The sequence below is a fragment of the Ruegeria sp. B1 genome (genome assembly GCF_056535885.1).
Map to the genome: position 1 here is coordinate 1 of NZ_JBQFJA010000003.1, position 115,343 is coordinate 115,343.

At 55.7% G+C, this 115,343-nt stretch carries 91 protein-coding genes, 19 pseudogenes and 2 riboswitches (1 of these 112 running past the window's edge); of the genes and pseudogenes, 58 read left to right on the forward strand and 52 right to left on the reverse strand.

Features of this window, described 5'->3' with window-relative positions; all coding sequences use genetic code 11:
- Positions 1-97: 97 nt before the first annotated feature.
- From ACR3ES_RS24980 to ACR3ES_RS25010, 7 genes and pseudogenes are all read left to right on the forward strand, one after another.
- A complete protein-coding gene (locus ACR3ES_RS24980; protein WP_480425802.1) occupies positions 98-427 on the forward strand; it encodes a DUF736 domain-containing protein in 330 nt (109 codons plus the stop codon).
- A 74-nt stretch (positions 428-501) separates the two neighbouring features.
- Positions 502-690, forward strand: coding sequence for a hypothetical protein (locus ACR3ES_RS24985; RefSeq protein WP_480634808.1), 189 nt, complete (start codon positions 502-504; stop codon positions 688-690).
- Positions 691-1,228: 538 nt separating this feature from the next.
- Positions 1,229-1,687: a hypothetical protein gene (locus ACR3ES_RS24990; RefSeq protein WP_480634809.1), complete on the forward strand. Its 459-nt coding sequence runs from the start codon at positions 1,229-1,231 to the stop codon at positions 1,685-1,687.
- Between the two features lie 123 nt (positions 1,688-1,810).
- Positions 1,811-2,149, forward strand: a complete 339-nt coding sequence (locus ACR3ES_RS24995; RefSeq protein ID WP_480634810.1) for an SLOG family protein — start codon at positions 1,811-1,813, stop codon at positions 2,147-2,149.
- A 109-nt stretch (positions 2,150-2,258) separates the two neighbouring features.
- Entirely contained in the window at positions 2,259-2,441 is a 183-nt protein-coding gene (locus ACR3ES_RS25000; protein ID WP_480426014.1) for a hypothetical protein, read from the forward strand.
- 1,321 nt (positions 2,442-3,762) lie between these two features.
- Positions 3,763-4,101: a hypothetical protein gene (locus ACR3ES_RS25005; RefSeq protein WP_480425797.1), complete on the forward strand. Its 339-nt coding sequence runs from the start codon at positions 3,763-3,765 to the stop codon at positions 4,099-4,101.
- A 57-nt stretch (positions 4,102-4,158) separates the two neighbouring features.
- Positions 4,159-4,425, forward strand: a pseudogene (locus ACR3ES_RS25010) (hypothetical protein); the annotation flags it as partial.
- Positions 4,426-4,728: 303 nt separating this feature from the next.
- Here the strand turns inward: ACR3ES_RS25010 and ACR3ES_RS25015 are convergent.
- Positions 4,729-5,589, reverse strand: a complete 861-nt coding sequence (locus tag ACR3ES_RS25015; protein WP_480426257.1) for an IS110 family RNA-guided transposase — start codon at positions 5,587-5,589, stop codon at positions 4,729-4,731.
- Positions 5,565-5,867 carry a hypothetical protein gene (locus ACR3ES_RS25020; RefSeq protein ID WP_480425597.1) on the reverse strand — a complete coding sequence of 101 codons (303 nt, stop codon included), beginning with the start codon at positions 5,865-5,867 and terminating at the stop codon, positions 5,565-5,567. The genes ACR3ES_RS25015 and ACR3ES_RS25020 overlap by 25 nt, the downstream gene beginning before the upstream one ends.
- Before the next feature lie 220 nt (positions 5,868-6,087).
- Between ACR3ES_RS25020 and ACR3ES_RS25025 the strand changes: the two genes are divergently transcribed.
- From ACR3ES_RS25025 to ACR3ES_RS25035, 3 genes are read left to right on the forward strand one after another with little or no spacing between them, the layout of a single operon-like run.
- Positions 6,088-6,342 (forward strand): hypothetical protein, encoded by a 255-nt coding sequence (locus ACR3ES_RS25025; protein ID WP_480426013.1) that lies wholly within the window; start codon positions 6,088-6,090, stop codon positions 6,340-6,342.
- An 8-nt stretch (positions 6,343-6,350) separates the two neighbouring features.
- The gene (locus tag ACR3ES_RS25030) at positions 6,351-6,791 is read left to right on the forward strand and encodes a hypothetical protein (RefSeq protein WP_480425792.1); all 441 of its coding nucleotides are present in this window, start codon (positions 6,351-6,353) and stop codon (positions 6,789-6,791) included.
- Complete coding sequence (locus ACR3ES_RS25035; RefSeq protein ID WP_480426011.1) at positions 6,788-7,336, forward strand: hypothetical protein; 549 nt, start codon at positions 6,788-6,790, stop codon at positions 7,334-7,336. Before ACR3ES_RS25030 ends, ACR3ES_RS25035 begins: the two co-directional genes overlap by 4 nt.
- A 49-nt stretch (positions 7,337-7,385) precedes the next feature.
- Here ACR3ES_RS25035 and ACR3ES_RS25040 read toward each other — a convergent pair.
- Positions 7,386-8,395 (reverse strand): annotated as a pseudogene (locus tag ACR3ES_RS25040) (IS30 family transposase).
- A gap of 52 nt (positions 8,396-8,447) precedes the next feature.
- Between ACR3ES_RS25040 and ACR3ES_RS25045 the strand changes: the two are divergent.
- From ACR3ES_RS25045 to ACR3ES_RS25070, 6 genes are all read left to right on the forward strand, one after another.
- Entirely contained in the window at positions 8,448-8,813 is a 366-nt protein-coding gene (locus tag ACR3ES_RS25045; RefSeq protein WP_480426009.1) for a hypothetical protein, read from the forward strand.
- A gap of 60 nt (positions 8,814-8,873) precedes the next feature.
- Positions 8,874-9,335 (forward strand): hypothetical protein, encoded by a 462-nt coding sequence (locus ACR3ES_RS25050; protein ID WP_480634811.1) that lies wholly within the window; start codon positions 8,874-8,876, stop codon positions 9,333-9,335.
- A gap of 79 nt (positions 9,336-9,414) precedes the next feature.
- A complete protein-coding gene (locus ACR3ES_RS25055) occupies positions 9,415-9,678 on the forward strand; it encodes a type II toxin-antitoxin system prevent-host-death family antitoxin (protein ID WP_480426006.1) in 264 nt (87 codons plus the stop codon).
- A complete protein-coding gene (locus ACR3ES_RS25060) occupies positions 9,668-10,090 on the forward strand; it encodes a hypothetical protein (RefSeq protein ID WP_480426005.1) in 423 nt (140 codons plus the stop codon). Before ACR3ES_RS25055 ends, ACR3ES_RS25060 begins: the two co-directional genes overlap by 11 nt.
- 47 nt (positions 10,091-10,137) lie before the next feature.
- Complete coding sequence (locus ACR3ES_RS25065; RefSeq protein ID WP_480426003.1) at positions 10,138-10,326, forward strand: hypothetical protein; 189 nt, start codon at positions 10,138-10,140, stop codon at positions 10,324-10,326.
- Between the two features lie 693 nt (positions 10,327-11,019).
- A complete protein-coding gene (locus ACR3ES_RS25070) occupies positions 11,020-11,220 on the forward strand; it encodes a hypothetical protein (RefSeq protein ID WP_480426001.1) in 201 nt (66 codons plus the stop codon).
- A gap of 261 nt (positions 11,221-11,481) precedes the next feature.
- On the opposite strand, the gene ACR3ES_RS25075 is transcribed toward ACR3ES_RS25070, so the two are convergent.
- The 4 genes from ACR3ES_RS25075 to ACR3ES_RS25090 all read right to left on the reverse strand — a co-directional run bounded on the left by ACR3ES_RS25075 (position 11,482) and on the right by ACR3ES_RS25090 (position 13,555).
- Positions 11,482-12,027 (reverse strand): hypothetical protein, encoded by a 546-nt coding sequence (locus tag ACR3ES_RS25075; protein ID WP_480634812.1) that lies wholly within the window; start codon positions 12,025-12,027, stop codon positions 11,482-11,484.
- On the reverse strand, positions 12,024-12,704 hold the full coding sequence (locus tag ACR3ES_RS25080; protein ID WP_480426115.1) for a nucleotide-binding protein: 681 nt from the start codon (positions 12,702-12,704) through the stop codon (positions 12,024-12,026). The genes ACR3ES_RS25075 and ACR3ES_RS25080 overlap by 4 nt, the downstream gene beginning before the upstream one ends.
- A gap of 261 nt (positions 12,705-12,965) precedes the next feature.
- Complete coding sequence (locus ACR3ES_RS25085; RefSeq protein WP_480425996.1) at positions 12,966-13,214, reverse strand: hypothetical protein; 249 nt, start codon at positions 13,212-13,214, stop codon at positions 12,966-12,968.
- The gene (locus tag ACR3ES_RS25090; protein ID WP_480425995.1) at positions 13,211-13,555 is read right to left on the reverse strand and encodes a hypothetical protein; all 345 of its coding nucleotides are present in this window, start codon (positions 13,553-13,555) and stop codon (positions 13,211-13,213) included. The genes ACR3ES_RS25085 and ACR3ES_RS25090 overlap by 4 nt, the downstream gene beginning before the upstream one ends.
- A 713-nt stretch (positions 13,556-14,268) precedes the next feature.
- Between ACR3ES_RS25090 and ACR3ES_RS25095 the strand changes: the two genes are divergently transcribed.
- From ACR3ES_RS25095 to ACR3ES_RS25115, 5 genes are all read left to right on the forward strand, one after another.
- On the forward strand, positions 14,269-15,945 hold the full coding sequence (locus ACR3ES_RS25095; RefSeq protein WP_480426342.1) for a MobA/MobL family protein: 1,677 nt from the start codon (positions 14,269-14,271) through the stop codon (positions 15,943-15,945).
- 3 nt (positions 15,946-15,948) lie between these two features.
- A complete protein-coding gene (locus ACR3ES_RS25100) occupies positions 15,949-17,328 on the forward strand; it encodes a hypothetical protein (RefSeq protein WP_480634813.1) in 1,380 nt (459 codons plus the stop codon).
- A complete protein-coding gene (locus ACR3ES_RS25105; protein ID WP_480634814.1) occupies positions 17,211-24,350 on the forward strand; it encodes an AAA family ATPase in 7,140 nt (2,379 codons plus the stop codon). Before ACR3ES_RS25100 ends, ACR3ES_RS25105 begins: the two co-directional genes overlap by 118 nt.
- 230 nt (positions 24,351-24,580) lie before the next feature.
- Entirely contained in the window at positions 24,581-24,931 is a 351-nt protein-coding gene (locus ACR3ES_RS25110) for an antitoxin Xre/MbcA/ParS toxin-binding domain-containing protein (protein WP_480425990.1), read from the forward strand.
- A complete protein-coding gene (locus tag ACR3ES_RS25115) occupies positions 24,932-25,456 on the forward strand; it encodes an RES family NAD+ phosphorylase (protein ID WP_480425989.1) in 525 nt (174 codons plus the stop codon).
- Positions 25,457-25,523: 67 nt separating this feature from the next.
- On the opposite strand, the pseudogene ACR3ES_RS25120 reads toward ACR3ES_RS25115, so the two are convergent.
- Positions 25,524-25,628 (reverse strand): annotated as a pseudogene (locus tag ACR3ES_RS25120) (IS5/IS1182 family transposase); the annotation flags it as partial.
- A gap of 225 nt (positions 25,629-25,853) precedes the next feature.
- Here ACR3ES_RS25120 and ACR3ES_RS25125 point away from each other — a divergent pair.
- A complete protein-coding gene (locus ACR3ES_RS25125) occupies positions 25,854-27,233 on the forward strand; it encodes an ATP-dependent nuclease (RefSeq protein ID WP_480426344.1) in 1,380 nt (459 codons plus the stop codon).
- On the opposite strand, the pseudogene ACR3ES_RS25130 reads toward ACR3ES_RS25125, so the two are convergent.
- Positions 27,228-30,130 (reverse strand): annotated as a pseudogene (locus ACR3ES_RS25130) (Tn3 family transposase). The gene ACR3ES_RS25125 and the pseudogene ACR3ES_RS25130 sit on opposite strands and share 6 nt — an antisense overlap.
- Before the next feature lie 93 nt (positions 30,131-30,223).
- Between ACR3ES_RS25130 and ACR3ES_RS25135 the strand changes: the two are divergent.
- Entirely contained in the window at positions 30,224-30,829 is a 606-nt protein-coding gene (locus ACR3ES_RS25135) for a recombinase family protein (RefSeq protein ID WP_480425696.1), read from the forward strand.
- A gap of 21 nt (positions 30,830-30,850) precedes the next feature.
- On the opposite strand, the gene ACR3ES_RS25140 is transcribed toward ACR3ES_RS25135, so the two are convergent.
- Positions 30,851-31,303 (reverse strand): hypothetical protein, encoded by a 453-nt coding sequence (locus tag ACR3ES_RS25140; RefSeq protein ID WP_480425695.1) that lies wholly within the window; start codon positions 31,301-31,303, stop codon positions 30,851-30,853.
- A gap of 231 nt (positions 31,304-31,534) precedes the next feature.
- On the opposite strand from ACR3ES_RS25140, the gene ACR3ES_RS25145 reads away from it, so the two are divergent.
- Both ACR3ES_RS25145 and ACR3ES_RS25150 read left to right on the forward strand, forming a co-directional pair.
- Positions 31,535-31,963 (forward strand): LysR family transcriptional regulator, encoded by a 429-nt coding sequence (locus ACR3ES_RS25145; protein ID WP_480425988.1) that lies wholly within the window; start codon positions 31,535-31,537, stop codon positions 31,961-31,963.
- A gap of 53 nt (positions 31,964-32,016) precedes the next feature.
- A pseudogene (locus tag ACR3ES_RS25150) lies at positions 32,017-33,141 on the forward strand (IS3 family transposase).
- 35 nt (positions 33,142-33,176) lie between these two features.
- Here the strand turns inward: ACR3ES_RS25150 and ACR3ES_RS25155 are convergent.
- Both ACR3ES_RS25155 and ACR3ES_RS25160 read right to left on the reverse strand, forming a co-directional pair.
- Positions 33,177-33,752: pseudogene (locus ACR3ES_RS25155) on the reverse strand (transposase); the annotation flags it as partial.
- Between the two features lie 48 nt (positions 33,753-33,800).
- Positions 33,801-34,070 carry an autotransporter outer membrane beta-barrel domain-containing protein gene (locus tag ACR3ES_RS25160; protein WP_480426358.1) on the reverse strand — a complete coding sequence of 90 codons (270 nt, stop codon included), beginning with the start codon at positions 34,068-34,070 and terminating at the stop codon, positions 33,801-33,803.
- Positions 34,071-34,615: 545 nt separating this feature from the next.
- On the opposite strand from ACR3ES_RS25160, the gene ACR3ES_RS25165 reads away from it, so the two are divergent.
- Positions 34,616-37,237, forward strand: coding sequence for a S8 family peptidase (locus ACR3ES_RS25165; protein WP_480425987.1), 2,622 nt, complete (start codon positions 34,616-34,618; stop codon positions 37,235-37,237).
- 226 nt (positions 37,238-37,463) lie between these two features.
- On the opposite strand, the gene ACR3ES_RS25170 is transcribed toward ACR3ES_RS25165, so the two are convergent.
- The 7 genes and pseudogenes from ACR3ES_RS25170 to ACR3ES_RS25200 form a co-directional block, all read right to left on the reverse strand.
- Positions 37,464-38,771: an HlyD family type I secretion periplasmic adaptor subunit gene (locus ACR3ES_RS25170; protein ID WP_480425985.1), complete on the reverse strand. Its 1,308-nt coding sequence runs from the start codon at positions 38,769-38,771 to the stop codon at positions 37,464-37,466.
- Between the two features lie 7 nt (positions 38,772-38,778).
- The gene (locus ACR3ES_RS25175; RefSeq protein ID WP_480426345.1) at positions 38,779-40,488 is read right to left on the reverse strand and encodes a type I secretion system permease/ATPase; all 1,710 of its coding nucleotides are present in this window, start codon (positions 40,486-40,488) and stop codon (positions 38,779-38,781) included.
- A 12-nt stretch (positions 40,489-40,500) separates the two neighbouring features.
- On the reverse strand, positions 40,501-41,556 hold the full coding sequence (locus ACR3ES_RS25180) for a calcium-binding protein (protein WP_480425980.1): 1,056 nt from the start codon (positions 41,554-41,556) through the stop codon (positions 40,501-40,503).
- Positions 41,550-46,346 (reverse strand): tandem-95 repeat protein, encoded by a 4,797-nt coding sequence (locus ACR3ES_RS25185; RefSeq protein ID WP_480634815.1) that lies wholly within the window; start codon positions 46,344-46,346, stop codon positions 41,550-41,552. Before ACR3ES_RS25185 ends, ACR3ES_RS25180 begins: the two co-directional genes overlap by 7 nt.
- Before the next feature lie 250 nt (positions 46,347-46,596).
- Positions 46,597-46,746, reverse strand: a pseudogene (locus ACR3ES_RS25190) (IS3 family transposase); the annotation flags it as partial.
- A gap of 140 nt (positions 46,747-46,886) precedes the next feature.
- Positions 46,887-48,824 carry a S41 family peptidase gene (locus tag ACR3ES_RS25195; protein WP_480425978.1) on the reverse strand — a complete coding sequence of 646 codons (1,938 nt, stop codon included), beginning with the start codon at positions 48,822-48,824 and terminating at the stop codon, positions 46,887-46,889.
- 13 nt (positions 48,825-48,837) lie between these two features.
- The gene (locus tag ACR3ES_RS25200; RefSeq protein WP_480425976.1) at positions 48,838-49,917 is read right to left on the reverse strand and encodes a hypothetical protein; all 1,080 of its coding nucleotides are present in this window, start codon (positions 49,915-49,917) and stop codon (positions 48,838-48,840) included.
- A gap of 83 nt (positions 49,918-50,000) precedes the next feature.
- Between ACR3ES_RS25200 and ACR3ES_RS25205 the strand changes: the two genes are divergently transcribed.
- Positions 50,001-50,207 (forward strand): hypothetical protein, encoded by a 207-nt coding sequence (locus ACR3ES_RS25205; protein ID WP_480426086.1) that lies wholly within the window; start codon positions 50,001-50,003, stop codon positions 50,205-50,207.
- Positions 50,208-50,903: 696 nt separating this feature from the next.
- Here ACR3ES_RS25205 and ACR3ES_RS25210 read toward each other — a convergent pair.
- Positions 50,904-51,901, reverse strand: a pseudogene (locus ACR3ES_RS25210) (IS110 family RNA-guided transposase).
- A gap of 74 nt (positions 51,902-51,975) precedes the next feature.
- Between ACR3ES_RS25210 and ACR3ES_RS25215 the strand changes: the two are divergent.
- The 7 genes and pseudogenes from ACR3ES_RS25215 to ACR3ES_RS25245 all read left to right on the forward strand — a co-directional run bounded on the left by ACR3ES_RS25215 (position 51,976) and on the right by ACR3ES_RS25245 (position 59,383).
- Positions 51,976-53,325: pseudogene (locus tag ACR3ES_RS25215) on the forward strand (IS3 family transposase).
- Positions 53,326-53,804: 479 nt separating this feature from the next.
- A complete protein-coding gene (locus tag ACR3ES_RS25220) occupies positions 53,805-54,671 on the forward strand; it encodes a tyrosine-type recombinase/integrase (RefSeq protein WP_480493262.1) in 867 nt (288 codons plus the stop codon).
- A 112-nt stretch (positions 54,672-54,783) separates the two neighbouring features.
- Positions 54,784-55,541 (forward strand): IS5 family transposase gene (locus ACR3ES_RS25225; protein ID WP_480424059.1). Its coding sequence is split into 2 segments (ribosomal slippage): positions 54,784-55,105 and positions 55,105-55,541, totalling 759 coding nucleotides; the frame shifts between segments, so codons are not numbered across the junction.
- Positions 55,542-55,643: 102 nt separating this feature from the next.
- Positions 55,644-56,672 carry an IS110 family RNA-guided transposase gene (locus ACR3ES_RS25230; protein ID WP_171567903.1) on the forward strand — a complete coding sequence of 343 codons (1,029 nt, stop codon included), beginning with the start codon at positions 55,644-55,646 and terminating at the stop codon, positions 56,670-56,672.
- A gap of 550 nt (positions 56,673-57,222) precedes the next feature.
- Complete coding sequence (locus ACR3ES_RS25235) at positions 57,223-58,743, forward strand: Fic family protein (protein ID WP_480426085.1); 1,521 nt, start codon at positions 57,223-57,225, stop codon at positions 58,741-58,743.
- Positions 58,740-59,000, forward strand: a complete 261-nt coding sequence (locus tag ACR3ES_RS25240) for a DUF4365 domain-containing protein (protein ID WP_480426083.1) — start codon at positions 58,740-58,742, stop codon at positions 58,998-59,000. Before ACR3ES_RS25235 ends, ACR3ES_RS25240 begins: the two co-directional genes overlap by 4 nt.
- Complete coding sequence (locus tag ACR3ES_RS25245; protein WP_480426082.1) at positions 58,997-59,383, forward strand: hypothetical protein; 387 nt, start codon at positions 58,997-58,999, stop codon at positions 59,381-59,383. The genes ACR3ES_RS25240 and ACR3ES_RS25245 overlap by 4 nt, the downstream gene beginning before the upstream one ends.
- Positions 59,384-59,414: 31 nt before the next feature.
- Here the strand turns inward: ACR3ES_RS25245 and ACR3ES_RS25250 are convergent.
- Positions 59,415-60,540, reverse strand: a protein-coding gene (locus ACR3ES_RS25250) for an IS3 family transposase (RefSeq protein ID WP_480634816.1) whose coding sequence is annotated in 2 segments (ribosomal slippage) — positions 59,415-60,273 and positions 60,272-60,540 — 1,128 coding nt in all. Because the reading frame shifts where the segments join, the coding sequence is not laid out codon by codon here.
- 58 nt (positions 60,541-60,598) lie between these two features.
- Here ACR3ES_RS25250 and ACR3ES_RS25255 point away from each other — a divergent pair.
- The 3 genes and pseudogenes from ACR3ES_RS25255 to ACR3ES_RS25265 all read left to right on the forward strand — a co-directional run bounded on the left by ACR3ES_RS25255 (position 60,599) and on the right by ACR3ES_RS25265 (position 63,329).
- Positions 60,599-61,306 carry a hypothetical protein gene (locus tag ACR3ES_RS25255; RefSeq protein WP_480426081.1) on the forward strand — a complete coding sequence of 236 codons (708 nt, stop codon included), beginning with the start codon at positions 60,599-60,601 and terminating at the stop codon, positions 61,304-61,306.
- A gap of 3 nt (positions 61,307-61,309) precedes the next feature.
- A complete protein-coding gene (locus tag ACR3ES_RS25260) occupies positions 61,310-61,525 on the forward strand; it encodes a hypothetical protein (protein ID WP_480426080.1) in 216 nt (71 codons plus the stop codon).
- 687 nt (positions 61,526-62,212) lie between these two features.
- A pseudogene (locus ACR3ES_RS25265) lies at positions 62,213-63,329 on the forward strand (IS3 family transposase).
- Here ACR3ES_RS25265 and ACR3ES_RS25270 read toward each other — a convergent pair.
- A complete protein-coding gene (locus ACR3ES_RS25270; RefSeq protein WP_480426079.1) occupies positions 63,279-64,247 on the reverse strand; it encodes an NAD(P)/FAD-dependent oxidoreductase in 969 nt (322 codons plus the stop codon). The pseudogene ACR3ES_RS25265 and the gene ACR3ES_RS25270 overlap by 51 nt on opposite strands.
- 349 nt (positions 64,248-64,596) lie before the next feature.
- Positions 64,597-64,800, forward strand: a riboswitch (cobalamin riboswitch).
- An 82-nt stretch (positions 64,801-64,882) separates the two neighbouring features.
- Between ACR3ES_RS25270 and ACR3ES_RS25275 the strand changes: the two genes are divergently transcribed.
- The gene (locus ACR3ES_RS25275) at positions 64,883-66,136 is read left to right on the forward strand and encodes an aromatic ring-hydroxylating oxygenase subunit alpha (protein ID WP_480426130.1); all 1,254 of its coding nucleotides are present in this window, start codon (positions 64,883-64,885) and stop codon (positions 66,134-66,136) included.
- Positions 66,137-66,141: 5 nt separating this feature from the next.
- Positions 66,142-67,224: an FAD-binding oxidoreductase gene (locus tag ACR3ES_RS25280; RefSeq protein WP_480426077.1), complete on the forward strand. Its 1,083-nt coding sequence runs from the start codon at positions 66,142-66,144 to the stop codon at positions 67,222-67,224.
- A 62-nt stretch (positions 67,225-67,286) separates the two neighbouring features.
- On the opposite strand, the gene ACR3ES_RS25285 is transcribed toward ACR3ES_RS25280, so the two are convergent.
- From ACR3ES_RS25285 to nrdH, 5 genes are read right to left on the reverse strand one after another with little or no spacing between them, the layout of a single operon-like run.
- Positions 67,287-67,673: a pyrophosphohydrolase domain-containing protein gene (locus tag ACR3ES_RS25285; RefSeq protein WP_480426075.1), complete on the reverse strand. Its 387-nt coding sequence runs from the start codon at positions 67,671-67,673 to the stop codon at positions 67,287-67,289.
- Positions 67,673-68,644 carry a class 1b ribonucleoside-diphosphate reductase subunit beta gene (nrdF, locus tag ACR3ES_RS25290; RefSeq protein WP_480426074.1) on the reverse strand — a complete coding sequence of 324 codons (972 nt, stop codon included), beginning with the start codon at positions 68,642-68,644 and terminating at the stop codon, positions 67,673-67,675. The genes ACR3ES_RS25285 and nrdF overlap by 1 nt, the downstream gene beginning before the upstream one ends.
- Before the next feature lie 11 nt (positions 68,645-68,655).
- Positions 68,656-70,779, reverse strand: a complete 2,124-nt coding sequence (gene nrdE, locus ACR3ES_RS25295) for a class 1b ribonucleoside-diphosphate reductase subunit alpha (protein ID WP_480426072.1) — start codon at positions 70,777-70,779, stop codon at positions 68,656-68,658.
- The gene (gene nrdI, locus ACR3ES_RS25300; protein WP_480426128.1) at positions 70,761-71,174 is read right to left on the reverse strand and encodes a class Ib ribonucleoside-diphosphate reductase assembly flavoprotein NrdI; all 414 of its coding nucleotides are present in this window, start codon (positions 71,172-71,174) and stop codon (positions 70,761-70,763) included. The genes nrdE and nrdI overlap by 19 nt, the downstream gene beginning before the upstream one ends.
- 15 nt (positions 71,175-71,189) lie before the next feature.
- Positions 71,190-71,411, reverse strand: coding sequence for a glutaredoxin-like protein NrdH (gene nrdH, locus ACR3ES_RS25305; RefSeq protein WP_170374861.1), 222 nt, complete (start codon positions 71,409-71,411; stop codon positions 71,190-71,192).
- An 82-nt stretch (positions 71,412-71,493) separates the two neighbouring features.
- Positions 71,494-71,685, reverse strand: a riboswitch (cobalamin riboswitch).
- A gap of 469 nt (positions 71,686-72,154) precedes the next feature.
- On the opposite strand from nrdH, the gene ACR3ES_RS25310 reads away from it, so the two are divergent.
- The 3 genes from ACR3ES_RS25310 to ACR3ES_RS25320 all read left to right on the forward strand — a co-directional run bounded on the left by ACR3ES_RS25310 (position 72,155) and on the right by ACR3ES_RS25320 (position 74,716).
- Positions 72,155-72,487, forward strand: coding sequence for a hypothetical protein (locus tag ACR3ES_RS25310; protein WP_480426071.1), 333 nt, complete (start codon positions 72,155-72,157; stop codon positions 72,485-72,487).
- A gap of 27 nt (positions 72,488-72,514) precedes the next feature.
- The gene (locus tag ACR3ES_RS25315; RefSeq protein WP_480425152.1) at positions 72,515-73,525 is read left to right on the forward strand and encodes an IS30 family transposase; all 1,011 of its coding nucleotides are present in this window, start codon (positions 72,515-72,517) and stop codon (positions 73,523-73,525) included.
- 990 nt (positions 73,526-74,515) lie between these two features.
- Positions 74,516-74,716 carry a hypothetical protein gene (locus ACR3ES_RS25320; protein ID WP_480426069.1) on the forward strand — a complete coding sequence of 67 codons (201 nt, stop codon included), beginning with the start codon at positions 74,516-74,518 and terminating at the stop codon, positions 74,714-74,716.
- A gap of 328 nt (positions 74,717-75,044) precedes the next feature.
- Here ACR3ES_RS25320 and ACR3ES_RS25325 read toward each other — a convergent pair whose 3' ends face one another.
- The 3 genes from ACR3ES_RS25325 to ACR3ES_RS25335 form a co-directional block, all read right to left on the reverse strand.
- Positions 75,045-75,260 carry a hypothetical protein gene (locus tag ACR3ES_RS25325; RefSeq protein ID WP_480424863.1) on the reverse strand — a complete coding sequence of 72 codons (216 nt, stop codon included), beginning with the start codon at positions 75,258-75,260 and terminating at the stop codon, positions 75,045-75,047.
- Positions 75,261-75,263: 3 nt separating this feature from the next.
- Positions 75,264-76,667 (reverse strand): hypothetical protein, encoded by a 1,404-nt coding sequence (locus tag ACR3ES_RS25330; protein WP_480493259.1) that lies wholly within the window; start codon positions 76,665-76,667, stop codon positions 75,264-75,266.
- A gap of 98 nt (positions 76,668-76,765) precedes the next feature.
- The gene (locus tag ACR3ES_RS25335) at positions 76,766-77,116 is read right to left on the reverse strand and encodes a hypothetical protein (protein WP_480426067.1); all 351 of its coding nucleotides are present in this window, start codon (positions 77,114-77,116) and stop codon (positions 76,766-76,768) included.
- Between the two features lie 255 nt (positions 77,117-77,371).
- Here ACR3ES_RS25335 and ACR3ES_RS25340 point away from each other — a divergent pair, with 255 nt between their 5' ends.
- The 3 genes and pseudogenes from ACR3ES_RS25340 to ACR3ES_RS25350 all read left to right on the forward strand — a co-directional run bounded on the left by ACR3ES_RS25340 (position 77,372) and on the right by ACR3ES_RS25350 (position 80,626).
- The gene (locus tag ACR3ES_RS25340; protein ID WP_480424859.1) at positions 77,372-77,992 is read left to right on the forward strand and encodes a recombinase family protein; all 621 of its coding nucleotides are present in this window, start codon (positions 77,372-77,374) and stop codon (positions 77,990-77,992) included.
- Between the two features lie 14 nt (positions 77,993-78,006).
- Positions 78,007-79,652: pseudogene (locus tag ACR3ES_RS25345) on the forward strand (transposase family protein).
- Positions 79,652-80,626 (forward strand): ExeA family protein, encoded by a 975-nt coding sequence (locus ACR3ES_RS25350; protein WP_480425886.1) that lies wholly within the window; start codon positions 79,652-79,654, stop codon positions 80,624-80,626. Before ACR3ES_RS25345 ends, ACR3ES_RS25350 begins: the two are co-directional and overlap by 1 nt.
- 171 nt (positions 80,627-80,797) lie before the next feature.
- Here the strand turns inward: ACR3ES_RS25350 and ACR3ES_RS25355 are convergent, their stop codons facing one another.
- From ACR3ES_RS25355 to ACR3ES_RS25385, 7 genes and pseudogenes are all read right to left on the reverse strand, one after another.
- Positions 80,798-81,241 carry a TniB family NTP-binding protein gene (locus tag ACR3ES_RS25355; protein ID WP_480426350.1) on the reverse strand — a complete coding sequence of 148 codons (444 nt, stop codon included), beginning with the start codon at positions 81,239-81,241 and terminating at the stop codon, positions 80,798-80,800.
- Complete coding sequence (locus ACR3ES_RS25360) at positions 81,210-82,865, reverse strand: transposase (RefSeq protein WP_480426127.1); 1,656 nt, start codon at positions 82,863-82,865, stop codon at positions 81,210-81,212. Before ACR3ES_RS25360 ends, ACR3ES_RS25355 begins: the two co-directional genes overlap by 32 nt.
- A 199-nt stretch (positions 82,866-83,064) precedes the next feature.
- Positions 83,065-84,378, reverse strand: a complete 1,314-nt coding sequence (locus ACR3ES_RS25365) for a type II toxin-antitoxin system HipA family toxin (RefSeq protein ID WP_480426064.1) — start codon at positions 84,376-84,378, stop codon at positions 83,065-83,067.
- Positions 84,378-84,629 carry a helix-turn-helix transcriptional regulator gene (locus ACR3ES_RS25370; RefSeq protein ID WP_480426062.1) on the reverse strand — a complete coding sequence of 84 codons (252 nt, stop codon included), beginning with the start codon at positions 84,627-84,629 and terminating at the stop codon, positions 84,378-84,380. The genes ACR3ES_RS25365 and ACR3ES_RS25370 overlap by 1 nt, the downstream gene beginning before the upstream one ends.
- Before the next feature lie 293 nt (positions 84,630-84,922).
- Positions 84,923-85,083, reverse strand: a pseudogene (locus tag ACR3ES_RS25375) (IS5/IS1182 family transposase); the annotation flags it as partial.
- 8 nt (positions 85,084-85,091) lie between these two features.
- Positions 85,092-85,427, reverse strand: coding sequence for a hypothetical protein (locus tag ACR3ES_RS25380; RefSeq protein WP_480426061.1), 336 nt, complete (start codon positions 85,425-85,427; stop codon positions 85,092-85,094).
- Positions 85,428-85,431: 4 nt separating this feature from the next.
- Complete coding sequence (locus ACR3ES_RS25385) at positions 85,432-85,857, reverse strand: GNAT family N-acetyltransferase (protein WP_480426059.1); 426 nt, start codon at positions 85,855-85,857, stop codon at positions 85,432-85,434.
- A 411-nt stretch (positions 85,858-86,268) separates the two neighbouring features.
- On the opposite strand from ACR3ES_RS25385, the gene ACR3ES_RS25390 reads away from it, so the two are divergent.
- Positions 86,269-88,956 carry a S8 family peptidase gene (locus ACR3ES_RS25390; protein ID WP_480426057.1) on the forward strand — a complete coding sequence of 896 codons (2,688 nt, stop codon included), beginning with the start codon at positions 86,269-86,271 and terminating at the stop codon, positions 88,954-88,956.
- Positions 88,957-89,195: 239 nt separating this feature from the next.
- Here the strand turns inward: ACR3ES_RS25390 and ACR3ES_RS25395 are convergent, their stop codons facing one another.
- The 7 genes and pseudogenes from ACR3ES_RS25395 to ACR3ES_RS25425 all read right to left on the reverse strand — a co-directional run bounded on the left by ACR3ES_RS25395 (position 89,196) and on the right by ACR3ES_RS25425 (position 97,903).
- Complete coding sequence (locus ACR3ES_RS25395; RefSeq protein ID WP_480426356.1) at positions 89,196-90,200, reverse strand: HlyD family type I secretion periplasmic adaptor subunit; 1,005 nt, start codon at positions 90,198-90,200, stop codon at positions 89,196-89,198.
- A gap of 3 nt (positions 90,201-90,203) precedes the next feature.
- Positions 90,204-90,503: a hypothetical protein gene (locus ACR3ES_RS25400; protein ID WP_480426056.1), complete on the reverse strand. Its 300-nt coding sequence runs from the start codon at positions 90,501-90,503 to the stop codon at positions 90,204-90,206.
- 7 nt (positions 90,504-90,510) lie between these two features.
- Positions 90,511-92,220, reverse strand: a complete 1,710-nt coding sequence (locus ACR3ES_RS25405; protein ID WP_480426054.1) for a type I secretion system permease/ATPase — start codon at positions 92,218-92,220, stop codon at positions 90,511-90,513.
- 12 nt (positions 92,221-92,232) lie between these two features.
- Complete coding sequence (locus tag ACR3ES_RS25410; protein ID WP_480426328.1) at positions 92,233-92,535, reverse strand: hypothetical protein; 303 nt, start codon at positions 92,533-92,535, stop codon at positions 92,233-92,235.
- A 21-nt stretch (positions 92,536-92,556) separates the two neighbouring features.
- Positions 92,557-92,631 (reverse strand): annotated as a pseudogene (locus tag ACR3ES_RS25415) (hypothetical protein); the annotation flags it as partial.
- Between the two features lie 1,694 nt (positions 92,632-94,325).
- A pseudogene (locus tag ACR3ES_RS25420) lies at positions 94,326-97,661 on the reverse strand (tandem-95 repeat protein); the annotation flags it as partial.
- The gene (locus tag ACR3ES_RS25425) at positions 97,661-97,903 is read right to left on the reverse strand and encodes a putative Ig domain-containing protein (RefSeq protein ID WP_480424824.1); all 243 of its coding nucleotides are present in this window, start codon (positions 97,901-97,903) and stop codon (positions 97,661-97,663) included. The pseudogene ACR3ES_RS25420 and the gene ACR3ES_RS25425, both read right to left, overlap by 1 nt.
- A 414-nt stretch (positions 97,904-98,317) precedes the next feature.
- Between ACR3ES_RS25425 and ACR3ES_RS25430 the strand changes: the two are divergent.
- Positions 98,318-98,416, forward strand: a pseudogene (locus tag ACR3ES_RS25430) (transposase domain-containing protein); the annotation flags it as partial.
- Positions 98,417-98,601: 185 nt separating this feature from the next.
- On the opposite strand, the gene ACR3ES_RS25435 reads toward ACR3ES_RS25430, so the two are convergent.
- Positions 98,602-99,063 carry a hypothetical protein gene (locus ACR3ES_RS25435; protein ID WP_480426134.1) on the reverse strand — a complete coding sequence of 154 codons (462 nt, stop codon included), beginning with the start codon at positions 99,061-99,063 and terminating at the stop codon, positions 98,602-98,604.
- A gap of 49 nt (positions 99,064-99,112) precedes the next feature.
- Positions 99,113-99,190: pseudogene (locus ACR3ES_RS25440) on the reverse strand (hypothetical protein); the annotation flags it as partial.
- A gap of 175 nt (positions 99,191-99,365) precedes the next feature.
- Between ACR3ES_RS25440 and ACR3ES_RS25445 the strand changes: the two are divergent.
- The 6 genes from ACR3ES_RS25445 to mutL all read left to right on the forward strand — a co-directional run bounded on the left by ACR3ES_RS25445 (position 99,366) and on the right by mutL (position 107,176).
- Positions 99,366-99,671, forward strand: a complete 306-nt coding sequence (locus ACR3ES_RS25445; protein WP_480426050.1) for a hypothetical protein — start codon at positions 99,366-99,368, stop codon at positions 99,669-99,671.
- A gap of 494 nt (positions 99,672-100,165) precedes the next feature.
- Positions 100,166-101,062, forward strand: a complete 897-nt coding sequence (locus tag ACR3ES_RS25450; RefSeq protein ID WP_480426048.1) for a helix-turn-helix domain-containing protein — start codon at positions 100,166-100,168, stop codon at positions 101,060-101,062.
- A 169-nt stretch (positions 101,063-101,231) separates the two neighbouring features.
- Positions 101,232-102,650, forward strand: coding sequence for a ParA family protein (locus ACR3ES_RS25455; protein WP_480426047.1), 1,419 nt, complete (start codon positions 101,232-101,234; stop codon positions 102,648-102,650).
- Positions 102,643-103,608, forward strand: a complete 966-nt coding sequence (locus ACR3ES_RS25460) for a ParB/RepB/Spo0J family partition protein (RefSeq protein WP_480426045.1) — start codon at positions 102,643-102,645, stop codon at positions 103,606-103,608. The genes ACR3ES_RS25455 and ACR3ES_RS25460 overlap by 8 nt, the downstream gene beginning before the upstream one ends.
- Positions 103,609-104,210: 602 nt before the next feature.
- A complete protein-coding gene (locus tag ACR3ES_RS25465) occupies positions 104,211-105,101 on the forward strand; it encodes a LysR family transcriptional regulator (RefSeq protein WP_480425839.1) in 891 nt (296 codons plus the stop codon).
- Positions 105,102-105,295: 194 nt separating this feature from the next.
- Entirely contained in the window at positions 105,296-107,176 is a 1,881-nt protein-coding gene (gene mutL, locus ACR3ES_RS25470; RefSeq protein ID WP_480426042.1) for a DNA mismatch repair endonuclease MutL, read from the forward strand.
- 225 nt (positions 107,177-107,401) lie between these two features.
- On the opposite strand, the gene ACR3ES_RS25475 is transcribed toward mutL, so the two are convergent.
- Positions 107,402-107,797 (reverse strand): hypothetical protein, encoded by a 396-nt coding sequence (locus tag ACR3ES_RS25475; protein ID WP_480426041.1) that lies wholly within the window; start codon positions 107,795-107,797, stop codon positions 107,402-107,404.
- Positions 107,798-108,571: 774 nt separating this feature from the next.
- Here ACR3ES_RS25475 and ACR3ES_RS25480 point away from each other — a divergent pair.
- The gene (locus tag ACR3ES_RS25480; protein WP_480426039.1) at positions 108,572-109,354 is read left to right on the forward strand and encodes a ParB/RepB/Spo0J family partition protein; all 783 of its coding nucleotides are present in this window, start codon (positions 108,572-108,574) and stop codon (positions 109,352-109,354) included.
- Here ACR3ES_RS25480 and ACR3ES_RS25485 read toward each other — a convergent pair.
- The 3 genes and pseudogenes from ACR3ES_RS25485 to ACR3ES_RS25495 all read right to left on the reverse strand — a co-directional run bounded on the left by ACR3ES_RS25485 (position 109,338) and on the right by ACR3ES_RS25495 (position 111,239).
- Positions 109,338-109,901, reverse strand: coding sequence for an IS3 family transposase (locus ACR3ES_RS25485; protein ID WP_480473559.1), 564 nt, complete (start codon positions 109,899-109,901; stop codon positions 109,338-109,340). The genes ACR3ES_RS25480 and ACR3ES_RS25485 overlap by 17 nt on opposite strands.
- 38 nt (positions 109,902-109,939) lie before the next feature.
- Positions 109,940-110,092: pseudogene (locus ACR3ES_RS25490) on the reverse strand (IS3 family transposase); the annotation flags it as partial.
- A gap of 29 nt (positions 110,093-110,121) precedes the next feature.
- Positions 110,122-111,239 (reverse strand): annotated as a pseudogene (locus ACR3ES_RS25495) (IS3 family transposase).
- Positions 111,240-111,360: 121 nt separating this feature from the next.
- Here ACR3ES_RS25495 and ACR3ES_RS25500 point away from each other — a divergent pair.
- Positions 111,361-112,500 (forward strand): hypothetical protein, encoded by a 1,140-nt coding sequence (locus tag ACR3ES_RS25500; protein WP_480426038.1) that lies wholly within the window; start codon positions 111,361-111,363, stop codon positions 112,498-112,500.
- Positions 112,501-112,600: 100 nt separating this feature from the next.
- Here the strand turns inward: ACR3ES_RS25500 and ACR3ES_RS25505 are convergent, their stop codons facing one another.
- Positions 112,601-112,768 carry a hypothetical protein gene (locus tag ACR3ES_RS25505; RefSeq protein ID WP_480426037.1) on the reverse strand — a complete coding sequence of 56 codons (168 nt, stop codon included), beginning with the start codon at positions 112,766-112,768 and terminating at the stop codon, positions 112,601-112,603.
- 285 nt (positions 112,769-113,053) lie between these two features.
- Here ACR3ES_RS25505 and ACR3ES_RS25510 point away from each other — a divergent pair, with 285 nt between their 5' ends.
- Positions 113,054-113,260, forward strand: coding sequence for a hypothetical protein (locus tag ACR3ES_RS25510; RefSeq protein ID WP_480634817.1), 207 nt, complete (start codon positions 113,054-113,056; stop codon positions 113,258-113,260).
- 63 nt (positions 113,261-113,323) lie between these two features.
- A complete protein-coding gene (locus tag ACR3ES_RS25515) occupies positions 113,324-113,743 on the forward strand; it encodes a hypothetical protein (protein WP_480458735.1) in 420 nt (139 codons plus the stop codon).
- Here ACR3ES_RS25515 and ACR3ES_RS25520 read toward each other — a convergent pair.
- Positions 113,727-114,844: pseudogene (locus ACR3ES_RS25520) on the reverse strand (IS3 family transposase). The gene ACR3ES_RS25515 and the pseudogene ACR3ES_RS25520 overlap by 17 nt on opposite strands.
- A gap of 201 nt (positions 114,845-115,045) precedes the next feature.
- Here ACR3ES_RS25520 and ACR3ES_RS25525 point away from each other — a divergent pair.
- Positions 115,046-115,343: the 5' portion of a hypothetical protein gene (locus ACR3ES_RS25525; protein WP_480426035.1), read on the forward strand. Its footprint extends 47 nt past the window's final position; only the first 298 of its 345 coding nucleotides appear in the window; the start codon lies at positions 115,046-115,048; its stop codon lies beyond the right edge, outside the window.

Here is a 115,343-nt window from a genome sequence, read left to right on the forward strand (position 1 = left end):
AAAAGAGTGCTTTGTGAATTTGTGTCCTCAACAGGGGGCAAGAAAGCAATCCCGGCCGATCGGCCAAACACCCAATCCCATCACAGGAGAAACGACAATGATTGATGGCAAACTGACCCGCATGGACGCAGACGACGCATTCGCAGGCGAGATCGCCTCGATGGCCTTCGACTTCCCATTCACCATGGTTCCCAACACGCACAAGCGCAAGGACAGCCACCCCGATTACGTGATCGAAGCCCTCACGCCGAAGAACCGCGCCATTCGCATTGGTTCGGCTTGGGCGGCCCAAAGTCGCGCCGGAAATGACTACTTTTCGCTGGCACTGAACCTGCAACAGGGCGTGGTGCGCGCGAACGCGGTCAAAGATGAGGAAACCGGCGAAGGCGAATACCGGATCATCCCGCTGATGCCCGTTGCCGCGTGATATCGATCCTCGATCGAGGGCTGCAGGCATTGCGCCTGTAGCTCTCCCAAACTCTTCAACAAGAGGCACGATCAATGTCGAACCCCCTTCTGCCGAAGGTCACCTTTACCTTTCTGTCCGACCCGGGTCACAGCTGGCTTATTGTTGCGCCCCACTGGATCGGGACCGTCGGGTTGAACCTTGGCTCCTTCAGCCCCTATAGCTACGTCGGTGACGATGGCACCTCGCACTCGAGGAAGACAGCGATGCGCCTGTTTTCCTGAAGGCCTACGAACGCAACTTCGGGAAGACGTGCAAGATCAACGACGTCTTCGAGCCCCGTGCCCAGGTGCGGGATTGGCAAAATCTGCAGCAGACCGCCGCGTGATCTTCCAAGCAGCTTGTAGCAGACGCTGACACTGTCGGTGTCTGTCTTCTCTCGGACCCAAAGGCCGGTCTGAGTGTCCTGTTGATCCACGGCACCGCCGGCGCCGCGGCCAACAGGACCGGCGCTGCCGCGCGGGCGGCCGTAAAAACGGCCAGCGCCGGTGACACATCAAGCATCCTGTAACCGAAATCGTTTGCAAATTTGTGCTTCAGGACAAAATTGACTCGCCTGTTAACCCCGGCCCCGCGTGCGCAGGGCCCGGGGGGCGAGACGCAGGCGCTTAACCGGACCAGGGCTATCCAATCGTACACTTTGTGCAATTGGCAGTTGTTCCGCTTTCTCTTTCCGCGGGGGTGTGCTGCCGTTCTGGCAGAGGTCAGCCCGTCAGCACACCCCCGCAACGGCGCGGGCGGAGAGCTTAGGAGAAAACGCGCATGTTGGATAAAGGCACCACCGTATACGACCAGATCGAACTGTTCGGCCTGACCGAAACCGACGATGATCTGCCAATTCCCAATGATGACGAATTGCGCATCGATCTGATGCAACGCACCTTTGACACCTTGTTTGAGGGGATGGCAGGCACCGGCCTGCACCGCGAAATCGAACCCATCGCGCACGGGCTGGCGTCGCTGATCTTTCGCCGCCGCAACGCGATTCAAAAGCAACTGAGCGACACAAGCGACGCCCTGCAAGGTCTTATCCGCGCTGCCGATGGGTCCGAGGTTTGGAAACCCAACTGGACGAGTTGCAGCGCAAGGCAGACCGCTTTTCCGATCTTTTGGACGCGCTCGACATCATGGCCGAAACCGCCGCCCAGTGTTACGAGGCCCAGACCGGCGCGGCCTTCCTTCCCGCTGCCAATGGTCGAACCTCGCGCTTGGCACACCTGACCGGGACAGTTTTTGAGGCCCACAAATGGCTTGAGGCGCACGAGCGCGAACAGGCAGCACAGTTTGAGATTGAAGGCACCCCCCTAGCCGTCGCTGGGGATCGCGATTGGATGGATCACGAATATGTCTGGTCCACGCTGGACAAAATCCGCGACCGTTTCAAGAGTCTTTCGCGTCCGAACTCATCCTGTACCACAAGGCAGACAAAAAGGCGTGGACGCCATCGCCGCCGCGTGGGCGCGCAATCGCAACGTGCCTCAAGTGACATTCCAGCCCAATTGGCGCGCGTTCGGCAAAAGCGCAGGCTTTAAAGCCATCGACCAAATGCTCGACACCCCCAAGCCCCTCGGCGGCGTCGTCATCTTTGGAAAAACCGGCATCGCCCTGAACTTGGCCGACAAGGCCGAACGCAAAGGCATCAAGGCAATGCGCGTTGACCCGCCCGCAAAACCGAAGTCCTGAGCCCTCACCGGGCGGGGCCATTGCCCCGCCCGGGCAAAGCAAAATCTGGCAATCCATCCCAAAACACCCTATCTTTGATTGAGAGAACAAACCAATGAGCGACCTAGATATGACAGCAGCGGAACAGGCACTTGCAGACGATAAAATGCGCGCTGAAATCGCCAAGCTGATTGCCGAATCTGCAAAGATCAACGCCGAAGCGCGTTGGTATCCCATTGCGGTGGGCACTGGCTTCGCAGGCGTGCTGTTGACTGCTGGTGTTGCAATGGCAAAGCTGTTTTTCGGCGTATAACCCAGAACTCCCCTGTGACTGGCCCTGCATTGCGCAGGGTTTTTTTGACGTAACGCGGGTCGGGCGGCGGGAAAGGTAGTCCTGTAGCTGAGCGGGGCAGAGCGCCCCGCACCGCCAACAGGACGGGTCGCTTCGCTCTGAGCGCACGCAAAGCGCCCGCGCCCGCGAGTTACCCACAGACAAGTCGCTCTCTGCTTGAGGAGTTCGCTTTGTTGTCTGCTGCGGTCGTCGAGATTACACCGCTTCCGGCAAAACGCCGAAAGCGCCTTCTCCCAGGGTCGAAATCTCAACCACTGGATAACTCGCGGCCGGCGCAAACCACGACGCTTTCACCCACATTTCAAACCCATTCCAGATCCCGGCCGGGTAGGTGTCCCGCGCCAACCCGGCCCCTTCAGGTCCGAATTGTCGCAGGACCGGCGCTGCCGCGCGGGCCGCGGTTCCCAGGGAACCGCGTATCCTTCGTGTCGGTGGTGGGAAACTTTCTCCAATATTGCGCCAGTTTGGTTCCATTAGCGATCTGAAATTCAACGGGAATCTTGTGACGGGTGGTGGCGTTTTCTTGTCCTATGAGGTTTAGAGTAATATCGGCAAATCCCGAGCCTGCAGCTCGGGACCGCGTGCTACTCGGCCGCCGGCTGCGCCGACGTCCTCCCCGAACCAATCACGCCCTGTCTCCCTGCGGCCCACGTGCGCCGAAACCTGTCTCCACGGAGCCACCTTTCAACGCGGCCGCATGGTCGCCCGAACATGCCTGTTTCGGCCCAGAGGGTAACGCCCACTTGTGCTACCGGCTTTGGAGATCCGTGCGAGGCGCACGGCTCACATGATTTTGGACTGTGCAGGGCACACGGGCACGCCCGCTTAGCCCCGCCCAGGCATTATCATGGTTGGCGATAGCAGACCGCTGGGGCGGTCTGCTGCGCTTGTTTTCCCCGGCGTCAGGGGGCCGAAAATCTCTCGTATCTGATGCGCTCGTGCTGGAAGGCGCAAAAAGAGGCCCGCGCCCTGGCGCGGATCACATCTTCTTTTTTGTGCGCCTCAAGCAGAATTTCCGAAAATCCCGGTTCCTCCCGCGCGCAAGCGCGCTGGTCCCTCCCAAATTTGCCCGATTTCAGCCTGACCACCCCGCCCGGATCAGCTCCGGATTTTTTCCATCGGCCCCCCTCCTTGCGGGGAAAAACGCAGAAGGGGTGCGGGTGGCTGACGTTGGTCCAGCAGGGCGTTTCCTTGCCCTGCTGTGATCGTAACGAAGCAAAAGCGGATAGGTCGGGCGCGCGCTGAACCCGAGTAGACGAATGAAGGGCAAGGAGACAGGAAGATGACGAGGATTTTTTGCGACAATCCGGGAGCGTGCATTGAACCGGATGGGTATGAACTGGACAACGATAGCTGGGAAACCGATTGCCCGGATTGCGGTAAAACAGCTCGCCATCATCATTGGGAAGAGGTCGAAGGCGGAAGCATCAATCAGTATTTCACAATCCGGTGTGAACATTGCGGTCACATCAGCGGCAATGGCCTTGATGCCGATGAGATCGAGTTTGCCCGGTGCCCCTTCGATGTGATCACCGGGGAATTTGAAATGCGTATGGTATGTCTCATGGATGATGTGTTCCGCCGCCTTGATGCCGTTCCCACACGGGTCTGCGGTCGCTGAGAACAGCCATCGCATCCAAAGGAAAAGCAGGCTGAAGGTCAGGGTGTCACTACGGAGATGGAAACATGCCAAACACACCACCCCGGAATCGAAACCAACCGCAAACTGCAGGCCAAGTTAATCGCCGCCCAGAATGACCAGTTTCGCCGTGCCCTCATCAATCGCGGTATTCGACGCAAGTGCTATGACGAAGGCATCACCGGCAATCTTGTCTTGTCGCAAAACGTTGAGGCGCGGAGCGCGGAGTTTGTGCGTGCCGCGATAGAGGCCGTGTCCACGTTTTCGACCTTCGACAAAATCAAGGATCCCTACCGCGATCATAGCCATGGAGTGATCAAAATCGAAGGGTGCACACTGTTCTGGAAGATTGATCTGCATGAGGAAATTACATTTTCAAGGCCTTTTCTTTCTTTGCATCGCTGGTTTGGCTCCTCGAATATGCTCACTCCAGTGGCATCGACTTGCATACGGTGGGCGTGTTGCCCGAACCAAATTTCCGTTCACGTTCCCGGAATGGAGCCGCCTTGGTTGGGACCAAACTTCTACAGGGTTTGTGAAGACCATCAATCTTCTCGGTCACTCAACCATCCGGCGTTGCGCGTTATTCTGAAGTTTTGGTATCCCGTTTTACACCTCCGCCTTCAGAACCGCGCCAGACGGGACAAGTCCCGTTTCCACGTATCGCCACAAAGCCACGATGAGCTTGCGGGCAAGAGCCACGATGGCAACTTTCTTTCTCATTCCCGGGCGCTCGGCGGTGTATTTCCGGAACCAGCGCGCAAGGGCACTTTGTGGTTGGTACCGCAGCCAGCACCACGCCAGTTCGATCCCGAGGGTTCGGGCCGGTCGGTTTCCGGCTTTGCTGATGCCCTGGCTTCGCTCCACGTCGCCGCTGGAATAGGGGCTGGGCGTCAGGCCGAGGTAAGACGACAGGTGTCGCCTGTTCTTGAACTCCCGGCCAAACACTTCGGCAGACAGAAGCATCGCGCTGTGCCGTCCAACGCCACGCAGCCCTTCGAGCAGCACGGCCTTTTCGTGTTCCGGGAACTGTTCAGATTCAGTCGCAAGGGCTTCGTCGCGTTCCTCTGCCAGAGCCTTGATCATGTGGTTCGCCAGCTCCAAGCGTTCGAAGGAACGGACGACCTCGCGCATCAGCTGAGGTGGGAAAGGACGGCCATCAGCAGTCTCGAGGCCTTCCAGTCTCTTGCGCCATGTCACCATCGCCGGATTGATGTGCCGAACGCCTTGAAGGGCGAGCAGGGCACGAATGCGATTGATGTGGCCAGTGCGTTCGCTCATCAACCTTTTGCGTTCTCTGTGGAAGCGCTTGGCATCTTCTTCGGCAACGGTTGGAACACGCACCGTGCGGAACGCCTTTCGATCACCGGAGGAATAGTTCTTCAGCAGAACGACCATGCCTTCGGCGTCGACGCGATCTGTTTTGACCCTGCGGGCTTTACGGTTCACGAGGAAGCTCGTGGGATCCACGACCAGCGTCTCGATCCCTTCGTTGGACAGAAGCCGCTGAAGCCAAAACCATCGTACCCGGTCTCAAAGCAAACGACAGGTCGTTGATCCGCTCCGCAAAGCTCCGTCGCCTCCGCAACAGTCGTTCGAACCAGATCGATCAGTCCCGGCGTATCAAACCCGTCCAGGCGCACAGATTTGATCTTGGCCAAGTGCGGCGCATCAAGCGCCACAAGCCATTTCGATTTGCTCAGATCAATGGCGACAAAGCAGGTCGCAGCAATAGTAGGCGTCATCATCTTGGAAATCTCCACTCCTTAGATTTTGCGCCAAACCTATCCGGTCAGCGCGACCTCCTGCATGGAAACTTCTACGACCTCTATCTCGATCGCGGATCTGAATGTCCCTACGACCCCTCTGTCACTGAGCGCATTCTCACTGTTTTTGAACCCATCGAATACTGAAACCCGACCGGAGCGAAAGCCCCGTGAACCGACACGGTACGACAGGAGACACCCAATGGCATTCCAAAACGACACCCTGCGCGCTCCCACCGATGGCGGTGCTGCACATTGCAAGGGCTTCCTGCTCGAGGACAATCCTTTTCAGAGTGGTCGGGTTGACGACCGTTTGGCCGCAGACTGGGTTCGGGACTGGGAGGCTCGCCATCGGTTCGCGCTCGACAACGGGATGCATGCAGAAGTCGGGCGAGTGGCCTGTCTTCAGCATCTCCGCAATAGTCGCACCCGCTGGCAGGGAGGGATCGAGCCATGAGGTTCAAGATGTGGCCCCGTTTTGCCTTCGAAGACACACCCCGCAAGCGTGCCGCCTTGCGCCGCAAACAGCAGAAGGAACGCGAGGCTTTTCCATTACTGGCCAATCAGATCGCAGAGCAGCAACCCAGTGAAGATGAGGTTATGTTCAAACGCGCAGTGGATTGGGAGCGGCAAGAGAAACGCAGCCGGAAACAACGTGCCGATAAATGGCGTGAGGCAAGGTGTCTCATAGCCGCGTATTCTTCTAATGAAGCTGCCGCACTGCGCCATGCATGGAACTGTGCGCCGTACCCCGCCGATCCGGTCTACCTGCTGGGTTTTCTTCATAGGTATTCCATTGGGCGCTTCACCCTTGATACCTTGCCCTTTGATCTCGTTCCGTCAGATCCGCATGGCCACCGTAAGCACCAATCCGAAATATCCGTTCTAAAAGGTCCGATGACATGACTGCAAAATCCACGGCACTTTCAAGGAAGGCCACGCGCATCTGGAAATCGGCCCAGCTCTATGTCGGGTTTCACCGCGACCAGAAGGGCAAGAAGCGCGACTCCGCCAAGGTTTGGCCGCCGAAGAATGCAAATGCAACGATCCATCCAAACCCGGCCGAGCAGGAGGCTTTTGTTGTTCTGAAATCAAGCGGCAACAGTTTGTCGGGCGATGTTCAGGTCAAGTTCCGGTCTGACAAGATCATCGCGCGGCGGGACACCGATGACGGTTGGCTGGGTGTGCAGATCGAGCCGATGGCCGTTGTTGTACAGATCGCAGACGGGACGCGGATCAAGGTTTGGTATGATGGCTCTGTGACACGCGCGACGGCAGAGGATCGCACCACAATCGAACTTGATGGATCCGTGTTCAAGCGTACCGAGTTCGCGCAGGCCTACATGTCTGGGGACGGTACAGAAATGGGTACCGAAACCGCCACGCACAATGCTTCAATTACAGAAAGCGGAGTGCAATCCTCGCTCGACGATGACTGGCAGCCGGAGTGAGGGATTTTGGTGTGAACTCATGTTGAAGTGCAGTTCTTGATATGTCCTTTTATTCCAAACGGTTCTGGATCTCCATCAGCTTGGCTTCGAAGACTTCTGCAGGCGTTTGGTAGCCGAGGCACTTGCGGGGGGTCGAATTGAGGCGCTGACAAATCGACCTCAAATATCGATTTGTCAGCGCCGTCGGTTCGGTTGAGCGAGGCAGATACTTCCGCAGCCTGTTGTTCGTGTTCTCGACCGTTCCTTTCTGATACGGCGCTTGTGGATCGCAGAACCAGGCATCCGCGCCGATCCCGGCCCTGAGGTGCCTCCAGGCCGAGAACTCGGTGCCACGGTCGAAGGTGATCGACTGACGTGCATCGGCGGGCAGGGGAGCCAGCCCTGGATCAGCGCTTCCATGATCGGCTTGGACTGGCGATCCTCATTGCGCATCACGACAGCATAGCGACTGACGCGTTCGACCAGAGACGTCACATTGACTTTCCCATACTCCTTGCGAAACATCATCAGATCACATTCCCAGTGGCCGAACTCAGTGCGGTCCGCGATGCGCTCGGGCCTGTGAGACAGGCTCTGCGTGTCAAAGATGTGGGTCCGGTTGTACCTGCGATAGCCACGTGGCCGGCGGCGTTTGCGATGCTCAGGGAGATGGCGGTAAAACTGTTCCTCGCGGCCATCCTTGGAATAGGCGAACCGATAGATCGTCTCGTGACTCACACGGATCGGATGGCGTTCAAGCCGCATCCGGCCTGCGATCTGTTCGGGCGACCATCCAGCCTTGAGTCGATCTTCGATGGCTTCCTTGAGGTCTGGATGCACGATCATCTTGCGATGGATCGCGCGGCGCGCCTCGTATTTGTCCTGAGCGACAACCGCGTGATATCCGTTGAGTTCTGGGATCTCAGTATCTGTGTATCGGTTCCGTTTGATGTCTCGGTAGATCGTAGAGGGGTTACGACCCAACCGATCGGCTATCTCAGCGACCGGCATTTTTGCTTCCAGCCACTTTGCGAGCTTACGTCGTTCGCCCAGTTTCAGGTGACAGTAGCGGCTTCCCATTCTTCATACTCCATGCAACTCTCTGTTTTAGTACAGAATTTGCACTTCGTTTGTGAATCCACCGATCGACGAGAACCCGGACGATAAAGAAGTGTTCATTCGCCTCAAGAGCACCAAGGGCGCGGATGCCGAGGATGTACATATCGCTTTGCGCTCTGATTTCATCGGTCTTCTTCGGGAAAACGCGACCGGTTGGAAAACTGTCCTTGTTCATGAGCGTGACGTTCGGGTCATGATGGCCGATGGAACGATGATCCGCATCGACCTTTTTGGTTCCGTAGTGCGCTGCTCCGAGGATGGTGAAACCGAGGTCAGCCATCTGGCTGAGGTCCGCAAGTGGACCGGCGATCAGCTGACGTACATGTCGCCTTGGGGAGATGATTTTGGAGTAATCAATACCGAGCGAGGCGGTCAATGAAAGGGCTTTTGGCGGCGGCGTCTCTGATGGCAATGACCGAAGCTGACTGGATGGCGGAAGATGCGTCTCTCTCTTGCTCAGGAAATTGAGCAAGAATCTGAAACGTTGATGATCCAAGGCGGCAATCATGACGCGCTTCCCGAGCGACGCTCAAGAAGCTACATCGAGGTCGCCGGTTGTGATCTCACAGCCTTGATCGAAGAAGATGGAGCTGATGGCCAAAGGGTCCGCGGTTTGACGTTCGACCTGGCTCGGACGGTCCTGCCAGATTCCGAAGATCCCAACAGCGCAAAATGGGGTGTTGTCGATCTGGGCGAAGGTGGAAGGCTCGGCGAGATATTCTTCGAGTTCACCCCGCCTTACACCCCGACGCCGCATGGGTTCTACTATGTTGACGCACCGCACAAGCCCACCTCTTGGCACTATTTCACCTTGAGAGAGCTGGTCGACGGCGCGCAACCTTACCGTCTGCTCGTTTTGCTCACGCGCTATCAGGATAGCTACTGCAGCTTCACGAGATAAAGTAAAAGTTGGCTATTCCTTCATTGACCGGCTAGCGTAAAATACGTATTATACGTAATATAGCTAAATTGGGGTTTCCATGTCTGGCCTTAAGATTATCGAAGAGTTTCCTAAGACGTCCATCAATCGCCGGGCTGGTGATGTATGGGCCGCAGCTGCGCGAGGGCCAGTTAGTCTGTCTGACCATGGCACATCGCGCTTTGTTGTCATGAGCCGGGAGCAGTTTGACGCTCTTGTTGATCGATCCGACCCGCGTGTTGCTCGCGCAACGGCTGATATCCCTGCGGATGAAGCGGCGCGACTGACTTCTATACTGAAGGACGTCATCGAAGATGAAGAATAAACCGGCCATCGGCGACGTTTGGGAGTATCCTTACCTGTGGAAGTGGCAGGCTGAACTCGGTGAAGACAGCGGTCGCAAGCCGCGCCCCACCCTGCTGGCCGCGGTTGTCCCAGTGAGCAATGAGACGACCGATCTCTATCTGATCCCGATTACAGGGACTCTGCCCGGTGCTGACCGGGATGCGCTCGAGATTCCTGCGACCGAGGTTCGTCGGGCGGGCCTCTCCGAATACAAACGCTTGTGGATTATCTTTGACGAGCACAATCTCGATGTTCTCGAGCAGTCGTTTTATTTTGAGCAGAACGCGCAGGTCGGGTCATTCTCAAGGGCGTTCATCAAGGTAATCGCCAAGCGGTTCATGTCCGCCTACCTGAGTGAAAGTGCAAATGGCAGTGTGGACCGGAAGGAGTGACCCCTGATAACAAGGGTTAACCGACCAATTGAGCAGAAAAGCCACCTATGCAGATATTCTTCAAGTCAACCATCTCCGTCTTGCTTGCCGTCGTTTTTGTTGTGGCGGCTCTACGCATTGTCCCTGAAACTGTTTGGGACAGTGATGATGGCGTGTTTATTGGAGTAACTGTAGGATTGCTTTGCGGGCTGCTGGTCAGGCTCTTCGACTTCCTGCTTAAAAAATATGATAACTAACTGAAGTCTTCGGGTGAGCCGATACCCCGCGTTGTTTGCGCCCTTAGTTCAGTGTGCTGACACATGATATGGGCAAATCCCGAACCAATCACGACCGCTTTTGCTATCGGCTATTGAACCGGTGGTGTGTGTTGAGAGTACGGGAGGGGCGCGCCATTCGCGCAAGCGCGAACTGATTGCATCAGACTGCTTGTCGGTAGCGCCGAATATCTACCACTTGTTGGGCGGCTTTGCGCGGGTGGGGTGTTACCTTGATCTGTGCCATCGCAGCTCAGAGCCGGACAACCCGGCCGGTCGGACACAACCCCTACGATTACGTCGCGACATTTCGAGAGCGCATTTGGTCCGGCCCGATCAACTGGGCAGATCGCCCCTTTCAATTAGAACCCACAACCGTTGCAGGTCCGGCCAGTCGCATCCTTTGCACGTTGCGCCAGTCGGATCCCGTATAAGATCGTGCCCGGCTGTTAACCTGGCCCGCGCCGGGCGCGACCCAGGGCCGGGCGGCCCACCCCCACACGGTCTTGTCATTATCCCACACCGGTAAAGGACTTCGCGCCGCGCAAGCGCGTCGCTCGCACGCCGCCTTCAGCGGTCCTTGACTCGGCGTGTCCAAATGCCCGCGACCGTGCAGGGCGGGCGAGTTCGCTTTGCTTTCAGACGGTTTTCAACCTATATTCAAAGGAGATCATCATGAGCATGAACGACATGACCGAAGCCGAAGTCAAACTGCAGGACGACAAGATGCGCGCCGAGATCGCAAATCTCAACGCGTTGACAGCGAAGCTCGTCGCAGAGACCATCAAGCTCAATACTGAAAATCGTTGGTATCTCTTGATTGTTGGTGCCGCGTTCTTCGCTGGTGCAGCAGCGTTCACTAAGCTCTTCCTGTGACAGTTAGCGGCCCCTCGGGGCCGCTTTTCTGCGTTTCCGCATGATTTTGGGCAGATCGCCTGTTTTATAACAATCGAAAAGATCTGCGGTGCGAGTGCACCGCGCGACCGGTGCGCAGCCAATGGCTGCGCAGTCGCCGAGGGGGTGCCCCCTTCGAAACCCCCGGTTCGGAAATATTGGAGAGCCGAAATTTCCTCCGGAAGATTTCGGGTCAGACTTTCATAGGTTGGGTGCCGGTGCCGCTTTGGCGGCCCCAATTGCCTAGAAACGCCGGAATGTGTCGAGAGGGTTTTCTTCAGATGCTACGTAGCCGCTTTGACGGGGAGCGGCTGAAACCGACCCTGCTGCTGCCGCATCTGTGGTCCGCTTGTTTGACGGCTTTGGCCGCAACAGGCGCATGACGCTGCCAAGCGCAAGAATCCCAGCCGAGACGCTCAATAGCCAAGGCAACAGCCAATCGGATATTGTCACGCCCGCAATCAACCACGTTGTCAGCCCGGAGGCCGTCAGCAACTCGTATTGCGGCCCGCTGGCCTGCATCATAAGACCGCCCTTGATGTTCACAGTGGGCCAGTATTGGAACCGCACCAAAGCGGTGAGCAGGCCCAGAGCATCGCGCGTGCCGTCAAACGGTGACCAGACGAGACAGCAGGTTATGGCTTCAACGCTCCAAAAAAGAGCGAAGACGATCACCAGAAGGTAGGCCAGTTGAGGCAGCCCGAGCGAAGTCTGAACTGCGGCGACCGCTGAGATCGCGACCGTCCAGAGGATCGCTGGACGCAGGATCGCGGAGAGCAGGCCCTTCATGCGGCATGTGCTGCGCCGTAGATCGTGGCCAGCCCTTGCAGAAGTGCTTGCGCATTTTGATGCGCCGAAGTCAGCGCAGGTGCCGGGGGCAAATCCTGCAACAGACACCCTTCGCTGAATATCTGGCGGTAGGCGTCTTTTTCCAACACCGGTGGATCCAGCACCGGGAAGCCTTGGGCTGTCAGCTGATCGCCAATGCCCTTTTGAGTTCGCGACCTGATCGCGGCCGGAACCCGCGTCGGAACAATCACGTTTGGTCGAGCCCGGCCGGTTCGGGTTTCCAGCTTGGTGAGAAAGGTCCTGACCTTGGTCGCCTCGTTCAGATCGAGGGCGGAATACTGCATCGGGATCAGAACGAGATCGGCCAGTTGCGCAGCCAGCGCCGATCGCGCGTTTTCCGTGCCTTCCGTATCCAGCAAAACGAACTCCGCCTGCCCGGACGCATTCTCGATGTTGCTCTCCAATTCGGAGCCTTCCGGATCGGTGTCAACGATGACCGGGATCCGTTTCGCCAGGTCCGACCGGTTCACCCAGTTGAGCAGCGGCGTGTTCGGATCGCCATCGATAAGCGCGACGGTTCCGCCAAGTCTCACTATCTCTCCGGCGAGGATCGCGATGAGTGTTGTTTTCCCTGCACCGCCCTTGGTGCTGGCAGTGGCCCAGACATGTGCGCTCAAAGTTCGCTTCCTTTGTTATCGCCCCGTGTCTTTGTCAACGCATGGGCGGGTTAATGTGCGGTGCGATTGCACCGCGCGACCGGTGCGCAGCCAATGGCTGCGCAGTCGCCGAGGGGTGCCCCCCTTCGAAACCCCCGGTTCGGGGATATTGGAGAGCCGAAATTTCCTCCGGAAGATTTCGGGCCAGACTTTCGGAGGTTGGGTGCCGGGGCCGCTTTGGCGGCCCCAATTGCTGAGAAACGTCGGAAAGCGGTCGCATTGTCAAAGTGTGCTTCCTTCTTGATCGCCCCTCGAATTGGCCAAAGCCTTGGCTGCTTCGCGCATGGTTCGGTTCATGGTCCAATCATTGGCGAGCGCAATGTCATAGAGGTAGGCTTTGATGTCGCCGTCGATGCGATGGTTGAACGGTTCCGTGTAAGACTTCCTGCGCCCCTTTAGTGAGCGAACCGGTGAAGGTCGTTTCTCTGGCTTGGCTTTCGCATCACGCGCAGCGGTTTCTTTTTTCGTCACAGTCCTGCCCCTTTCTTATCGCCCCGTGCTTTCGCCAGTGTCCGCGCGGCTTCGCGCAAGGTTCGGTTCATGGTCCAGCCGGTTTCCCGGGCAGTATCATACAGGAAGTTGATCACGTCTATATCAACGCGCTGGTTGAACGACGCGGTATTGGCGACAGTTCCGGGTTTCCGGAGACGCCGAACCGTTGGGGGCGTGTTGGGTTTCTTCGATGCCGAAGCAGGTTTCGGATCGGGTTGATCGTCGGATATGGAGGCAGACCGTTCCCTGCCCGGTTTCTCTTTCTGAGTGCTCCGAAGATTGTCGAGTGCATTTTCGAACGCGCCGGGTTGCCCTGCCATGTCTTAACCTTTCGTCAACTGTCAATCACTGTGCCAATCTTTGCAATGTTTTCAAGTGTCATGCAAGGCAAGAGAGTTACTACAAGCTGAGGCTTGGCGACACTTGTTACCACGCTAAAGCAAGTTATGCAGTGATATAATGATGCTTCACATTTATTGCCATGGCAATAAATGGCTACGCATGTCCGTTTGGTCGAGGGCGAGAGAGCTTGCGAGCCGCAGAGTGCGCCGTAAAGCGGGCTTAACAGGGGTCCGCGGCTCCTATCCCTGCCAAAATACAGAAACCGCGCTCAGCGGCCCGGATATCGCGCCTGTGGCTATTTCTGCAGGTCGCCCTTGCCCGCCAGGTTTGCCATAGGCGCTGGCGTTCCAAGTATGTGGCTGTCGTTCCGGCCGGGACAGCCAGCGCGTCAGCGCTGAAAGCCCTGCCGGCGGATGGCTACAAGCGCGACGGGACAGGTTGATGTCCTGCCTGAACGGTCTTGCGCCATGATCGCCCTGCTGGCGTCGTGCGATGCCGGTCGATTTGAGCGGTTCGCTGTCGATTTCGCCTTTGGCACTTCGTGGCAAAACTGGCGTTTACCACGAGATCAGGGCTCTGGGTTGGCACGAAGCCTGTGTCAGGGAGCCATCCGAACTGATTTATAGAAAATTAGCGTAGGCGTGCTTATACACGACTTTGCAAGTCGTGTAGACGGTGATAGAATGCACCCATGGCGATTTATCACTTCCGAGTCGGGATTGCCTCTCGTGGAAGAGGTTCAGGTGCTGTCGCCAGCGCCGCCTATCGTCATGGGGCAAAGATGAAAGACATCACAACCGGGCGGACTTACGACTATAGTGGAAAGGATGAAGTTACTCACACCGAAATCACCCTGCCCAAGGACGCACCTGATTGGGCAAAACAGCGGTATCAGACCTTTGCGGGTGATCGTCCCGAAGCCCAGGCCGAGGTGGCAAAAGCCTCCCTGCGGCTCTGGGAAGACCTGACCCTCTATGAAGCCAACAGTAAAAATTCGCGTCGCGATATGGCGCAACTGGCGCGTAAAATCACGATCTCTCTACCCATTGAACTGAGCCACGAACAGAATGTGAAACTGGCCCGTGGCTTCATGGAACGCAGCTTTGCAGCGCGGGGCATGGTGGCGGATTGGGTCATTCACTCAGCGGATGGAAACCCCCATTTGCACGTGATGCTGAGCCTGCGGGATCTGGGAGCCGAGGGTTGGGGGAACAAAAACCGGTCCTGGAATGCGAAGTCTTTGCTGCGCGGCTGGCGAATGGAATGGGCGAATGAAGCCAATCTGGCGCTGGAACAAGCCGGATTTTCTGCTCGGATTGATCACCGCACGCTGAAGGAACAGGGCATCCAGCTCGAGCCGGAGACCCATAATCCGTATGTGGCAGAGCACGCGGAAGCGGCCGGAGAAGTGGCGCGGGAGAAGGAACGAACCGCCCAGGTGCGTCGGGATAACGCGGATTACCTCCGCGGAAATCCCGAGCATATCCTCACCGTGGTGTCCGCGCGGGCTACGGTTTTTACCGAAGAGGATGTCAGGAGCGAGTTTAAAAAGCGTCTCGGGGGTTTGGATGAGGCGGAACTTCATGACCTCATGGGGCGGGCTTTTGCGTCACCCGAATTGGTTCGGGTGCCTGAAGAGGTGGCAGGTGCGCCGGTTCTGACCACCCGGGCGCGGCTTCATACGGAGCGGGAACTGATTCTGAACGCCGTCGAAATGGCTGGCGAACAGCTTGACGTGGACGGTTCTGAAGGACTCGACCTGCTGTCAGAGAACCTGCGTGAGAGCCAGCGTCGGGGTGCTGAGGCGATGCTGAGCGCGGATCGTCTGACGCTGGTCACGGGTTATGCCGGTACAGGTAAGACCTTCACTATTGCCGAGGCGGTGAAGGTCTGGCGCGCGCGCGGCTACGAGGTTCTGGGCGGTGCGGCCTCGGGTAAGGCGACGCAGGAACTGGCGGGTATTCGCGGTCTGGACGCGGCCAGTTTGGCGGCGTGGGAGTCGCGTTGGGCGCGGGACATGCTGCCCGTTCAGGGCAAGTTCGTCTTCTTCATGGATGAGGACGGCATGGTCGGCGGCGATACCTGGGCGCGCATCCAGAAACGCATTTCCGAGATGGGTGGTAAGCTGATCGCAGTGGGTGACCCGGAGCAGCTGCAGCCGGTTCTGGATTCCGGCCCGCTGCCCGCCCTGCAGGAGATGATCGACGTCACAGTCATGGACGAGATCGTGCGCCAGAAGAATCCATTCGAACGGGAGGCGTCGCGGTTGCTGGCGCTTGGCGGCGCGCACACGGCCAGTGCTCTGAATTACTATGACAATGCTGGTGCGATCCGGTTTGTCGAGGATGATGGTGCCGCGTTCCGTTAGCTGGTGGATGGGTATTTTGGAGACGGTTCGATCAAGAGCTCGGACAAGATTGCCCTGGCACTGTCCAACCGGGATGTGTGGTCGCTGAACGAGGTTCTGCGCGCGGAGGCAATCCGGCGGGGCACGCTGGGGCTGGAAGAACAGGATTTTGGTGAGATCGAGCGCATCGATCGGCGCGGCCTGCGCGATGTGCGCCTGAAGCTGCCGCTTTTGGTGCGCGAAGGCGAGCGGCTGATCTTCACTGCCGCGCATCGCGAGCTCAACATCCCGAAATCCAGCATGGGGACAGTTACGAACATTCATCCTGCATGGGTAGAAATTCGGCTCGATGGCGATGATGAAGGAAGCAATCTGGTCCGAATTCGTAAGGATGAGTTCAGCAGTTTCGACTATGCCTATGCTGCGACCATTCACAAATCGCAGGGTATGACGAAAGAGCAGGTTCACGTGCTGGCGCATAGCCGGTTCAACCGTCACTTGGTCAACGTGGCAATGACTCGTCATGAGCACCAGTTGGCTGTGTATGTGCCCAAGACCCGGATCGAGGACATGGGTGAGCTGGAGAACCTGGCTCAGACCACCGGCTATCTGCGCATTGACGGGTCTATCGGTGCCACGGGCGAAATCCGCCAGTCTTCGGTTGCTCTGGAAGCCAGTGGATTGGTCGAGGGTCGTGAAGACTTTGTGCCGGCCGAGGGCTTTATCGAACGCCTCGTTGAAGAGAGCTTTATGGGCGATCCGCATCTGGCCGGTGTTGCCTCGCGTGTTGGTGGTCTGTTGTCGGCCGAGTATGTCGATGGTGATCCGATCCTTGCTGAAGATCCGCAGGGCTACGCACAAAACCCGCGTCGTCTGATTGATGACATGATGAACCGTCAGGCCATATTCCGGGCGTCGGACGTGGCGGATGGTCTGGCCAAAGTCACGCCTGATCCGGAAACCTTCATGCGTCTGTTCCGGGAGGCGATGACCCATCCGGATCTGGTGATCCTCGACGAAGACGGGTTGCGTGGCGAGGGCCGGGTTTACAGTACGAAAGCGCAGATCGCGCTGGAGATGGATGTGATGGATCGCGGGGTGCGACTGGCCCTGCTGGAGCATCTGCCAAACGCGGTTCTTGCGCATGACATTCGTGACGGAGATTTGTTGGATGCAGAGATCAAAGCCTCTGGGCTGACAATGGAACAGGAGGCGGCTTTCCGTGCGGCGGTGCATCGCCCGGGGCTGAGCATTGTCAGTGGCGGGTCTGGTTCCGGAAAACCCGCTTGGCCGGCGCACTGGCACGTGCCTATCGCTCGGCCGGGGTCTATGAGGTCAATGCGATCGCGCCAACCAGTGCCGGCGTCGATCGATTGCGCCGCGCGGGTGAAGATGGCGCAATGAGTATCCGCCAGTTTGAGCAACGTGTTGCGGATGGGCGCATTGAACTGATGCCGCGCAGCGTGATCCTTCTGGATGAGGCCAGCCTCGTGGGCGCTGAGACTGCGGATCGGCTCTTTGCCCTGGCAGAGGCGCGCGGTTCGAAGCTGGTTGTCATGAGGGATACCGATCAGCTCTCCCCGCTGGAAGCGTCCCCCCTCTTCCGAATGCTCGAGGCCCGCGTTGGCGGGCATAGCCTTGGTGACAGTCTGCGCCAGGTAGATACGGTGCGGGCACAAATGCTGGAAGACTTCCGGCAGGCGCCTGTGGATACGGATGGTGATGCGGCTGCACGCGGCTTGGCGGCACTGGATCAAGCGGGTGTTTTTGAGGCGGGCGAGAGCCGGGTGAATGCACTGGATCAGGTTGCGGGTTCATATGTGCGGGACGCCATGGCTTCAAAGCTCGCCGTCGCACATTCCCGGTATGATGTGGATGCTCTGAACGGGCTGATCCGGGAAAAGATGGACTTGCGTTATCCAGAGCGGGTTGTGACAGAAAGCCCGTTTGGATCTGCTGATGCCGTGAAGGACGCTCCCATTGGATCGATCGCAGCGCTGCGGCCGGGGGACGTGATCCAATTGCCGGGCGGCTATCGTGGGGCCGGTCTCTCCGCGGGCAGCGAAGGAGAGGTCCTGCGCCATGACAGCCATGGTGTGTCGCTGAAGATGATGACGCCTGACGGAGCGGAGCGGCATCTGTCCTTTTCCGTGGAAGATCAGGATTTCCGGTACCGCTTTGCCTTTGCCAACACGGTTCATGGGGCCAAGGGCCGTGGCTTTGGCTCTGTGCATGTTCTGGGCAGTCCTGGCATGACCCGCCAGGTTTTGCACACGGCCATGGCGCTGCATCAGGAGGAGCTGAAGGTTGTTGTGCCCGTTCCCGAGGATATGAAGCTTTCGGCTGTGCGGGCCATTCAGCACAAGGATGGTCAGGGGCGTGGTGTTCTGGATTACGGGTTTGATGTGTCGCTTGCCGCGCGCGAGGCGCAGCGTGGCCGGGTGATGGAGCTTGACGAGGCGGCCATCGTAGATGGAGCCGAACGGATGGCGCTCTGGGTCGGGGTTGAGGTTCCCACCGCGGCGCGTGCTGCTGAACCAGTGGCTGATGAGAACAGGATCGGGCCGGTTGATGTGCCGGCGGCACGCCCCCTGCCCTATGGGGTTGGTGGTGAGGTTGCGGCCGAGTTAATCGGGGGGCAGATCATTGAGAGCGGAGCCGCGCCTGCGGGGGATACCCGTGAGGCGCTGACCGAGATGGCGCGTCATGTCGTGGAGCCGGACCAGTGGCAGGCTCTGCAAAGGCGGTTGCCGCCCGAGGCGGAAGCGCGGGCCGAGGACCTTGCCATGGAACGCGCCGGGCCATCCAGTTCGGGTCAGTCTTTGCCCACGGCTTTGGGTTTGGCACGAGGCGCCGTGGCGGCCGAAGCGCTTGGCGAGGATGCCCTGGCGGCGCGGTTCCAGCGTGGGCTTGATCTCTACAGTGCCCGTGCCGAAGAAGCGCGGCAGGGTCCGGGGATCGAAGTGCTGGAGCCTGAATTGGTGGACGCCCTGCCTGAGCCCACCTGGTCGCGAGCCCCCGAGCTAGTGAGGGAAAGTCCGGCCAGCGCCGAGGTGCGAAAGGCAAACATTGATTACCTGCGCGCCAACCCGGATCACATCCTGACCCTGATTGGGGCGGAGCGGGCTATCTTCACCGAGGAAGAGCTGGTGCGGTCACTCCGGTCTCATCTGGAAACCGGGCGCGAAGATGCGCAGGGACTGGCTGACAGCGTGCTGTCCATGCCGGAGGTGGTGCAGATCGCGCAGGCAGGTCCGGGTGGCCAGGCACAATACAGTACTGGTGCGCGCGCAGCCGTTGAGGCGGATTTGATCCGGACCGGTGCTGCGATGGCAGGTGACAAGCTCAATGTTGATGCGGGCGCTCATATGGATCTTCTGCCCGACTCTCTGAAGCCGGCGCAGCGCCGCGCGGCTGAGGCCATGGTCTCGCCCGAGCGTCTGACGCTTGTGACCGGTTTCCCGGGCGCGGGTAAGAGTTACACCATTGGCAAGGCGGCCGAAGTCTGGAGCGCGCGTGGCTACGAGGTCATCGGCGGCGCGATATCCGGTACCGCGACCCAGCAGCTGGGCACGGATGTGAAGGCGCTTGACGCGGCAACGCTGGCGGCGTGGGAGCATCGCTGGGAGCGTGGGTGGCAGCCTGCTAACGGTAAGTTTGTCTTCTTCATGGACGAGGCCGGTATGGTCGGCGGCGACACCTGGGCCCGGGCCCAGTCGCGCGTCGAAGCCCTTGGCGGCAAGCTGATTGCGGTCGGAGATCCGGAGCAGCTGCAGCCGGTCAGTGAAAGTTCTGCCCTGCTGGCCCTGCAGGACCGCATCGGCTTTACCGTCATGGATGAGGTTGTGCGCCAGGACAATCTGCTCGAGCGCGAGGCCTCCCGTCAACTGGCCCGGGGCGGCAATGAAGCGATCAGTGCGCTGCGCTTCTATCATGACAAGGGCGACATCCGGTTCACCGAGGACACGGGCGGCGCCATTGCGCAGATCCAGGAACGGTACTTCGAGACGGGTGGTCGTGCAGATAAAATCGCGCTGGCTTACACCAACCGGGACGTCTGGGTTCTGAATGAAGCGCTGCGTGGCGAGGCGATCAAACGCGGTGTGCTGGGGGATCAGGAGAAGACCTATGGTGAGATTGTCCGGATCCTGCGGGACGGGGATCGGGAACACCAGATCCGCCTGCCCCTGCAACTCCGTGATGGGGACCGGGTGATCTTCACCGAGGCGCATCGCGATCTCAGAATCCCAAAGTCCAGTTTAGGCACCGTGCAGGCGATCCGGGACCGCGAGGTGGATATTCTCATCGACAAAGCGTCGAAGCCGGTGACTGTCGATCTGAGAGAATTCTCCGGGTTGGACTACGGCTATGCTGCCACCATACACAAGTCGCAAGGTTTGACCGTCGACAGGGTTTATGCGCTGGGGCACGGCTATATGAACTATCACCTTGTTAACGTGATGATGACGCGCCACCGCCAAGGCATAAAGCTCTATGCACCCAAGGACCGGTTGGAGGATATGTCGGCGCTGGAAGCGGCCGTGCTACGGAAAGGCTACCTGCGATTGGATGAGGCCGGGGAAGCTGAGTATCCCCTGTCGGCTGCGGCGCGCGTGTCCGGAGTTTCCCTGGCTGAGAGCGGTCTCGGCGCGGGACGTGTGGATCTGTTGAGCGATGGCCCGGCGACCGCACCTGTTGCTTTTGAGGTAGATGCGCACCTGGCCGGGATTGCGAACCGTGAAAGCGGTTTTTTGAAGTCGAAGTTTACACAAGGCCAGGAGCTGATCGAGAGCGACCCGTATGAATATGCAGTTGAACCCACGCGCGTCATTGATGACCTCATTGCGCGGCAATCCACCTTGCGAGCGAGTGATATGGCGGATGCGCTGACGCGCGTTACCCGGCATCCCGCAACGTTCCTTCGGCTGTTCAAAGAGGCCATGCAGCATCCGGACCTGGTTGTGCTGAGCGAAGAGGGTCACGGCGGCGAAGGCCGGATTTACAGCACCCAGGCGCAGGTGGCGTTGGAGATGGATGTGGTTGATCGTGGTTTGCGCCTGGCGCTGAGCGATCATCTGCCCGGGCAGGCTAAAGGGCAGACGGTTCCAGGCGACGCGATTTTGTCCAAGGTGACCAAGGGTAAGTCTTTGGACAAGGCGCAAGCGGATGCTCTGCGCGCGGCAACACGTGGCCCCCGGCTCACCCTGGTGCAGGGCGGGTCCGGTTCCGGAAAGACCCGCCTGGCCGGTGCAATTGCAGCAGCTCATCGCGAGGCGGGTTCGGATCATGTCTTTGCTCTTGCCCCCACCGGCACCGGGATTGGCGCGCTCCGCGTCACAGGTGAAAAACGTGCCCTTAGCGCATCGTATTTCGCAGCGTTGGGAGAACAGGAGCGGCTGCAGATGAGTGCCAGTTCAGTGGTTGTGATTGATGACGCGACCCAGCTGGATGCTGAAACCGCATCGCGGGTTATCAAGATTGTTGAGAAGAGTGGTGCCAGGCTGGTGATGTTGGGGGATCCGGACCAGCCGGGGCCCTTTGCGGCCGGGCCGGTATTCCGCTCCATGGCAGCGCGCGCCGGTGTGATTGAATTGGGAGACAGCTATCGGCAGAGCAATCCGGATATGGCCCAGGCGCTTGCAGCCCTGGCCGCGCCTGAACAAGGGACAGCTGCGGCTGCGGCGCTGGATCAACTGGATAAATCGGATGTGTTCCAGGCGGCAGGTACCGCCAGCGGCGCGCTGGAGCGTTTGGCACATGATTACGTGGCAGATGGATCAGATCGAAAGATTGCGCTGGCCTGGTCACGCGGAGATGTGGCCAAGCTCAACGCGCAGATCCGCGACGTGTTGGACAAGGCCCTGCCGGAACGTGCCGACCTGCAGGCGGTCCATGCCCCGACCGGTTCGATTGTCGCGCTGCGACCCGGCGATCGGATTGCGCTCGTGGAACGCTACGAGGCGGCGGGTCTGCGCCCTGGCAGCATCGGAGAAGTTCTGGCTCATGACGAAAGCGGTGTGCGGATTCGCTTGCAGAACCCGGGCGCTGCGGGTCAGGAACTGGTGTTCAAGGGAGAAGATGAGGCGTTCAAGTACCGCTTTGCCTTCGCCAGTACTGTGCATGGGGCCAAGGGTACAGGCTATGAGAGCGTCCATATTCTTGCCGCGCCGGGCATGGCGCGCGAGGTTCTGGCGACCGGCATGGCGCTGCATGAAGACAAACTGAACGTGGTGGTGCCAGCCAGCACAGAGCGGTCTCTCTCTGTTGTTCGCAAGGTCCTGCAGACAGATGGCCGCGCCAAAGGTGTAATGGAGTATGGTGTCGATCCCGCGCTTGGTGTGCGCCAGGCGATGCAGGGTCAGGTGCTGCAATTGCCCGGGTCTCGTGATCTGCCCCGTGGAGTTGGTGGTGAAGCTATGGGCGAGGTCATGGCGGTGGCAATCCGCGACACCGGCACGCCCCCTGCCCTGCATCAGCGGCGTCAACTCAACGCGCTGGTGAAACAGGCCACAGCCCGCGAAGGCGGGTTCTTCACCCGACGGGGTGTATCCCGTGATGTGGCGGAGAAGGCCGACCAAATCGCACTAGATCGGGCAGGTCCGGGAACAGATGGTCGGGCGTTGCCCACCGCTGTTGTCCTGGCACGCGGCGTGGCGCTGGCCGAGCTGAAAGGTGAGACCGGTCTGGCGGATCGGTTCCGCCGGGGGCTTGATCTTTATGCGGAGCGCGCGGCGATTGCGCGGTCGGGTCCTGGCATTGCTTCAATCGAACCGCAGATCGTCGAGCGCTTGCCGCAGGCCCCTGCTCTTGCCCCGGAACGTCAGCCCACGCGCCGTCGCGCTGCTCCAACCCGACCCGTGCGCCTGCCATGCCTCGGCAATCTTAACCAATACAGCGAAGCGGCTGTCGCCCGCCAACTCTTGAACACTCTGGTGCCATCCAAGCCTCGCGCGCCCGGCTTCATTGAAACCTTCATCAAAGCCTATCAGGAGCATAGTCCTCGCATGGCAAACACATCAGATACCCACATCACCAAATCCCGCTCCGGTGATTTGATTGTCGAAACCGCCAAACCTCTGGAGAGCGCACCTCCTGCCAGAGGTACATCACGGCAAGAGCCCCATCTCGATCAGTTCAGCATCAACAGCATGGTCCAGCGCATCCGCGACGAACTTATGGCAGACCTCAAACCGAAAGAATTCGATGCCCGTTTCGAGCGTGTCCAGGGCATGGCAAAATCCGGCGAAATCGAAACGATGGCCCGGAAGCGGATCAGGCAAGAGCAGGCGGAGTACCTGAAGGGCAAGCCGGAGATCATCGCGTCGCCATCATCGCTTTACAGGATTGATCCGTTCCAGGAGATGATCGTCGATCGCAACCTGATGGGCCAGGTTGAAGACTACGTAAAAAAAGCAGAGACCAACTATGGTTCGGACAATCCCAAGAATGCTGTCGCGCAGCTATTCCGCGCCGAATACCCGGACATGCCCGATCATCTGGCGCGCGGGTTAGGAGAGACCTATGTGACGGCGCTGCGTATCCGCGACGACGAACAAAACTACAGTAGGATCCTTCGCACGACGCCTCGCCTGGGTCACCTCGCCCGCTCTTTGGCCTCAGCCGTCACTCAGCATATCCCCGGGAACAACCCGGTCCACGATCGCGCGGATCTGCGCGGCGACATACGGCGATTGCTCTCTGACGGGGCGCAGTTTGCTCCGAAAGACATGGAACAGATCGCTCGCGCCGCACGCGAGATTGCACGAAAGCGCTACATCAATGACATCAAGATAGACGTCATCGGCCAGGTGATGCGAGAGAAAGACGCACGGGGGAAGGTCAGCAGCTACTATGTCTCCCGGGCGGTTAACCAAAACCAGAATCCTTTCTCTGAGGTCTTGCCGAAATTGGAACAGAAGTACGATGCTGAGTTGCAAGCGCGTATCGAGGCCATGAAACAAGGCGACTTCGCACCTACAGAGGCGGACAAAGCCATTGCCCGGGCAACCGCGTTCCTGCCAACGACCTATCCCGAGCGGGGCCAGGAGGTTGCAAAGGCTGTTGTGCGGGCTGCTGCCACCACAGTTTTGCCAGTGGCCGAGAAGATCCGCGAGGAACGCAAAGAGCTGGTCGAGGATCTGGCAAAATGGAATGTGCTCGGAGAAGAGAAACAGAAAACCATGCTCGAGCGCATGTACACTGCATTCACACACAAAGAGATCGAGCAGCTGGCTAATCCGCAAAGCCCGCTCACCCGCTCCTTACCCGCCCTGCCCCTACAGCCGCAGAGCTTCCGCGCCGGCCTGATGGAACTGTTCCGATCCGACAACACGCTGTCGTGGCCGTGGACACAGCGCCATGACAGTCTGTCCAAAGACATCACGCGTGGGCTGGATCGGGAGCGCGGTGGCTATGAGATGGATTGACCAGGCATGGCAGCGAACCTGCTCTCCATACTGCAATATGGCTCTCTGGCCATCATACACAAGATATGCTCTCTCACTGCACCAAAACCACAAAGAATGGATTGACAGTCAGCCAGACTGCCGCAAAAATACGTCATATTAACTGGTATTGAGAAAAGTAACCAAACCAGCCAGAGGATCAGCCAAAGCACATCAAGAAGGTTAGGCTATAGCAGAAGCGAGCAGACATAATGGACATTCAGAATTACGCCAAAGACGGTGTTTTTGATCCTGGAATGATCTCGAAAGCACTCAGAACAACAAGCGAAGAAGTTGCTGCAACCGTTGGCTTGTCAAAGGATGCTTTGCAGCGCAAGGCTAGGATCCAGGCTCCAAAAACGCAGAAGAGACTCAGGGAGCTGGTCGAGGTTCTCAACAAAGTCACTCCACGTTTCGGCTCCGAACTAATTGCCTATGCTTGGTTGCGCTCAGAACCGCTCCCGGGGTTCGGAGGAATGACGGCAATGCAACTGATCCAGTTCGGGCAAGCCCAGGACGTTCTGGAGTACGTCGATGCTGTTGATGCCGGAGTCTATGCGTAGGTGAGTCGGTCGGGGCCCATTTTCGATGGTAGGTTCCGTGGAAACCTTTATAGAGCTTTAAACCCCATCTATGCACGGGAACCTCTCTCCGGCAAAGGCGCAGAGTTGCACGGCGGGCGCTTCAACCCAAAGGGTGTGCCCACCCTCTATGCTGCGCTTGATGCTGCCACCGCTATCAGGGAGGCCAACCAGGTGGGTGACTTACAGCCGACCATGCTTGTCTCCTACAGTGCTGACATCGGACCAGTATTTGACGGTACCGACTCTGACGCACTGCGGCGCTATGCTATGAACTTTACCTTGTTGAGTAATGATGTGTGGCGACGGAACATGCTGAACGGTACCACTGTTGCAACGCACGACTTTTCAATGCGCCTCGTCGCAGATGGCTATGCTGCACTCCTCGTACAAAGCTTTGCGAGGGGAAGTAAGCGCTCTGATTTGAATCTGGTTCTCTGGGATTGGAGCAACAAAGTCGGATCGCTCGTGCTTGTCGACAGCGAAGACCGGCTCAAGAAAATGTAGGGGTGCCTGCATGGGCTTTGTTGCACAAATCAGGATTTTAGCGCAGTTCCCCTTTCCCCAGACGGATTTATCCTACGGGCTCTGTGACGGGTATGCCAAGAGCTGTGTAGCGATTGACCACCGCGATCCGAACCTGAAGTTCGGGGACCTGCCGATCGAAGTCTCGGGCCATACCGGCAGCGGATTTGCACTCTAGGAGCATGTTGGGAACCTGTTGGCAATTCACGGGGCGGGAACTCTTTGTCTGGTCACGATGCAGCAGGGTATGCTTTACTGCTTGAAAACATGGAATATTCCAGAAGTGTGGCTGAATGAGAAATCATAAGTGTTCCATAGAGCAGTCTGCTTCCCGAGTGCTCACGTGCGCACGGCGGATTAAAAATATGGTGATAAGGTTATGCATCTAAGCGAATTAGATTTAACAAACTTCCGATCTTTCGAACAAGAGACCGTTTATTTCGAGAAAAAGCTGACTGTACTTGTTGGTGAGAACAACGGCGGCAAAAGCAATATCATCGATGCCGTCAGGCTTCTAACCACTCCCCTTGGTGGACGCCGAGAGCTTTATTGCGAACACACCGACATCAGGTTTGGATCAACCCCGTCGAGCTTTGAGCTAAAGGCCAGCTTTCAAGACCTATCCCCACCACAGCAAGGGCGTATGCTCTCAGCCACTACCGACGATAGCATGCAAACCGCTTGCTTCGGCATCACGTACGACGCCTCGGTACGTACGCAATATGTCAGGCCAACGCTTTGGGGCGGGCGCTTCAAGGCCGCTCCCGAGCAAGGTTCTCATGAAATGATCCGGCATGTTTACTTGCCGCCCCTCCGTGATGCCAAACTTGCTCTGGCATCAGGCAACCCGACGCGGATACATGCTCTGCTCTATCACTTTCTTGGTGAACAAGAAGCCGCCGATGTCGCGCAGAGCCTGGCACGCGCCGCGGACAATCCGATCCTCGGTAATGTTGACAGTGCCGTTGCGAGTGGACTGGATGTCTTAACCGCAGGCGTGCGACGGCAAAGTGCCGAGTTGGGATTCAACACAAATGAAAGCCTGATCGACATTGCCCGAGACCTTCGCTTCAAGCTTGCCGACCACGGAATATCGCCAGAAGACCTGAAATACTCCGGTCACGGCTATGCCAACCTTCTTTACATGGCGATTATCGCGGTCGAGCTGGAGAAGACCGACAATGCCGAGTTGACGCTTTTTCTTGTCGAGGAGCCGGAAGCTCACCTGCATCCGCAACTTCAGGCCGCCGTTCTGAATTTCCTCGAAGAGCGCGCCAAACAATCACTCAAGCCCAAAAGTGATCCGAACGCGCCCGCAGGCAATTTACAGGTTGTTGTCGCCACGCACTCTCCGAACCTCTCGGCCTGGGTGCCGAACCGCAACCTTGTCTTCGTCACGTCAATTATCCCCGAAACCGAGACCACGGAATCCGAAGAGACTTCAGCGGACGACGAGGACCAGTCGGTGGTAGACCATGAGGGCAGCGCCGAGGCACAAAGCGATACTGAGGCTCAGGTGGAACCGTCAGAACCGGCGCAAGCGCCGCGAGCGGAATCGCGGTGTATCCCGCTGGCAAAACTTGATCTGACTGATCCAGAGCGACGGAAAATCGATCGTTATCTGGATGTTACAAAATCCGCGCTTCTATTCGGGGGGCGGGTATTTCTGGTCGAGGGCATTGCTGAAGCGTTGCTTCTGCCTGCCATTGCCAAGCACTATGTGGGGTGGATTCCGGCTGGGGGCAGGATTGTATCATAAGCGGTGACGGCTCGGATTCTTCCACCTGTATTCGCCCGTGAGAAGAATATGAGCCCATCCCAGCGGCGAGATATGCGAGAGAAGGTCATCAGGGCAATCCAGACCAGCGCGTTTTCGCGCGGTGACCGCCTCGCCCAGATGCTTGGTATTCCAGTAGATGATGACGGCAGCAAGGAGGTTCAACCCAGCCATTCGATAGTGCTGTCCCTTGGCAGTACGGTCGCGGATTTCACCTTGGCGGCCAATTCTCAATGCGTTCTTCAGGGCATGATGCGCCTCGCCCTTGTTCAGCCCAATCTGTGCTCGGCGCTGCATGTCGGCATCGAGCAACCAGTCGATGATGAACAGTGTCCGCTCTATCCGACCGATTTCACGAAGAGCGAGGGCAAGTTCATGCTGGCGGGGATAGGCCGCGAATTTCTTCAAGAGCTGGCTTGGCGGCATTGTGCCAGCCGCCATAGTTGCCACTGCCCGCAAAACGTCAGGCCAGTTTTCTGTGATGAGACGTTCCCGGACTTTACCACCGATCAAACCGCGAAGCTCTTTTGGCGCGGAAGCGGGATCGAACAGGTAAAGCCGCTTGGATGGCAGATCGCGAATGCGGGGTATGAAGCGATATGACAAAAGTGCGGTGACGGCAAAGACGTGATCTGTAAAACCACCGGTGTCAGCATATTGCTCCTCGATTTTCCTGCCCGTTTCATTCATGAGCAACCCGTCCAAAATGTATGGTGCTTCGTTCACCGTGGCTGGGATGTTCTGGGTCGCAAACGGGCCAAACTGGTCAGACACATGGGTGTAGGCTTTCAAACCGGGCTCAGAGCCATATTTTGCGTTTATCAGGTTCATCGCTTCGCCCTGTCGAGCGGCAGGAAAGAACTGACCGTCACTGGACGCTGTGACTCCGCCACCCCAGAATCTGGCCATGGGCAATTGAGATTGGGCTTCAATGACTGTTGCCAACGCCCGATTGATGGCATCGCTTTCAATGTGCCAACGTGACAGGCGCGAGAGTTGGAGATAGTCGTGCGTGTTGGTTGCTTCGGCCATCTTGCTCAGGCCAAGATTCAGCCCTTCGGCCAACAGTACGTTCAGCAGCCCGACACGATCTTTGCAGGGTGATCCGGTGCGCAATGCGTAAAGGCTTCGGTGAAGCCTGTTTCGTCATCGACTTCCAGCAGCAGATCAGTGATGCGGACGGAAGGTAGGCGATCATAAAGGTCGAGCACCAGCGCGTCAGCTTCTTCGGGCACGGCTGAACTCAGCCGGTCAACCTTCAGGATTCCGTTTTCAATAGAACCTCCTGGTACTGCTCCGGTCCTGGCAGCCTTGGCGAGGCGTTCAAGCCCCTGCGCCAATCGGGCTTTGCGATCTGCGATCCATATTTCCGGCTCGAATGGCACCGTCAATTTCGGTGTCGCTCTGGCGTCCTCAATCGGCACAAGAGCTTGCTTCAGATCGGCATAACGACGGGAATGGGCGAGCCAGATATCACCAGACCGGAATGCATCGCGCATGTGGAACAGCACTGACACTTCCCAGAGCCGATGGTCATCGGGGGCTTGCGTATTCAGGTGCCGATGCCATTTTGAACTGCGCCGCAGAAAGCCAGTTGGTCGAGACCTGCGCCGTTGTTCATTCCCAATGAGTGCCATCGCTGCCATCAACGGACTGGCCACGGCGGAAGCCTGGATATCAAGAACACGCAGCATGCGAGGCGCATAGCGCCTAAACCGGTGGAAGCCTTGCGTGACATGGGCTAAGGGATCGGCAGTCATCGTGTCTGTCAGTTCGGCGGCCGTCGCGACGAGGCTTTCGAGTTGTGGCCAACCGCAGGAGATTTCGGTTGCGGCATCGAGCGAAGCGCCATCTCCCTTTGCTTCCAGCAGGGCAGCCCCCAAATTCTTGAAAGATTTCAGTGTGTCGTGAAGGGCTGATTTTGCGTTTGTCACCCGCAGGTCGCAGATTTTCTTGGCGTCTCTCCATGTCTTGCCGACAATCCGGTCATGGGTTTCGACCACGGCATCAGCAATGGCAGCCTGCCATTCGACCGCACAGACAGCAAGAATAGCAAGACGGCGGTCACTCGTGATATCGCGCAGGCCATCTGCAAAATATCTTTCGCCCTGTCGGCGCAGCCGTGTAACACGGTGAGGAGGAACGTCCCCCAAGACATCTGCTGGCAGACAGAGTTCCTGCAAGAATTCCAGCCGATCCAGAAGGCGGCTGGCATCAGCCGAGTTTTTGCCAACCTCGAATTGTCGAAGCCATACAAAACGGCTGACAGTACCATCCACCAACTCGGACAATAAGCCATCCAGACGTTCTCTCATATCGCAGCTAAGTCGATCTGCGATCCGCGTTTCTATCCGGCGCTCAGCGGCGACAAGAGCGTCCGCACAAAGCCGTTCGATGACCGATATACCCGGCAAAACTGTCCGGGTGCGCCGACATTCTTCGACAAATCTCCGGGCAAGGTCTTCATTCGAACGGGCGGTCTCTGCCTCACCTTCTAGCCACGCTTTCAGATCGCGCGCACCTTGTCCGGAGAACATCCGATAGCCATAGATGCTCCGCAGGTCGACCAGATGCCTGCGGCGGGTCGTATCTGTTTCGGCATAGCAGGACAGGTCGTTCGGGTTTTCACCAAGTTGTGCGGCAATGAATTGACCAACCTCCAATGGGATGACCTCACCCGCCACCAGCAGTCGCCCTGGATATCGAAAGGCGCATAGCTGAAGGGCAAAGCCCAAACGATTGTGGGAATGTCGCCGCGTGCGGATGTGCTCAATGTCATCGTCAGCCAATGTGTAGTGATGCAGGATCGTAGCCTGATCGGTCGGCAGATCGAAAAGGGCTGACCGCTGGCGTTCGGTCAGAATGGATCGTCTTGGCATACCCGCTTGTCCTTGTTATTCATAGTCTGATTGAGACACATTCCGCACCAGCAAAATCAAAGAGTTGCAAGCCACAAATCCGAGAGGGTTCAATTGGGACAGCGCGCTGCCATCTATGCTCGGGTTTCTACCTCGGACCAATCCTGTGAACGGCAGGTTTCGGAGCTGACCGCATTTGCCGAACGGGGCGAATACGAGGTGGTGAACATCTTCAAGGAAACCGCATCGGGCACCAAAGCCAATCGGGCAGCGCGCAATAAGATCATGAAGCTTGCTCAGGCCCGCCAGATAGACGCCATCCTCGTCACGGAACTGTCTCGATGGGGTCGTTCAACGAAGGACTTACTGGAAACGCTGGATCAACTCTCCGGGTGGAAAGTCTCGGTGGTTGCCATGAGCGGCATGACATTCGAGTTGGATACACCACATGGCCGGATGATGGCGACAATGCTGGCGGGGATCGCACAGTTTGAACGAGACTTGCTTAGTGAACGAGTAAAGTCCGGCCTTGCAGCCGCCCGTGCACGTGGCAAAAAGCTCGGACGACAGCCTGGCCAGCGACCAAAATCCGACAAGCTCACGCCGCAAGTCATACAGGCCGTTGCCGATGGGCGATCCTACCGCTGGATCGCCCGCGATCTAGGCATTTCAAAGAACACTGTACTCGACATTATGAAACGACATCGCCAAGCACGATGATCCGACGCGCTTATTTGAGTGTCACGTGCCCGCACTGGCTTTGTCGCGATTCCACCAACGATTGGGGTTCGAGTTGAGCGGGTCATAACTGGCGCGACTGGCCCAACAATCTTTGATGAAGATCAGCGGCTCTTCGTAATGGTGAACATCGCGTATCGCATCCAGAACACGTTCTAAGGTTTCAGAGTTTTGCTCTATCGAAATGATGATCAGAACACTTGGAAACGTTTGAACTTTGTTTGCAGCTCCCAGGTGCACGGCGCTGGTTGAGTTTTCTTCCGGCAGGTAGGTTTCGCTGCCTGTGGCACTCACAAAGGCATTACGCTTGTATCGGCCGTAGATCAGCGGATCGACCTTCATCACATTGTCAATAATCTTGTCTACGTCTTCAGGTGTCGCCTGAATTTCAATCTGCCAGACACGTTCGACCGTACCTGTCCGTGTTTTGAGGTTGCTGATGTCGATGCTTTGCATGTTGTGGTTCCACTCTCTTTTCTGTTTTGGTCTCCCCTTGGGCCTGGTGATGAATGCCAATCGAACCCTGTGGCTGCGTTGGTCCACGGTTCGACACGTGTGGCTACGAACATTGATTGAGCAAACAAACCGAGCATTGCATGGGCCTCCCATGATGACCGTAGCTTCAGATCGTTGATCATAGAAACGAATAATATTGTTTGTCATGATGAGATATGTAAATCTTGAGCTATGAAACGCGACCTCGAAATCGACCTGCTGCGATCCTTCGTCGCTGTCGCAGCCCATCGCAATTTTACCCAAGCTGCGCACGCAATTGGGCGTACACAGTCGGCGGTCAGCCTTCAGATCAAACGTCTCGAAGAGATTGTGGAAAAGCGCCTTTTTGAACGCAGCCGTCAGTCCGTGACCATCACGCAAACCGGCGAGGCGTTACTGGTTTATGCAAACCGTATTCTGACCACAAATGACGAGGCATTATCGCATCTCCAGCGCCCCGAAGCAGAAGGGCTGATCAGGATCGGAGCACCTGATGATTACGCAACTTACCTGCTGCCGCCTCTATTGTCGGCGTTAAGAAAAGAACACCCTCGGTTGCAGTTTGAAGTCACATGTGACAATGCCAGCGACCTGCTGCCATTGATGAGACAGGGACAGTGATCCTCCCCCTCTGAAGTGGTCCGCCGTTATGGTTAAGAAAATGGAGGAACCACATGGCGAACAAGCGACCGAAGCCGGAAGAGATTGTCTCGAAGTTGCGGCAGGTTGAGATATTGATGGGGCAAGGCATGTCCCGTCTGGATGCGATCCGGCAGATTGGTGTTGTTGAACAGACCTATTATCGCTGGAGGAAGAAGTACGGCGGAATGGGTACGGATCAATTGAAGGAACTTAAGCGCCTTCAAAAGAGAATGAGCGTCTTCGAAAGGCCGTCTCGGATCTTACCCTGGACAAACTGATCCTGACGGAGGCGGCCAAGGAAACTACTGAGCCCCGCCCGTCGCCGTGCCTGCATCAACCATGTGCGCCACAAACTGCGTGTCTCAGAACGCCGGGCGTGTCGCGTCCTGAAACAGCACCGATCCACACAGCGAAAGCTGCCGAAAGGTCGAACTGACGAGAAGCGCCTGGTGGCGGACATGATAGAATTGGCCCGCCAGTATGGCCGCTACGGTTATCGCCGGATCGCGGCTTTGCTGAGAGATGCGGGCTGGCAGGTGAATGACAAGCGCGTCGAGAGGCTTTGGCGTCGGGAGGGGCTGAAAGTGCCAATGAAACAACCAAAGAAGGGGCGGCTCTGGTTAAATGATGGATCGTGTGTTCGGCTGCGGCCGGAGCATCGAAACCACGTCTGGAGCTATGACTTCGTGCATTGTCGAACGGATGACGGAAAGGCATTCCGCACGCTCAACGTCATTGATGAGTACAGCCGGGAGTGCTTGGCGATCCGTGTGGACCGCAAGCTGAACTCCAGCGATGTCATCGACGTGCTGAGTGACCTGTTCATCATGCGCGGTGTGCCAAGCTACATTCGCTCCGACAATGGCCCTGAGTTCATTGCCGTGGCGGTGCAAGACTGGATCAATGCAGTTGGAGCAAAGACCGCATACATCGAGCCAGGCAGCCCATGGGAGAACGGTTACTGTGAAAGTTTCAATGCGCGGTTCAGAGATGAGTTCCTGAATGGAGAAGTCTTCTACTGTCTAAGAGAAGCGCAGATTTTGATCGAAGAATGGAGGAAACACTACAACACAAAACGCCCTCACAGTGCTCTGGGATATAAACCGCCGGCCCCGGAAACCATCGTTCAAATGGACCAAAGGCCGGTCATGCACTAACAATCAAATTGGACCACACAAATGGGGCTGATCAGCACCGCCAGCCCTTCCTCGCGATAGAGCCTGAACAGCTTCTTGTGGTTCACCTCAAAACCTTCCCTGGCCAGCAAGATGCCCAAACGACGATAGCCGAACCGACGGCGTTCATTCGCCAGCTCGCGCAGCCGCTTGCGTAAGGCATCATCGCCCTGATCCCGCTTCTGATACTGAAAGACTGACCTATGCAGATCAGCCAATTCACACGCCCCCTCTCACACATGCTTTGCATGTGTTGCCGGGCGGGGGACGCTCGGACAAGCCGTGCCGATCCATCACATCGCGCACGGCTCGTCGCTTCACATCAGGCGTCAGTAGTTTTTTGTCGCGAGATCCTTCAATGCAGCATTATCCAACATCGCATCCGCCAGCATACGCTTCAGCTTGTTGTTCTCGTCTTCCAGCGCCCGCAGCTTCTTGGCATCCGACACGTTCATGCCGCCAAACTTTGCTTTGTATTTGTAGAAGGTCGCATCACTGATGCCGTAGCGGCGACAAAGCTCCTGCGCTTTCACGCCCGCCTCGTACTCCTTGATCATTCCAATGATCTGTTCGTCTGAAAATCTGCGTTTCATGGCCCATCCTTTTCTTGGACGGATTACTATCACCTCAATGGCCTGATTTCAGGGGGCTGGGTCAGTATCACCGGCGGTGCTGAGCCCGGTGGCATAAGACGCTTCACCAAAGAGATCCACACGGTCATTCAAGGCATAGGTGCCGCCAAGCCCGATCCCAAGCGCCCAGGGCTCGCTCTCGGTCGTCAGGGATGCCCCGGCAACATCCACCGCACTGCCCGCGCCAAACTCATGGAACAGGTTCATGATGCCATAAGGTTGTGCCGCAAACTTTTTGAAGGACCAGAGCCAGCGTAACGGATTGGATGCGATCGGCAGTACGAGTCACAGCGGCAACGCGGGTGTGAAGAAGCATCTCGACTCCATGCGCAGTTAGCACCCGGTCAAGGGCAAGCTTCACAGCCTCAGGTTCAAGCAGAACAATCCAATTGGACGTTGTAGGGGAACAGAACGGCTTACAGGTCAGGCCTAAATCCCTGAGGGCACCCAATGGACCGGACCAAATTATTTTGGATTGTGAACCGCCTTAATTTGGATTGATCCGAATTCATTCATTCGGTCTTTGCGGCTGGATTGAGGTGGTGAAGCCCCTGCCGCTGACCTCATGGCGAGCGCAAGTCGGATCATAGCTTATGTCTATTCAAACATAGGGTTGAGGTATTTCCCAATGCGGTAACCGAGTCCTAGTATTGGGCAGGAAACGAATGACTTGCCATCCTCAATGCTCGGAAAAACGCGCCAATATCCACAATAAATTCAGTTTGCTACTTGCGAGCCGCGTGGGTCTGCCGGGTTATCGGTATCAACGGCTCGCAGTCGCAAGCGAGCGGTTACAATTTAACAGCAAAAGAATAGCAATCATCATGCGCCTGTTTAAGACGTTAGCCCTGACCACCACGGCCATTGTCACCTTGGCCACCTCCGTCTCGGCAAATATCTACGCAGGCCAACTCACCTCCTCCTCAGATCAACAGGTCTTGAGCTACCTTGTCAGCGAACATGCACGAGATCCATCAACCTTCGAGGATGCACGCGAATACATCATCCTGAATCGACCAGAGATTATAGAGGACTACCTCAGTCAAACCTTAGACCGGACGCCAGACATCCGTAGTTTTTCCCCTTCGGAGCTAAGCGTAAGGGAGACCTTCGGAATTGGTTCGATGATCGCTCTGGGGATCGGTGGCATGGCGGCGGCACTTTCGCTTGCAGACAATGGCGGGGGCAGTGGCGCTGGCGAAAACCCGGGTCCCAACCCATTACCTTCTCCAAGCCCCAGTCCATCCCCTGACCCCATTGATCCGGTCGAGCCAGTTGATCCGGTCGAGCCAATTGATCCAGTTGATCCGATCGAACCAGAGCCAGTTGATCCGATCGATCCAGGCCCCGGCCTTGACGATCCCGCCTACTACCAAACCCCGGAATTCGAGGAAAACCGTGGCCTGCGTCTGATTGGAGCCGATAAACTATACGCACGAGGCGCAGGAGGAAAGGGCGTAAAAATTGCAATCCTGGACAGTGGCATCGATCTCGACAGTCCAGAATTCGCTAACCTTCCAGGCGTCGACAATAAGATCGACTTTGACAACAGCCACTCCTATGTCGGCGACCCCGGCGATATTTCTGAACCTGACGGTTCTGGCCCTTGGGGTCATGGCACGCATGTTGCCGGTATCGCGGCAGGCAGGAAAGACGGTGAAGGCATACACGGTGTTGCCTTTGACTCGGAGCTTGTCATCTTCAAAGGAGTTAACAGGACGTCTGCTAGAACTACATGGCCTGATGCCATTAACCGCGCAATCGCGGCCGATGCGCACGTCATGAACAACAGCTGGAGTGAGACTGTAATAGACAATGGCATCAAAGTCACACACACAATCATTGGTTTTACAAATCCAATTTTCTCTCAGGAAGAGAATCGCGATCGGCTTGAACGGTTTCTTGGAGACGATACCATCACCGCCCTGAAAGCCGCTAAAGCGGCTGACTTGATGAGCGTTTTTGCCGCAGGAAACAGCGGCCAGCCCGAAGTCTCAGTCAATGCAGGCGTTCCAGTTGTCCTGCCCGAATATAAGGACCACTTCATCGCCGTCGTCGCTGTCGATGTTAATCGCAATGACGATGAGACTATAGACGTCGAAATAGCGGACTTCTCCAACCGCTGTGGCCTCGCACAGGATTTTTGCCTCGCTGCGCCAGGCGTGGATATCTTGAGAATCCCCAACGGCACCGTCATCGATCATTTGGAGGGAACATCCTACGCCGCCGCATACGTCACTGGAGCATATGCTCTGTTAAAGAGCTATTTCCCAGAAAAAACCGCCGCCGAAATCGCTGAGATTTTGTTCAACTCAGCCGATGATCTCGGAGAGCCCGAGATCTACGGGCACGGCCTCCTTAATCTGGAACGCGCCATGCTTCCGATGGGTGAACTTGTTGTCTACCAGGGGACCACCACCGAGAGCGATGCCATGCCGCTCGCCGAAACGGGCATCGTCGCCAGCGGCGCCCTGGCGCCCGCCCTCAACCAGGCCCTCGCAGGACAGGTCTTGATGGTTGCAGATAAGTATACGCGCGGATTTGAGCTTGCTGCCGACGCCTTGGTCTCCGAAATCGAAGCACCAAAACCCCGCCTTACGATCGTAAGGGAAACAAAAGTCAGCGACACCCTGACAGTCATGCGTTCAAATCACAGCACGGGTCTCCGTTTTGATGGAGATGTGTCCTCCTATGAGGTAAACCTCGGAGAAACAGATCCAGACGCAGATCCATTTGGACAGCTTCTGACAGAAGACTACGCATTCGGACACGACTTCCAGCTGACAGACGCGCTTGCGCTGACGACGGACCATGCAATCGGATCATCCACTGACTCTTTCTCAAAGACCAGCATAGGGCTTGAAGCAAAAGACAAAGATGGGTCAGGCTTTTCTGCCCAGTTCGGCCTCATAGAAGAAAACGGCACCGTCCTTGGATCCCGCTTCATGGGAGCCGCAGGTCAAGACGGACGCAGCGCGACCTCATTCCTGACGATATCGGGATCTGTTGCTGTTGGGCAAGACACGCTGCTGACAGTATCGGGCACGCAAAGCAGGACAGATTTCCGACAAGAAGGTTTGATCACTGGCGGCAAAAACCTGATGGGGCGTGCCGGCAGAGTATCAATCAGCAAAGACCGCTTCTTTGGCAGCCCCGGCACCATGACCCTGTCAGTTTCCAGTCCGCTCCAGATCTCATCCGGCGAGATCTCAATCGACCTCCCGCAAGACAGGGTTGCAGCCGTGGCCGGTCAAGAAAGCACGGGCGTGACAAGAACCTCTCAAACTGTGGACATTACATCTTCAGTGCGGCCGATAGACATTGGTTTGATCTATCAGATCGCTTCGGATGCTCCTGGACCGGATATTCTGTTTAACGCGGGATATCGTGCACGAGGCGGCGACCAAAATCCCTACATTGGATTTGCGTTCAGTCACAGGTTTTGAAGCGCAGTGAGCGAAGCCCGATCGCAGGGAACAATTCCACCGCCGCCAAAGCCGAGCAAGTCTTCGGATGATCAACGACCTGTAAGTGGAGTGTGGCTCACGTGTTTAGCGTAATTCCAGGGTATTAGGTTACTGATGTTGGACTGTTTATGGCCGTTTGCGATGGCGGTCAAGATTTGGGTGAGGCACGCACGCACCGCTTACGATGACCCACCTGCTCGACAGATTACTCTTCCCGCATGGCGTGGGCGATCTGATCCTGGATCGGTTTGATAAGATAAGACAGGATGGTGCGATCGCCCGTCTGGATCAGCGCTTCGACCGGCATGCCTGGCATCAGGACGTTGCCGTGTATCTTCTCTCGTTCTCCCTCCAGAAACCGGAGCCGCACGGTGAAGAAGCTCATTCCGGTTCCCTCATCGAGGGTCGTTTCAGCCGAAATCGTGACGATCTGACCTTTCAATTCCGGTGTTGTGCGCTGGTTTAAACCCGGCAGGCGAATGGTCGCCTGCTGACCTGTGAATATCTGATCGACATCTGTCGGTGCGACCTGCGTTTCGATGATAAGTGCGTCTTCTTTTGGAACGATCAACAGGATGGGTTCTGCCGGACTGATGAAGCTGCCTGTCGTGTGCACGTTGAGTTGATGGACAAAGCCTGACCGTGGTGCCCGGATATCCATGCGAGAGAGTTGGTCGACAGACGCCGCTTTCTGCTCCGCCAGACGCGCAATCTCACTGCGCGTTTCCTGAAGATGCTGGAGCGTCTCGGCACGGTAGTCTTCCCGCAATTGCAGGATCTGGATACGCCTTTCGCTGATTTCCAACCCGGTGCGGGCCGCTTCGGCCAGCAATGCACCGTGCTCGCTTCGCAGGCGGGTCTTGTCCCTGCGGACCGCCAGAACCCGGTTTGTGGCGACGTAACTCTTTTCCAGCAGTTTTTCGAGCCCGGTAAGCTCCATATCAATCAAGCCGATCTCTTCTGCCTTGGCGTCCGCCTGAACCTCGAGATTGTCGATTTGGCTGCCGAGTTGATTGATTTGCTCATTGAGTTGATCCGTCCGACCCACCAATCCTGCCAGTCGTGCAGCCCTGAGCTGGCGCTGCACTGTCAAAATACGAGATATCTCTGTATCAGAGCCACGACCGGCGATACTCTCGGGAAACACAATGACTGTTGCGTTGTCGCGTTCAGCAATCAAGCGTGCCTCCGTCGCAACCAGTTCGTCAAGCTGCTGACTGACAACCGCAAGATTTGCGCGCGTGACCGCATCGTCAAGACGCAGAAGAAGGTCACCCGCCTGAACCAGATCGCCATTTTTTACAAGAATATCTGCAACAATGCCCCCTTCCTTGTGTTTGAGGGTTTTGACATTGGATTCAACAACAATGGCCCCGGGCGCAATGACCGCCCCGGAGATTTGCATCCAGGCAAACCAGCCGATGAGGAATGCAAGAAGCGCGCAGAAGAACAGGCCTGCGCCCCATAGATGCCGCCTGATGCTGCGACGAAGTGTTTGGACAGTTTCGCTCATGTCTCCGCTACACCGCCCGAACCGGTGTGGGGCTTTGCGTGAGAACCTGCTGCAGGACTTCTTCTTTTGGCCCGAAGGCCTGGGCGCGTCCCTCCTTCATGAACAGGACAGTATCCACGCCTGCCAGGGCGCTTGGCCTGTGGGCAATGACGATGACAATCGATCCGGCCTCCCGCAAGGCGCCAATGGCTTTGGTGAGCGCAGTCTCGCCCTCGGAATCGAGATTGGAATTGGGCTCGTCCAGGACGACCAGGAACGGGGTCCCATAAAGCGCGCGCGCCAGGGCGACGCGCTGCATCTGCCCGCCGGACAAGGTGATGCCACCCGGCCCAATCTCGGTGTCATAGCCATTCGGCAGTGACGTGATCAGCGCCTGCGCATCGGCAAGCTCTGCCGCCCGGAGGATATCGTCCGGACCGGCATCGGTCTGGAAGCGGGATATGTTCTGGGCCACGGTTCCGGCAAAGAGCTGGATATCCTGTGGCAGATAACCAATGAACGCACCTTGCCGATCCGGTGCCCACTGGAAGAGATCCGCACCATCCAGCCGGAGTGACCCGCGCAGCACCGGATAGACACCAACCAGGGTCCGTGCCAGCGACGATTTACCGGCCCCCGAGGGACCAATCACACCGAGCCCGTCCCCTGCCTCCAGCGCAAATCCGACATTCTGAAGCACCGGATGACCGACCGGACCCGAAACGACATTGTCCAGGGTCAGGGTTTTGGACGGCAATGGCAGTTCCATGCGCTCAGGCTCGTCCGGGCGGCCTTCCACGACATCCCGCAGGCGCTTGAGCCCCTGTCTGGCCGCCACAAATCCGCGCCACTGGCTGACCGCCATCTCAACAGGAGACAGCGCCCGCGACGTTATAATGGACGCCGCGATCATCATGCCAGGCGTGATCTGCTGACCAATGGCCAGCCAGGCACCCACGCCCAGCATGGCGGATTGCAGCATGAAGCGGAAGGATTTGGTGAGTGTGCCAAAGAGGTTCGCCATGTCTGCGGCATGCCGCTGTTTGGTGAGAAACGTGCCATTGATCGCCTCCCACTGCTCTTTCAGCGTTGCGGTCATGCCCATGGCCCGGACGGCCTCGGCATTCCGCCTCCCCTGTTCAACAATGGCCGCGCGTTGAACGGCATGTCGGTTGGCGTCTGCCGACGGTTTCCGGGATGCGATCTCGTTCAGGCCGATCAGGATACAAATGAAGACCGCCCCCCCAATGGCAACCAGTCCGAGGGTCGGGTGAAAGACATAGATGATGGTCAAATAAACCGGCATCCAGGGAAGATCGAAGATCGCTGTTGGCCCGGGTCCAACGAGGAATTGCCGCACGGTTTCCAGATCGCGCACCGGATCAAGTGTTTCCGCCTTGCGGCCCATCAGAACCGGCAGCGCGATCGAGCATTCATAGCTTGTTGCAGACAGCTGTGCATCGAGATGCTGACCGACGCGCAACAGCACGCGCGAGCGGATGCCCTCGAGGAGGCCATAGAACATGTACATGCCGCCCGCCAAACCAGCCAGCACCATCAGTGTCGGCACCGAACCGCTCGCCAGCACCCGGTCATACACCTGCAGCATGAAGAGGGGCCCGGTGAGCATCAGGAGATTGATCGGCAGGCTGAGCAGGCCAATGCCTAGCAGCGTGGAACGGAGGGCCTGAAGGCACTCCGCAACACACCCGTCCTGGGAACGCGCTTGCGACATCATGCGTCGTGGTCGTTACGCGTAAAACCGGAAGTCGTCGGAGGACAGATCCGATACGATGACATTCTTCAGGACAATGCTGTTGTCCGTATCCAGCGTGATGGTTGTATCGGTACCGTCATCCGCCGCACTGTTCAGGACGTCCGCATAGGAGGCCAGATTGGTGACACCCCTGAACTCGATGATATCCTCCGTCGCAGCGCCAGCCGCAAAATCGGTTACAACATCCTTGCCGAAACCGGGATCAAAGACGAAGATGTCGTCTCCCGTCCCCCCGGTCAGACGGTCATTACCAGCACCGCCAGCGAGAGTGTCCATGCCCTCATGGCCAAAGAGCGCATCTTCACCGCTGCCACCCGTGAGACGATCGTCACCTGCCATACCGAGGAGGGTCTCGTTGCTGCTGCTTGCAGATAGATTCAGCGTATCGTCCCCCTCACCGCCGTCAAAGATCGTCGTGATAACCTTGTTGCCATCCGCATCAAAGCGCTGAGAATAGATCTCGTAACCGTCAGGCGTATTAATCTGGCCATACGAATGCCACTGGACCGCAAACCCGCCATTCTCCAAGCCTACGACATCGGAATACATCTGGTGGTGATAGACCCACTGCGTGTTCACCTGGAACTCGCCGCCGACTGTTGAGCCGTCAGCGGCGTATCTCTGACCATGAATACTGGCACCAGATCCATCCTGACCATAAGACGTCCAAGTTGCCACAAACCCACCGTCTTGCAATCCGGATACCGAAACGTAGTATTGATTATACTCCGTGGCGGTATTGATCTGGAATTCGCCACCTTCTGCTGAGCCATCGGCATTGTATTTTTGGCCATAGACACCCCAGAATGCGCCGTCCTGATCAGCGGATTGCCAGGTGACGACAAAGCCCCCGTCTTCCAGCGCCGTGATTGAAGGCTCGACTTGATGGTTTGCCGTGTGCGTGTTGATAAGGAACTCCGCGCCAAGGGGGGTTCCATCAGCGTTGAAACGCTGACCATAGATACCAAACAGGTCTCCATCCTGCAGTTCAGACTGCCAGCTGACAACAAAACTCCCATCCGTCAGCACGGTGACAGTCGGCCAGTCCTGTCCCCTGCAGTATGCGTGTTCACCTGGAACTCGGATCCCGATGGTGTGCCGTCCTGGCTGAAGCGCTGCGCAAAGATGCCGCCCTGATCACCATCCTGACCCTCCGAATACCACACGGCAACAAAACCCCCGTCGTTCAGAGCAGCAATGTCAGGCACGCTCTGATGTCCGACAGTTTCGGTGTTGAGTTGAAACTCATCTCCGATGCGTCCACCACTTGCATCAAAGCGCTGGCCGTAAATGCCCTGGCCTGAGCCATCCTGATCGCCCGACTGCCACACCACCACGAAACTGCCATCGTTCAGACCGGCTGCAGAAGACAGTTGCTGGTCTCCGGAGGACGTCGTATTAATCACCAGTTCATCGCCAACAGGCGTACCACTTGCAGAAAACACACGGCCATGGACCTCAAAGCCAGCAGCATCTGCCTGACTACTTGTCCAAGTGGCCACATAGCCACCATTGGCAAGAGCTGTAGAACGGACGAAGGCGCTTATAGTGTCCGTACCCAGATCATCGCTGACCCGCTGTTCCGCTTGCAGTCTGATGGTAAACTCGCCACCATCATCTTCAAAGCGGAACGTGTCAGCACCGCCTACCGTTGCACCTCCTCCGAGAGCATTCAGTTCAATAAGACCGTTGTCGGTTGACATCGTGTAGTAATCCATGGTGCCCGATAACGTTGCAACGGTCGATGTCTCGGTAACCAAGACATGCACATTGACGACCGGATCGTAAACATCCCCGACATCAAGGGTGAAGGTCTTACTGGTCGAAAGGTCACCCGAATCCGTGGCTGTGGCCGTGAGGACAACCTGAGTTTCGCTCTCATAATCCAGACTTTCACCGTCCTTCAGTTTCAAGTTGCCGCCCAGAACTTCGAAGCGGTCATCATCGACACTATATGTGAACGTGTCGCCGACATCCGGATCGCTGACCGAGAGCATGCCAATCACGGCCCCGGCGTCTTGTTCCTGGACCTCTGAACCTGTCAAGGTGAGATCTTCCGGGGCATCGTTGACCGGTGTGATTTCAAGGGTGAATGTGTCGCTTGATGCAAGTGAGCCATCGCTGGCTGTCACCATGACACTCAATGTGCCGTTGAAGTCCTGGGGCGGTGTGCCCGAGAAACTCTCCGCAACCGCATCGAACACCAGCCAGTCCGGCAGGGCCGAACCATCCGCAAGCGTCGCAGTCAAGGTCAGCGCATCGCCATTCGGATCCTCAAATGCGTCCGGTGGTAGTGTAAAGCTCACAGCCTCATCTTCCGCTGAAGACTTAGGAGGCAATGGAGCTCTCAAATCAGGCGCATCGTTGGCTCCGTGCACAACAATTGAAACCGTTGCGGTGCTCTCCCCGCCATTGCCGTCACTGACGGTATAGGTGAAGGTATCCGTCAGGGTCTGGTCCCTCTCCAGAGCCCGAACATTAGCTGCATTGGTGGGATCGTAGCTGATGGTCCCGTTGGCGTTCAGAGTCAGGATGGCCCCCTGTGTGCTCATGGTCGAAACCTCTGACACCGTGAGCGCATCTCCATCGACATCGCTGTCATTTGCCAGGAGGGTGGCGATATCAATCGAAGTGACAACATTTTCTCTGACAGGAGTGGGGCTCTGCGCAACATCATTAACCGCAACAGGTGCATCGTTGGTTCCCTGAACAACGACAGAGACGGTTGCGGTGCTCTCCCCGCCATTGCCATCCTCAACCGTATAGGTGAAGGTATCCGTCAGGGTCTCGCCAACTGCCAAAGCCTGAACATCAGCTGCGCCGGTGGGATCATAGCTGATGGTCCCATCGGTGTTCAGCGTTAGGACTGCGCCATGCGCACTCGTTGTGGAAACCGCTGTCATGGTCAGCGCATCTCCCTCGGCATCGCTGTCATTGGCCAGAAGGGCGGCGGTCTCAATCAAGGTGACAACATCTTCGGTGATCGGCGTGGGACTTTGCGCAACATCATCGACTACGACAGGTGCATCGTTGACAGGGGTAATCTCAAGCGCAAAGGAACTGCTTGCTGAAAGGAACCCGTCACTGGCCGTCACCGTGACACTGACTTGCCCCGTATAGTCCTGGGGCGGTGTGCCCGAGAAACTCCCGGAGGTCGCATCAAACACCAGCCAGTCCGGGAGTGCCTCACCCCCAACCAGCGTTGCACTCAGGGTCAGCGCATCACCATCCACATCCGTGAACGCATTGGCTGGCAGCGCAAAGCTCACGGCCTCATCTTCCGCGGAAGACTGATCAGGCAATACAATCGCCACAACAGGTGCATCATTGGTTCCGTGCACAACGACGAACACGGTTGCGACGCCCACACCGCCATTGCCGTCATCGGTCGCATAGGAAAATGTGTCGATAAGTGTCTGGCCAACTGCCAAAGCCTGAACATCAGCTGCGCCGGTGGGATCATAGCTGATCGTGCCGTCGGAGTTCCGCGTCAGGGCCGCCCCATGCGTACTTTTCACATTAACCGCTATCATCGTCAGCGCATCCCCGTCGACATCGCTGTCGTTGGCCAGAAGCGTGGCGATATCAATCGAGGTCACAACATCTTCGGTGACCGGAGTGGGACTTTGAGCAATGTCATTAACTGCGACAGGTGCGTCGTTGACAGGAGTAATATCAAGCGCAAAGGTGCCGCTTTCTGAAAGGGACCCATCGCTGGCCGTCACCGTAACACTCAAAATGTCGTTGAAGTCCTGCGGCGGTGTGCCCGAGAAGCTCCCTGCAACCGCATCAAACACCAGCCAGTCCGGCAGGGCCGTCCCATCCGCAAGCGTCGCACTCAAGGTCAGCGCATCCCCATCCACATCCGTGAATGCATTGGCCGGCAAAACAAAGCTCACGGGTTCATCTTCTTCGGAAGAGCGATCAGGCAATACAATCGCCACAACAGGCGCATCGTTGGCTCCATGAACAACCACGGAAACACTTGCGGTGCTCTCCCCGCCATTACCGTCCTCGACCGTATAGGTGAATGTATCCGTCAGGGTCTGACCCTCTGCCAGGGCCTGAACAGCGTCTGCGCCGGTTGGATCATAGCTGATCGTCCCGTCGTCTGTGTTCAGCGTCAGGGCCGCGCCATGTGCACTCGTCGGAGACACATCCATCACCGTCAGCGCATCTCCATCCACATCGCTGTCATTGGCCAGAAGCGTGGCGGTCTCAATCAGGGTGACAACATCTTCTGTGATAATCTTGTGACTTTGAGCAACACCGTTCGCATCAAAAACGCGGGCCTTGATGGCGAGGTCCCCATCGCCCTGCTGTCCGTCATGAGACTCCCAGGTGACAACAAAACCCCCATTGGCGAGGGCTGTCACACTCGGGTTCTGTTGCCAGCCATTGGTGAATTCATTGACCAGGAATTCACTGACAACCTCATCGCCATTCTCATTGAAAATGCGGGCCTTGATGGCAGTACCGGACGTATCCCCTTGCTGCCCGTCCTCAGACATCCAGGTGACAACAAAATGGCCATTGGTGAGCGCTGTAATACTCGGGTATACTTGCCAGCTATCGGTGAATTCATTGACCAGGAACTCACTGACAATCTCATCGCCATTCTCATTGAAAATACGGGCCTTGATGGCAGAAGCGGACGCATCCCCTTGCTGCTGGTCATGAGACCCCCAGGTGACAACAAAACCCCCATTGGCGAGGGCTGTCACACTCGGGTCCTCTTGCCAGAAGTTGATGAATTCGTTGACACGGAACTCACTGACAATCTCATCGCCATTCTCATTGAAAATACGAGCCTTGACGGCAGACCAAGACGTATCCCCGTGCTGTTGGTCCCAAGAATGCCAGGTGACGACAAAATGGCCATTGGCGAGCGCTGTAACGCTCGAGTATAGTTGCGCGTCATTGGTGTATTCATTGACCAGGAATTCACTGACAATCTCATCGCCATTTGCATCGAAAATGCGGGCCTTGATGGCAGAACTGGACGTATCCCCTTGCTGCCCGTCAAGAGAATGCCAGGTGACGACGAAATGGCCATTGGCAAGGGCTGTCACGCTCGGCCAGCCTTGCATGTCATGGGTAACTTCATTGACCGGGAACTGACTGACAATCTCATTACCATCCGTATCAAAAATACGGGCCTTGATGTCAAAACCAGACGGATGCCCTTGCTCCTGATCATTGGACGGCCATGTGACGACGAAATGGCCATTGGCGAGCTCGGTAACGCTGGGGGTCAATTGACTACCATTAGTAGACTCATTCACCAGAAATTCACTGACAATCTCCACACCATTCTCATTGAGAATACGGGCCTTGATGGCAGTTTCAGACGTATCGCCCGGCTGTCCATCATCAGACTGCCAGGTGACGACGAAATGGCCATTGGCGAGAGCGGTAACACTCGGGTCGCTTTGAGAGCCATCGGTGAAGTCATTGACCAGGAACTCACTCGGATCAACAGTATCATCAGCCGCGACAGGTGCATCATTGACCGGGGTAACATCAAGCACAAAGGTGTCGCTGGCCGAAAGAGACCCGTCGCTGGCCGTCACCATCACGTTGACTGTTCCATTGAAGTCCTGGGGCGGTGTGCCCGAGAAACTCCCCGCAACCGCATCAAACTCCAACCAGCCAGGCAGGGCCGCACCATCCGCAAGCGTCGCGCTTAAGGTCAGCACATCGCCATCCATATCCGTGAATGCATTCGCCGGTAATGCAAAGCTCACAGATTGATCTTCTGCTGAAGACTGATGTGGCAAAACCGTTGCCAAAACGGGTGCGTTATTCACTACGGTCATTACTTTATCCAATTCAAGCTGGTGGGCTGTTGACGTTGATTTCGCGCGAATCCTGAAATCCCTGGCGACGGGCGGAAACCTGACATTACTTTCCGAAGCTTTGATCTTTGCTGTTTGATTGCCCGCAAGTCCGTTCAGCCAATTCGCCTCTCAAACAACACTGGAACCAGATCACCAAAATGGAAAATATCGGGATTCTATATTTGAATAGGCATCAGCTATGGTGAGGCTTGCGCCGTCAGACGTTCACTTCACGACGGCACAACTCAGCAATACTGTCCTCGCCGCGTAGGCCGTCCAGAACGATCCTGATCTTCTCTTCGGATGAATAATGCTTGCGCGTGGCACGCTTGATATCTTTGACGATCTTCTCGCCAGCGCTCTTCGTTGTCTTTCTCATCGTCCACTCCTCGGTGGATACGATGTGCAACAAACCCTCTCTTAGAAAATGACTCTATTTGGTCCCACAAGCGCTGACGTCAGACATTCAGAACAACGAGCGCGCACGTTTTTGCACTGAAGTGATCTGCGTATGACAAGCTATGAGATGGCACTCATCTCTTTCAGCTCCAGGGTCGCACGTTCATACATGTCTTGGTTCTTCTCGAGCACGTCCCTGAGTGTGGGCTTATAAATGACGTCAGGGCGAATTCCGAGATCCTCCAACAGACGACCTTCGTTCAAACCGGTTCTCACACAACGTCTGACCGTGAACCCAAAATAGAGATCGCTGGGAATTGCCTGGAGGCCTGTCTGCGAAGCGTCCGGGTAGACCTGAAGATCGTTGCTCATCCATGGCAGATCTCTCACTTGGTGCGACAATGATCCGTCAGAGATCGTCCACACACGGCCGCCAAATTCCTGCCCTGAAGAAGATACCTGAGCAATTGAGGAGATCGACGTTCCGCTTTCATTGAAGGCAAGCCTGATTGGATCGGTAAGATTTCCCGCTTCCAAGTCCGATGCAAGTGCGCTCTCCATGGGAAAGTCGGGGACAAACAACCGAAGAACATCAAACCTCCAGTTGTTGCCCCCTGCCGCTGCCATGTTTTTGTCGATACACATGACACGGCCGATGTCGTGATCGATGAATCCAGCGGTAAACATGTCAGCCGTACTAAGCGCCAAAGCGTCGGTTACAACGACCACTGAGCCAAAGAACTTCTGACCAATTTGGTTCGCATCATCATCAGTTCCTTCAATCGGGTATCCTTGTGTGAAGTCTTCTCCGGTTTGATGTGCTTCTTCCATCGAATTTCGCCATTGGCCGAAATAGTCAGATGCATCCATGAGTTTCCTGGTGCCCGGCGAAACTCTGAACTGAAACCTTGTTGGGGTGATGCGTTTAGGCGTTAGCAACTGCAGCAACCTTTCACCTGCGGCAATGTAGCCTCCAGAATTACCTCGAATATCGATGATCAATCCCTCTGCGGGCAGTTGTTGCAGGGCTTCGATGAAGTCGGTCGCAATGTCGTCGACGCCATCGGATCTGAAGTGATGAAGCCGGACATATCCATAGGTTCCATGTTGTGTGGTTATCGTTCCGTACTGAAAGTTCGGCTTGGCCCCAATGACCACCGGGGTATCGCCGCTTGCCTGAGCGGCGGACTGTTCCGCTGCTTCATCGAAGCTAGAGGGTAAAAATTGGGCCCTTTTGGTTTGTTGCTGTTGAGACAGTTCAATGTCCCCACCGAACCCTATGACGTTTTGACCTATGGCCGGATCAAGGGGAACAGTTCCTACATCAAAACCTGTCCAGTTGAACTGCTCCTCGCGGGCCTGTCCGTTGACTTCAAAGTTGAGCCTCACCCAGGATTCTGATGGCCAGGAAAACCGGCGAAGCGGTCGCCTGGTCAAGAATTCGATGGCGCGGGCAAATAGTGCAGGCTCGTTCCCAGCATCGAACAGGTTGGCATTGATCCTTACCTGTCGCGCTATAGGGGTTCCGTTCCAGTGGGTGACGATTGCGCCCACTGCCAAGTGTTGTGGTGTAAATCCGCCTTCTATCTTGGTGACGACGTATGTCTCGACATCGTTGATCCAGCAGCGTTCGATATCAAACGGGAGCACGCAAGAAAGGCCATTTGGCGAGCGCCCGTAAAAGACGAGATGTCGGTCCCGCGTGCGCGTGATGGTCTGGATGATGCTCTGATGAAACTCATCATCGGTCAGTTGCTCGATAACCGGTTCCAACCGTTCAAGGGCACGAACCGGGTCAAATCCGAATTGAGATTTCTTCATTCCAAGATGAACGAAAAATTCCCGCAATACCAAGCGTATCTGTTCGACAATTCGTTGACGATCTTCGATTGGATATAGATTTGCGGCAACCGTACTCTCCAGATCGAGCGCAAATGATCTGGCAATGGGAGCTCCGTTGGGAGACATCCTGATAACTGGTTGGGCTTTATTCAGGTTCTGAAAGACCTCGATACGCTCATCAGTCAGTGACTGTTGAAGGGCTTCATCATATTTCATTGACCACTTCCTCTCACCACTCAATCACAAACGAGACCGGTCGATGATCACTCGGGCGGTCGCCTCGCTTGCGCTTCTTGTCAGTGTCGTCAAAGTTGTTGAATGCACCCGTTTCGACCTTGCACGATCCCGCTTTCAGCTTGAATGGCTTCTTGTTTCGCCACATGGATGGGGACACGACCACATGATCGATCAACTCGTCTACGAGTTTTCCTCCCTCCAATGGATCGGGAAATGTCACCGTGCTTGACTTGGCAATGACGCTCGGCGTCATCGCATGTTCAAAGTAGGTGTCAGGTTCCAGGAACGAACCGACCAGTTCATCGATGATGTTGTGAATGAGGAACTCGCGCTCCATGAGCTCTGCATAGGCCCCATCGTTGAAGTCTCCGACAATAATGGATGCATCCGGTGCACCGGAATCGGCGTTCAGATCCTCGACCACGTAATCCCTTAGCTTGGTGATTTCCGCTGAAAGCTTTTGACGTGCCAACAGAGCGTCGTTGATGGCGTCCTCATCTCTGTCTTTCCATTGTTTGGGATCCTTCAGCTTGGAAAACTTGGATTTCGTGTGAACGTTGATGATCCGTAGCGTCTTTCCGGCAGCTGGTTTGTAGGAGAGAACAAGTGGGGTTCGGAAAAACTTATGGGTCTTTCGGTCGGCCTTCTGGATTTTGCCCCACGGATAAAAGCCCTGTGATCCACGCAGAGACTTTGTTTCCGGGCCTTTTGGATCAAAAACGGAGACTTTGCCTGCGATGCTCGTGTGAACAAGAAAGTGCAGGGTTTGGGTTCTCGAGTTCGAGGTGTGCACGACAAATTTGTTGCCGAGGAACTTTTGAACAAAAAGTTCCAGCTGTTCTTTGCGAGGCGGTCCTTCCTGGATGGCGATGATTTTGGCGTCGATTTTCTTGATGACGCCCGCAATGCGCTTACACAATTCGGGCACGTCTTCGATTGGGGCCAGTTTGATGCCGCCGAGTTTCTTTCCCGCGAAACTGTCTCTGATCGTGCCGTCCCAGGTTTTCCACTCTCCGTTAAAAACGGAGATCATCCATTCAATGTTGAACGTCGCGATCTTTAACTGGGGCACAGTGGGGTCCTCCTCGAAATCTATTCTTTTGATTGTACAGCAATATTGCGATGAAGCGCAAAACTCTCCGTGCCGGAGGATATTTGAACATTAAATCCCTCGTTGGCCGGATCGGAAGCCTCGATCTCGAAAGCCGTATCGAAGCGGAATTGCGTGAGGGGCTGGCACGTTTTGGTCCAGAGTTATCCACCGATGCAGATGTTTGGTTTTTCCAGATTTTGGAGTTTGGAGCGCCCAAAGCAAGGTATCTGGTCGAAGCCGACTTGTTCGCGGAACGTGTGGCCAAGTAAATTTCAGAGCGTGCTGAGGGGCCGGATTACGCCGCCCCGAGACTGAAATCATCCTTCGAAACCTGGACCATTCCTCCTCTTCAGACGCTTCCAAGGTGACACAGAGTTCTTTAGTGCCATCGCGCCGGAAATTGCACGGCGCACGTTGGAGAATCTATCTACGATCGGTCTCGATGTGAGAGCGCTGCAAATGCAGAGCGACGAGTATCGTACGGCTCTATCGGAGATCACTGCTTTGGTGCAGAGCATCGACCAACCTGTGGAAGCCTTGGAAAGAGGAGTGCCATTCAATGAGATTGAAGCGCCCGTTTCGCGAGTCTCAGTTACGCACATTATCGCAGCAAAAATTTCACTTGGCACTGTCTGACGTCAGCGCGAATGGGACAGTTTAGGTCGATTTGATAAGAGAGGGTTTCTGGCTCATCGTAACCGCCAAGGAGTGGATCTATGGACGCCCCCTGCGCAAGGTGTTTTTTGTGATGATGTTGACGGCATTGGATGCGTGAATCTATCCGGCCTTTGATTGAAGCATCTTTGCTCCTGGCCTCGATGGGATCCGCTGGTTTCAGTGCCTTCCAAGATGACCGGCCTTTCCTGGCCACCACTCCTTACAGGCTGTGAATTGCGGCCCCTGCCGTTACACCATCGTCTCGTCACCTCGCATTCTTAGAGCGCCAGTACTTTCCGGGCTGCCCGCTACGCCGCTTTGTAGCCTTCTCCGCTCCGCAAAATCGCCCAGGCAATGCGTGCTGTCTTGTTGGCGATAGCCACGAGCGTTTTGTTGTGACCTGCGCGTGCCAGCAAGCCCTGCGCCCATCTCGCGCGTTGATCATCACGATTGGCGATCCTGATCAGGACGGACCGGGCGCCGTGGATGAGCTGGCGCCGCAGGTATTGGTTGCCTCGTTTGCCTATGCCACCAAGCCGGGGCTTGCCGCCCGTCGTATATTGTCTGGGAACCAAGCCTATCCATGCCGCGAGTGCCCGGCCAGACGAAAAGTGTCGACCGTCATCAACGGCAGCGATCAAGGCGGTGGCGATCACAGGCCCGACGCCGGGGAGGGTTGCAAGACGTTTGCACCGCTCATCGGTCCGGCAGATCGCGATTAGCTTACGGTCGAGCTCAGCGACGTGTTTGTCCAACGCTTCGAATTCGGCGATAAGTGCGTTGAAGTTTTCCGTTGCCAGCGCTGACAACTTGGCCTCAGCGACGGCGTTTCTGATATCCTTTCGGAACCGAAAGGCACCGACTGGAATGACAACGCCATACTCCCCCAGAAGGCCCCGAATGTGATTAATCAATCCGGTCCGTTGTGTGATGAGACGATCACGTGTTCGATGCAGCATCTGCAAATCCTGTTGCTCCGTCGTCTTCACTGGGACAAATCGCATAGTCGGGCGCAGTGCGGCCTCATAGATCGCCTCGGCATCAACAGCGTCGTTCTTGGAGCCTTTGACAAACGGCATTACGAACCGCGGATGAACGAGGCGCACGGCATAGCCTTGCGCCTCAAACTGTCTGCCCCAGTGATGAGCGCTGGCACAAGCCTCCATGGCGACTGTTTCCGGGAATACTCCTGAACGGCAGCGGCGAGTTTTGATCTGGTCACCTTCTTCGAGATTACCTCGCCCTCATTGGTGATTCCGTGGATGTGAAACGACTGTTTGCCTAAATCAATCGCAAGTAACTGCATTCTGTGAACTCCTTCTGCTTGATACGTCTGCCGAAAACTATCGGCATCGGTGCAAGGGGCGTCCATTCCATAAGATGAGACAGAAACCCGGAACCAAGCAGAGCCACGGTGAGAAGGTCGTAAAGAACATTCGCCGTGCGACCCGCAAACAGTACTCCGCAGAAGAGAAGATCAGGATCGTGCTGGACGGCCTAAAGGCGAGGACAGCATCGCAGAGCTGTGCCGTCGTGAGAGCATCGCGCAGAGCCTTTATTACAGCTGGTCCAAGGAATTCCTGGAAGCCGGCAAGAAACGTCTGGCAGGCGACACGGCCCGCGCGGCAACTTCCACCGAAGTGAAGGATCTGAGACGGGAAGCCCGTGACCTGAAGGAGGTGGTTGCCGAACAGGCTCTTGAACTGCGGTTGCTCAAAAAAGCATGATCGCGGATGGGGACGACGACGAATGAGATATCCCGCATCCGAAAAACTGGAAGTCATCCGCTTGGTTGAGCAATCGCATCTGCCGACCAAGCGCACTTTGGAGAAGCTGGGCATTCCGAAGACCACCTTCTATCGCTGGTACGACCGGTATCTGTCGGGTGGTCCTGAGGCGCTTGAGGATCGTAGTCCCAAGCCCTCACGGGTCTGGAACCGCATTCCGCAGCCAATGCGTGAGAAGATCAAGGACCTGGCACTGAAGGAAAGTGAGCTTTCCCCGCGTGAGTTAGCTGTTCGCTTCACCGACACAGAAAAGTACTTTGTGTCAGAGGCTTCGGTCTATCGCATCCTCAAGTCTTACGATCTGATCACCAGCCCGGCTTATATGGTTTTGTCGGCCGCAGACGAGTTCCAGGACAAGACCACACGACCGAACCAGCTCTGGCAGACCGACTTTACCTATCTGAAGGTGATCGGCTGGGGCTGGTTCTATCTCAGCACGATCCTGGACGATTACAGCCGATACATCATCGCCTGGAAGCTTTGCACGACGATGAAGACCAAGGATGTGACCGACACACTGGACCTCGCTTTGCACGCCTCAGGCTGTGATCAGGCAACGGTGCTGCACAAACCACGCCTGCTCAGCGACAACGGGTCCAGCTACATCTCTGGTGAGCTTGCCGAATGGCTGACAGATCAGAAAATGGATCATGTTCGAGGGGCGCCATACCATCCGCAAACTCAGGGAAAGATCGAGCGCTGGCACCAGACTCTCAAGAACCGCATCTTATTGGAAAACTACTATCTGCCCGGTGACCTTCAGCAGCAGATCGATGCTTTCGTCGATCACTACAATCACCGGCGCTACCACGAAAGCTTACAAAACCTCACGCCCGCCGATGTCTACTTCGGACGCGGGCAGACCATTCTAAAACAACGAGAAAGGATCAAACGAAAGACCATCGAAACCCGGCGCTTGCTTCACCGCAAATCCGCCGCATAATCACAACAACCAGATGAGCCAGATCCTCTCTTAGCTCAGGCGGCCATCTGTCCCAAAACCCCTGACAACGGACACACTTGGCACCTACTCAGACGAAAAAGTGCATGAGATTCATCGCAGGCCGGAGAACTGCAAAAAGTAATTCATTCACCCCTTCGATGGAGACGATCGCACACGTTGCATCTGTTACATTCTCACACTGGTCAAAAACGGCAACGGTGGGACAAATACCGGATCCAGACTGGCAGGCGACATACGACCAGCTCAATTGCGAGGCAACTTGATTTCACCGTATTTTGGCGATGAGGGCTTTTGAAAGATTGGCGCTCCCCGCCCGATGTAATGGGTCCCATTATCGTTACCGCGCAAAGAGCCCCAATTTCGACCCATACCAAAGATGTGATGCACTGGCAGGACACCTCAACAGGAGTCCATCATGCCCCACATCGATCACACCGGCTTCGTCAATTCTTGCCGCGATGAACGCGGTGTCAGCCATCACACACGCTCTGCGCCTATGCCCAAGATCACGCACCTTCGCACGCTTCACAAAGGCACATCACCTCACCGATCCGCTGTCGAAAGACGACATCCTCGCATACCACCGCCATCTGCGCGATGAGCTGGGCGCCAAACCTGCAACCTTCGAGCGGCGGCTCGTCACCCTCAAATCCTACTTTGCCTGGCGCGCAGATCGGAACAGCGCCCTGCCCTCTCCGTTTGCGGACGTCCGCGTCTCGGTTCGCATCCCACGGCGCTTGCCCCGCCCCATCGACCGGGACATTTTGAAAGCCGTTATGCACGCCAAAACCGGACCGAGCAGTGCACAGCCCGCGAATCAGGAAGTCACAGTCCTAATGATCAAGCTGCTCATTGTGACCGGTCTCCGGATCAGCGAACTCACCAACCTAAAGGTCCGCGATGTCTCCGCCGACGCCTCCCAAATGATCGTGCGCGGCAAAGGCAACAAGGAGCGCATCGTCTTTGTGCCTAATGAGGAGCTGCAGGACGCGTTTCGACGATACTGCGTAGATCGGGCCAAGCGGGACTCCTTGAAATCACCGCTCTTCATGAACGCGGTTGGTCGTCGGCTTCGGTCACAAACCTTCCGGAAACGGCTTCGGGTGCTGTCAGATCGCCTAGGGATCGCGCCCCATCTGACGCCGCACCGATTCCGACACTCGGCCGCCACGCTATTGGTCGAAGAAGGCATCGATATCCGCATGGGGCAGGCTTTGTTGGGGCACGCCAATCTCAGGACCCCCGAAATCTATGTGCGGGTTGCGAACCAAGTATTGCGAAAGGCGATGGAGAGAGCTGATATTTTGCGTTTGTTAGACGGGTAGCCACCTTTCAGAGACTTATGGGCGTTAGACAAGCGATCGCCCAACTTAGGGTCAGGACCCATTGATTTCCGGGATGTGGCGTGATTCACGGTTCGAAAAGCGAGCGGTGAACATGTCTGATCTGTTTTGGCTGACCGATGCCCAGATGGCGCGTCTTGAGCCTTTCTTTCCCAAGTCACACGGCAAGCCACGCGTTGATGATCGCCGTGTGTTAAGCGGGATTATCTTCATCAATCGCAATGGCTTACGATGGCGTGACGCACCTGCTGCCTATGGCCCGCACAAGACGCTTTATAACCGTTGGAAACGGTGGAGCGAAAAGGGCATTTTCGCCCAGATGATGGCAGGCTTGGCCGCCGGTCACGGAGAAGAAAAGACGGTCATGATCGACGCAACCTACCTGAAGGCACACCGCACAGCGACCAGTTTGGGCGTCAAAAAGGGGGGCGTGGACGCCTGATTGGTCGGACCAAAGGCGGCATGAACACCAAACTGCACGCCATCTGCGACAGCCAGGGACGTCCTCTCAACCTGTTCGTCACAGCAGGACAAGTCAGCGACTACATCGGCGCGCGGGCGTTGTTGAACAGCCTGCCGGATGTCGACTGGCTGCTTGGAGACCGCGGCTATGATGCAGACTGGTTCCGGGAAGCGTTGAAAGACAAGGGGATACGCGCCTGCATCCCCGGCCGAAAACAGCGGAAGAAACCGGTGAAGTACGACAAGCGCCGCTACAAACGCCGCAACAGGATCGAGATTATGTTTGGCAGGCTGAAGGATTGGCGGCGTGTGGCAACCCGATATGACAGATGCCCGAAGGTCTTCCTATCTGCAATCGCGCTGGCCGCCATCGTCATTTACTGGCTATGAGATGCTGTAACGGGGCCTGCGTCACGCACGACCGTTGCCACTTGTCAGACCAGCACGGCGCTGTCGCCATTCCCGTATTGACCCTAGATGGAGGATGACGGGATGAAGCTATTTATCGGATTGGATGTGTCGTTGGCGAAGACCGCAGTGTGCGTGGTAAGCGAGCATGGCCGGATCGTCAAAGAGGCGGAGACTGAAAGTGACCCGGAAGCTCTGGCGCACTGGTTGGACGAACTTGACGGCAGTATCGCAGCGATTGGCCTTGAGGCTGGGCCACTGTCGCAATGGCTGCACAGAGGGCTGACCGAAGCTGGCCTGGAGGCGGTGCTCATGGAAACACGGCAGGTGAAAGGAGCGCTGAAGGCGATGCCGATCAAGACGGATCGGCGCGATGCAGAAGGGATTGCACGCCTTCTTCATCTCGGCTGGTTCCGCCCGGTCCACTGTAAATCCGTCTCTGCTCAGGAAACCCGGGCGGTTCTCGGCGCTCGAAAGGCTATCCAGCAGAACATGATCGCTCTGGAAATGTCGTTGCGCGGACTGCTGCGGAACTTCGGCCTCAAGGTTGGTGCGATCTCCCGCGGCAGGTTCGAGACACGCATTCGGGAATTGGCAGATGGCAATCCGATGCTGGAAACCGCAACAGCGCCAATGCTACGCGCCAGAGCAACGTTGCGACAAGAACTGGCAGCCCTTGAGAAACAGGTACGCCAGCTCGCCCAGGACGATCCAGTGTGCCATCGTTTGATGACAATGCCGGGGATCGGTGCAGTCGTCGCACTGACCTTCCGCGCAGCTGTCGATGATCCAACCCGCTTTCGATCTTCAAAGCGGGTCGGACCGTGGGTTGGCTTGACGCCTTCACGCAACCAGTCCGGAGAACGGGACCTGTCAGGCGGTATCACCAAAGCTGGTGACGTCAATCTGAGGAGGGCGTTGTGCCAGGCCGCAACCGTCATGATGAACCGCGGCCGATCGACATGGCTGAGAACCTGGGGAGCCCAACTCGCGCAGCGGCGCGGACGCAAAATCGCAATGGTCGCCCTCGCACGCCGTATCGCTGTCATACTTCATCGGATTTGGGTCGATGGCACAACCTTCCAATCAGATGCGGCGCCAAACCCTGCCTAACAGGATGACACCCCACCCGTTGCCTGCCTGATCGCAGGCCTTTGAGGTCCCGCAGGGACGTGGTTCCGATGATGCCGTGGTCAGGACAGTCGCCGACTTCAATCAAGCACGCCTATGAGATGGGCACATCGGAATTACATCGAACCAGCATCATGTTGGCAGCCGCCGCGCTGACCACGAACCGAAGCATGTACCCAAAGGATCTCAGCCGTAGGCCGCGACAGAAGCCAGGACCGGCACCAAGAATATCAAAGAACCTCTACGGCGGGTCAATTGTTGTGCGCAAAACCGCTTGACTGGGGTGCCTCCGTTACCGAAGTCCTGACCCTAAGGTAACAATAGTGGTGATGAGGTCTACGGCTAGCTACCATTTCGCTCAGTTTTTGGTGGGTTACATAAAAGAATATGAGGCTTTGGACTAATTTTGCACAATAAGATAAAATATGCACAGCTCGATAAGATAAATATTGATCTACATGATTAGATAAAAGACATACAACGCTAAAAGATAAATATTGATCAACACAATAAGATAAGGACTGATCGAGCCATGGCAACAGCTCCTGAGAAACTCGCAGATGCCCTTGAGGCTCTTAACGTGCTGCAAGCAAAGGGCCAAGTGGCTGTACGCTCAGCCGACCTATCGCGCACCCATCGTGAGCGATTGATGAAGTCTGGGTTTCTCAAAGAAGTCATGAAGGGCTGGTACATTCCGTCTCGTCCCAATGAACGAGTAGGGGAAAGCACGGCATGGTATGCCTCGTTTTGGGGGTTTTGCGCGCAATATTTGACAGAGAGATTTGGGGAGGACTGGTCCCTGTCCCCAGAGCAATCTTTGATGCTACATGCAGGCGACACAACTGTGCCGAGGCAGGTACTGGTTCGCGCCCTGAAGGCCGGCAACAAGAACACGGACTTTCCGCACAACACATCTATATTTGAAAGCCGCACAACGATTGCTGACGGCGATGGTTTGACCCTTAAGGATGGACTCCGTCTGTTCTCGCTGGAAGACGCATTAATCAGCGTCCCAGAGGCGTTCTTTGAGAACAACGCAACGGAAGCGCGTACGGTACTGGCGATCATTCCTGATGCTTCAGCAATTCTTGCCAAGCTTCTTGACGGTGGACACACACGCGCGGCCGGTCGCCTGTCAGGTGCTTTTCGCAGTATTGGCAGCGGGAAGATTGCTGATGAAATATTGTCAGCGATGAAAGCCGCCGATCATGATGTGCGTGAGGTCAATCCGTTCGCCCAATCGATAAGAGTGGCCAATGCAGGTCGCATTGCATCGCCTCATGTGCACCGCATCAGATTAAAATGGGACAAGATGCGCACCCAGATTATTGCGCTTTTGCCAGCAGCGCAGCCCATTGCAAACGATCCAGAGGCGTATTTGAAGGCCGTGGACGATATCTATGTGACAGACGCGTATCACTCTCTATCAATCGAGGGGTATCGAGTTTCTCCGGAACTGATCGAAAAGGTACGCCAGGGTAATTGGAGCCCGAATAACGATCCTGAAGATCGCGCTTTAAGGGACGCACTTGCGGCGCGCGGATATTGGGAAGCATTTCAACGAGTGCGTGAGAGCGTGAGAGCGGTTCTGGAAGGCAGGGATGCTGGGGAGGTCGTGGAAGCGGATTTGAGTGATTGGTATCGCAATTTGTTTGCGCCATCGGTGACTGCTGGCATTTTGAAAGCGTCCCAGCTTGCGGGGTATCGCAATTCCCCTGTCTACATTCGCCAATCACAGCATGTGCCTATGAATGTTGAGGCTGTCCGCGATTGCATGCCGGTTTTCTTTGAGCTGTTACGTGAGGAAAAGGATGCCAACGTTCGGGTCGTTCTTGGCCATTTCATTTTTGTTTTCATTCATCCCTTTTTTGATGGGAACGGACGTACAGCACGCTTTTTGATGAACGTGATGATGGCCGCTGCAGGGCGGCCATGGACTGTGATCCAGGTTGACGACAGAGATGCTTACATGGCCAGTTTAGAAACCGCGAGCGTTGAAGAGAATATCGAGCCCTTTGCGTCATTCATCGCGGAAGCGATCGGTGCGCAATGAGGAATAGCCACAAAACCGAGCGACTTGGTGTTAACGCGGTTGAGCAGGCCTTCCTAAATATGGACTGGCTGTTCCGCGAACAACCTATCAGCGACTTTGGAATTGATGCTCATGCCGAGCCCAACGGCGAGAATGGCCCAACAGGTCAGCTGATTGCACTGCAAATCAAATCCGGCACGTCATATTTCAAAAAGCGCGGTAAAAACTTCGTCTTTTACGGGGATGAACGCCATCTGTGGTATTGGACGTCCCAGTGATCAAAGAAGTAGTCGAGAGGGCTGCAACTGAGGGTGTGTTTCTGATTGTTGATGAGTGGGTCAACAAGACACTCAATTTCCGTGAGGCCAAGATGTGCTTCGGCGATCCAGACACCGAACCAGAATATGAATTCATGACTTGGCTGCCGTCGTCAGACCTGAACGAGGTGATGGCACATTTCTTCCCATGGCTGGATTATCACTATGAGTGCGAAATTGACGACGGCTCAGGAGAAGTTGAAGGCCATACATTGAATGTCGAACTCAATGAGCTCGGCAAAGCATTTCTGGCCATGGAGACATATTACCAAGATGGAGCAGAGGTCGGTGACCTTGAACCTCTCTATGCGCATACGAATGAAAGCATTGCTGAAAGATACTGATCAGCCCCATTTGTGTGGTCCAATTTGATTGTTAGTGCATGACCGGCCTTTGGTCCATTTGAACGATGGTTTCCGGGGCCGGCGGTTTATATCCCAGAGCACTGTGAGGGCGTTTTGTGTTGTAGTGTTTCCTCCATTCTTCGATCAAAATCTGCGCTTCTCTTAGACAGTAGAAGACTTCTCCATTCAGGAACTCATCTCTGAACCGCGCATTGAAACTTTCACAGTAACCGTTCTCCCATGGGCTGCCTGGCTCGATGTATGCGGTCTTTGCTCCAACTGCATTGATCCAGTCTTGCACCGCCACGGCAATGAACTCAGGGCCATTGTCGGAGCGAATGTAGCTTGGCACACCGCGCATGATGAACAGGTCACTCAGCACGTCGATGACATCGCTGGAGTTCAGCTTGCGGTCCACACGGATCGCCAAGCACTCCCGGCTGTACTCATCAATGACGTTGAGCGTGCGGAATGCCTTTCCGTCATCCGTTCGACAATGCACGAAGTCATAGCTCCAGACGTGGTTTCGATGCTCCGGCCGCAGCCGAACACACGATCCATCATTTAACCAGAGCCGCCCCTTCTTTGGTTGTTTCATTGGCACTTTCAGCCCCTCCCGACGCCAAAGCCTCTCGACGCGCTTGTCATTCACCTGCCAGCCCGCATCTCTCAGCAAAGCCGCGATCCGGCGATAACCGTAGCGGCCATACTGGCGGGCCAATTCTATCATGTCCGCCACCAGGCGCTTCTCGTCAGTTCGACCTTTCGGCAGCTTTCGCTGTGTGGATCGGTGCTGTTTCAGGACGCGACACGCCCGGCGTTCTGAGACACGCAGTTTGTGGCGCACATGGTTGATGCAGGCACGGCGACGGGCGGGGCTCAGTAGTTTCCTTGGCCGCCTCTGTCAGGATCAGTTTGTCCAGGGTAAGATCCGAGACGGCCTTTCGAAGACGCTCATTCTCTTTTTGAAGGCGCTTAAGTTCCTTCAATTGATCCGTACCCATTCCGCCGTACTTCTTCCTCCAGCGATAATAGGTCTGTTCAACAACACCAATCTGCCGGATCGCATCCAGACGGGACATGCCTTGCCCCATCAATATCTCAACCTGCCGCAACTTCGAGACAATCTCTTCCGGCTTCGGTCGCTTGTTCGCCATGTGGTTCCTCCATTTTCTTAACCATAACGGCGGACCACTTCAGAGGGGGAGGATCACTATGACTAACACAGCCAAGCATATTCTCGATTTCTGGGGCACGGGCGTCACGCCCGGTCACGCTTACTTCTGCGCGGATGGCAAGTTCAAAGGCCAGCATGTGCCTTTGCTGGATATTCTCCGCACCGATGGCACGAACATGAAAAGCGACGGCGCTCAGATCCGCGCCGCAACCGGATTTGAGGTTGGCTCGATCCAAGACCGTCTGGTTCATGCCGTGGTGGGCGACAAGCAACCCAATGGGCAAATTGCCATCCGGGAGCAAGGACAAGTCCGATTGGGGACGCGCGTCATTCTTGAGAACGGGGAGCAGCATTGCGTTCTGGATATTCTCAACGCAAACGGTGCTCAGATTACGGAAGACGGCTACATCCGTTCCGGAGTTGGAGGTGCAAAGGTGCCGTTGAGTTGGACGTTCTCGGAACAGCTTCCAAAGCCCGAAGACTACATCCTGAGGCGCTCGAAGGTAACGCTTGAAGAGATCTATGCCGCGGGCGAATGGGAGCAAATCGGCCCGAGACTGCCTGCCCCAGATGGCTCGAAGGCTTCTCCGCAACATCGCAAAGCCACGCCGGTCTGCTCCCAAAAGCCTTTGGCTGCGGCAGACGGGATGCGTCAGCCAACCCGTGCGCTCAACCGCAAACAGCGCAAGGCAATGGAAGCCAAGCAGCGCAAGGCTGCCAAAGCCGGAAAACGACTGGTGAGTTGATCCATGCACGGAGGCGACGGCATCAAATCTGGCGAGTTAATTGACGCCTTTGAAGTGACCCGTTTCCCCAAGGGAGATGGCTTTCAATGGACAAAGCGGCCTACGCATTATCCAGAGCAACGGCCGCTCACACTCTACGGTATCGAGGTGGTCGATGAAAATGGCGATCCAGCCCCTTTCATTGCGCATCCGATACCGTTCAAGAACACCCTGAACTGAAACTCACAGTTCCCTTGGGTGCCAGTAGAGACGGTTCTAATCGGGTATCACCAGGCGCAGAACCACGATGGCGAAAGTGCAGCGACGCGGTTGCCGCTTACTGGCGGAGTTAACCGGGCTGAGGCGAAAGCCATCATGCCTGATCTACGGTAGCTTCCGGCGCGCGCACGTTCTCACTTAACCGATCCCAGTCTCAACAATGTGAGCCCGTCTCATTTATTCTGAGCCCAATCGCAACTAATGTGATCCCAAATCAATTTACAGTCTCAAATAATCTGAGCCAGAAACCCCGATAATCTCGCGCCCAAGGGTTTATGATCTCAAGCCGCTACAACTACTGACTGAGATCCGATTGTCCTCCAGTAGGATCCGTGAACTATTCCGGTTTCATGGTTATGGCGTTGTCGAGACGATAGACATTCTGCGGAAATACAACGTAAGCGTTGCTGACTATCTCGACGACATTCGCCTGACTGATAAGCTTCACAGCCATGGATTCGATGATCTATGTGAAGCCTTTGCTGTTTCGAAGCGCTGGTTGACGGGGAGGTCGGATTTGGTCAGAAGCCCGTTGAACTTCGATTTTCACATCAAAGAGCTCATCAGTGAGGCTCGGCAATTGAAGGATGAAGTGTCTTGGCCCCCTAAAACTGTGCCACAGTTGGCTTAGTTTTGGAGACGGGATTGATGGCGCGGAAACGGTATTCGGACGAAGATATTCTGCGGCTTTTGCGCGAGATTGAGCTGGGCCTGGCATCTGGTTCGGATGTCGCGACGGCGTGCAGAACGGCTGGTGTCAGTGATGCGACCTATTACACATGGCGCAAGCGGTTTGGTGGGATGGGACGATCTGAGATGGCCAATCTGAAGGCGCTGCAGAAAGAGAATGATCGGCTCAAGAAAATCGTGGCTGAGCTTGAACTGGACAAACTCATTCTCAAGGAGAGCCTTGATTATCTAAAGCCAAAGGCCTGACGGCAGACCAGCTTCGTCAGGCCGTGGTCCACACCCGACAAAAGCTGGCAACCTCTGAACGGCGCACCTGTCGCGTGATTGGATTGGCGCGGAGCACGCTGCAATACCGCGCAGCGCCAAAGGATGATGAGGCGTTACGTCTGGCGATGATCCGATTGGCCAAACGGTATGGGCGCTACGGCTACCGCAAGGTCGCCGAGCTGCTGCGTGTCGAAGGCTGGGCAGTCAATCATAAAAGATCGAACGACTATGGCGCGAAGAAGGCTTGCAGCTCCCACAACGGCACAAGAAACGCAAACGGCTGTACCACAAGGACAGCTCGATCATCCGGCTCCGACCGCAACATCCCAATCACATCTGGAGCATTGACTTTGTCCACGACAAGCTGAGCAACGGACAGAGCTACAAGATGCTGACGGTGCTGGATGAGTATACCCGTGAGGCGCTCTGCGTAGCGGTCAAGCCGAAGATGAACAGCGCAGACGTGCTGGATGCGCTCTACCCACTCTTATTGCGGCACGGGAAGCCCGAACACATCCGTTCCGACAACGGCGCGGAGTTCATCGCAACGGCCCTGCAGACCTGGTTAAGAAAGGTGGGCATTAAGCCGATCCAAATCTACCCGGGATCACCTTGGGAGAATGGATACAACGAGCGCTTCAATGGCACTCTGCGCCGGGAAGTCCTCAACGCAGAATGGTTCCACACCACCAAACAGGCTCAGATCGTCATCAATACCTGGCTTAGACAGTACAATCGTGTCAGACCCCATCAGGCTCTAAACATGCGACCGCCCGTTCCAGAAACCTTGCTCAAAACTGGCCCATAGAATTGGGGCTGGACAATCGTTTCGGTTCGCAGCCAGACCTGCGCCTTTGAACCAGTCTTGCAATCCTTCTAGGGAAGCAAACTGCGGGTCCGACGTGTCACCAACCCCTATTTTCAAGTAACTTTTTCCGTCCGGATATCGAATAGGAGGGAGGATATAGGCGCCGATGCTGGTGTCGATCATCGTCGGCATATCTTGCAAGACGCGTGAAGCCTCGCCTTCGATTTGAACCAGAACAACTGTGCGCCCATAAGTCGTTAGCCCGAGGTCTACAGGGCTCAATCCCAACGGTGCGGTGAAGGCTCCAGCGGCGACCAGCGCCTTTTCAGCGATCATGTTGGAGCCATCCCAAAGTTCGATTTCTACGCCCTTAGCGGTAGCATATATCTTGCGCGCGGCTTGCCTGATGCAGGTAGCGCCAGCCTTTTCAGCCAGGCGTGTCTGTGCCTCAACCATGCATCGCGGGCTGATGTATCCAGCGCCATTGGTTTCGACCAAGCCGTCAGCATCATTCTGCACCGAAAGATAAGGATAGCGGATCCGTATCTCCGCCGCGTTCAGTCTTTCCACCGGCACTCCGTTCTGCTCACCGGTAGCTGCGCAAAAGGCGTTATATTGCGAGCCCGGTACACCAAGCCCGAGATAGCCCACAGGTGAATAAAAGCTGATCCCGCTACGCGCTTCCAAATCTCTGTAGCGCTCAATCGATTTCCCGGCAGTGTTGGCCCATTCAGGCATCGGATCGACATGGCGCGTCATGCGACCTTCATCGTAGTGGCTGGCAAAGACGCCTCTGTGATCGGAACGGTTCTCTGGTTCATCAGGTCCAATACAAACGACGCCATCAATTCCTTCAGCCAAATGGCGCGCCGCTGCACCACCGATCAAGCCACGGCCTACCACAGCAATCCTGTACATCACGTTCTCTATCCCGAAGTGTTGTTCTATTTGACGTCTGGCCTGCGCCTATAACTTTGACGCCTCGCTTGAACCAATTGACCCGTAGTCTAAACGGTGCTCTAAAAACAGCGTTTTCTCGTCTGAAGTGTCGCTTGAGCCAAACAAGCTATACTCAGCAGCATCAGCAAACACCAATGTCAGGGGTTGCGCTTTGGGCAGATAGACTCCTGACCCGATGCTCACAAAATAAAATCGCTCGTCTGTTACTACCAGATCACTGCGTGTGCTCTAATTCGCTGCTGAACATCTAAATGTCTGTTTTGCGCCTGCGAATGTCGCAAGTATTTCAGCGCCAAAGCGGATCAAAAGTAGTTTGTATTCGTGAGGTGTCGCTGTTTGATTCTCAGGCGGCGGAGAATTGGGAAGCCGGTGTAAGTCCGGCACTGCCCCCGCAACGGTAAGGAAGGTCAGGTTCGACAATCAACCACTGGGACGAGGATCCCGGGAAGGTGTCGCAACCGGGCGCAAGTCCCTTTCAAGTCCGGAAACCAGCCTCTCAGATATGTCAAACCGCGGGTGGCGGTGGGGGCACGGGTTTCGGACGCGATCCTCGCGCGCCTCCGGACGGTTCCTCCTTGTCATCTGCCCAAGCAATGCCGCGGGGCGCGGCAGGAGAGCCAGAAGTGAACAATATCCAAAGCCTGTTGGCGCGTCGAAATCCGGGCTATGCTCTGGAACAGGCGTTTTATACCGATTACGAGATTTTTCAGACCGACCTTGAAACCATCCATTATCGCGACTGGCTGTTTGCCATTCCCGCGTGCGAGTTGGTGAAATCGGGCGACTACGTTACGTACAACATAGGTGCCTACCGAGTGATTATTGTGCGCGGCTCCGATAACCAGATACGAGCGTTTCACAACACGTGCCGTCATCGCGGTTCGATCATCTGCAAGGCTGCAAAAGGCAATTCGCCGAAGCTGGTTTGCCCGTATCATCAGTGGACCTACGAACTTGACGGCTCATTGCTATGGGCCCGTGACATGGGGCCGGACTTCGATCCCAAACAGCATGGATTGAAGACAGTTCACTGCCGCGAGTTCGCCGGGTTAGTATATATCTGTTTGGCGGATGACGCCCCGGATTTCGATACGTTCGCTACTATCGCGCGCCCCTATCTTGAGCCGCACGATCTGGGGAATGCCAAGATCGCCTTTGAAAGCTCGATCATTGAGAAAGGCAACTGGAAGCTGGTCTGGGAAAACAACCGCGAGTGCTATCACTGTGGCGGCAACCATCCTGCTCTGTGCCGGACTTTTCCCGACGATCCGGGCGTGACAGGGATCGAAGGTGGTGAGACACCAGCCTACATGCAGACCCATTTCGACCGGTGTCAGGCTGTGGGCATGCCATCGCAGTTTTATCTGAGTGATGATGGTCAATATCGTCTGGCGCGTATGCCGCTAAAAGAAGGGGCTGAGAGCTATACGATGGACGGGAAATCCGCCGTGCGCCGCTGGTTGGGCCGATCTCCCTTTGCGGATGCGGGATCGCTTTTGAAGTTCCACTATCCAACCACTTGGAACCACTTCCTTGCCGATCACTCGCTTGTTTTCCGAGTCACTCCGATCAGCCCGACAGAGACTGAGGTCACGACCAAATGGTTGATCAACAAGGACGCGGTTGAAGGCTTTGACTACGACGTGAAACGTCTGACCGAAGTTTGGGTCGCCACGAATGACGAAGATCGTCAGGTGGTCGAGGATAACCAGCAGGGCATCAATAGCCCGGCCTATGTACCTGGTCCGTATTCACCCATTCAGGAATCCGGCGTGCTTCAATTCGTGGATTGGTATTGCAACACGTTGTCTGCCCGCCTGGCACCAGACACGATGGCGGCGGAGTAAGGCTGATGAAAGACCTGAACACGCTTTCTTCAGCCATCTGGCAGGATGGTGAAATGCTGGAATGTGTCTCGGTTGTGCCCGAGATGCCCAACACCGCCAGCTTTTCGTTCCGCGCCCCCTCTGGGGCGCAGTTCGCCTATCATCCCGGTCAGTTCCTGACGCTCGAGATTCCGGCACCGAACCACCCCGGCGGTGTTGTACACCGCACCTATACGATCTCATCCTCGCCGTCGCGGCCACGGTCGATCACCATCACCGCCAAAGCGCAACCCGACAGTATCGGCACGCGCTGGATGCTGGACAACCTGCAACCCGGCATGCGCATCAAGGCCATTGGTCCTGCGGGCCTGTTTACCAACGCGCAAAGCGCGGCTGGAAAGTACCTGTTTATCTCGGCTGGCTCGGGCATCACCCCGATGATGTCGATGACAACCTGCATGTGGGACGAAGGCCGTGATCTGGACGTTGTCTTCATCAACTGTGCCAAGCGACCATCCGAGATCATCTTCCGCCAACGGTTGGAACAGATGGCCAGCCGCACCGATGGTTTGGACCTGAAGTTCGTTGTGGAAGAGCCGGATCGGTACCGCCCTTGGACAGGATATCAGGGGCAGTTCAACCAATTAATGCTGGGCCTGATGGCCCCCGATTATCTTGAGCGCGAAGTCTATTGCTGCGGCCCAGAGTCCTTCATGCAAGCAGTGCGCGACGCTCTGTACGGTCTTGGCTTCGATATGGATAACTACCATCAGGAGAGCTTTGACGCGCCGGTGGAATCTGAGGCGGATCAGCCTGAGTTGGATGACGTTGTTCTCGACGATGAAAGCAGCGCTGAGATCCTGTTCGTAAGCTCAGGAGTGACTGCCAAAGTAGCCGAGACTGACACGGTCCTTGCCGCCGCACGCTCGGTTGGTCTGAACATTCCGTCGGGATGTACCTTCGGCGTGTGCGGTACCTGCAAGGTCAAGAAAACTGCGGGTGAGGTCCACATGGTCCACAACGGTGGGATCTCGGAAGACGATATCGAGGCTGGCTATATTCTTGCCTGCTGCTCGAACCCGATCGGCAAGGTTGAAGTCGAGGTTTAGGTTTTCTGATCACGTTCGAAACCGCAGCATGGCTGACACCTGCTGCGGTTTCGACGCGCTGATTATGCCTGTTGCAGAATACGGGCCAGATCGGGCCGCCGGAAGTCTGGCCCTTTCAGTACTTTCCCGTCCTCGCGGAGTACGGGCCGTCCATCGGCATCGAGTTTGGACATGTTCGAGGCGTGAACCTCCTCCATGGCCTGCTGTTTGACGCGGTGAAGACCGAATTCCAGAAAGGTGCCGTCCAGAACGTACTGGATGTCGCACAGCGCATCCAATACCTCGACCATGTCGCCTGCTTCAACGGCAGCGCGCAGCTCGGCCACTTCCTCTTCGAGGATCGCGAGCCGCATCTGCGCCCGGTCTTTGGGTATCGACGGAGCATCGACGACAGGCACATCGAACGCCTGATGCCATTCTCTGACCATTGCGAGCGTATCTTTCGGCATCAGAAGTCCCAATCTTCGTCTTCGGTGGCCACTGCCTTGCCAATGACGTAGGACGAACCCGATCCGGAAAAGAAATCGTGGTTTTCACTGTCAGGGCTGAGCGCCGCCAGAATGGCGGGGTTCACTTCGGACACTTCTGGTGGGAACAGCGCCTCGAAGCCAAGGTTCTGCAGCGCCTTGTTTGCGTTGTAATGCAAGAATACTTTCACATCCTCGGTCAGGCCGATCTCGTCATAGAGTTCTTCGGTGTACTGGTTCTCGATCGCATAAAGCTCGAACATCAGGCCAAAGGCATAGTCCTTCAACTCCTGCTGTTCGGCCTCAGAGAGCTTCTCGTAGCCGCGCTGGAATTTGTAGCCGATGTAATAGCCATGCACGGCCTCATCCCGGATGATCAGGCGGATCAGGTCGGCGGTGTTGGTCAGCTTGGCGCGGCTGGACCAGTACATCGGCAGGTAGAACCCGGAATAGAACAGGAAGCTTTCCAGAAACACCGACGCGATCTTGCGTTTCAGCGGGTCATTGCCCGGAGCGTATGTGTTCAGGATCGCCTCGGCTTTGGCCTGCAGATGCGGGTTTTCTTCGGACCAACGGAAAGCCTCGTCGATTTCTTTGGTCGAACACAGTGTCGAGAAGATCGAGGAATAGCTGCGCGCATGTACCGCCTCCATAAAGGCGATGTTGGTCAGCACGGCCTCTTCATGCGGAGTGACGGCATCCGGCATCAGGGCAGGGGCACCGACCGTGTTCTGAATCGTGTCCAGCAGGGTCAGGCCAGTGAAGACGCGGATGGTCAGTTGCTTTTCGTGGTCCGTCAGCGTGGCCCAGCTTTGGATATCGTTGGACAGCGGTACTTTCTCGGGCAGCCAGAAGTTGACCGTCAGACGGTTCCAGACCTCAAGGTCCTTGTCGTCTTCCAGCCGGTTCCAGTTAATCGCGCGGGGGATCTTGGTTTGGATCATATCTTTCATATCGTTTCCCCTTACAGCGAGCAGGATACGCAGCCCTGCACCTCGGTCCCTTCAAGGGCCTCCTGGCGCAAACGCACGTAATAGATGGTTTTGATGCCCTTCTTCCACGCATAGATTTGCGCGCGGTTGATATCGCGGGTCGTGGCCTCGGCCGGAAAGAACAGGGTCAACGACAGACCCTGATCCACATGCGCGGTGGCCGCCGCATAGGTGTCGATCAGCGCCTCGGGGCCGATCTCATAGGCATCGCGATAGTATTCGAGGTTATCATTGTCCATGAATGCCGCCGGATAGTAGACGCGGCCGATCTTGCCCTCTTTGCGGATTTCGATCTTGGACACAATCGGGTGGATCGATGAGGTCGAGTTGTTGATATAGCTGATCGACCCTGTCGGCGGCACCGCTTGAAGGTTGCGGTTATAGAGGCCGTTTTTCATCACATCGGCCTTCAACGCCGCCCAGTCGTCGCTTGTGGGCAGGGTCATGCCGTCGAACAGAGCCTTCACCCGCTCACTTTCGGGCAGCCAGTCACGGGTGGTGTATTTGTCGAAGAAGGTGCCCGAGGCATAGTCGGAGTCCTCGAACCCCTTGAAAGATGTCTTGCGTTCCTGCGCCAGTTCGCAGGAGGTGCGGATCGCGTGATAAGCGACGGTCGCGAAGTACACGGATGTGAACTCGACCCCCTCTGGCGAGCCATAGTGGATGTGTTCGCGGGCAAGGAACCCGTGCAGGTTCATCTGCCCCAGACCGATCGCGTGGCTTTCATCATTGCCGCGACGCACGGACGGCACCGAGTCGATTGCCGACATCTCGGACACCGCCGTCAGCGCGCGGATCGCAGCGCCAACAGTGCTGCCCAGATCGCCGCCATCCATTGTCCTGGCAATGTTCAGCGAGCCGAGGTTGCAGGAGATATCTGTGCCCAGATGGGAATAGCTGAGGTCATCGTTGAATTCGGACGCTTCATTGACCTGCAAAATCTCGGAACACAGGTTCGACATGTTGATCCGGCCCGCGATGGGGTTCATCCGGTTTACCGTGTCTTCAAACATCACGTAGGGGTAACCGGATTCGAACTGGATCTCAGCAATTGTCTGGAAGAATTCCCGCGCGTTGACTTTGGATTTCCGGATGCGCTTGTCGTCCACCATCTCGTAATACTTCTCGGTCACCGAGATTTCCGAGAGCGGCACGCCATAGACCTTTTCCACGTCATGGGGCGAGAACAGGTACATATCAGCGTTTTTCTTCGCCAACTCGAACGTGATGTCAGGGATCACCACGCCAAGGCTCAGTGTTTTGATACGGATTTTCTCATCCGCGTTTTCGCGCTTGGTGTCGAGGAAGCGCATGATGTCCGGGTGGTGCGCGTTCAGATAGACCGCACCCGCGCCTTGCCGCGCACCCAGCTGGTTGGCGTAGGAGAAGCTGTCTTCCAGCAGTTTCATTACCGGGATCACGCCGGAGGACTGGTTCTCAATTCCTTTGATCGGTGCGCCGTGCTCGCGGATGTTGGTCAGCAGCAGCGCCACACCTCCGCCGCGCTTGGACAGTTGCAGGGCCGAGTTGATGCCGCGCCCGATGCTCTCCATGTTGTCTTCCAACCGCAGTAGGAAGCACGAGATCAACTCACCGCGTGAAGCTTTGCCCGCGTTTAGGAAGGTGGGCGTCGCGGGCTGGAAACGACCGTCGAGGATTTCCTCCATGAAGGACAGGGCCAACGCCTCATCGCCGCGTGCCAGCGCCAGTGCGGTCATGACCACGCGGTCCTCATAGCGTTCCAGGAACCGCTGCCCGTCACGGGTTTTCAGCGTATATGAGGTGTAATATTTGAACGCGCCCAGAAAGGTCGGGAACCGGAACTTCTTGGCATAGGCCGCATCCCAGATCTTGCGCATGAAGTTCTTTGAATACTGGTCCAGCACGGCCTCTTCGTAATAGCCTTCGGACACCAGATACCCCAGCTTTTCATCCAGCGAATGGAAGAAAACCGTGTTCTGGTTCACATGCTGCAGGAAATACTGCCGCGCGGCCATGCGGTCAGCGTCAAAGCGGATCTTCCCCTCACCATCGTAGAGGTTCAGCATCGCGTTCAACGCGTGATAGTCCTGCTCGTTTACGCTGCTGTCGAGCATAGATGTCTCCCTAATTTCTCAAGCCCGTCGCGGACGCGGGCGATGTCTGTGTCAGTGCCCGCCAGTTCGAAGGAATAGAGCAGGGGCATGTTGCATTTCTGGGCGATGATGCGACCGGCCAAAGCATAGGTCGCACCGAAATTGCGATTGCCTGCGCCGATCACCCCAACGATCCCGGCGCGCCTGATCGGGTCGTTCAGAAACCGGATCACCTGTTTCGGAACCGCCCCGCGTCCTTCGCCATCAGCGTAGGTCGGGCAGATCAGAACATAGGGACCTTTAGGGTCTGGCAGCGGGTCCATCCCGGTCGGAATTCGGAAAGACGTCAGGCCCAGCCGCGAGATAAAGCGGTGGGTGTTTCCGGATTTCGATGAGAAATAGACCAGCGCCGGGATCGGCGCTGCCATGGATCAGGCCAGCTGGGCGATCATGTCCGGGCGGAAGCCCGACCAGTGATCACTACCCGCGACAACGACAGGGGCCTGACGATAGCCCAGCTCGGTCACATGGGTCATGGCGCTGTCGTCCTGGGTCAGGTCGATGACGTCATAGGTTATGCCTTTTGCATCCAGCGCGCGCGTCGTGGCGGTGCATTGTACGCAAGCGGGTTTGGAATATACGGTAATGCTCATTTGTCCTCTGTCCTTTAATCAAAGCCGAGGACGCTATGGGCAAAACAAGCCCGTCACACGCCCCCGAACCCTCCGTTCGTGGTTTTTGTTCGAGCTTGCGGCAGGTCTCCTGGCTCGCGGATCTTCGTTCGGACTGGCCTTCCCAAAAGCACGCTTTCAGTGGCGTATTCAGCCGATCTATCCGCTTACAGTTGCGGGGGCAGCGCCGGAATTTCACCGGTTTCCCTCTTAGCTTTCAATAAGAATCGAAAGAACCGAAGCAACACTATATTGGGTTCTGGTTGAGTATTTTGTCAACATGTAGAGCCGACCCGGCATTAAAATCTTTTGTTTGCTCCCAACTCAAGAAATGAAGGAAGCACTCTCGATTGCGTCCGCTTTGGGCTCCAACCAGACCTTCGATGACACCGACGCAAATGGCCGCTTTGGGCCGGGACCATTATGCTGCGTTTGCAATCACATGAGGCTGGGGCAACGGCGGCTTTGGGCTCTATTCGACCAATTCGGTTTGTCGCAGATAACGTCCGGTCCGAGCCCTTACCAGACCTTCACCGTCGCCTAGAGTTTTGCTCGTGCAGCAAGTGTCAAACGGCGCAAACCGGATTTTCAGAGTGACATAGTGAATGGCACGGGAGCGGACTTTGCCGCCATTCGTAATTTTGCCGCGCGGCTGGGGTGAACATCCGGTGCGGTTGGGTATAACTGACTGCAACATTTCTCAGACAAGTTAGGTAGATAGAAATATGAGCTTCGAGCAGGATGTTGAGGAAGCTGCACTCAGAGCGGCAAATGCATGTGATGCTGTCGTGAAAAAGTATGCAAAAGGTGATGCCGTAGATGAGCCAAACATCACTGGCGCTTTGCTTGGACAGTTAGACGCAAGACTAGATGGAACGATTGGCGAAATTGAATGGAGAAGCCGGTTTGTTCGGGGTGGCCCAGGAAAAGCCGCTGAGGAAAGCTGGGTAGGTGCCGACATTTTGCTGAATGTCCGTTTAAATGCGTACGGACGCTATTATGACAAAGGCGTTCTAATTCAGGGTGGATTCACAAACGAAGTGCAAATTCTGTACTAAAACAGAGAGTTGCATGGAGTATGAAGAATGGGAAGCCGCTACTGTCACCTGAAACTGGGCGAACGACGTAAGCTCGCAAAGTGGCTGGAAGCAAAAATGCCGGTCGCTGAGATAGCCGATCGGTTGGGTCGTAACCCCTCTACGATCTACCGAGACATCAAACGGAACCGATACACAGATACTGAGATCCCAGAACTCAACGGATATCACGCGGTTGTCGCTCAGGACAAATACGAGGCGCGCCGCGCGATCCATCGCAAGATGATCGTGCATCCAGACCTCAAGGAAGCCATCGAAGATCGACTCAAGGCTGGATGGTCGCCCGAACAGATCGCAGGCCGGATGCGGCTTGAACGCCATCCGATCCGTGTGAGTCACGAGACGATCTATCGGTTCGCCTATTCCAAGGATGGCCGCGAGGAACAGTTTTACCGCCATCTCCCTGAGCATCGCAAACGCCGCCGGCCACGTGGCTATCGCAGGTACAACCGGACCCACATCTTTGACACGCAGAGCCTGTCTCACAGGCCCGAGCGCATCGCGGACCGCACTGAGTTCGGCCACTGGGAATGTGATCTGATGATGTTTCGCAAGGAGTATGGGAAAGTCAATGTGACGTCTCTGGTCGAACGCGTCAGTCGCTATGCTGTCGTGATGCGCAATGAGGATCGCCAGTCCAAGCCGATCATGGAAGCGCTGATCCAGGGGCTGGCTCCCCTGCCCGCCGATGCACGTCAGTCGATCACCTTCGACCGTGGCACCGAGTTCTCGGCCTGGAGGCACCTCAGGGCCGGGATCGGCGCGGATGCCTGGTTCTGCGATCCACAAGCGCCGTATCAGAAAGGAACGGTCGAGAACACGAACAACAGGCTGCGGAAGTATCTGCCTCGCTCAACCGAACCGACGGCGCTGACAAATCGATATTTGAGGTCGATTTGTCAGCGCCTCAATTCGACCCCCCGCAAGTGCCTCGGCTACCAAACGCCTGCAGAAGTCTTCGAAGCCAAGCTGATGGAGATCCAGAACCGTTTGGAATAAAAGGACATATCAAGAACTGCACTTCAACATGAGTTCACATCAGTCGAAACGTCTAGAAGAAAACAAAACATTAAGTAAACCGGAAGCAGACAGGTTACACGAACAGTGTCGTGATATGATCAATCGCACGTTCGCAGCATATGTTTTTGTATACGCTACCACTGGGATCAGATGCGGTGGTGCCGCCTCCTTCTACGATTATTCAGACCAGAACATTCACGGATCGTGTCCGTGGTCATCATATCAATTCTTCACTGAACTGTTTCGATGCCCGATTGGCGATCCGCTTTTAAGAGAAGCCAACTTCGGGAAAATTCTTGCACGCGAAGAACCGCCTCGACACATACTAGTCGTCGAAGCGATTGGTCCTGAGCCGAGGCCCGAACCTACATCTGAGCCATCGCCGGGAATGGAGCCATAAACAGCTACTAGCCCTGATTGCGCTACGCTTCGTCGTAGTAAGGCGCGCCTTCGCGAGACGACTGACTGGAACGGTTTGACCGTTCCAGTCGCGTCCTCGCCGGTATTTGGAACGCCCCGACGGGTGGATCTAGGATTATACGGAACACCATGCTGTCGCTGGGCCGATCCACGGTAGCCGACATTCGCTCATCCCGCAGCATCGGTGACTCAGGGCTCTCTCTCGTCGTTCTCTGCTGCTTGGCCCAACATGTCAAAAGGAGTCCTGAGCTGCCGTTGATCGCATTTCCGCCTTTCGTACATGCAGCGGGCCGCAAACGCGCGGTAACCGGTAATTCGCTGCCAGCGCAACGACACTAAGGAAGCGGACATTCTGCGATGTTCCTGGCGCGGCGGACCTTGGACGAAGTGATATCTTCTTCACCTCAGCAAGACCATTCTGAATTGAAAACGGCTTTGACCATCCAACGATCCAGGCATCTACTTGCAGTGGTAATCTCTCCTTCCAGTCACAAGCTGTAGGTGATAGTTCTTTAAAATCCACAAAACCTAGCGGGTGAAGTTGCGCCAGTGTCCAGTTTCAAGTCCTACCTCAAAACCATCTGGTCGTTCATCATCGTGCCTAGAAACAGCGCATCCAAGCCATCGCGCTATGTTGACCTGGCCCCGACAAGTGACGCGGATGAGGAGGGGATTTATGCGAGAGCCCTGGCCTTCGCCACGAATAACGCGAATGTCTTCAACATCGCGCTCACAGGCCCCTATGTGTAGCGGCTTGAGATCATAAACCCTTGGGCGCGAGATTATCGGGGTTTCTGGCTCAGATTATTTGAGACTGTAAATTGATTTGGGATCACATTAGTTGCGATTGGGCTCAGAATAAATGAGACGGGCTCACATTGTTGAGACTGGGATCGGTTAAGTGAGAACGTGCGCGCGCCGGAAGCTACCGTAGATCAGGCATGATGGCTTTCGCCTCAGCCCGGTTAACTCCGCCAGTAAGCGGCAACCGCGTCGCTGCACTTTCGCCATCGTGGTTCTGCGCCTGGTGATACCCGATTAGAACCGTCTCTACTGGCACCCAAGGGAACTGTGAGTTTCAGTTCAGGGTGTTCTTGAACGGTATCGGATGCGCAATGAAAGGGGCTGGATCGCCATTTTCATCGACCACCTCGATACCGTAGAGTGTGAGCGGCCGTTGCTCTGGATAATGCGTAGGCCGCTTTGTCCATTGAAAGCCATCTCCCTTGGGGAAACGGGTCACTTCAAAGGCGTCAATTAACTCGCCAGATTTGGTGCCGTCGCCTCCGTGCATGGATCAACTCACCAGTCGTTTTCCGGCTTTGGCAGCCTTGCGCTGCTTGGCTTCCATTGCCTTGCGCTGTTTGCGGTTGAGCGCACGGGTTGGCTGACGCATCCCGTCTGCCGCAGCCAAAGGCTTTTGGGAGCAGACCGGCGTGGCTTTGCGATGTTGCGGAGAAGCCTTCGAGCCATCTGGGGCAGGCAGTCTCGGGCCGATTTGCTCCCATTCGCCCGCGGCATAGATCTCTTCAAGCGTTACCTTCGAGCGCCTCAGGATGTAGTCTTCGGGCTTTGGAAGCTGTTCCGAGAACGTCCAACTCAACGGCACCTTTGCACCTCCAACTCCGGAACGGATGTAGCCGTCTTCCGTAATCTGAGCACCGTTTGCGTTGAGAATATCCAGAACGCAATGCTGCTCCCCGTTCTCAAGAATGACGCGCGTCCCCAATCGGACTTGTCCTTGCTCCCGGATGGCAATTTGCCCATTGGGTTGCTTGTCGCCCACCACGGCATGAACCAGACGGTCTTGGATCGAGCCAACCTCAAATCCGGTTGCGGCGCGGATCTGAGCGCCGTCGCTTTTCATGATCGTGCCATCGGTGCGGAGAATATCCAGCAAAGGCACATGCTGGCCTTTGAACTTGCCATCCGCGCAGAAGTAAGCGTGACCGGGCGTGACGCCCGTGCCCCAGAAATCGAGAATATGCTTGGCTGTGTTAGTCATAGTCCGCGTCACGGTTTTGGGTGCCAGTCGACCTCTATCGTCATAGGCGACAACCAGATCTCCGATACGGATTTCGCTGATAGGCTTCTCCCAAACTTTCGAAAGCACCAACTCTTCGTCATACGAGCCGTCATCTCGTGGCTTAATCGAAGGATCGGTCGGCCACATCTGGATAGGGGTGTCTTTAACAAAGCAGTGATCCTTTACGGACACAAGATTATATGTACCAAAATCACCAAACTCGATCAGCTGATACTCTCCGGAAATCAGCAAACCGTCCTCGCCTACAAACACAATTTCATAAGGGGTTCCCGGCCCGGCTATTATTCTTCCAGCCAACCGAGCAGCTTCCAACACCGGATTCCATGTGTTAGGGGAATAGTCGAATTGCTCGTTAAATGGCCTGATCTGACCCTCTACAAGAATATTCCCGTTTTCCAAAGTAGTAACGGTTCCACGAAAGCCAGCGGCAGTATTACCCCAAGTGAATGCTTCTTCAGATGCCAGCCCATCACTGCCGTAGTATGAGTGTGTCGCAGTTGCCCGCTCAGCACCGGTCTCTATCCTGATCGCTCGGTTCGTTTCGAAGCGAACTGTTGAGCCAGCGGGAAGACCGTCGACCGCTTGGCCAAACGGGGTTGCAAAATCTCGCGGTGAAAATACGTTTCCACCCCCTGACGTCATATGAGAAGACATATCGACGTAGACAGTTTCACCGTTTCCGTTTCTCCAATGTTCATCGGCTTGTTCACGTGACAAACTGGTAAACGGGTCACTTCTAGTGCCGCTTCCGCTCATTTTTGTATCTCCTCAAGATCTGAATAGAGAAATGAGGCCGTTGGGCTCATCGCAATCATATAGAAATAATCTGTTGTGGCACTTGCTGTCTGGCATAGTCCAAACATTGAAGCACCTTGTTGCTTGTCACGCTGATCTCCTTGCTGCAGACGACAGTCGTCGTATTCAGCAATCCCACTGAGGCCAGCTTCAGACATGTGTTTGAAGTAGTAGGATGTTGTTGTTTCTAAATAAGCCTGTTCATCTGGTTTGTAGATCTGAACAAAGACAAACCAACAGACTACAGCCGCGGCAATAAAAACTACAGAAAACAGGTATATTCTTGGCATTGTTCTGAATTTAGACATCGGTTTAAACGTTGTTTGTCAAGACGCTAACCCAATCATCTGTTCCTGTCACGTTCAATCTACAGGCGAGCGCCCGAAGATCTTTGACCCGTCAACGCCCTCTCCCGGAATTGCACCGGCACTCGGAAAACGGACGTTTTCCTTGTGGTCTCGGCGGCGGTCACACGGTGCCGTGAACATCACCAGAAAAACCGTTGCGGAAATCTTAGTGAGGTTGCATGGTGCATCCTGTCTATTCTGGCGGGGCGAGTTGCCATGCTCATCGGATATGTACGGGTGTCGAAGGCGGACGGGAGCCAGCTCCTTGATTTGCAACGCGATGCGCTGATTGAAGCCGGTGTCGATGCCGAGCGCATCTATGAAGACAAGGCATCCGGGCGGAAGGACCATCGGCCAGGGCTTGATGCCTGCATGAAAGCGCTTCAGCCGGGAAACTCTCTGGTGATCTGGAAACTGGATCGCCTTGGGCGCGACCTCAAGCATCTCGTGGCAACGGTAGATGACCTGCGAGAGCGCGGCGTTGGCCTTCGCGTTCTTTCCGGCGCTGGTGCTGAGATTGATACGACAACCGCGAATGGCAGGCTCGTCTTTGGGATCTTCGCCAGCCTCGCCGAGTTCGAACGGGAACTCATCGCTGAACGCACCCACGCCGGGCTGGCAGCAGCACGTGCGCGGGGCCGGAAAGGTGGGCGACCGCGCAAGATGGATTTGACCATGTTGCGCATGGCAATGAAAGGCATGGCGGATCGTGAGACCAACGCTTCAGATCTGGCAAAGCGCCTCGGGATCACCACAACGACGCTTTACGAATATGTAAACGGGGACGGAACCGCGAAAGCGCCTGGTCAGAAACTGCTGGACGGAAATTCCGTATGAGCAAAGAGGGCGGCATTCCGGCAGAAGCCCTGCTCGATTTGCGTCGTCGGCTGGATGATCTTGCACCTCGTGATCCAGGTCGGCGGGTTTTGATTGAAGGCGTGGCCAGCCTCTTTGGTGTTTCTCGGGCCACTGTATATCGCGCTTTGTCAGGGCAACTGCGACCGAAGGGGTTGCGTCGCGTGGACCGGGGAGAGCCGAGAGCTGTGCCTCGTGCCGAATTGGAGCGATACTGTGAGATCATCGCTGCCCTGAAGATCCGCACATCGAATAAGAAGGGGCGGCGTTTATCGACCGCACGGGCCATCGAGCTTCTGGAGGATCATGGCGTTGAAACGCCCGAAGGTTTGGTTCAGGCCGCAAAGGCGCAACTGAACAAGGCCACGGTCAACCGGTATCTCCGTCTCTGGGGATATGATCATGCAAGAATGACCAGAGCACCAGCCGCTGTCCGGTTTGAAGCACGAACCTCCAATGCTCTTTGGCAGTTTGATATCAGCCCATCTGACCTGAAACAGATCGAACAGCCATCCTGGATTGATCCAAACCGCAAAGGTCTTCCCGTACCCATGCTGTTCAGCGTGGTTGATGATCGCTCCGGCACCTCCTTTCAGGAGTATCGCTGCGTCTATGGCGAGGATGTGGAAAGCGGCCTGCGTTTCCTGTTCAACGCAATGGCACCGAAGGACGGAGATGAAACCCAGCTGCAAGGCATTCCGGAGGCGATATATCTGGACAATGGACCCATTGCAAAAAGCGGGATCTTCCACACTGTCATGGAACGGTTGGGCGTGCGCGTGATGACCCATGACCCTGCGGGTAGCGATGGCCGACGACCGACCGCGCGATCAAAGGGCAAAGTGGAGCGCCCGTTCCGCACCGTGAAAGAAGCCCATGAAACGCTGTATCACTTCCACAAACCGGAAACCGAGTTGGAAGCCAATGCCTGGTTGGCGCGCTTCATTGGTCAATACAATGCCCAGCCCCATCGTCGTGAGCCGCACAGTCGGATTGAAGATTGGGTAAAGAACCTGCCGTCAACCGGTATCCGGCAAATGTGTTCTTGGGAACGGTTCTGCACCTTCGCGCGAGAGCCTGAAACCCGCAAGGTTGCCGGGGATGCCCGCATTCGTGTTGATGGCGCGTTCTACGAGGTTGATCCCGATCTGGCGGGTGAGACCGTCACCCTCTGGTGGGGTCTGTTTGATCACGAACTGTTTGTCGAGCTGAACGACAAACGCTTTGGTCCCTATCGACCGTCAGGTGGGCCTATTCCACTACATCGCTACCGGAAGCCCAAAAAACACAAACTCAAGCGCGGGCCGACAGGATCGGGGATCTTGCGCAGAATATCTCGGTGCCCAGATCGGCGCTTGCCGGGTTGGATTCAAGCCTGGCCAAAGCCGCAGACGTACTGCCGTTCGCCAGCCAGGCCTTTGTCGATCCGGACCCCTATGGGGAGTTCACCTATAGCAGCCGATTAGATGCGCTGCGCGGGGTCTCGGATTTGCTGCACAAACCACTGGCCCGCCTGACAGATGAGGATCTGTCTTTCGTGAATGATCTTGTCGACCGGACGCTCGACAAGGCGGAAATCAAACAGGAAATAGCCGCCCGGTTCTCGCCGAAGCGACCGGCCGCTGAAGAGGAGAGCGAGTAATGCTGAATGCCGAGATCATGGCGCGATATGGGCTGATCAAGGACTGGCGGACTGCCGGGTTCTATGAAACAGAGAACCATCGCCAGATCACTCATACCGTCCGGGCAGGCATTGGAACCGGGCGTTTGATCGCTGTCACCGGCCCGGTTGGTATCGGCAAGACCGTGTTCCTGCACCGGTTGCAAGACGAAATTGCGCGCGAGAAGAAGGTCACTGTCGCCGAAAGCCTGTCAGTGGACAAAGCCCGGACAACCGTTCCGACACTGATCTCAGCCCTATTCTACGACCTCTCGCGCGAAAAAGAGCCAAAGATCCCGACCCAAGGTGAGAAGCGGGAGCGGGAACTTCAGAAACTGGTCGCCCGTTCTGGCAAACCTGTCGCGCTGTTCGTGGATGAAGCCCATGATCTGCACGGCAAGACTCTGATCGGGCTGAAACGCCTGATGGAAGTGATTGCACGCGGCGGAGGCAATCTGTCTGTCATTCTGGTCGGCCATCCGAAACTGCGAAATGACCTGCGCCGTCCGACAATGGAAGAAATCGGTCATCGAACCGATATCTTGCCCTTCGAAGGATTGGGTGAAGAGGCCCGAACCTATCTCGACTGGTTGCTGGATCAGTGTACCGAAGACGAGGCCCGGCTTGACGAGATTATCGAACCAGCGGCGCTGGACCTTTTGGCAGAACGGCTGACCACACCCTTGCAATTTGCGGAATATCTGAACCGGGCATTGGAGGCCGGGTTCCGAACGGGCCAGAAGCCAATCACCCCGGACATTGTGTCAGCCACGCTGGCCCCGGACTTCGATGACCTGGAACCACGTCTCACCCGGCAGGGCTATTCTGTGAAGGTGCTCGCTGATCAATTCCAGTCCAAGCCCGCCGAGATCAAACGCTTTCTGAGCGGCCAGCTTGAACCTGCGCGGACCCGCGAACTGGCAGATCGCATGCGGATGGCGGGGCTGTCGCTGTGAGGGCGCGGGCTTGGTCTCATCCCGGTGATCCCAGTCTCAACAATGTGAGCCCGTCTCAATTATTCTGAGCCCATTCTCAAATAAAGTGATCCCAAACCGATTTACAGTCTCAAATAATCTGAGCCAGAAACAGCGATAATCTCGCGCCCAACGGATTATGATCTCAAGCCACTACAGATAGCTGCCCGCGAGCAAGTTGTGGACTTCGTCGATCATGATCATCTTCAAGTCCATGTCGCGCAAATGGCTGAGGGCACGCACCTCCAGTTCGGACACCGTGTGACGCCCCCACATGGGTGCGCCGATCGATGCCAGAACGTGCTGATAAAAGCGCCTCTCATCGGGTGCTGGAGGCGCCTGCAATAATAGGATCGGTGTTCGGGTGACGCCAATATCTGCTTCGTATTGCGTTGGGTACAGGCTTTCCATTCGCTTCGCGATCATGGTCTTTCCTATCCCTGAACTGCCGTAAACCATGAGGCCTGGCATCCGGGACTGTTTTGGCATTTCCATGAGAGACGTGAGCCTGTTGAGTACAATATTTGCGCGATCGAATGCGATCCACCGGTCACTGCGGACCAGATCAAGTCTTTCGTTTGTTTCCATGAATATCATCTATCGGGTAGGTAGGAAGATCCGGATTACTGGTATCGATCGCGAACATCTCGCGGGATGGATCGCGTTTTGTATTGTCGCTTGGAAGTCGCGCTTGACGTTCACCCTCCAGACGCACCGCCAGGGTTTGCTGTTTTGCCGCGTGCGCGATGCGCCTTTGTTCTTCAATAATTTGAAACAGCATCGACTCCGGGATCGTCCCGCCTTGGCGTTCGTGAAATATCGAGCGTGCACGCCGCGACTCCCAAAGCGAAATCCGTGGCCGCGACAAGTTCTTGTAGCGCGCTACTATGGTCCGTCCTTCGTCATTTACGGCCCAAATCTGGGACATATCGCGAGGGTCGTATTTGACAGTAACCTTCCCGACGCCACGGCCGATCATTGGACCAAATGCGTCGCTCCAATACCCGACAGAAAACAGCTTGATCCCGGTCCGAGCGAGATGCCGACGTTCGGAAGGAAGGAAGCTGATGCGAAACGCCTCGGTATCAACGACCTTTCTGCCTGCGCCATCACCACCGAGATCTGCCCAGGCCGCCAGCGGTGCTCTCCCCAATCCGCTGTGACGGGTATTGTGATAGCGACATATCTCCAGGTGCAGCCAATCCTCGAACTCCTCCAATGTCATTACCGCATTGCCGGAGCTGTCGTAGTCCCCCTTGTCTTTGGGCGATGATTGCGTTGTTCCCGGCAGTACATGAACTGCGCCCATGGTTGTCCCTATCAGACGTTCGATATGGCCGCCGTAATGCGCCCGACCCGGTGGCCTGTACTCGACTGAGACCCCCCAATCTGCACAGGCCGACTGGAAGGCGTCGCTGCGGAAATCCCGCCCGTTGTCAACATGAACGGCTTGCGGAATCCCAGCAGCAGGCCAATACAACTCCTCCAGTATCTCTGGCGCGCGGATCGACTTCGTTCCCACGCAGTGGTGCAGACACAAACCGATGGACAAGACGGACGGCGTATCGAAACTCACATATGCGCCCAGAACAACGCGGGTCGCGACATCGATTGCGAGAGTCAACCAAGGCCGCCCCAAAGGTTTACGTTCGAATTGATCGACAAGAATGATGTCAGCCAGAGTGTGATCGATTTGGACTACTTCCAAGGGGCGCTCCACGTCCAAGCCCCCTACCCTCGGCTCGAAAGCTTGTCTCGCTGCCTTTGTGCCTTTCCGTTTCCGCATCACCTCGCGTTGATCCATAGCCTCGACACGCGCCTTGATCGTACGCCGGGTGGGACGCCGATAGCCTCGCGCTCCACACTCCGCCCGGATCTCGTTGACAATCCTCAGAAAACTTGGCGGTTCTGGAACGAGGTAGTGTTGACGTAGAACGTTCTCGATTATGCGCTCCACATCCGGTTCCAAGCGGCGTGAGCCATGCTTCGGTCCGCGTCGTTTGGGGAGTAAGGAGCTCGCGCGCCCATCACTAGTCTTCAGACGACGGTAAAAGTCCCATGCAGTGCTTCTAGAAACGCCCATCATGTTGGCCGCTTCCAATAGCGACGGTCCTATATCCTGCCCCGCCTCCTCAAGTTCTATTATTGGACGCAACGCGTTGGCCCGTTCAACCGCGAGCGCTCTTTCTTCTGGGTTCTCTACTTCATTAGACAAGATCATCCCCACACGACTTATCCACAGTACACTCCGTCCGGGAATTAAAGGCACAGTCCGACAATTAAGGATACAGTCCAGAAATTAAAGGCACAATCAAGCACTGATTTTGCTCAACTTCTTTAAGCCAGCGTCCAGTAATTAAGGACACAGTGACAACAGGAAAGATGCCATAATGGGGCCGTATCGGATTGGAGAGGAGTGGCTATAGCTTCGCGATTGGAAAAGCGCTTAGCCGCTTGGTCATTCCATCACGAATTGAGTTGATGAGACTTTCCGGGAAACCAGAAGGTAAACTCTCGACGACATCTTTCCAAGCGGGTTCAAAGCCTTTCGTTATGTCTTCGAAGAGCGCTATAACGACCTCTACACCAAGCCCAGTTGACTTAGCAGTCTGCACAAAGTGGCGGGGTACAATGTCTGAAACCCTGTAGTGGTTTTTTTCGCCAACCGACATTGCAAGTTTGACCTTCTGAGCTTGTAGCTGCCCTGCATCGAGACTGGGCTGCACAGAAATCACATCATAGAAGGGCGTCATGCCGTAGCGTGCGCCCGGATACAGAAACACGCTGTAGTTTTTGGCATGCCCATCGGTTGCGGCCATGAGCCAAAACAGAATTTGGGCCTTCAAGAAGTCTTCACGGTCCTTGATCGGCTCGTCACTGCCTTTCAGGAGGTCCAAAACGCTTTTCATATTCGGTCCGCCATCATTCTGATACTTGATGGTGGACGGAACACCGAGCGCTTGGCAGCAATCCTCTTGCGGCAAACGGATCAAGCGGCCATCTGCGGTTTTCCGGCGGTCAAATCGCTCAACGACAAGAACCCTGCGATCACCAAAATCTGTCATTTCGGTATGCGCTACGTTGAGCCCAAAAGCATGCAGCAACCGCAAACACAAATGCTCGTTCTCAACAGAGTTCGAGAGATCAACACCGATGGGTAGAGTGCCAATCTGCGGCTTCAAAATATGTGTGGTGGGCGTCGTACCATGCGGTCTGATCCAATGGCCATCATTGTGCAGAAGCGCAGTCTTTTCCTGCGCCCCTGCAACCGAGATACGAAAGTCCTGGTCCTCATCGAGACCGAGTGGCGCGCGTGCAAGATTGGCTATGATATCCGCTGCAGCATCATCGCTAAGCACCTCACCACTAATCTCTGGGTTGGTGTCAGGGGCTTCACCTTCCGGCAAAAATTGCATCGCTCCAACACAGTCCCGGCCGACGGCAGCGAGCAAGCTGTATACATCCACACCTTCCGCACCGCGTTTCTCGGCAACACGGCGGCGGATATCCTCACTGTCCGGCAGAAGATTGTCGAAGACCGCCATGACGGGCGCACCGACATAGCGATCCTCGCGTAGCGGCAGGGACAAAGAGATTGGCATAGTATGCTCCCAAGCCAGCCAATCCGGCTCGTAGGAGAAATCAATCGCGCCATTGGCCTGACGGCTGAGCCTGCCAACATGGCGTGCATTGAGAAAGACCTCTAACGGGGCATATGTCTTGCGCCGTGCCATTAGAATATATCCTCAATTTTAGTGTCAGAGCCTTTGCTGCGTGGTCGCACAACAAGCTCAAGATCAAGCGCTGCCAGAATATCCATCATGGTCGTAAGACTGGCATCACCGTCACCCCTCTCTATGTCGGAAATGGTAGCTTGGCGTAGACTCGCCCTTGAGCCAAGCGCGCCTTGACTTATCCCACTGCTTTTACGGTATCTTCTGATGATACTGCCCAGTTGCTTTTGTGTTCTTGCAATATTGTCCATAGCTCACCTCTAACTATGAATATACGCTGGGGCGTATAAATTGTCAATATACGCCCCAGCGTATAGCGCGCCTTTATACGCCACCCCGTATAAATATCAAAAATACGCTATAGCGTATGAACGAGGGCCTCATTAAAATGGAAGATCATCTTCGTCATCATAGCTGCAAGCTAGCCGCCGAACATCATGTAATGTGCCACATCTCGATTGAGCAATTGCATCCGCTCTTGCTGCTTTTCGCGGGCGAGATCGTCTTGCTCTCTTAGCCTGCGGCGCTCATCAAGTTGGTGTCCGATCATCGGATTGTGAAGTGAAGGCCTGCTGTCCGCCAGCCAACCGGGCATGGGGTCTAAGCTGTAGGCGGTGTCGGCAATCAACCATTCCGGATGCAGTTCGAACCTGGTCTTCACCCGATCAGCATCGTCTTGGTCGAACCGACCTCCGCCTGTCTGATCTACTGTATTACCTCGACCTAAAAAATGACGCTACTGCTTCTCCTACCGAGCCTTTGATGACGGGCACACCCATTTCCGTCCGTGCCCAATGCCGCCAGCTTGCGCGCAGCAATTGCAACAGCGGCCTGTTCCTGCCCAAACCGGCCCGAAGGAACCATGCGTTGAAGTTGCCGCGCAGGGTCTCGTTTATGAACCACTGCGCATCGGTGATACCATATGGGAACGGCACAAAGGCCACCCAACGGCTGATTTCAATGTTGTTCAGCGCCTTTGTGAGAACCCGCGCGCGCAGTTCAGGGCTGCGCAACACCAGACGTTGCGTCTGCAATGTCGGGACAGTCATTCCTCTACCTTGAGGGTATAGATTCTGGTCGCGACGGTCGCGATGCGCGAGTCCGAAAAGCCTCTGCATCGCCCAGGTGGTCAAAGCCGTAGTCTGTCAGAACACAAGCGGAACCAAGGTTATCCTGAAACACCTCGGACTGACAACTATCCATGCGTGCCAGGCTGATCAGCCCAAGCGCTTCTGCGTAACCGTGGGCAAAATTACCAATCACCCAAGTGCCTTTGGTGCGGTCAGCCTGCGAAGCGGGCTCAATCGTCGCCTCGACAGAACCAGAAGGGAGCGGGTACGGCATCGCACGGCTACCGTAGGCAACACGATCATCACTGGCGCACATCCCAATAAGGACGGCATTGGATTTGTGGCAAGGGCGCAGCACAAAACGGTCGGCGGAAATGATATCCTGAATCGTGATTTCTTCGCACTTCATTGCCCCCCTCGAAAAAACTGGTGTCTTAGCGCACCTCTTAGACCGGATCGAATTATTTTGGATTTCGGACCGCCTTAATTTGGATTGATCCGGCTTCAATCGCTCGGTCTTTCCGTCTGGGTTGAGGTGGTGAAGCTCCTGCCACTGATCTCATGGCGTGCGCAGGCCGCACCATAGCCGATGTCTATTCAAACATAGGATCGGAGTATTTCACAATACAGCAACCGGGTTCTAAAGTTGGGCAGGAAACGAATGGCCCGCCTACCGAATGATCGGTCAGCAATCCTCAATATCCGCAATACATTCAGCTTGTTACTTGCGAGCCGGGTGGGTCGGGCGGTTCATCGGTATCAACGGCGCGCGGTCGCAACCGAGCAGTTACAATCTAACAGCTAAAGAATAGCAATCATCATGCGCCTGTTTAAGACGTTAGCCCTGACCACGACGGCCATTGTCACCTTTGCCACCTCCGTCGCGGCGAGTATCTACTCGGATCAACTCACCTCCTATTCAAATCAACAGGCCTTGCAATTCCTCGTCAGTGAGCATGCGCGCGATCCATCAACCTTCGAGGATGCACGCAAGTACATCCTCCTGAGCCGACCAGCAATTATGGAGGACTACCTCAACCAAACCTTAGACCGGACACCAGACATCCGTAGTTTTTCCCTTTCGGAGCTAAGCACAGGGGAGACCTTCGGAATTGGTTCGATCGCCCTTGGGCTCGCCGCAGTTGGGCTCGCAGCTTCTCTCGCAGGCGGTGGTGGTGGAGACTCTGAGACAGGCTCCGGCCCAAATCCAGGCACCGGTATTCCAAACCCAGGTCCCAGCCCATCACCTTCTCCAAACCCCAGTCCAAATCCAAGCCCAGGTCCCGGCACTCCAAACCCGGGCCCCGGTCCCAACCCATCACCTAACCCCATTGATCCGGTCGATCCAGTTGATCCAATCGATCCAGGCCCCGGACCTAACGATCCCACCTACTACCGAACCCCGGAATTCAACTACACCTATGGCCTGTCTCTGATTGGAGCCGATGAACGATACGCAAAGGGTGTGCAAGGACCCGGACCAGGAAAAGGACAAGGCGTAAAGATTGCAATCCTGGACACGGGCATTGATCTCGACAGTCCAGAATTCGCTAACCTTCCAAACTTCGCCAATAAAATCGACTTTGACAACAGCCGCTCCTACTTTGTCGGAGACCCCGCCGACATTTCTGAACCTGACGGTTCTGGCATTACCGGTCATGGCACGCACGTTGCCAACATCGCTGCAGGCAGGAAAGACGGTGAAGGCACACACGGCGTTGCCTTTGAATCCGAGCTTGTCATTTTCAAGGGAATAAGAGCACGGGGCAACACCACCGAATTGACGCCCCCTAACGCTGTAGACATATGGAGCGATGCCATAAACCGCTCAATCGACGCCGGTGCGCACGTCATGAACAACAGTTGGGGTAACACCTATAGTATCGGTGGTATCGAACGCACCTCACTAATCACTGAGTTTATGCATCCAGCTTTCTCTCCGGAGAGAAATCGCGCCCGTCTCGTAGCAACTCTTGGAGACGAGACCATCACCGCCCTGAATAGAGCCAAATCCGAAGACTTGATGATCATTTTTTCTGCAGGAAACACCAGCGAGCCCGAAGTCTCATACTATGCAGGCCTTCCAGTCTTACTGCCCGAATACGACGGCTATTTCATCGCCGCCGTCGCAGTGGATGAAGACAAAAACATATGGGACGGCTCCAACCGCTGTGGCGTTGCAATGCACTTTTGCCTCGCAGCGCCAGGCGTAAATGTCGTTAAAATCTATGATGACAACGGGACAAGCGGCTCTCTGTCGAGCGGAACGTCCTTCGCCGCCCCATACATCACTGGCGCCTATGCCGTATTGAAGAGCCAGTGGCCACACCTGACAGCCCCCGTAATCGCTGAGATTATGTTCGCGGCAGCTGAAGATCTCGGTGAGCCGGGTGTTGACCCGATCTACGGGCAGGGCCTCCTCAATCTGGAACGCGCCATGCTTCCTATGGGTGAGCTTGTCGTCTACCAGGGGAACACCATCGAGAGCGCCGCCATGCCTCTCGCCGAAACGGGCATCGTCGCCAGCGGCGCCCTGGCGCCAGCCCTCAACCAGGCCCTCGCAGGGCAGACCCTGATGGTTGCAGATGCGTATACGCGCGGATTTGAGCTTGCTGCCAGTGCCCTGGTCTCCGAACTCAAGGCGCCAAGACCCCGCCCCACCTTCGTACGGGAAACAAAGGCCAGCGACAGCCTGACGCTCATGCGTTCAGATCACGGAACAGGTCTCCGTTTTGATGGGGATGTGTTCTCCTATGAGATAACTCTCGGCGACATAGATCCAGACGCAGATCCATTTGGACAGCTTCTGACAGAGGATTACGCATTCGGACATGACGTCCAGATTACAGACGCGCTGGCGCTGACGATGGACCATGCTTTCGGATCATCCACGGGCTCCTTCTCAAGGACCAGCATAGGGCTCGAAGCAAAAGACAAAGATGGGTCAGGCCTTTCTGCTCAGTTCGGCCTCATAGAAGAAAACGGCACAGTCCTTGGATCCCGCTTTATGGGAGCCGCGGGTCAGGACGGACGCAGCTCTACCTCATTCTTGGAAATATCCGGATCTGTTGCGGTCGGGCAGGGCACGCTCCTGACGGTATCGGGCACGCAAAGCAGGACAGATTTCAAACAGGCAGGCCTGGTCACTGGCGGCAAAAGTCTGACGGGGCGTGCCGGCAGCGTCTCAATCAGCAAGAAACGCTTTCTCGGCAGCCCAGGCACGATGCGCTTGTCGATATCCAGTCCGCTCCAGATCTCCTCTGGTGAGATTTCAATCGACCTCCCCCGGGACAGGGTTGCAGCAGTGGCCGGTCAGGAAAGCGCGGGCGTGACAAGAAGCTCTCAAACTGTGCAGATTACATCTTCAGTGCGGCCGATAGATATTGGCCTGACCTATCAGCTTGCTTCAGAAGCGCCCGGACCGGAAATTCTGTTTAACGCCGGATATCGCGCACAAGGCGGTGACCCCAATCCCTACATTGGATTTGCCCTCAGTCACAGGTTTTGAGCCGCACGGGCAGATGTTTCGGCCACTTCATCTGCCGAGAGAGCTGCGCCCCTCGCTGAACTGGGATCGCGGCAAGGAACTGGCCGATCAGCGCCCTGTGAGCGGTGCGTAGCTCACAGGAGTTTGGCGTCATTCCCGGGCATCAGGTTAAGGATGTTGGACTGTTTACGCCCGTTTGCGATGGCGGTCAGCGTTTGGGTGAGCTCCGCTCCGCTTACGAAGAACCATCTGCCTGGGGTCTACTCTTCGCGCATGGCATGGGCGATCTGATCCCGGATTGGTTTGATCAGATAGGACAGGATGGTGCGATCGCCGGTCTGGATCAGCGCGTCGACCGGCATGCCCGGCATCAGGATGTTGCCGCCTATCTTTTCCCGCTCTCCCTCCAGAAACCGGAGCCGCACGGTGAAGAAGCGCAGTCCGGTTGCCTCATCGAGGCTCGTTTCCGCGGAAATCGTAATGACCTGACCTTTCAATTCCGGTGTCGTGCGCTGGTTTAAACCAGACAGGCGAATGGTCGCCTGCTGACCCGCAAATATCTGATCGACATCTGTCGGGGCGACCTGCGTTTCGATGATAAGCGCATCTTCGTTCGGCACGATCAACAGGATGGGCTCTGCCGGGCTGATGAAGCTGCCTCTCGTGTGCACGTTGAGTTGATGGACAAAGCCTGAGCTTGGGGCCCGGATATCCATGCGCGAGAGCTGGTCGGCAGAGGCCGCTTTCTGCTCTGCAAGGCGCGCAATCTCACTGCGCGTTTCCTGAAGGCGCTGGAGCGTCTCGGCCCGATAGTCTTCCTGTAATTGCAGGATCTGGATCCGCCTTTCGCTGATCTCCAACTCGGTGCGGGCCGCTTCGGCCAGCAATGCCCCGTGCTCGCTGCGCAGGCGGGTCTTGTCCCTGCGCACCGCCAGAACCCGGTTTGTGGCGACGTAATTGTTTTCCAGCAATTGTTCGAGCCCGACAAGTTCCAGATCGATCAAGCCGATCTCTTCTGCCTTGGCCTCCGCCTGCACCTCGAGATTGTCGATCTGGCTGTCGAGTTGATTGATTTGCTCATGGAGTTGATCGGTCCGCCCCACCAATCCTGCCAGTCGTGCAGCCCTCAGCTGGCGCTGCCCTGTCAGAATACGGGAGATCTCTGCATCAGAGGCACGACGGGTGATACTCTCCGGAAAGACAATGTCTGCCGCGTTGTCCCGTTCGGCAATCAGGCGGGCTTCCGTCGCGACCAGTTCGTCCAGCTGCTAACTGACAACCGCAAGATTTGCACGGGTGACCGCATCGTCGAGACGCAGAAGGAGGTCGCCGGCCTGAACCACATCGCCATTTCGCACAAAGATGTCTGCGACAATGCCCCCTTCCTTGTGTCTGAGGGTTTTGACATTGGATTCGACCACAATGGCACCGGGCGCGATGACCGCCCCGGAGATCTGCATCCAGGCAAACCAGCCGATGAGGAACGCCAGAAGCGCGCAGAAGAACAGGCCCGCGCCCCACAGATGCCGCCTGATGCTGCGACGCAGTGTTTGGACCGTTTCGCTCATACCGCCGCTACACGGCCCGCACCGGTTTGGGGTTTTGAGCAAGAACCTGTTGCAGGATGTCTTCCTTGGGCCCGAAGGCCTGGGCGCGTCCCTCCTTCATGAACAGGACAGTATCCACGCCTGCCAGGGCGCTTGGCCTGTGGGCAATGACGATGACAATCGATCCGGCCTCCCGCAAGGCGCCAATGGCTTTGGTGAGCGCAGTCTCGCCCTCGGAATCGAGATTGGAATTGGGCTCGTCCAGGACGACCAGGAACGGGGTCCCATAAAGCGCGCGCGCCAGGGCGACGCGCTGCATCTGCCCGCCGGACAAGGTGATGCCACCCGGCCCAATCTCGGTGTCATAGCCATTCGGCAGTGACGTGATCAGCGCCTGCGCATCGGCAAGCTCTGCCGCCCGGAGGATATCGTCCGGACCGGCATCGGTCTGGAAGCGGGATATGTTCTGGGCCACGGTTCCGGCAAAGAGCTGGATATCCTGTGGCAGATAACCAATGAACGCACCTTGCCGATCCGGTGCCCACTGGAAGAGATCCGCACCATCCAGCCGGAGTGACCCGCGCAGCACCGGATAGACACCAACCAGGGTCCGTGCCAGCGACGATTTACCGGCCCCCGAGGGACCAATCACACCGAGCCCGTCCCCTGCCTCCAGCGCAAATCCGACATTCTGAAGCACCGGATGACCGACCGGACCCGAAACGACATTGTCCAGGGTCAGGGTTTTGGACGGCAATGGCAGTTCCATGCGCTCAGGCTCGTCCGGGCGGCCTTCCACGACATCCCGCAGGCGCTTGAGCCCCTGTCTGGCCGCCACAAATCCGCGCCACTGGCTGACCGCCATCTCAACAGGAGACAGCGCCCGCGACGTTATAATGGACGCCGCGATCATCATGCCAGGCGTGATCTGCTGACCAATGGCCAGCCAGGCACCCACGCCCAGCATGGCGGATTGCAGCATGAAGCGGAAGGATTTGGTGAGTGTGCCAAAGAGGTTCGCCATGTCTGCGGCATGCCGCTGTTTGGTGAGAAACGTGCCATTGATCGCCTCCCACTGCTCTTTCAGCGTTGCGGTCATGCCCATGGCCCGGACGGCCTCGGCATTCCGCCTCCCCTGTTCAACAATGGCCGCGCGTTGAACGGCATGTCGGTTGGCGTCTGCCGACGGTTTCCGGGATGCGATCTCGTTCAGGCCGATCAGGATACAAATGAAGACCGCCCCCCCAATGGCAACCAGTCCGAGGGTCGGGTGAAAGACATAGATGATGGTCAAATAAACCGGCATCCAGGGAAGATCGAAGATCGCTGTTGGCCCGGGTCCAACGAGGAATTGCCGCACGGTTTCCAGATCGCGCACCGGATCAAGTGTTTCCGCCTTGCGGCCCATCAGAACCGGCAGCGCGATCGAGCATTCATAGCTTGTTGCAGACAGCTGTGCATCGAGATGCTGACCGACGCGCAACAGCACGCGCGAGCGGATGCCCTCGAGGAGGCCATAGAACATGTACATGCCGCCCGCCAAACCAGCCAGCACCATCAGTGTCGGCACCGAACCGCTCGCCAGCACCCGGTCATACACCTGCAGCATGAAGAGGGGCCCGGTGAGCATCAGGAGATTGATCGGCAGGCTGAGCAGGCCAATGCCTAGCAGCGTGGAACGGAGGGCCTGAAGGCACTCCGCAACACACCCGTCCTGGGAACGCGCTTGCGACATCATGCGTCGTGGTCGTTACGCGTAAAACCGGAAGTCGTCGGAGGACAGATCCGACAGGACGACATTCTTCAGGACAATGCTGTTGTCCGTATCCAGCGTGATGGTTGTATCGGTACCGTCATCCGCCGCACTGTTCAGGACGTCCGCATAGGAGGCCAGATTGGTGACACCCCTGAACTCGATGATATCCTCCGTCGCAGCGCCAGCCGCAAAATCGGTTACAACATCCTTGCCGAAACCGGGATCAAAGACGAAGATGTCGTCTCCCGTCCCCCCGGTCAGACGGTCATTACCAGCACCGCCAGCGAGAGTGTCCATGCCCTCATGGCCAAAGAGCGCATCTTCACCACTGCCACCCGTGAGGCTATCGTCCCCGTCCTGCCGAGAAGGGTCTCGTTGCTGTTGCTTGCAGATAGATTCAGCGTATCGTCCCCCTCACCGCCGTCAAAGATCGTCGTGATAACCTTGTTGCCATCCGCATCAAAGCGCTGAGAATAGATCTCGTAACCGTCAGGCGTATTAATCTGGCCATACGAATGCCACTGGACCGCAAACCCGCCATTCTCCAAGCCTACGACATCGGAATACATCTGGTGGTGATAGACCCACTGCGTGTTCACCTGGAACTCGCCGCCGACTGTTGAGCCGTCAGCGGCGTATCTCTGACCATGAATACTGGCACCAGATCCATCCTGACCATAAGACGTCCAAGTTGCCACAAACCCACCGCCTTGCAATCCGGATACCGAAACGTAGTATTGATTATACTCCGTGGCGGTATTGATCTGGAATTCGCCACCTTCTGCCGCGCCATCGGCATTGTATTTTTGGCCATAGACACCCCAGAATGCGCCGTCCTGATCAGCGGATTGCCAGGTGACGACAAAGCCCCCGTCTTCCAGCGCCGTGATTGAAGGCTCGACTTGATGGTTTGCCGTGTGCGTGTTGATAAGGAACTCCGCGCCAAGGGGGGTTCCATCAGCGTTGAAACGCTGACCATAGATACCAAACAGGTCTCCATCCTGCAGTTCAGACTGCCAGCTGACAACAAAACTCCCATCCGTCAGCACGGTGACAGTCGGCCAGTCCTGTCCCCCTGCAGTATGCGTGTTCACCTGGAACTCGGATCCCGATGGTGTGCCGTCCTGGCTGAAGCGCTGCGCAAAGATGCCGCCCTGATCACCATCCTGACCCTCCGAATACCACACGGCAACAAAACCCCCGTCGTTCAGAGCAGCAATGTCAGGCACGCTCTGATGTCCGACAGTTTCGGTGTTGAGTTGAAACTCATCTCCGATGCGTCCACCACTTGCATCAAAGCGCTGGCCGTAAATGCCCTGGCCTGAGCCATCCTGATCGCCCGACTGCCACACCACCACGAAACTGCCATCGTTCAGACCGGCTGCAGAAGACAGTTGCTGGTCTCCGGAGGACGTCGTATTAATCACCAGTTCATCGCCAACAGGCGTACCACTTGCAGAAAACACACGGCCATGGACCTCAAAGCCAGCAGCATCTGCCTGACTACTTGTCCAAGTGGCCACATAGCCACCATTGGCAAGAGCTGTAGAACGGACGAAGGCGCTTATAGTGTCCGTACCCAGATCATCGCTGACCCGCTGTTCCGCTTGCAGTCTGATGGTAAACTCGCCACCATCATCTTCAAAGCGGAACGTGTCAGCACCGCCTACCGTTGCACCTCCTCCGAGAGCATTCAGTTCAATAAGACCGTTGTCGGTTGACATCGTGTAGTAATCCATGGTGCCCGATAACGTTGCAACGGTCGATGTTGCTCCACGCACGACACTCACATTGACGACCGGATCGTAAACGTCCCCGACATCAAGCGTGAAGGTCTTACTGACCGCAAGATCACCTGCATCCGTGGCTGTGACCGTGAGGACAACCTGAGTTTCGCTCTCATAATCCAGGCTTTCACCGTCCTTCAGTTTCAAGTTGCCGCCCAGAACTTCGAAGCGATCATCATCGACAGTATATGTGATCGTGTCGCCGACATCCGGATCGCTGACCGAGAGCATGCCAATCACGGCACCGGCGTCTTGTTCCTGGACCTCTGAACCTGTCAGGGTGAGATCTTCCGGGGCATCATTGACCGGTGTGATCTCAAGCGCGAAGGTCTCGCTTGTTGCAAGTGAGCCATCGCTCGCCGTCACCATGATGTTCAATGTGCCGTTGAAGTCCTGCGGCGGTGTGCCTGAGAAACTCTCCGCAACCGCATCAAACATCAACCAGTCCGGCAGCGCCGAACCATCCGCAAGCGTCGCACTCAAGGTCAGCGCATCGCCATTTGGATCCTCAAATGCATCCTCTGGCAGCGCAAAGCTCACAGCCTCATCTTCTGTTGAAAACTTGTTGACCAATGGAACTCCCAAATCAGGCGCATCGTTGGCTCCAATGACCTCAAGGGAGACTGTTGCGGTGCTCACCCCGCCATTGCCGTCACTGACCGTATAGGTGAAGCTATCCGTCAGGGTCTGGTCCCTCTCCAGGGCCCGAACAGTAGCTGCGTTTCTTGGATCATAGCTAATGGTCCCGTTGGCGTTCAGCGTCAGGATGGCCCCCTGTGTGCTCATGGTCGAAACCTCTGACACCATCAACGCGTCCCCATCGACATCGCTGTCATTGGCCAGGAGGGTGGCGGTATCAATCGAAGTGACAACATTTTCTCTGACAGGAGTGGGGCTCTGCGCAACATCATCAACCGCGACAGGAGCATCGTTGGTTCCGTGCACAATGATTGAAACACTTGCGGTGCTTTCACCGCCGTTGCCGTCCTCGACGGTATAGGTGAAGGTGTCCGCCAGGGTCTGACCCACTGCCAGGGCCTGAACAGCGTCTGCACCGGTTGGATCGTAGCTGATGGTCCCATCGGTGTTCAGCGTCAGGGCTGCGCCATGTGCACTCGTGGCATCAACAGCTGACATCGTGAGCGCATCTCCCTCGGCATCGCTGTCATTGGCCAGAAGCATGGCGGTATCAATCAGGGTCACAGCATCCTCTGTGATTGGCGTCGAACTCTGCGCAGCATCATCAACCGCGACAGGTGCATCATTGACAGGTGTGATCTCAAGCGCGAAGGTGTCGCTGGCTGACAGGGACCCATCGCTGGCCGTTACCGTGACACTCAATGTGCCATTGAAGTCCTGGGGCGGTGTGCCTGAGAAGCTGCCGGAAGCCGCATCAAACACCAGCCAGTCCGGCAGCGGCGAACCATCCGTAAGTGTCGCACTCAGGGTCAGCGCATCGCTATCCACATCCGTGAATGCGTTCGCCGGCAGCACAAAGCTCACGGCTTCATCTTCCGCGGAAGTCTGATTGGACAATGCAAGTGCCACAACAGGGGCATCATTGGTTCCGTGCACAATGATCGAAACGGTTGCGACGCCCACACCGCCATTGCCGTCATCGGTCGCATAGGAAAATGTGTCGATAAGTGTCTGGCCCTCTGCCAGGGCCTGAACATCAGCTGCCCCGGTGGGATCGTAGCTGATGGTCCCATCAGTGTTCAGCGTCAGGGCTGCACCATGCGCACTTGTGGCAGAAACCGCTGTCACCGTGAGTGCGTCCCCGTCGACATCGCTGTCATTGGTGAGAAGCGTGGCGGTATCAATTGAGGTCACAACATCTTCGGTGATCGGAGTGGGACTTTGCACAACATCGTTAACTGCGACAGGTGCATCGTTGACAGGGGTAATCTCAAGCGCAAAGGCATCGCTTGCTGAAAGAGACCCGTCACTGGCCGTCACCAGTACATTGACCATGCCATTGAAATCCTGCGGCGGTGTGCCTGAGAAGCTCCCGGAAGCCGCATCAAACACCAGCCAGTCCGGCAGCGGCCAACCATCCGTAAGTGTCGCACTCAAGGTCAGCGCATCGCTATCCACATCCGTGAACGCATTCGCCGGCAAAACAAAGCTCACGGTCTCATCTTCCACGGAAGACTGATCAGGCAATACAATCGCCACAACAGGCGCATCGTTGGCTCCATGAACAACCACGGAAACACTTGCGGTGCTCTCCCCGCCATTACCGTCCTCGACCGTATAGGTGAATGTATCCGTCAGGGTCTGACCCTCTGCCAGGGCCTGAACAGCGTCTGCGCCGGTTGGATCATAGCTGATCGTCCCGTCGTCTGTGTTCAGCGTCAGGGCCGCGCCATGTGCACTCGTCGGAGACACATCCATCACCGTCAGCGCATCGCCATCCACATCGCTGTCATTGGCCAGAAGCGTGGCGGTCTCAATCAGGGTGACAACATCTTCTGTGATAATCTTGTGACTTTGAGCAACACCGTTCGCATCAAAAACGCGGGCCTTGATGGCGAGGTCCCCATCGCCCTGCTGTCCGTCATGAGACTCCCAGGTGACAACAAAACCCCCATTGGCGAGGGCTGTCACACTCGGGTTCTGTTGCCAGCCATTGGTGAATTCATTGACCAGGAATTCACTGACAACCTCATCGCCATTCTCATTGAAAATGCGGGCCTTGATGGCAGTACCGGACGTATCCCCTTGCTGCCCGTCCTCAGACATCCAGGTGACAACAAAATGGCCATTGGTGAGCGCTGTAATACTCGGGTATACTTGCCAGCTATCGGTGAATTCATTGACCAGGAACTCACTGACAATCTCATCGCCATTCTCATTGAAAATACGAGCCTTGACGGCAGACCAAGACGTATCCCCGTGCTGTTGGTCCCAAGAATGCCAGGTGACGACAAAATGGCCATTGGCGAGCGCTGTAACGCTCGAGTATAGTTGCGCGTCATTGGTGTATTCATTGACCAGGAATTCACTGACAATCTCATCGCCATTTGCATCGAAAATGCGGGCCTTGATGGCAGAACTGGACGTATCCCCTTGCTGCCCGTCAAGAGAATGCCAGGTGACGACGAAATGGCCATTGGCAAGGGCTGTCACGCTCGGCCAGCCTTGCATGTCATGGGTAACTTCATTGACCGGGAACTGACTGACAATCTCATTACCATCCGTATCAAAAATACGGGCCTTGATGTCAAAACCAGACGGATGCCCTTGCTCCTGATCATTGGACGGCCATGTGACGACGAAATGGCCATTGGCGAGCTCGGTAACGCTGGGGGTCAATTGACTACCATTAGTAGACTCATTCACCAGAAATTCACTGACAATCTCGACACCATTCTCATTGAGAATACGGGCCTTGATGGCAGTTTCAGACGTATCGCCCGGCTGTCCATCATCAGACTGCCAGGTGACGACAAAATGGCCATTGGCGAGAGCGGTAACACTCGGGTCGCTTTGAGAGCCATCGGTGAAGTCATTGACCAGGAACTCACTCGGATCAACAGTATCATCAGCCGCGACAGGTGCATCATTGACCGGGGTAACATCAAGCACAAAGGTGTCGCTGGCCGAAAGAGACCCGTCGCTGGCCGTCACCATCACGTTGACTGTTCCATTGAAGTCCTGGGGCGGTGTGCCCGAGAAACTCCCGCAACCGCATCAAACTCCAACCAGCCAGGCAGGGCCGCACCATCCGCAAGCGTCGCGCTTAAGGTCAGCGCATCGCCATCAACATCCGTGAATGCATTGGCCGGTAATACAAAGCTCACAGATTGATCTTCTGCTGAAAACTGATGAGGCAATGCAAGTGCCAGAACGGGTGCATTGTTCATTACGGTCATTCCTTTATCCAATTCAAGCTGTGAGCAATTGAGATGATCTCATTTGCATGCTGTACATGTGAGTGATGAGTGAAAACCTGTTGTTATTGTACTGGCTAACGTTCCAAAGCTTTGTTGCTTTTGACTTTTGCTGTCTGATTGACCGCGAATACGTCCAGCCAATTCGTCCCGCATCCAGCACTGGATCCAGATCGCTGAATTGGAAAATACCATGATTCTATATTTGAATAGGAAAAGGCTATGGTGGGGTCTGCACCTGTCAGACTGTTACTTTGTCAATACGGCCTGAGCAAACAGTCGCCACAAGCACCATTATCGCACCAGAAGTCTGCAATGGTCTTCTGGTCAGGGCGAGTTGCCCAGTCAACCACATCAGTTCGACGTTCCGCCCTGCATTACGTTCTAACCAATGGCCGTGCCTGGCTCACCCAAACACTGACCGCTATCGCAAACGGGCATAAACAGTCCAACATCAGCAGCCTGATGCCCTGGAATTACGCCACAGACCTGTAATCGGTGCACCGCCTTCACTTTATCCTGAAAATGACGCAGAAATCTCAGCGGCCCAATGCATGTACCGGCTGCTGTTCTCCGCCGTCCCTGAGGCCCTGGTTCAGACCTGCATCGTGCATCTGGTGCGCTATGCACTGCGCAGCTCTCTCGGCAGATGAAGTGGCCGAAACATCTGCCCGTGCGGCTCAAAACCTGTGACTGAGGGCAAATCCAATGTAGGGATTGGGGTCACCGCCTTGTGCGCGATATCCCGCGTTAAACAGAATTTCCGGTCCGGGCGCTTCTGAAGCAAGCTGATAGGTCAGGCCAATATCTATCGGCCGCACTGAAGATGTAATCTGCACAGTTTGAGAGCTTCTTGTCACGCCCGCGCTTTCCTGACCGGCCACTGCTGCAACCCTGTCCCGGGGGAGGTCGATTGAAATCTCACCAGAGGAGATCTGGAGCGGACTGGATATCGACAAGCGCATCGTGCCTGGGCTGCCGAGAAAGCGTTTCTTGCTGATTGAGACGCTGCCGGCACGCCCCGTCAGACTTTTGCCGCCAGTGACCAGGCCTGCCTGTTTGAAATCTGTCCTGCTTTGCGTGCCCGATACCGTCAGGAGCGTGCCCTGCCCGACCGCAACAGATCCTCTTGTTTGACCCAAAATGAAGCGACCACTTCCCCGGGCGCTCTTCCAGCACTGTCATGCCCAGAACGCGCTCGTAGAATTCTAGGGTGACGTCGACGTCGTGAACGCAGAGAACGATGTGATCGAAGCCATAGATGTACATGATCAAACCTTATCCAGCTTAACATCATCGGGCAGACATCAGCACCAGAACAAACTGATATCTTTCTGTGCCACTCAGGTATGTGTAGTGTTCAATACGAAGGCGTCTAGGGTCTGCTGCAGAACAACTGATTTTCTGAGCGCTGTCGAAGAACGCCAGACGAGGAATTTCGAGCATGGATTTAAAGTACCCGATAAATTTCGTTGGCGTTGATGAGTGGATGGACAGTGTATACCAACCTGAGCTGGCGCAGGGCGATGTGATCACCCGAGACGGCGAAGTTCTCGGAAGTTGGAGGGTCGTCGACTATAGTCACGAAGACGTCTATTCGAGCGGTCGATTCGAGTTCATCGTCGACGGGCAGGATGACGTTAAGTTTTCTGAAAGCTTTGACATGCTCGACGTTCGCGTTCATCGCGGATTTGCGATGTCAAGATTGTGCAGAGCCATCAAAGAATGGCACGAAGACCGATCACTCTGATTTGTACCGGTCAACGCGACTCGGTTCGAATACATGTGACACACGATTCTACATTTGGTGTTAATTTGGTTGTGTTAGACACTTATATGGTGGTCAGACAGAAATCATTAAGAGCCGTTAGTCCCTGTATCTGATCAATTTTTACGTATTAAATATAATGGGTTATCTGAGAAATGCTGGTGGAAGCCAGTCCTTTACGAAACAGTAAATTAAAAGTGCTTGATTTGAGCAAGCGATCTGGGCCAATGTGGGTGTCAATAACTTGCGCACGATCCATAGAAGACCGGCGCTGAGGCAAAAATAATGCGAGATCAAAATTACTCGTAAGAGCAGGAGCGACATTATGCCATAATATCAAAAAAGAGAAGCCACGTGGCGGCAACCACATGGCCCTCAATTTCGTAGGTGCCGTCGAACAACACCATCAACATCTCCGACGGTATCAGAGCAGAATCATACCCGCAAGCGTTTTGCGCATTGCGAATGGAGAAATTATGTCTTTTGACAACACATTCGACCCATCACGGGGCTATGTAGCTCTACCCAATGAGCTATTCGACATAGATATGTCACCAGCCGCGTTTCGAACCCTTTCCGAGCTATGCCGAATGGCCAATCAAGAAGGTTTTTGCTGGCCGTCGCTGGAACAGTTGAGCAATCGGCTGGGTCGCAGCAAAGCGGCTATCAGCGGATATATTCAGGAACTTCGAGATTTAGAGCTTGTCGAAACGATCACTCAGAAAATAGCAAACGGCTTCAACTATCGACTGAAGTACAAGATCACCTTCTGGTCAGAGTGGCGGTCCGCCCTGTCGAAACAGAACTGCAAAAAGCCGGCCGTTCAGAAAACTGAATGCAGCGTTCAGCCAGACGAACGCACTAATGGAATAGTTAAAAACAATACTCATAAAAACCAACTTGCGTTGCCATCCGGCAACGGGAAAGAACTAAAAACTCTCTACGATGATTGGAAGATCTTTGACCGAGATTCTCCCTTTGGACCATTCAAGAAGGACGTACCGGATTGCCTTGTCGTGCGCACACAGACGGCCATCAGGGAGTTCGAACACTTGAATCCCCTACTCTCCTCGGCCCAGTTTAATGAACATGCCGAGGCAATGCTCAAACGCATCGGCGTCAAATTCACCAAAGCGGAACTGAATACCCTCTCTGCGTATTTTCGGAAAAACAAATGGCGCAACGCTCAAATCGCAGAATTATCGGAGCTCTTGTTTGAGCGCTGGAAATCCTACTGGAAGCGCTCCCCCGACGAAGCTTTTCTTTCTAGCCTAACGAAAGAAATGAATTCCAGGTGGCCTCTAATATATACGCGCTCACTCGACGGACATATCGACAGGATGGTCAAGTATCACGGCTACAAGCGAGTTTGATTACTGCGATAATCAAAGTCAGTTGGAACCCGATATCATTGCCGGCGCAACGATCTTGCGCAATGCAAAACAAGGCAAAAACAAATAAAAGGCTTGCGATGATATTGAGGGGGTCATAAGCTGAGCCCAATTCATAAACATAGGCGAAAAGGCCGGAGTGGGCAGTAACATGACAGGCGTTTCTACGTTCCAGCAATTTTTTGAGGACTTGTCTGATGTGATGCTTCGTGTGAACACTAAGCTTCAACGCGACGTTACATTGAGGTCCCGTGTCTCTAAGCGGTTTACCCGCAAAGAGGTCACTGAATTTCTCGCTATCGACCAAGCCAGTCTCTGGCGGGCTGCCGAACAAGAGCCGTTGTTCCCCGAGGGTGAGCGTAGCGGTCGAGAGCGCACCTTCAGCCCTCAGGAAATCATGCTCATCCGAGCCTTGATGGCTTCTCGACCGAACAGCAAGAAGCAGTTCATGTGGTGGCGCGAACCGGGTGATCCGCTGAAGGTCATTGCCGTGGGAAGTCAGAAAGGGGGTACTTCAAAGAGCCTTACAGCTGCGCATCTGGCCCAGTACCTCTGTCTGGAATACGGGCTTCGTGTGGGTGTTATCGATTCCGACCCGCAGGCGACGATCTCACTCTACTTTGCGGATGATCAACTTAACCTGATGGACCCAGACATCCTTGGGATGGCTGACTTCATGGGTGCAGCAGACCCACAAGCGCAGGAGCCCACTGACCTCACACCAGAAGAAATGGATAAGATATGGCAGAACACTCCGTGGCCAGGAACTAGGCTCATCCCGGGCGGGCCTGCTATTCAAAACGCAGACATGGCTCTGTTTTTCATGTCCCAGGCCCGGCAGAACGAGGGGCAATCATTCCCCGCATATCGCGTGCTCTACGATTCCATTCAAAAGTGGGACCAAGGCATGGGTCCCAAAACCCGTCCAATGGAGTTGCGCGATCCCGATGGCAACTTTGACATGGAGGCCTATCAGAAAGCGCTGACAGAAACCACGGACGTTATCATCATCGACCAGCAGCCCAGCCTGACATTTACTCAAATGAACGGCTTGATTGCTGCTGACTTCGTTTGTGTGGCACAAACCATGAAGGGGTTCGACCTGTCGACGCTGACCGGCTATGTTACAAACATTCGAGACTACACATCGGTGGTCACCAATCACGACCCATCATTTCCACTCGGGAATGCGGACCATTGTGTCCTGGCAACGATTGTCCAGGAAAGCAATGAGCAGGACATCCAACATCTAATTGACTTGAAAGTGCAGGCGCCGGAATGGGTCGCGCCGGTCTACTACATGCGCAGTGACGCCATCCCTAACATGGCAGAGCAATACAAAAGTGCGTATGAATACCAACCGCCAAAATCTCGAAAGAAATCGGCACAATCCTTCATTGAAAACGCGAATGCCGTGAACGACTACTTGGTTTCTCGAGCCCTGCCGGAACTTCCGAGCCGCGGCTATGCGCAGCTGTTTTTGGATAATATGAGGGAGCGTCAGAAGGAGCGTCAGCAAAGGAAAGAGGCCGCTCAGCAGGCCAAGGAAATGGAGCAAGAGAATGGTTGATACAGACAAGGCCGCACTGTTTGACGCCGAAGTGAGGCCCGATCGAAAAACGGCAACAAGAGGACCAGAGGTTGGTGCTCGTGGTATGTATGGACACGGTGCACAGGGCCTGAACTCACCTTTGATTACTGCGATAATCAAAGGAACTATGGCCATTGAAATTGACCCCTCGAACATAATTGACGAGGTCAAATCCGACCGTATCGGGGATGACTGGAAGCACGACGATGACATGTTGAGCTTGATCGAAAACATCAAAAGCCGAGGCCAACAACAACCAATTCGGGTGCGTGTACAAGATGCCGACTGGAGCCCGGATCCCAAAGCTCCTTTGGTTGTCTCGGGTGTAAAGTTTCTCCTTCAATCCGGTCGACGTCGTCTCTATGCCATTCAGGCTTTGAACGAAGATCCGGATCGGAAGAAGATGAAAGTCCTGGCAGTGATCTCTACGCCCGAGGGCGATAATGAGTTAGCCGACCTAGAGGAGCGCTTTTCGGAAAATACGGTTCGGAAGAATTTGAACGCGTTTGAAAAGCTACGATCCATCGGTCAAATCTCTTTGCGGAGAAAGGATCGCAATCAGCGAGAAAATGCAGAACACCTCGGCATCAGCCAGGCGCTCATTCCTCCAGCTCAAATCATCGCGGAGTTCGAAGACCTGATCCGAGAGAACATAGACGTATCAAAAGCGTCCATGAATTCTCTTCGTGCGTTGGCGACGAAAATCCGGGACGGGTATCGCTTTGAGAATGGTGATACGACCGAGGTGGATTCGAAAATCACCGCGGTCAGAGAGCCTGGGCAGGTGAAAACATCCAACGGTGTAGTGATCAAAAAGGGCAGGGGGTCTAAGCTTGAAGTCTTTTTTGAAGATGGCTCGAAACCAACGTCTGAGCAAATAGAGTGGGTTCTAGAAGCAATTGCCCAGGGTGTGGGTCGCATTGGAAAGATGAAATGACGAAACCCAACAGTATTGGCTTTCGAGGCAACTTTTCTTCATGAGCCCGACGTACGTACCTGGGACCTGATGAAAAATAAGCCCATAAACCTGACGAGCAGGTGCGGTGAGATCAAGTTCGGCATCCACCCAAGCATTGTGAAACGTTCATGTAATGGTGTTGAGAATTCAGGTGTATAAACATAGTTTGCGCATTTTCTAACCTTTTTGCGCGCAACAATTCTGCTGGGATACTTCTGTTGCAGCCAGGTTGTCCGGGCAACTTGTCAGGTGCAGGCACGTCGTTGCGTTCCAACCACTCTTTGATTTCGGCCCAGTAATCCTGTGACCTAGCCGTATAGCGACGTTCATGCAATTCTGTGATCCGACGCTCCAGGCGGCGCCACCATTGCAGCTTAATCCTCAGTCCGTGGATATTTGATCAGGCACGCACAGCTGCTTGCCAGTTGTCGAGCCCCCGTCCGCATCACGTCACTCGTTATGTCGGGCTCGGAGTTCCATATTGATACTCTATCGCAGTATAGCTGATAACTATTGTTAATGTAGCTGTCTCTTGTGCGAGTCTTTCATTGGCTATGCCAACGAGAGAGCGTACAGAATCCATGGAAATGCATCAAATTCGATATTTCATGGCAGTTGTTGAATATCGAAACTTCACTCTTGCAGCACAAGCCGAAAACGTTTCTCAACCCTCGCTCACAACAGCCATCCGGAAGCTGGAAGACGAGTTGGGCGGCAAGCTGTTTTTACGCGATCGTGCCGGAAGTCGTTTGACGCCGCTAGGTGAAGTCATTTACCCGTACTTAAAGGAAGTGTTGCAGAAAACTCAAAAAGTGATGGTAGATGCCAAACGTCACGTTCGTCTCGAAGGTGTTCCCATCAGTGTGGGAGTTGGTGAAGGACTCGGGTTGGTCAGAATAGCAGACGCGGTAACGCGGCATCAGGCGTGGGCACCGGGAGTTAATTTCGAGGTCATAGTCGACAAACAAAACGCCCTATTAGACGGTCTTCGGGAAGGTCGTTTTGATATCGCAATAACTAAGGCCGATGCTGCATCCGAACTCTACAAGGTGGAGCCGCTCTATAGCGAAGACTTCCGTGTTGTTGTTGCTTCTGCACATCCACTCAGCCAGTGTGAAAGCATAAACCTGGGCGAATTGGTGGGTGACGATGCGCTGGCCAGTTTTGATCGTGATATGCGTGAAGTCTTGTTTGGTTCCTGCACAGATCGTGAAAACACCATGAGCTTTACCCATCGCTCCAACCGGGCTGAGTGGATTCTGGAGTTGGTGCGATTGGGGAAGGGATTTGTGATCTTACCCGAGACGGCAATCCCAAGGAGCGAGGAATTTGTCTCACTGACCATCGAGGATGTCGACTTTAAGCGCGACGTCGTTGCGCTTCGGTACATCCACCAGGCTGCACGCCCCGAGATGCGGGGTTTCACTCAAGAACTGGCGAGGAATAAGCCCGCTCTTGAGGATGCTGTGTGATTACCTTTGTAATTGCCCGCATCGCCCAATTGGTGCGCCGCTTCTGGATTGTCTGACGTCACGATCCAGCCCCCTGTCGGAATCTACCCCTGTCTTGGACAAACGATTGCCACAGTTCCTCTTTTGTTCTACTTTGTTCTACAACGTTCCAAGATTGGAATTTCGTGAATTGCAATTTTGCAGGAGCCTTCGAGATGATCAGTGAGAGTATCGAATCCAAAGTTCCTCCGCGTATCCAGCAACTCGATGATGCAGCGATAAACCGCATCGCTGCCGGCGAAGTGGTTGAGCGCCCGGCGTCGGCTGTGAAGGAACTGGTCGAGAACGCGATCGATGCGATGGCGACCCGGGTTACAATCGATATTGCTGACGGCGGCAAAACACTGATCCGTGTCACTGACGATGGGTACGGGATACCGGCCGAGGATTTGCCGTTAGCCCTGGCTCGTCATGCAACGTCCAAGATTGACGGATCCGACTTACTGAACATTAACACCTTTGGGTTTCGTGGAGAGGCTCTGCCTTCTCTTGGAGCCGTGGGGCGTCTGACAATCACAAGTCGTGTGGCAGATGGAGAAGCAGCCTCAATTCACATTTCTGGTGGAAACATGGAAGCTGTAAAGCCCGCGGCCCTACGCACCGGCACAGTTGTGGAACTCCGTGATCTGTTCTTTGCAACTCCAGCACGCCTGAAGTTCATGCGTACTGATCGTGCAGAGGCACAAGCGATTTCAGATGTTGTTAAGCGGCTCTCCATGACCGAACCCTCAATTACGTTTGTCTTGCGAGACGTGTCTGGTGGAGGCGAGGGACGTGTTGTCTTCCGAGCAGATCGTGAGAGTGGCGACTTGTTTGATGCACTGCACGCCAGGCTTGCGAAGGTGCTGGGCAAAGACTTCGCGGACAACGCATTGCGGATCGATGCGACACGAGATGGACTTCGGCTTTATGGGTATGCGGCTCTTCCAACATATTCCCGAGGCGCTGCAGTGGCGCAGTTCCTTTTCGTCAACGGTCGACCGGTACGTGACAAGATGTTGATAGGGGCGCTTCGGGCGGCTTATTCCGATTTTCTAAGTCGCGATCGCCACCCCGCTGCGGCACTCTTCATAGACTGCGATCCCACCCTGGTGGACGTCAACGTGCATCCTGCGAAATCTGAGGTTAGGTTCCGCGACCCAGGTGTGGCCCGTGGGTTGATCGTTTCGGCTTTGAAGCATTCTCTGGCTGATGCAGGGCACAGGGCGTCAACCACTGTTTCTGATGCAACGTTGGGTGCAATGAGGCCAGAGCCAATTAGGTCTGGCCCAGCCCGAGGCTATCAAATGGATAGGCCATCCAAGGCGGCGCGGACGGCGACATACCAGGCTCAAGCTCCTGCGTTTGAAGACCTTGCCAATGAGCTGAGTGGAAACACTCTGGAGCGCCGGGTTCAAGAAAGTTCTCCCGCATCTGAGCCAGCACCTATCCAAGAAGCTGAAGTGCAAACAGAAAGCCTTCCGCTTGGTGCTGCTCGCGGGCAGGTGCATGAAAACTATATTATCGCGCAGACATCTGATGGCATGGTGATCGTGGATCAACATGCGGCACATGAAAGACTGGTTTACGAGAAACTTAAACACCAGATGGCGAAAGATGGCATCGCAGCCCAAGCGCTTTTGATTCCGGAGATCGTGGAGCTTTCGGAGAAAGATTGCTCTCGATTGATGGAAGTGGCCAAGGAGCTCAGTGGTGTGGGATTGACCATCGAACAATTTGGGGGAAGCGCCATCGCTGTGCGAGAGACACCTGCTATTTTGGGTGAAGTCGATGCACGTTCCTTACTTCTCGACGTTTTGGACGAACTCTCAGACCAGGGTGAAAGCCAAGTCGTACAAGCTAAGATCGACGCGATCCTGAGCCGTGTTGCTTGTCACGGATCTATTCGATCGGGGCGTTGGATGCGCGCAGAAGAAATGAACGCTCTTTTACGTGAAATGGAGGCAACGCCTCATTCCGGCCAATGCAACCATGGGCGGCCGACCTATGTGGAATTGAAACTTGCCGATATTGAAAAGCTCTTCGGCAGAACCTGAAAACCTCAATGGGCTCACAGTCTCCGACAGATCAGTTTCCAGACATTTGTATAATGCGTGCTCTGCCTGCTTACAGTGGTGTTGTGTTTGGCTAATAGCCATCGATAAACACGTCCGCTTTCTGCGCATGGTCGTCGCGCGATCTAAGCGAGGCTCCGAATGCAGTGAGTTGTGGCTCTGTAGCCCTGGTCACCCAAGGTCCACCTGCGCTGGTATGGGTTGAGCTCAATCCAGGCAACGGCGCGGGCGGAGAGCAGCTAGAAGGCTTTTGCGTTCGCTTTCGATCGTTGCCAAATTTAACTTCCGTTCCAGCCCATACTGTTTGATCAGCATGTTGACGACTGCGGGTTCTGGGCATGTCGAGGGATAAAGCGTAATGCCGATTAAGCGTTCAGACATTGAATCCAGGAATTCCTCGATCGCATCCAAGCGTTTCCATTTACGTAACACATCCCCTGTTGCAGATGTTAACAAGCCAACCGGCGTTCCATCTTCAAGTGTTATGCCAAGATGGTAGATGCTCGCCCCCGTTGCATTATCGAAGGGGATTCTGATGACATGCCCAACAAACGTCCTTTTGCTGTTTTGTTCCCGTAATTGTCGCGTCGTAATCGTAAGCATCTGGTCTTTCGGGCTCCTGGCACTTCTTGGCAGCGTGATATTGCCCTGTGACAATGCCCAGATCGTAAGACCAGGTAGAAGTGTTGAGGTGCTATTTTTTAATAGGCCCTGACTATGGTTTGGCCGTGTAAAAAGTGACTAGGGTGGGCAGCACCAGCTTAGCAAGCAGTAGATGTGTGACTGTCTGTTGTTCAGAAGGCCGCTTGCATGGGCTCAGTGTTCCACATGTATGTTTGGAGCTTCTGAAATCGCTCTGAGGAATGTCTGCAAACAAGAACACTCGACGTGAGGTAACCATGTCTACGCAATCTGAGCTTATCATCGTCGCATGCCTCATTATCGGTGGATTTTGGGTCTTTTTCTCCACCATTGCCAAGATGGCCCGTGACCGCGGTCAGAGTCCCCTTATCTGGTGGATGCTGGCGTTGGTTTGGTCGCCGCTCGGTTCCATTGTTCTGCTGTGGCTGTTGTTCCGAAAGCGGCCGGTTCGCTGAATGCCGAACCAACCAATACCCACCCTTGTTCTGAGGCACTTTGTTTCACCGTGGTGCTGAACGCACTGGGTTTTCTATCTGTTGAACAGAGGTGCCAGTTCCATCATCAAACGTCGCAACCTCCGTCAAACGCAGCGTTCTGACAGGAAGTAACCTGCCGTTGTGCCTCTGTCTCGGGATGTTTCCCAGCCGAACCGTCCCACCTCTAGGAGTGAAAGAGGGCCTTTGGAATTTGTGATCCCGGAAAGGGGATCGAGAAACTTTTCCAAAGGAACTCAAAATGAAACCGACATATAAAAACGTTCAGATCCCGCTCAACAAACTGGTTCTGCACCCGCGCAATGTTCGTGCTGGCACGCCCGACAGCTACTCGGAAGATCAGATCCAGCCCTTGGCTGCAAACATCCTGACGCATGGTCTCCTGCAGCCGCTGATTATTCAGCAGCTTGAAGATGGCACCTATGGTGTCGTGGGTGGCGGGCGCCGACGCGCTGCGCTGATCACGCTGGCTGCGGACAAGGGCGCGAAAGGGTTCACCAAGACCATGAAAATCGCCTGCCGCGAAATCCCTGCCGAGGATTCCGCCATCAGTAGCATCAGCTATTCGGAGAATGCTTTGCAGATGCCGATGGACATGTTGGACCGCTACGAGGCCTTCACGGCGATGCGCGACCAGGACGGGCAGGGGGTGGATGCCATCGCCCGCGCCTTTGCCATCCCGGAACGCAAAGTGTTGGAAGCCCTACGCCTGGGTAATATCCATCCGGAGATCCGTGCCGCCTATCGCGAGGGCAAACTCGATCTCGAAGCTCTGAAAGCCTTCGATGCACATCCGGATCCGGATGTTCAGGCTGAGACTTTCAATGCCCTCCTGCAGGACCACGGTCACGTCGGTGCCTGGCGTGTCAAGGGCGCGTTCCGCGACCGCTTCGTGCGGGTGGGCGACAAGCTGGGCGCATTTGTGATTGACGAATATCGCGAGGCTGGTGGTGAAGTGGTTATCGATCTGATCGAAGAGGACAGCATCCTGTTGTCCAGCCCCAATTCTATGGGCCAGTTTTGAGCAAGGTTTCTGGAACGGGCGGTCGCATGTTTAGAGCCTGATGGGGTCTGACACGATTGTACTGTCTAAGCCAGGTATTGATGACGATCTGAGCCTGTTTGGTGGTGTGGAACCATTCTGCGTTGAGGACTTCCCGGCGCAGAGTGCCATTGAAGCGCTCGTTGTATCCATTCTCCCAAGGTGATCCCGGGTAGATTTGGATCGGCTTAATGCCCACCTTTCTTAACCAGGTCTGCAGGGCCGTTGCGATGAACTCCGCGCCGTTGTCGGAACGGATGTGTTCGGGCTTCCCGTGCCGCAATAAGAGTGGGTAGAGCGCATCCAGCACGTCTGCGCTGTTCATCTTCGGCTTGACCGCTACGCAGAGCGCCTCACGGGTATACTCATCCAGCACCGTCAGCATCTTGTAGCTCTGTCCGTTGCTCAGCTTGTCGTGGACAAAGTCAATGCTCCAGATGTGATTGGGATGTTGCGGTCGGAGCCGGATGATCGAGCTGTCCTTGTGGTACAGCCGTTTGCGTTTCTTGTGCCGTTGTGGGAGCTGCAAGCCTTCTTCGCGCCATAGTCGTTCGATCTTTTATGATTGACTGCCCAGCCTTCGACACGCAGCAGCTCGGCGACCTTGCGGTAGCCGTAGCGCCCATACCGTTTGGCCAATCGGATCATCGCCAGACGTAACGCCTCATCATCCTTTGGCGCTGCGCGGTATTGCAGCGTGCTCCGCGCCAATCCAATCACGCGACAGGTGCGCCTGTCCAGCCCCAATTCTATGGGCCAGTTTTGAGCAAGGTTTCTGGAACGGGCGGTCGCATGTTTAGAGCCTGATGGGGTCTGACACGATTGTACTGTCTAAGCCAGGTATTGATGACGATCTGAGCCTGTTTGGTGGTGTGGAACCATTCTGCGTTGAGGACTTCCCGGCGCAGAGTGCCATTGAAGCGCTCGTTGTATCCATTCTCCCAAGGTGATCCCGGGTAGATTTGGATCGGCTTAATGCCCACCTTTCTTAACCAGGTCTGCAGGGCCGTTGCGATGAACTCCGCGCCGTTGTCGGAACGGATGTGTTCGGGCTTCCCGTGCCGCAATAAGAGTGGGTAGAGCGCATCCAGCACGTCTGCGCTGTTCATCTTCGGCTTGACCGCTACGCAGAGCGCCTCACGGGTATACTCATCCAGCACCGTCAGCATCTTGTAGCTCTGTCCGTTGCTCAGCTTGTCGTGGACAAAGTCAATGCTCCAGATGTGATTGGGATGTTGCGGTCGGAGCCGGATGATCGAGCTGTCCTTGTGGTACAGCCGTTTGCGTTTCTTGTGCCGTTGTGGGAGCTGCAAGCCTTCTTCGCGCCATAGTCGTTCGATCTTTTTATGATTGACTGCCCAGCCTTCGACACGCAGCAGCTCGGCGACCTTGCGGTAGCCGTAGCGCCCATACCGTTTGGCCAATCGGATCATCGCCAGACGTAACGCCTCATCATCCTTTGGCGCTGCGCGGTATTGCAGCGTGCTCCGCGCCAATCCAATCACGCGACAGGTGCGCCGTTCAGAGGTTGCCAGCTTTTGTCGGGTATGCATCACGGCCTGACGAAGCTGGTCTGCCGTCAGGCCTTCGGCTTTAGATAATCAAGGCTCTCCTTGAGAATGAGCTTGTCCAGTTCAAGCTCGGCCACGATCTTCTTGAGCCGATCATTCTCTTTCTGCAGTGCCTTCAGATTGGCCATCTCAGATCGTCCCATCCCACCAAACCGCTTGCGCCATGTGTAATAGGTCGCATCACTGACACCAGCCGTTCTGCACGCCGTCGCGACATCCGAACCAGATGCCAGGCCCAGCTCAATCTCGCGCAAAAGCCGCAGAATATCTTCGTCCGAATACCGTTTCCGCGCCATCAATCCCGTCTCCAAAACTAAGCCAACTGTGGCACAGTTTTAGGGGGCCAAGACAAGTACGCTGATCAACAAACTGCTGGACCAGAAGCTGAGTGATCTGGCGGAGCAGAAGCGCGAGGCATTGGGCTTCGCCTGGTCCGAGGGACGCACCGACGTTGGCTGGGATACCTTCAGCGATTACGGGCGCGTGTATCCGACCGCGTTGGATCTTGATGAGGACGCACAAGCCAAGGCGGACCAGTTGATCGAGCAGATGGATGCCCTGGCCGAGGAGTGCGAAGGGGCGGAGAGCTACGAGGAGGAAAGCCGCCTTGATGATAAGCACGAAGCGCTGAATGCCGAATACGAGCAGCTGACCACCGGGTACAGCACGGAAGACTGCGCAAACGCTGGCGTTATTGCTGCATGGGAGCATGACAGCATCAAATACTACATTGGCTATATTCGCCCTGAAGACCTTCCGGAGGATGAAGGGGCCGGTAAAGCGTCAGGCGCAACGACCTTGAGCGGCACCGCGCCGGAGCAGACCGGCCCGAAGATCTCGGCGAAGCTCAACGACGACATGGCTCATGTCCGGACTCGGGCAATGGGGTTGGCGTTGGCACAATTCCCGGAACTGGCGCGCGACTATTCGGAGTTCACGCTGATCCGGCAGGTCATCGGCGGGGCAGGGAGGTTTTTCGCCAATGCCACCACCTTGTCGGCGCGACCTGGAAGTTTTGGACCGCAAGAGCCGGAAGGCAGCCTCCTGCAAATCGAAGAGGCGCTGACGACTTTGTACGAAGGTCTGGACACCGACTGGCTGGAATTGGGCGGCGTCGAAAGCTTCGTTGCCTTCCGGGCTTTGTCGACCGATGCACGAGCCGCACTGCTGGCCTATGCAGTGGCGCAGACGCTGGATCCAAAAACCGCCCCTGGCTTGCAGAACGAAGTGCGCGAAGCGGTCGAACGGGAAGCACTGCCCAACATCCGCGACGTCTGGACCCCGGACGCGTGCTTCCTCGGTCGCCTGACCAAGCCGGACCTCGTGCAGATCCTGCGCGACGTTGGGCTCACATCAGAAGCGTCGGTCTATGCGGATGGCAAGAAGTCCAAACTGGTCGATTACATGGGCAAGCTTTTCGCGGAACCTTTTGCCACGTTGACCCCGAGCCAGTTTGAGGACGTCACGACCTGGGCTCCGGATTTGATGGCACATGCGCCGATCGAAGAGGAAGAGCAGGAAGACGACGCAGACGAGGTGGCGATCGCCGCTGAGTAAACAGCACTACGGCAAGCCGCCCAAGTATTGGGCGGCTTGTTTCCAGGCTTGACGCTCCTGTTTCCAAAATCCCGTTGCTGAAGCCTTTTTGGGTGCCTTGCTAACCTCGTGCACCTTTCCTGGACGTCAGCTCAGCCAGTCTTTCACGCTCGGCTTCTTCGCCCCATTCCTCCAGCTCTTCGGCATCTTGAAAACCGTGCCATAGAGCCCAAAGGTGCGCCCGCTCGTTGGCTAACTCTGCGGATTTGTCATTTGGATCTACGGTCACGACTCTACATCTCTTCCTGTACCTAACGACACCGTTCCACTTGCGGTCGGTATCCGACGATGTCGACGCGCAAATCGTAAGACCAGGTTGCTGCATAAAGAAGTGTTGAGGCACTATTTTTTGATAGGCCCCAACTATGGTTTGGCCGTTTAGAAAGTGACCTGCGCTATCTCATTTGTTCGCATCGATCGCAGACGAAGAGGCGGGAGGATGGTCGAAAGCCCGCGTCGTCTCAGCGAAGCGGATCAACGCAGAGAATTCCAACAAAGGCCCGAGGGTTCGACTATGAAACAAACAGACTTTGAAGTCGGTAGGCGGTTCAGAACCTCGACAGGATACTGGCTTTGCACCGATATTGGGAGCCGCGTAATTGCTGCTATTAAAGTGGATGCCCGACAGGACCAATCGTGGTTCAATGGCCCACCTTATTCAGTCGATGAGATTGTCTTTGACGAAAACGACTTTGCTGCTTGCGTGCCAGTAGATGGCTAGTTTCCAACAAATCTCCGAGCTGCACCCTGTTTCAGTCTGGAGAGCTCAGACAAAACCCAAGATATGAAAACCTCTTTGTGTAATCCTGCTGTTTTTGTCGCCACCGCGATCATCTTAGCGGCGTGTACGACGCCTTACGAGCAGTGTATCGCCAGTATCAATGCGCCATTGCGAAACACAATGGAGACGATTGCGTTCTTTGAAGGAAACATTGCTCGAGGCTATGCAATTCATACTCAAGAGGTGCCGTATTTACATACCTATGCATGTGCTGGTTTTGACAGTAAGGTCAGGGTCTGCCAGGAAACTCGGCTACGCGTCCAAGAGACACCTGTCGCTATCGACATTTCCGAAGAAAGGCAAAAGCTCAGTGAGGCCCAGGCTCGACTGGAGAAACAAAAACTGAGCGTAAAGTCTGCTACAGCACAGTGTCGAAAAGCTTACCCCCAAGTGTCCAGCCCCATTTCTATGGGCCAGTTTTAAGCAGAGTTTCTGGAATGGGCGGATGCATGTTTAGGGCCTGATGGGGCCGGACCCGATTGTACTGTCTGAGCCATGTATTGATGACGATCTGCGCCTGCTGGGTGGTGTGGAACCACTCGGTATTGAGGACTTCGCGGCGCAGTGTGCCGTTGAAGCGCTCGTTGTATCCGTTCTCCCAAGGCGATCCCGGATAGATCTGGATCGGCTTGATCCCGACCTTTCTCAGCCAGTCTTGCAGGGACACCGCGATGAACTCCGCGCCATTGTCGGAACGAATGTATTCCGGCTTCCCGCGCTGTAGTAACAGTGGGTACAGCGCATCCAGTACGTCTGCGCTGTTCATCTTCGGTTTGACCGCTACGCAGAGCGCCTCGCGTGTGTACTCATCCAGCACCGTTAACATCTTGTAGCTGCGCCCATTGCTGAGCTTGTCGTGCACGAAGTCGATCGCCCAGACATGGTTCGGATGGGTTGGCCTCAAGCGGATTACCGAGCTGTCCTTGTGATATAGCCGTCGTCGCTTCCTATGCCGCTGTGGGAGCTGTAATCCTTCTTCGCGCCAGAGACGCTCCACCTTCTTGTGATTAACCCGCCAGCCCTCCATGTGCAGCAGTTCGGCGACCTTGCGGTAGCCATAACGCCCATATTGCTTGGCCAGCCGGATCATCGCTAGGCGCAAAGCCTCATCATCCTTTGGGACTGCCCTGTATTGCAGTGTACTCCGCGCCAACCCGATCACACGGCAGGTGCGCCGTTCAGATGTGGCCAGCTTTTGTCGGGTATGGACCGCGGCCTGACGAAGCTGGTCTGCCGTCAGGCCTTCGGCTTTAAATAATCGAGGCTCTCCTTGAGAATGAGCTTGTCCAGCTCAAGCTCCGCCACAATCTTCTTGAGGCGATCATTCTCTTTCTGCAGTGCCTTTAGATTGGCCATCTCTGATCGTCCCATGCCACCAAACCGTTTGCGCCATGTGTAATAGGTCGCGTCACTGACACCAGCCGTTCTGCATGCCGTCGCAACATCCGAACCAGACGCCAGGCTCAGCTCAATCTCACGCAAAAGCCGCAAGATATCTTCGTCCGAATACCGCTTCCGCGCCATCAATCCCGTCTCCAAAACTAAGCCAACTTTGGCACAGTTTTACGGGGACAAGACACAAGACTAGGCCGTGTTGACAAAAGGAAAGCCTAACAGGGCAAGGCGCACCATAGCAGGTGTCTATTTAAATATAGCATCGGAGTATTTCCCAGGACAGTAAGCTGGTTCTAGTGTTACGTTTGAAACGAATTGATTGGCCTTCGAATGCTCGCTCAAAAATCGCCGGTTTTCGCAATAAATTCGGCTTTTGGTCTTGCGCACCAGGCGGAACCATCGGTTCATCGGTTCATCGGTTCATCGGTTCATCGGTTCATCGGTTCATCGGTTCATCGGTTCATCGGTTCATCGGTTCATCGGTTCATCGGTTCATCGGTTCATCGGTTCATCGGTTCATCGGTTCATCGGTTCATCGGTTCATCGGTTCATCGGTTCATCGGTTCATCGGTTCATCGCCGCCGCTGCGCCCTGTTTCTGTTTGAAGCTGTAACAACGGCTCCGGCTG

Bases quoted from the DNA above. Each gene is read 5' to 3' on its own strand.
- ACR3ES_RS24980 (WP_480425802.1), top strand. From the start codon at position 98: ATGATTGATGGCAAACTGACCCGCATGGACGCAGACGACGCATTCGCA.
- ACR3ES_RS24985 (WP_480634808.1), top strand. From the start codon at position 502: ATGTCGAACCCCCTTCTGCCGAAGGTCACCTTTACCTTTCTGTCCGAC.
- ACR3ES_RS24990 (WP_480634809.1), top strand. From the start codon at position 1,229: ATGTTGGATAAAGGCACCACCGTATACGACCAGATCGAACTGTTCGGC.
- ACR3ES_RS24995 (WP_480634810.1), top strand. From the start codon at position 1,811: ATGTCTGGTCCACGCTGGACAAAATCCGCGACCGTTTCAAGAGTCTTT.
- ACR3ES_RS25000 (WP_480426014.1), top strand. From the start codon at position 2,259: ATGACAGCAGCGGAACAGGCACTTGCAGACGATAAAATGCGCGCTGAA.
- ACR3ES_RS25005 (WP_480425797.1), top strand. From the start codon at position 3,763: ATGACGAGGATTTTTTGCGACAATCCGGGAGCGTGCATTGAACCGGAT.
- ACR3ES_RS25020 (WP_480425597.1), bottom strand. From the start codon at position 5,867: ATGATGACGCCTACTATTGCTGCGACCTGCTTTGTCGCCATTGATCTG.
- ACR3ES_RS25025 (WP_480426013.1), top strand. From the start codon at position 6,088: ATGGCATTCCAAAACGACACCCTGCGCGCTCCCACCGATGGCGGTGCT.
- ACR3ES_RS25030 (WP_480425792.1), top strand. From the start codon at position 6,351: ATGTGGCCCCGTTTTGCCTTCGAAGACACACCCCGCAAGCGTGCCGCC.
- ACR3ES_RS25035 (WP_480426011.1), top strand. From the start codon at position 6,788: ATGACTGCAAAATCCACGGCACTTTCAAGGAAGGCCACGCGCATCTGG.
- ACR3ES_RS25050 (WP_480634811.1), top strand. From the start codon at position 8,874: ATGCGTCTCTCTCTTGCTCAGGAAATTGAGCAAGAATCTGAAACGTTG.
- ACR3ES_RS25055 (WP_480426006.1), top strand. From the start codon at position 9,415: ATGTCTGGCCTTAAGATTATCGAAGAGTTTCCTAAGACGTCCATCAAT.
- ACR3ES_RS25060 (WP_480426005.1), top strand. From the start codon at position 9,668: ATGAAGAATAAACCGGCCATCGGCGACGTTTGGGAGTATCCTTACCTG.
- ACR3ES_RS25065 (WP_480426003.1), top strand. From the start codon at position 10,138: ATGCAGATATTCTTCAAGTCAACCATCTCCGTCTTGCTTGCCGTCGTT.
- ACR3ES_RS25070 (WP_480426001.1), top strand. From the start codon at position 11,020: ATGAGCATGAACGACATGACCGAAGCCGAAGTCAAACTGCAGGACGAC.
- ACR3ES_RS25075 (WP_480634812.1), bottom strand. From the start codon at position 12,027: ATGAAGGGCCTGCTCTCCGCGATCCTGCGTCCAGCGATCCTCTGGACG.
- ACR3ES_RS25090 (WP_480425995.1), bottom strand. From the start codon at position 13,555: ATGGCAGGGCAACCCGGCGCGTTCGAAAATGCACTCGACAATCTTCGG.
- ACR3ES_RS25095 (WP_480426342.1), top strand. From the start codon at position 14,269: ATGGCGATTTATCACTTCCGAGTCGGGATTGCCTCTCGTGGAAGAGGT.
- ACR3ES_RS25110 (WP_480425990.1), top strand. From the start codon at position 24,581: ATGGACATTCAGAATTACGCCAAAGACGGTGTTTTTGATCCTGGAATG.
- ACR3ES_RS25125 (WP_480426344.1), top strand. From the start codon at position 25,854: ATGCATCTAAGCGAATTAGATTTAACAAACTTCCGATCTTTCGAACAA.
- ACR3ES_RS25140 (WP_480425695.1), bottom strand. From the start codon at position 31,303: ATGCAAAGCATCGACATCAGCAACCTCAAAACACGGACAGGTACGGTC.
- ACR3ES_RS25145 (WP_480425988.1), top strand. From the start codon at position 31,535: ATGAAACGCGACCTCGAAATCGACCTGCTGCGATCCTTCGTCGCTGTC.
- ACR3ES_RS25165 (WP_480425987.1), top strand. From the start codon at position 34,616: ATGCGCCTGTTTAAGACGTTAGCCCTGACCACCACGGCCATTGTCACC.
- ACR3ES_RS25170 (WP_480425985.1), bottom strand. From the start codon at position 38,771: ATGAGCGAAACTGTCCAAACACTTCGTCGCAGCATCAGGCGGCATCTA.
- ACR3ES_RS25175 (WP_480426345.1), bottom strand. From the start codon at position 40,488: ATGATGTCGCAAGCGCGTTCCCAGGACGGGTGTGTTGCGGAGTGCCTT.
- ACR3ES_RS25185 (WP_480634815.1), bottom strand. From the start codon at position 46,346: ATGACCGTAGTGAATAACGCACCCGTTTTGGCAACGGTTTTGCCACAT.
- ACR3ES_RS25195 (WP_480425978.1), bottom strand. From the start codon at position 48,824: ATGAAATATGATGAAGCCCTTCAACAGTCACTGACTGATGAGCGTATC.
- ACR3ES_RS25220 (WP_480493262.1), top strand. From the start codon at position 53,805: ATGAACGCGGTGTCAGCCATCACACACGCTCTGCGCCTATGCCCAAGA.
- ACR3ES_RS25230 (WP_171567903.1), top strand. From the start codon at position 55,644: ATGAAGCTATTTATCGGATTGGATGTGTCGTTGGCGAAGACCGCAGTG.
- ACR3ES_RS25235 (WP_480426085.1), top strand. From the start codon at position 57,223: ATGGCAACAGCTCCTGAGAAACTCGCAGATGCCCTTGAGGCTCTTAAC.
- ACR3ES_RS25240 (WP_480426083.1), top strand. From the start codon at position 58,740: ATGAGGAATAGCCACAAAACCGAGCGACTTGGTGTTAACGCGGTTGAG.
- ACR3ES_RS25255 (WP_480426081.1), top strand. From the start codon at position 60,599: ATGACTAACACAGCCAAGCATATTCTCGATTTCTGGGGCACGGGCGTC.
- ACR3ES_RS25260 (WP_480426080.1), top strand. From the start codon at position 61,310: ATGCACGGAGGCGACGGCATCAAATCTGGCGAGTTAATTGACGCCTTT.
- ACR3ES_RS25270 (WP_480426079.1), bottom strand. From the start codon at position 64,247: ATGTACAGGATTGCTGTGGTAGGCCGTGGCTTGATCGGTGGTGCAGCG.
- ACR3ES_RS25275 (WP_480426130.1), top strand. From the start codon at position 64,883: ATGCCGCGGGGCGCGGCAGGAGAGCCAGAAGTGAACAATATCCAAAGC.
- ACR3ES_RS25280 (WP_480426077.1), top strand. From the start codon at position 66,142: ATGAAAGACCTGAACACGCTTTCTTCAGCCATCTGGCAGGATGGTGAA.
- ACR3ES_RS25285 (WP_480426075.1), bottom strand. From the start codon at position 67,673: ATGCCGAAAGATACGCTCGCAATGGTCAGAGAATGGCATCAGGCGTTC.
- nrdF (WP_480426074.1), bottom strand. From the start codon at position 68,644: ATGAAAGATATGATCCAAACCAAGATCCCCCGCGCGATTAACTGGAAC.
- nrdE (WP_480426072.1), bottom strand. From the start codon at position 70,779: ATGCTCGACAGCAGCGTAAACGAGCAGGACTATCACGCGTTGAACGCG.
- nrdH (WP_170374861.1), bottom strand. From the start codon at position 71,411: ATGAGCATTACCGTATATTCCAAACCCGCTTGCGTACAATGCACCGCC.
- ACR3ES_RS25310 (WP_480426071.1), top strand. From the start codon at position 72,155: ATGAGCTTCGAGCAGGATGTTGAGGAAGCTGCACTCAGAGCGGCAAAT.
- ACR3ES_RS25315 (WP_480425152.1), top strand. From the start codon at position 72,515: ATGGGAAGCCGCTACTGTCACCTGAAACTGGGCGAACGACGTAAGCTC.
- ACR3ES_RS25325 (WP_480424863.1), bottom strand. From the start codon at position 75,260: ATGCACGGAGGCGACGGCACCAAATCTGGCGAGTTAATTGACGCCTTT.
- ACR3ES_RS25330 (WP_480493259.1), bottom strand. From the start codon at position 76,667: ATGTCTTCTCATATGACGTCAGGGGGTGGAAACGTATTTTCACCGCGA.
- ACR3ES_RS25335 (WP_480426067.1), bottom strand. From the start codon at position 77,116: ATGTCTAAATTCAGAACAATGCCAAGAATATACCTGTTTTCTGTAGTT.
- ACR3ES_RS25340 (WP_480424859.1), top strand. From the start codon at position 77,372: ATGCTCATCGGATATGTACGGGTGTCGAAGGCGGACGGGAGCCAGCTC.
- ACR3ES_RS25350 (WP_480425886.1), top strand. From the start codon at position 79,652: ATGCTGAATGCCGAGATCATGGCGCGATATGGGCTGATCAAGGACTGG.
- ACR3ES_RS25355 (WP_480426350.1), bottom strand. From the start codon at position 81,241: ATGATATTCATGGAAACAAACGAAAGACTTGATCTGGTCCGCAGTGAC.
- ACR3ES_RS25360 (WP_480426127.1), bottom strand. From the start codon at position 82,865: ATGATCTTGTCTAATGAAGTAGAGAACCCAGAAGAAAGAGCGCTCGCG.
- ACR3ES_RS25365 (WP_480426064.1), bottom strand. From the start codon at position 84,378: ATGGCACGGCGCAAGACATATGCCCCGTTAGAGGTCTTTCTCAATGCA.
- ACR3ES_RS25370 (WP_480426062.1), bottom strand. From the start codon at position 84,629: ATGGACAATATTGCAAGAACACAAAAGCAACTGGGCAGTATCATCAGA.
- ACR3ES_RS25380 (WP_480426061.1), bottom strand. From the start codon at position 85,427: ATGACTGTCCCGACATTGCAGACGCAACGTCTGGTGTTGCGCAGCCCT.
- ACR3ES_RS25385 (WP_480426059.1), bottom strand. From the start codon at position 85,857: ATGAAGTGCGAAGAAATCACGATTCAGGATATCATTTCCGCCGACCGT.
- ACR3ES_RS25390 (WP_480426057.1), top strand. From the start codon at position 86,269: ATGCGCCTGTTTAAGACGTTAGCCCTGACCACGACGGCCATTGTCACC.
- ACR3ES_RS25400 (WP_480426056.1), bottom strand. From the start codon at position 90,503: ATGAGCGAAACGGTCCAAACACTGCGTCGCAGCATCAGGCGGCATCTG.
- ACR3ES_RS25405 (WP_480426054.1), bottom strand. From the start codon at position 92,220: ATGATGTCGCAAGCGCGTTCCCAGGACGGGTGTGTTGCGGAGTGCCTT.
- ACR3ES_RS25410 (WP_480426328.1), bottom strand. From the start codon at position 92,535: ATGGACACTCTCGCTGGCGGTGCTGGTAATGACCGTCTGACCGGGGGG.
- ACR3ES_RS25425 (WP_480424824.1), bottom strand. From the start codon at position 97,903: ATGACCGTAATGAACAATGCACCCGTTCTGGCACTTGCATTGCCTCAT.
- ACR3ES_RS25445 (WP_480426050.1), top strand. From the start codon at position 99,366: ATGGATTTAAAGTACCCGATAAATTTCGTTGGCGTTGATGAGTGGATG.
- ACR3ES_RS25450 (WP_480426048.1), top strand. From the start codon at position 100,166: ATGTCTTTTGACAACACATTCGACCCATCACGGGGCTATGTAGCTCTA.
- ACR3ES_RS25455 (WP_480426047.1), top strand. From the start codon at position 101,232: ATGACAGGCGTTTCTACGTTCCAGCAATTTTTTGAGGACTTGTCTGAT.
- ACR3ES_RS25460 (WP_480426045.1), top strand. From the start codon at position 102,643: ATGGTTGATACAGACAAGGCCGCACTGTTTGACGCCGAAGTGAGGCCC.
- ACR3ES_RS25465 (WP_480425839.1), top strand. From the start codon at position 104,211: ATGGAAATGCATCAAATTCGATATTTCATGGCAGTTGTTGAATATCGA.
- mutL (WP_480426042.1), top strand. From the start codon at position 105,296: ATGATCAGTGAGAGTATCGAATCCAAAGTTCCTCCGCGTATCCAGCAA.
- ACR3ES_RS25475 (WP_480426041.1), bottom strand. From the start codon at position 107,797: ATGCTTACGATTACGACGCGACAATTACGGGAACAAAACAGCAAAAGG.
- ACR3ES_RS25480 (WP_480426039.1), top strand. From the start codon at position 108,572: ATGAAACCGACATATAAAAACGTTCAGATCCCGCTCAACAAACTGGTT.
- ACR3ES_RS25510 (WP_480634817.1), top strand. From the start codon at position 113,054: ATGAAACAAACAGACTTTGAAGTCGGTAGGCGGTTCAGAACCTCGACA.
- ACR3ES_RS25515 (WP_480458735.1), top strand. From the start codon at position 113,324: ATGAAAACCTCTTTGTGTAATCCTGCTGTTTTTGTCGCCACCGCGATC.